The sequence below is a fragment of the Streptosporangium sp. NPDC020072 genome (genome assembly GCF_040631445.1).
Taxonomy (GTDB): domain Bacteria; phylum Actinomycetota; class Actinomycetes; order Streptosporangiales; family Streptosporangiaceae; genus Streptosporangium.
In genome coordinates this window covers 171,695-284,992 of the sequence record NZ_JBEYAB010000009.1, presented here as the reverse complement: position 1 = coordinate 284,992, position 113,298 = coordinate 171,695, and the positions used below count along the sequence as shown (strand labels likewise).

General features: G+C 69.5%; 105 protein-coding genes, 4 tRNA genes and 3 pseudogenes (2 of these 112 only partly in view). 68 read left to right on the top strand and 44 right to left on the bottom strand.

Annotation, left to right across the window (positions count from 1 at the left end):
* From ABZ470_RS23400 to ABZ470_RS23375, 6 genes are all read left to right on the top strand, one after another.
* Window positions 1-28, top strand: the final stretch of a protein-coding gene (locus tag ABZ470_RS23400; protein ID WP_362913796.1) for a helix-turn-helix domain-containing protein. 311 nt of this gene lie to the left of the window's left edge; only the last 28 of its 339 coding nucleotides appear in the window; its start codon lies off the left edge, out of view; the stop codon is at window positions 26-28.
* A gap of 198 nt (window positions 29-226) precedes the next feature.
* Complete coding sequence (locus ABZ470_RS23395; protein WP_362913794.1) at window positions 227-1,039, top strand: SDR family oxidoreductase; 813 nt, start codon at window positions 227-229, stop codon at window positions 1,037-1,039.
* 409 nt (window positions 1,040-1,448) lie between these two features.
* Entirely contained in the window at window positions 1,449-2,777 is a 1,329-nt protein-coding gene (locus ABZ470_RS23390) for a histidine kinase (RefSeq protein WP_362913792.1), read from the top strand.
* Window positions 2,778-2,808: 31 nt separating this feature from the next.
* Window positions 2,809-3,087 (top strand): LuxR C-terminal-related transcriptional regulator, encoded by a 279-nt coding sequence (locus tag ABZ470_RS23385; RefSeq protein WP_362913790.1) that lies wholly within the window; start codon window positions 2,809-2,811, stop codon window positions 3,085-3,087.
* Between the two features lie 158 nt (window positions 3,088-3,245).
* Complete coding sequence (locus tag ABZ470_RS23380; protein WP_362913788.1) at window positions 3,246-3,986, top strand: alpha/beta hydrolase; 741 nt, start codon at window positions 3,246-3,248, stop codon at window positions 3,984-3,986.
* Window positions 3,979-5,178 (top strand): acyltransferase family protein, encoded by a 1,200-nt coding sequence (locus tag ABZ470_RS23375; RefSeq protein ID WP_362913786.1) that lies wholly within the window; start codon window positions 3,979-3,981, stop codon window positions 5,176-5,178. The genes ABZ470_RS23380 and ABZ470_RS23375 overlap by 8 nt, the downstream gene beginning before the upstream one ends.
* Before the next feature lie 838 nt (window positions 5,179-6,016).
* On the opposite strand, the gene ABZ470_RS23370 is transcribed toward ABZ470_RS23375, so the two are convergent.
* The 4 genes from ABZ470_RS23370 to ABZ470_RS23355 form a co-directional block, all read right to left on the bottom strand.
* Window positions 6,017-6,090, bottom strand: a tRNA-Phe gene (locus ABZ470_RS23370).
* A gap of 28 nt (window positions 6,091-6,118) precedes the next feature.
* Window positions 6,119-6,193, bottom strand: a tRNA-Asp gene (locus tag ABZ470_RS23365).
* A gap of 108 nt (window positions 6,194-6,301) precedes the next feature.
* Window positions 6,302-6,374, bottom strand: a tRNA-Glu gene (locus tag ABZ470_RS23360).
* Window positions 6,375-6,466: 92 nt separating this feature from the next.
* Window positions 6,467-7,924 (bottom strand): metallophosphoesterase, encoded by a 1,458-nt coding sequence (locus tag ABZ470_RS23355; RefSeq protein ID WP_362913784.1) that lies wholly within the window; start codon window positions 7,922-7,924, stop codon window positions 6,467-6,469.
* Window positions 7,925-8,030: 106 nt separating this feature from the next.
* Between ABZ470_RS23355 and ABZ470_RS23350 the strand changes: the two genes are divergently transcribed.
* Together ABZ470_RS23350 and ABZ470_RS23345 are read left to right on the top strand one after the other, a co-directional pair.
* Complete coding sequence (locus tag ABZ470_RS23350; RefSeq protein ID WP_352015300.1) at window positions 8,031-8,372, top strand: metallopeptidase family protein; 342 nt, start codon at window positions 8,031-8,033, stop codon at window positions 8,370-8,372.
* A 219-nt stretch (window positions 8,373-8,591) separates the two neighbouring features.
* Window positions 8,592-9,827 (top strand): MFS transporter, encoded by a 1,236-nt coding sequence (locus ABZ470_RS23345; RefSeq protein WP_352015301.1) that lies wholly within the window; start codon window positions 8,592-8,594, stop codon window positions 9,825-9,827.
* A gap of 1 nt (window position 9,828) precedes the next feature.
* On the opposite strand, the gene ABZ470_RS23340 is transcribed toward ABZ470_RS23345, so the two are convergent.
* The gene (locus ABZ470_RS23340; protein WP_352015302.1) at window positions 9,829-10,299 is read right to left on the bottom strand and encodes a PspC domain-containing protein; all 471 of its coding nucleotides are present in this window, start codon (window positions 10,297-10,299) and stop codon (window positions 9,829-9,831) included.
* Between the two features lie 120 nt (window positions 10,300-10,419).
* Between ABZ470_RS23340 and ABZ470_RS23335 the strand changes: the two genes are divergently transcribed.
* A complete protein-coding gene (locus tag ABZ470_RS23335) occupies window positions 10,420-11,577 on the top strand; it encodes an acyl-CoA dehydrogenase family protein (RefSeq protein WP_352015303.1) in 1,158 nt (385 codons plus the stop codon).
* Here the strand turns inward: ABZ470_RS23335 and ABZ470_RS23330 are convergent.
* On the bottom strand, window positions 11,568-12,209 hold the full coding sequence (locus ABZ470_RS23330) for a 3'-5' exonuclease (protein WP_352015304.1): 642 nt from the start codon (window positions 12,207-12,209) through the stop codon (window positions 11,568-11,570). The two genes, ABZ470_RS23335 and ABZ470_RS23330, sit on opposite strands and share 10 nt — an antisense overlap.
* Window positions 12,210-12,325: 116 nt before the next feature.
* On the opposite strand from ABZ470_RS23330, the gene ABZ470_RS23325 reads away from it, so the two are divergent.
* Window positions 12,326-12,398, top strand: a tRNA-Lys gene (locus tag ABZ470_RS23325).
* 870 nt (window positions 12,399-13,268) lie between these two features.
* Here the strand turns inward: ABZ470_RS23325 and ABZ470_RS23320 are convergent.
* On the bottom strand, window positions 13,269-13,430 hold the full coding sequence (locus ABZ470_RS23320) for a hypothetical protein (protein ID WP_362913781.1): 162 nt from the start codon (window positions 13,428-13,430) through the stop codon (window positions 13,269-13,271).
* A 273-nt stretch (window positions 13,431-13,703) separates the two neighbouring features.
* Between ABZ470_RS23320 and ABZ470_RS23315 the strand changes: the two genes are divergently transcribed.
* Together ABZ470_RS23315 and ABZ470_RS23310 are read left to right on the top strand one after the other, a co-directional pair.
* The gene (locus ABZ470_RS23315) at window positions 13,704-14,327 is read left to right on the top strand and encodes a DUF6000 family protein (protein WP_362913779.1); all 624 of its coding nucleotides are present in this window, start codon (window positions 13,704-13,706) and stop codon (window positions 14,325-14,327) included.
* 121 nt (window positions 14,328-14,448) lie between these two features.
* Window positions 14,449-14,898 (top strand): hypothetical protein, encoded by a 450-nt coding sequence (locus ABZ470_RS23310; protein WP_362913777.1) that lies wholly within the window; start codon window positions 14,449-14,451, stop codon window positions 14,896-14,898.
* A 110-nt stretch (window positions 14,899-15,008) separates the two neighbouring features.
* Here ABZ470_RS23310 and ABZ470_RS23305 read toward each other — a convergent pair whose 3' ends face one another.
* The 4 genes and pseudogenes from ABZ470_RS23305 to ABZ470_RS23290 all read right to left on the bottom strand — a co-directional run bounded on the left by ABZ470_RS23305 (window position 15,009) and on the right by ABZ470_RS23290 (window position 17,779).
* Window positions 15,009-15,719 (bottom strand): DUF6461 domain-containing protein, encoded by a 711-nt coding sequence (locus ABZ470_RS23305; protein ID WP_362913775.1) that lies wholly within the window; start codon window positions 15,717-15,719, stop codon window positions 15,009-15,011.
* A gap of 270 nt (window positions 15,720-15,989) precedes the next feature.
* Window positions 15,990-16,151, bottom strand: a pseudogene (locus ABZ470_RS23300) (IS5/IS1182 family transposase); the annotation flags it as partial.
* Between the two features lie 156 nt (window positions 16,152-16,307).
* Window positions 16,308-16,625, bottom strand: coding sequence for a hypothetical protein (locus ABZ470_RS23295; protein WP_352015999.1), 318 nt, complete (start codon window positions 16,623-16,625; stop codon window positions 16,308-16,310).
* Window positions 16,626-17,128: 503 nt separating this feature from the next.
* Window positions 17,129-17,779: an SRPBCC family protein gene (locus tag ABZ470_RS23290; RefSeq protein ID WP_362913773.1), complete on the bottom strand. Its 651-nt coding sequence runs from the start codon at window positions 17,777-17,779 to the stop codon at window positions 17,129-17,131.
* 339 nt (window positions 17,780-18,118) lie between these two features.
* Here ABZ470_RS23290 and ABZ470_RS23285 point away from each other — a divergent pair, with 339 nt between their 5' ends.
* On the top strand, window positions 18,119-18,871 hold the full coding sequence (locus tag ABZ470_RS23285) for a hypothetical protein (protein ID WP_362913771.1): 753 nt from the start codon (window positions 18,119-18,121) through the stop codon (window positions 18,869-18,871).
* A gap of 266 nt (window positions 18,872-19,137) precedes the next feature.
* The gene (locus ABZ470_RS23280) at window positions 19,138-19,587 is read left to right on the top strand and encodes a hypothetical protein (RefSeq protein ID WP_362913769.1); all 450 of its coding nucleotides are present in this window, start codon (window positions 19,138-19,140) and stop codon (window positions 19,585-19,587) included.
* Window positions 19,588-19,692: 105 nt separating this feature from the next.
* On the opposite strand, the gene ABZ470_RS23275 is transcribed toward ABZ470_RS23280, so the two are convergent.
* Both ABZ470_RS23275 and ABZ470_RS23270 read right to left on the bottom strand, forming a co-directional pair.
* Window positions 19,693-20,493: a glycoside hydrolase family 16 protein gene (locus ABZ470_RS23275; RefSeq protein ID WP_362913768.1), complete on the bottom strand. Its 801-nt coding sequence runs from the start codon at window positions 20,491-20,493 to the stop codon at window positions 19,693-19,695.
* Window positions 20,494-20,525: 32 nt separating this feature from the next.
* Window positions 20,526-21,296, bottom strand: a complete 771-nt coding sequence (locus ABZ470_RS23270; protein WP_362913766.1) for an SDR family oxidoreductase — start codon at window positions 21,294-21,296, stop codon at window positions 20,526-20,528.
* 100 nt (window positions 21,297-21,396) lie between these two features.
* Here ABZ470_RS23270 and ABZ470_RS23265 point away from each other — a divergent pair, with 100 nt between their 5' ends.
* Window positions 21,397-21,993 carry a CGNR zinc finger domain-containing protein gene (locus ABZ470_RS23265; protein WP_362913764.1) on the top strand — a complete coding sequence of 199 codons (597 nt, stop codon included), beginning with the start codon at window positions 21,397-21,399 and terminating at the stop codon, window positions 21,991-21,993.
* Window positions 21,994-22,087: 94 nt separating this feature from the next.
* On the opposite strand, the gene ABZ470_RS23260 is transcribed toward ABZ470_RS23265, so the two are convergent.
* Complete coding sequence (locus ABZ470_RS23260) at window positions 22,088-22,405, bottom strand: hypothetical protein (RefSeq protein ID WP_362913762.1); 318 nt, start codon at window positions 22,403-22,405, stop codon at window positions 22,088-22,090.
* A 244-nt stretch (window positions 22,406-22,649) separates the two neighbouring features.
* Window positions 22,650-23,474 carry a HEAT repeat domain-containing protein gene (locus tag ABZ470_RS23255; RefSeq protein ID WP_362913760.1) on the bottom strand — a complete coding sequence of 275 codons (825 nt, stop codon included), beginning with the start codon at window positions 23,472-23,474 and terminating at the stop codon, window positions 22,650-22,652.
* Between the two features lie 345 nt (window positions 23,475-23,819).
* Between ABZ470_RS23255 and ABZ470_RS23250 the strand changes: the two genes are divergently transcribed.
* The gene (locus ABZ470_RS23250) at window positions 23,820-24,518 is read left to right on the top strand and encodes a hypothetical protein (RefSeq protein ID WP_352015991.1); all 699 of its coding nucleotides are present in this window, start codon (window positions 23,820-23,822) and stop codon (window positions 24,516-24,518) included.
* Here ABZ470_RS23250 and ABZ470_RS23245 read toward each other — a convergent pair.
* Window positions 24,467-25,669, bottom strand: a complete 1,203-nt coding sequence (locus ABZ470_RS23245; RefSeq protein WP_362913757.1) for a histidine kinase — start codon at window positions 25,667-25,669, stop codon at window positions 24,467-24,469. The two genes, ABZ470_RS23250 and ABZ470_RS23245, sit on opposite strands and share 52 nt — an antisense overlap.
* Entirely contained in the window at window positions 25,663-26,346 is a 684-nt protein-coding gene (locus ABZ470_RS23240; protein ID WP_362913755.1) for a response regulator transcription factor, read from the bottom strand. The genes ABZ470_RS23245 and ABZ470_RS23240 overlap by 7 nt, the downstream gene beginning before the upstream one ends.
* A gap of 214 nt (window positions 26,347-26,560) precedes the next feature.
* Between ABZ470_RS23240 and ABZ470_RS23235 the strand changes: the two genes are divergently transcribed.
* Entirely contained in the window at window positions 26,561-27,694 is a 1,134-nt protein-coding gene (locus ABZ470_RS23235; RefSeq protein ID WP_362913753.1) for a histidine kinase, read from the top strand.
* Window positions 27,691-28,347 carry a response regulator transcription factor gene (locus ABZ470_RS23230; protein ID WP_362913751.1) on the top strand — a complete coding sequence of 219 codons (657 nt, stop codon included), beginning with the start codon at window positions 27,691-27,693 and terminating at the stop codon, window positions 28,345-28,347. Before ABZ470_RS23235 ends, ABZ470_RS23230 begins: the two co-directional genes overlap by 4 nt.
* Before the next feature lie 10 nt (window positions 28,348-28,357).
* On the opposite strand, the gene ABZ470_RS23225 is transcribed toward ABZ470_RS23230, so the two are convergent.
* Window positions 28,358-29,011, bottom strand: a complete 654-nt coding sequence (locus ABZ470_RS23225; protein WP_352015986.1) for a response regulator transcription factor — start codon at window positions 29,009-29,011, stop codon at window positions 28,358-28,360.
* The gene (locus ABZ470_RS23220; protein WP_362913748.1) at window positions 29,001-31,067 is read right to left on the bottom strand and encodes a histidine kinase; all 2,067 of its coding nucleotides are present in this window, start codon (window positions 31,065-31,067) and stop codon (window positions 29,001-29,003) included. Before ABZ470_RS23220 ends, ABZ470_RS23225 begins: the two co-directional genes overlap by 11 nt.
* A gap of 193 nt (window positions 31,068-31,260) precedes the next feature.
* Between ABZ470_RS23220 and ABZ470_RS23215 the strand changes: the two genes are divergently transcribed.
* Entirely contained in the window at window positions 31,261-31,875 is a 615-nt protein-coding gene (locus ABZ470_RS23215; RefSeq protein WP_362913746.1) for a hypothetical protein, read from the top strand.
* Here the strand turns inward: ABZ470_RS23215 and ABZ470_RS23210 are convergent.
* Window positions 31,872-32,543 (bottom strand): DUF2306 domain-containing protein, encoded by a 672-nt coding sequence (locus ABZ470_RS23210; protein ID WP_362913744.1) that lies wholly within the window; start codon window positions 32,541-32,543, stop codon window positions 31,872-31,874. The genes ABZ470_RS23215 and ABZ470_RS23210 overlap by 4 nt on opposite strands.
* 128 nt (window positions 32,544-32,671) lie before the next feature.
* On the bottom strand, window positions 32,672-33,274 hold the full coding sequence (locus tag ABZ470_RS23205) for an ABATE domain-containing protein (protein ID WP_362913742.1): 603 nt from the start codon (window positions 33,272-33,274) through the stop codon (window positions 32,672-32,674).
* A 98-nt stretch (window positions 33,275-33,372) separates the two neighbouring features.
* Between ABZ470_RS23205 and ABZ470_RS23200 the strand changes: the two genes are divergently transcribed.
* The 4 genes from ABZ470_RS23200 to ABZ470_RS23185 are packed head-to-tail and all read left to right on the top strand — an operon-like array spanning window position 33,373 to window position 35,400.
* Window positions 33,373-33,825: a VOC family protein gene (locus ABZ470_RS23200; protein WP_362913740.1), complete on the top strand. Its 453-nt coding sequence runs from the start codon at window positions 33,373-33,375 to the stop codon at window positions 33,823-33,825.
* Window positions 33,826-33,835: 10 nt separating this feature from the next.
* Entirely contained in the window at window positions 33,836-34,732 is an 897-nt protein-coding gene (locus ABZ470_RS23195; RefSeq protein WP_362913738.1) for a pyridoxamine 5'-phosphate oxidase family protein, read from the top strand.
* Window positions 34,733-34,757: 25 nt separating this feature from the next.
* Window positions 34,758-34,940 (top strand): ferredoxin, encoded by a 183-nt coding sequence (locus tag ABZ470_RS23190; protein WP_352015979.1) that lies wholly within the window; start codon window positions 34,758-34,760, stop codon window positions 34,938-34,940.
* 13 nt (window positions 34,941-34,953) lie between these two features.
* Window positions 34,954-35,400 (top strand): nuclear transport factor 2 family protein, encoded by a 447-nt coding sequence (locus ABZ470_RS23185; protein ID WP_362913736.1) that lies wholly within the window; start codon window positions 34,954-34,956, stop codon window positions 35,398-35,400.
* Here ABZ470_RS23185 and ABZ470_RS23180 read toward each other — a convergent pair.
* The gene (locus tag ABZ470_RS23180; RefSeq protein ID WP_362913734.1) at window positions 35,389-36,579 is read right to left on the bottom strand and encodes an MFS transporter; all 1,191 of its coding nucleotides are present in this window, start codon (window positions 36,577-36,579) and stop codon (window positions 35,389-35,391) included. The genes ABZ470_RS23185 and ABZ470_RS23180 overlap by 12 nt on opposite strands.
* 83 nt (window positions 36,580-36,662) lie before the next feature.
* On the opposite strand from ABZ470_RS23180, the gene ABZ470_RS23175 reads away from it, so the two are divergent.
* Window positions 36,663-37,115, top strand: a complete 453-nt coding sequence (locus ABZ470_RS23175) for a helix-turn-helix domain-containing protein (RefSeq protein ID WP_362913732.1) — start codon at window positions 36,663-36,665, stop codon at window positions 37,113-37,115.
* A 17-nt stretch (window positions 37,116-37,132) separates the two neighbouring features.
* On the opposite strand, the gene ABZ470_RS23170 is transcribed toward ABZ470_RS23175, so the two are convergent.
* Entirely contained in the window at window positions 37,133-40,006 is a 2,874-nt protein-coding gene (locus tag ABZ470_RS23170; protein ID WP_362913730.1) for a BTAD domain-containing putative transcriptional regulator, read from the bottom strand.
* Between the two features lie 347 nt (window positions 40,007-40,353).
* Between ABZ470_RS23170 and ABZ470_RS23165 the strand changes: the two genes are divergently transcribed.
* Window positions 40,354-40,938 (top strand): GNAT family protein, encoded by a 585-nt coding sequence (locus ABZ470_RS23165; protein WP_362913728.1) that lies wholly within the window; start codon window positions 40,354-40,356, stop codon window positions 40,936-40,938.
* Window positions 40,939-40,989: 51 nt separating this feature from the next.
* Here the strand turns inward: ABZ470_RS23165 and ABZ470_RS23160 are convergent.
* The 3 genes and pseudogenes from ABZ470_RS23160 to ABZ470_RS23150 form a co-directional block, all read right to left on the bottom strand.
* A pseudogene (locus ABZ470_RS23160) lies at window positions 40,990-41,199 on the bottom strand (hypothetical protein); the annotation flags it as partial.
* 95 nt (window positions 41,200-41,294) lie between these two features.
* A complete protein-coding gene (locus tag ABZ470_RS23155) occupies window positions 41,295-41,567 on the bottom strand; it encodes a hypothetical protein (protein WP_352015973.1) in 273 nt (90 codons plus the stop codon).
* A 492-nt stretch (window positions 41,568-42,059) separates the two neighbouring features.
* Window positions 42,060-42,695, bottom strand: coding sequence for a hypothetical protein (locus ABZ470_RS23150; RefSeq protein WP_362913726.1), 636 nt, complete (start codon window positions 42,693-42,695; stop codon window positions 42,060-42,062).
* A 126-nt stretch (window positions 42,696-42,821) separates the two neighbouring features.
* Here ABZ470_RS23150 and ABZ470_RS23145 point away from each other — a divergent pair, with 126 nt between their 5' ends.
* Entirely contained in the window at window positions 42,822-43,925 is a 1,104-nt protein-coding gene (locus tag ABZ470_RS23145) for a hypothetical protein (RefSeq protein ID WP_362913724.1), read from the top strand.
* On the opposite strand, the gene ABZ470_RS23140 is transcribed toward ABZ470_RS23145, so the two are convergent.
* Entirely contained in the window at window positions 43,853-44,527 is a 675-nt protein-coding gene (locus ABZ470_RS23140) for a response regulator transcription factor (RefSeq protein WP_362913722.1), read from the bottom strand. The genes ABZ470_RS23145 and ABZ470_RS23140 overlap by 73 nt on opposite strands.
* Window positions 44,524-45,576 (bottom strand): histidine kinase, encoded by a 1,053-nt coding sequence (locus ABZ470_RS23135; RefSeq protein ID WP_362913720.1) that lies wholly within the window; start codon window positions 45,574-45,576, stop codon window positions 44,524-44,526. The genes ABZ470_RS23140 and ABZ470_RS23135 overlap by 4 nt, the downstream gene beginning before the upstream one ends.
* Before the next feature lie 87 nt (window positions 45,577-45,663).
* Between ABZ470_RS23135 and ABZ470_RS23130 the strand changes: the two genes are divergently transcribed.
* Window positions 45,664-46,221 carry a hypothetical protein gene (locus ABZ470_RS23130; protein WP_362913718.1) on the top strand — a complete coding sequence of 186 codons (558 nt, stop codon included), beginning with the start codon at window positions 45,664-45,666 and terminating at the stop codon, window positions 46,219-46,221.
* A 21-nt stretch (window positions 46,222-46,242) separates the two neighbouring features.
* Here ABZ470_RS23130 and ABZ470_RS23125 read toward each other — a convergent pair whose 3' ends face one another.
* Complete coding sequence (locus ABZ470_RS23125) at window positions 46,243-46,638, bottom strand: DUF6069 family protein (protein ID WP_362913716.1); 396 nt, start codon at window positions 46,636-46,638, stop codon at window positions 46,243-46,245.
* A 131-nt stretch (window positions 46,639-46,769) separates the two neighbouring features.
* On the opposite strand from ABZ470_RS23125, the gene ABZ470_RS23120 reads away from it, so the two are divergent.
* Window positions 46,770-47,918, top strand: coding sequence for a histidine kinase (locus ABZ470_RS23120; RefSeq protein ID WP_362913714.1), 1,149 nt, complete (start codon window positions 46,770-46,772; stop codon window positions 47,916-47,918).
* The gene (locus ABZ470_RS23115; protein WP_362913712.1) at window positions 47,906-48,559 is read left to right on the top strand and encodes a response regulator transcription factor; all 654 of its coding nucleotides are present in this window, start codon (window positions 47,906-47,908) and stop codon (window positions 48,557-48,559) included. The genes ABZ470_RS23120 and ABZ470_RS23115 overlap by 13 nt, the downstream gene beginning before the upstream one ends.
* Here ABZ470_RS23115 and ABZ470_RS23110 read toward each other — a convergent pair.
* Window positions 48,552-49,709 (bottom strand): FAD-dependent oxidoreductase, encoded by a 1,158-nt coding sequence (locus ABZ470_RS23110; RefSeq protein ID WP_362913710.1) that lies wholly within the window; start codon window positions 49,707-49,709, stop codon window positions 48,552-48,554. The two genes, ABZ470_RS23115 and ABZ470_RS23110, sit on opposite strands and share 8 nt — an antisense overlap.
* Window positions 49,710-49,847: 138 nt before the next feature.
* On the opposite strand from ABZ470_RS23110, the gene sigJ reads away from it, so the two are divergent.
* The gene (gene sigJ / locus ABZ470_RS23105) at window positions 49,848-50,768 is read left to right on the top strand and encodes an RNA polymerase sigma factor SigJ (RefSeq protein WP_362913708.1); all 921 of its coding nucleotides are present in this window, start codon (window positions 49,848-49,850) and stop codon (window positions 50,766-50,768) included.
* A 290-nt stretch (window positions 50,769-51,058) separates the two neighbouring features.
* Here the strand turns inward: sigJ and ABZ470_RS23100 are convergent, their stop codons facing one another.
* Entirely contained in the window at window positions 51,059-51,943 is an 885-nt protein-coding gene (locus ABZ470_RS23100; protein ID WP_362913706.1) for an NAD(P)H-binding protein, read from the bottom strand.
* Window positions 51,944-52,045: 102 nt separating this feature from the next.
* On the opposite strand from ABZ470_RS23100, the gene ABZ470_RS23095 reads away from it, so the two are divergent.
* Window positions 52,046-52,951: a LysR family transcriptional regulator gene (locus ABZ470_RS23095; RefSeq protein ID WP_362913704.1), complete on the top strand. Its 906-nt coding sequence runs from the start codon at window positions 52,046-52,048 to the stop codon at window positions 52,949-52,951.
* Window positions 52,952-53,011: 60 nt separating this feature from the next.
* Here the strand turns inward: ABZ470_RS23095 and ABZ470_RS23090 are convergent, their stop codons facing one another.
* Window positions 53,012-59,578, bottom strand: a complete 6,567-nt coding sequence (locus ABZ470_RS23090) for an RHS repeat-associated core domain-containing protein (RefSeq protein ID WP_362913702.1) — start codon at window positions 59,576-59,578, stop codon at window positions 53,012-53,014.
* Between the two features lie 295 nt (window positions 59,579-59,873).
* Between ABZ470_RS23090 and ABZ470_RS23085 the strand changes: the two genes are divergently transcribed.
* From ABZ470_RS23085 to ABZ470_RS23070, 4 genes are all read left to right on the top strand, one after another.
* Window positions 59,874-64,241, top strand: a complete 4,368-nt coding sequence (locus ABZ470_RS23085; protein ID WP_362913700.1) for a LamG domain-containing protein — start codon at window positions 59,874-59,876, stop codon at window positions 64,239-64,241.
* A gap of 2 nt (window positions 64,242-64,243) precedes the next feature.
* A complete protein-coding gene (locus ABZ470_RS23080; RefSeq protein ID WP_362913698.1) occupies window positions 64,244-65,764 on the top strand; it encodes a right-handed parallel beta-helix repeat-containing protein in 1,521 nt (506 codons plus the stop codon).
* A gap of 196 nt (window positions 65,765-65,960) precedes the next feature.
* A complete protein-coding gene (locus tag ABZ470_RS23075; protein ID WP_362913696.1) occupies window positions 65,961-70,208 on the top strand; it encodes a hypothetical protein in 4,248 nt (1,415 codons plus the stop codon).
* Between the two features lie 88 nt (window positions 70,209-70,296).
* Window positions 70,297-70,641: an Imm8 family immunity protein gene (locus ABZ470_RS23070; RefSeq protein WP_362913694.1), complete on the top strand. Its 345-nt coding sequence runs from the start codon at window positions 70,297-70,299 to the stop codon at window positions 70,639-70,641.
* A 10-nt stretch (window positions 70,642-70,651) separates the two neighbouring features.
* On the opposite strand, the gene ABZ470_RS23065 is transcribed toward ABZ470_RS23070, so the two are convergent.
* The 4 genes from ABZ470_RS23065 to ABZ470_RS23050 are packed head-to-tail and all read right to left on the bottom strand — an operon-like array spanning window position 70,652 to window position 73,777.
* On the bottom strand, window positions 70,652-71,560 hold the full coding sequence (locus ABZ470_RS23065) for a class I SAM-dependent methyltransferase (RefSeq protein WP_362913692.1): 909 nt from the start codon (window positions 71,558-71,560) through the stop codon (window positions 70,652-70,654).
* Window positions 71,533-72,156: a cysteine hydrolase gene (locus ABZ470_RS23060; protein WP_362913690.1), complete on the bottom strand. Its 624-nt coding sequence runs from the start codon at window positions 72,154-72,156 to the stop codon at window positions 71,533-71,535. The genes ABZ470_RS23065 and ABZ470_RS23060 overlap by 28 nt, the downstream gene beginning before the upstream one ends.
* On the bottom strand, window positions 72,153-73,208 hold the full coding sequence (locus ABZ470_RS23055) for an isocitrate/isopropylmalate family dehydrogenase (protein WP_352015952.1): 1,056 nt from the start codon (window positions 73,206-73,208) through the stop codon (window positions 72,153-72,155). The genes ABZ470_RS23060 and ABZ470_RS23055 overlap by 4 nt, the downstream gene beginning before the upstream one ends.
* Window positions 73,209-73,255: 47 nt before the next feature.
* Window positions 73,256-73,777 (bottom strand): EF-hand domain-containing protein, encoded by a 522-nt coding sequence (locus ABZ470_RS23050; RefSeq protein ID WP_362913688.1) that lies wholly within the window; start codon window positions 73,775-73,777, stop codon window positions 73,256-73,258.
* 465 nt (window positions 73,778-74,242) lie between these two features.
* Between ABZ470_RS23050 and ABZ470_RS23045 the strand changes: the two genes are divergently transcribed.
* The 3 genes from ABZ470_RS23045 to ABZ470_RS23035 all read left to right on the top strand — a co-directional run bounded on the left by ABZ470_RS23045 (window position 74,243) and on the right by ABZ470_RS23035 (window position 76,307).
* Window positions 74,243-74,797 carry an isochorismatase family protein gene (locus ABZ470_RS23045; RefSeq protein WP_362913686.1) on the top strand — a complete coding sequence of 185 codons (555 nt, stop codon included), beginning with the start codon at window positions 74,243-74,245 and terminating at the stop codon, window positions 74,795-74,797.
* Between the two features lie 108 nt (window positions 74,798-74,905).
* Complete coding sequence (locus tag ABZ470_RS23040) at window positions 74,906-75,349, top strand: hypothetical protein (protein WP_362913684.1); 444 nt, start codon at window positions 74,906-74,908, stop codon at window positions 75,347-75,349.
* Window positions 75,350-75,557: 208 nt separating this feature from the next.
* The gene (locus ABZ470_RS23035; RefSeq protein ID WP_362913682.1) at window positions 75,558-76,307 is read left to right on the top strand and encodes a class I SAM-dependent methyltransferase; all 750 of its coding nucleotides are present in this window, start codon (window positions 75,558-75,560) and stop codon (window positions 76,305-76,307) included.
* Here ABZ470_RS23035 and ABZ470_RS23030 read toward each other — a convergent pair.
* From ABZ470_RS23030 to ABZ470_RS23020, 3 genes are all read right to left on the bottom strand, one after another.
* A complete protein-coding gene (locus ABZ470_RS23030; RefSeq protein WP_362913680.1) occupies window positions 76,297-76,515 on the bottom strand; it encodes a BldC family transcriptional regulator in 219 nt (72 codons plus the stop codon). The two genes, ABZ470_RS23035 and ABZ470_RS23030, sit on opposite strands and share 11 nt — an antisense overlap.
* Before the next feature lie 12 nt (window positions 76,516-76,527).
* Window positions 76,528-76,761: a hypothetical protein gene (locus tag ABZ470_RS23025; RefSeq protein ID WP_362913678.1), complete on the bottom strand. Its 234-nt coding sequence runs from the start codon at window positions 76,759-76,761 to the stop codon at window positions 76,528-76,530.
* A 1,312-nt stretch (window positions 76,762-78,073) separates the two neighbouring features.
* Window positions 78,074-78,310, bottom strand: coding sequence for a hypothetical protein (locus tag ABZ470_RS23020; protein WP_362913676.1), 237 nt, complete (start codon window positions 78,308-78,310; stop codon window positions 78,074-78,076).
* 1,026 nt (window positions 78,311-79,336) lie between these two features.
* Here ABZ470_RS23020 and ABZ470_RS23015 point away from each other — a divergent pair.
* Window positions 79,337-80,080, top strand: coding sequence for a GntR family transcriptional regulator (locus ABZ470_RS23015; RefSeq protein WP_362913674.1), 744 nt, complete (start codon window positions 79,337-79,339; stop codon window positions 80,078-80,080).
* 33 nt (window positions 80,081-80,113) lie between these two features.
* On the opposite strand, the gene ABZ470_RS23010 is transcribed toward ABZ470_RS23015, so the two are convergent.
* Genes ABZ470_RS23010 through ABZ470_RS23000 form a run of 3 tightly spaced genes read right to left on the bottom strand, consistent with a single transcriptional unit; the run spans window position 80,114 to window position 81,217 of the window.
* On the bottom strand, window positions 80,114-80,530 hold the full coding sequence (locus tag ABZ470_RS23010) for a TIGR03668 family PPOX class F420-dependent oxidoreductase (protein WP_362913672.1): 417 nt from the start codon (window positions 80,528-80,530) through the stop codon (window positions 80,114-80,116).
* A gap of 50 nt (window positions 80,531-80,580) precedes the next feature.
* Window positions 80,581-80,916: an HAD family hydrolase gene (locus ABZ470_RS23005; RefSeq protein ID WP_362913670.1), complete on the bottom strand. Its 336-nt coding sequence runs from the start codon at window positions 80,914-80,916 to the stop codon at window positions 80,581-80,583.
* A complete protein-coding gene (locus ABZ470_RS23000; RefSeq protein ID WP_362913668.1) occupies window positions 80,906-81,217 on the bottom strand; it encodes an HAD family hydrolase in 312 nt (103 codons plus the stop codon). Before ABZ470_RS23000 ends, ABZ470_RS23005 begins: the two co-directional genes overlap by 11 nt.
* Window positions 81,218-81,517: 300 nt before the next feature.
* Between ABZ470_RS23000 and ABZ470_RS22995 the strand changes: the two genes are divergently transcribed.
* Genes ABZ470_RS22995 through ABZ470_RS22985 form a run of 3 tightly spaced genes read left to right on the top strand, consistent with a single transcriptional unit; the run spans window position 81,518 to window position 83,678 of the window.
* A complete protein-coding gene (locus tag ABZ470_RS22995) occupies window positions 81,518-82,102 on the top strand; it encodes a hypothetical protein (RefSeq protein ID WP_362913666.1) in 585 nt (194 codons plus the stop codon).
* 20 nt (window positions 82,103-82,122) lie between these two features.
* Window positions 82,123-82,959 carry a GntR family transcriptional regulator gene (locus ABZ470_RS22990; protein ID WP_362913664.1) on the top strand — a complete coding sequence of 279 codons (837 nt, stop codon included), beginning with the start codon at window positions 82,123-82,125 and terminating at the stop codon, window positions 82,957-82,959.
* Window positions 82,956-83,678, top strand: coding sequence for a protein phosphatase 2C domain-containing protein (locus tag ABZ470_RS22985; RefSeq protein WP_362913662.1), 723 nt, complete (start codon window positions 82,956-82,958; stop codon window positions 83,676-83,678). The genes ABZ470_RS22990 and ABZ470_RS22985 overlap by 4 nt, the downstream gene beginning before the upstream one ends.
* Before the next feature lie 540 nt (window positions 83,679-84,218).
* Here the strand turns inward: ABZ470_RS22985 and ABZ470_RS22980 are convergent.
* Window positions 84,219-84,533 (bottom strand): annotated as a pseudogene (locus ABZ470_RS22980) (transposase); the annotation flags it as partial.
* A 732-nt stretch (window positions 84,534-85,265) separates the two neighbouring features.
* On the opposite strand from ABZ470_RS22980, the gene ABZ470_RS22975 reads away from it, so the two are divergent.
* The 3 genes from ABZ470_RS22975 to ABZ470_RS22965 all read left to right on the top strand — a co-directional run bounded on the left by ABZ470_RS22975 (window position 85,266) and on the right by ABZ470_RS22965 (window position 87,060).
* Window positions 85,266-85,784, top strand: a complete 519-nt coding sequence (locus tag ABZ470_RS22975; protein WP_362913660.1) for a matrixin family metalloprotease — start codon at window positions 85,266-85,268, stop codon at window positions 85,782-85,784.
* Entirely contained in the window at window positions 85,775-86,356 is a 582-nt protein-coding gene (locus tag ABZ470_RS22970; protein ID WP_362913658.1) for a hypothetical protein, read from the top strand. Before ABZ470_RS22975 ends, ABZ470_RS22970 begins: the two co-directional genes overlap by 10 nt.
* Before the next feature lie 296 nt (window positions 86,357-86,652).
* A complete protein-coding gene (locus ABZ470_RS22965; RefSeq protein ID WP_362913656.1) occupies window positions 86,653-87,060 on the top strand; it encodes a helix-turn-helix domain-containing protein in 408 nt (135 codons plus the stop codon).
* 318 nt (window positions 87,061-87,378) lie between these two features.
* On the opposite strand, the gene ABZ470_RS22960 is transcribed toward ABZ470_RS22965, so the two are convergent.
* Window positions 87,379-88,173, bottom strand: a complete 795-nt coding sequence (locus tag ABZ470_RS22960) for a methyltransferase domain-containing protein (protein WP_362913654.1) — start codon at window positions 88,171-88,173, stop codon at window positions 87,379-87,381.
* Window positions 88,174-88,940: 767 nt separating this feature from the next.
* On the opposite strand from ABZ470_RS22960, the gene ABZ470_RS22955 reads away from it, so the two are divergent.
* The 23 genes from ABZ470_RS22955 to cas5e form a co-directional block, all read left to right on the top strand.
* The gene (locus ABZ470_RS22955) at window positions 88,941-89,918 is read left to right on the top strand and encodes a UDP-glucuronic acid decarboxylase family protein (RefSeq protein WP_352014354.1); all 978 of its coding nucleotides are present in this window, start codon (window positions 88,941-88,943) and stop codon (window positions 89,916-89,918) included.
* 9 nt (window positions 89,919-89,927) lie between these two features.
* The gene (locus ABZ470_RS22950) at window positions 89,928-91,457 is read left to right on the top strand and encodes a hypothetical protein (protein WP_362913652.1); all 1,530 of its coding nucleotides are present in this window, start codon (window positions 89,928-89,930) and stop codon (window positions 91,455-91,457) included.
* Window positions 91,447-92,433 (top strand): hypothetical protein, encoded by a 987-nt coding sequence (locus tag ABZ470_RS22945; protein ID WP_362913650.1) that lies wholly within the window; start codon window positions 91,447-91,449, stop codon window positions 92,431-92,433. Before ABZ470_RS22950 ends, ABZ470_RS22945 begins: the two co-directional genes overlap by 11 nt.
* 27 nt (window positions 92,434-92,460) lie before the next feature.
* Window positions 92,461-92,823, top strand: coding sequence for an SgcJ/EcaC family oxidoreductase (locus ABZ470_RS22940; protein ID WP_352014357.1), 363 nt, complete (start codon window positions 92,461-92,463; stop codon window positions 92,821-92,823).
* 1 nt (window position 92,824) lies between these two features.
* Window positions 92,825-93,619, top strand: coding sequence for a hypothetical protein (locus ABZ470_RS22935; RefSeq protein ID WP_362913648.1), 795 nt, complete (start codon window positions 92,825-92,827; stop codon window positions 93,617-93,619).
* Entirely contained in the window at window positions 93,616-94,995 is a 1,380-nt protein-coding gene (locus ABZ470_RS22930) for a hypothetical protein (protein WP_362913646.1), read from the top strand. The genes ABZ470_RS22935 and ABZ470_RS22930 overlap by 4 nt, the downstream gene beginning before the upstream one ends.
* A complete protein-coding gene (locus ABZ470_RS22925; protein ID WP_352014360.1) occupies window positions 94,973-95,716 on the top strand; it encodes a hypothetical protein in 744 nt (247 codons plus the stop codon). Before ABZ470_RS22930 ends, ABZ470_RS22925 begins: the two co-directional genes overlap by 23 nt.
* A gap of 24 nt (window positions 95,717-95,740) precedes the next feature.
* Window positions 95,741-96,769 (top strand): glycosyltransferase family 2 protein, encoded by a 1,029-nt coding sequence (locus ABZ470_RS22920; RefSeq protein WP_362778411.1) that lies wholly within the window; start codon window positions 95,741-95,743, stop codon window positions 96,767-96,769.
* The gene (locus ABZ470_RS22915; protein WP_352014362.1) at window positions 96,766-98,001 is read left to right on the top strand and encodes an ATP-grasp domain-containing protein; all 1,236 of its coding nucleotides are present in this window, start codon (window positions 96,766-96,768) and stop codon (window positions 97,999-98,001) included. The genes ABZ470_RS22920 and ABZ470_RS22915 overlap by 4 nt, the downstream gene beginning before the upstream one ends.
* Window positions 97,971-98,657: a hypothetical protein gene (locus ABZ470_RS22910; protein ID WP_362913644.1), complete on the top strand. Its 687-nt coding sequence runs from the start codon at window positions 97,971-97,973 to the stop codon at window positions 98,655-98,657. Before ABZ470_RS22915 ends, ABZ470_RS22910 begins: the two co-directional genes overlap by 31 nt.
* Window positions 98,658-98,659: 2 nt before the next feature.
* Window positions 98,660-99,937, top strand: coding sequence for a hypothetical protein (locus ABZ470_RS22905; protein ID WP_362913642.1), 1,278 nt, complete (start codon window positions 98,660-98,662; stop codon window positions 99,935-99,937).
* Complete coding sequence (locus ABZ470_RS22900; RefSeq protein WP_362778417.1) at window positions 99,934-101,178, top strand: hypothetical protein; 1,245 nt, start codon at window positions 99,934-99,936, stop codon at window positions 101,176-101,178. Before ABZ470_RS22905 ends, ABZ470_RS22900 begins: the two co-directional genes overlap by 4 nt.
* A 4-nt stretch (window positions 101,179-101,182) precedes the next feature.
* Window positions 101,183-102,199 (top strand): NAD-dependent epimerase/dehydratase family protein, encoded by a 1,017-nt coding sequence (locus ABZ470_RS22895; RefSeq protein WP_352014366.1) that lies wholly within the window; start codon window positions 101,183-101,185, stop codon window positions 102,197-102,199.
* 186 nt (window positions 102,200-102,385) lie between these two features.
* Window positions 102,386-103,732, top strand: coding sequence for a glucose/sorbosone family PQQ-dependent dehydrogenase (locus ABZ470_RS22890; protein WP_362913639.1), 1,347 nt, complete (start codon window positions 102,386-102,388; stop codon window positions 103,730-103,732).
* Window positions 103,733-103,788: 56 nt separating this feature from the next.
* Window positions 103,789-103,929, top strand: coding sequence for a pyrroloquinoline quinone precursor peptide PqqA (pqqA, locus tag ABZ470_RS22885; protein WP_352014368.1), 141 nt, complete (start codon window positions 103,789-103,791; stop codon window positions 103,927-103,929).
* 60 nt (window positions 103,930-103,989) lie between these two features.
* Window positions 103,990-104,661, top strand: a complete 672-nt coding sequence (gene pqqC / locus ABZ470_RS22880) for a pyrroloquinoline-quinone synthase PqqC (protein WP_362913637.1) — start codon at window positions 103,990-103,992, stop codon at window positions 104,659-104,661.
* Window positions 104,658-104,897, top strand: a complete 240-nt coding sequence (gene pqqD, locus ABZ470_RS22875; RefSeq protein ID WP_362913635.1) for a pyrroloquinoline quinone biosynthesis peptide chaperone PqqD — start codon at window positions 104,658-104,660, stop codon at window positions 104,895-104,897. Before pqqC ends, pqqD begins: the two co-directional genes overlap by 4 nt.
* Window positions 104,894-105,958 carry a pyrroloquinoline quinone biosynthesis protein PqqE gene (gene pqqE, locus ABZ470_RS22870; RefSeq protein ID WP_362913633.1) on the top strand — a complete coding sequence of 355 codons (1,065 nt, stop codon included), beginning with the start codon at window positions 104,894-104,896 and terminating at the stop codon, window positions 105,956-105,958. The genes pqqD and pqqE overlap by 4 nt, the downstream gene beginning before the upstream one ends.
* An 862-nt stretch (window positions 105,959-106,820) precedes the next feature.
* Entirely contained in the window at window positions 106,821-109,181 is a 2,361-nt protein-coding gene (cas3, locus tag ABZ470_RS22865) for a CRISPR-associated helicase Cas3' (protein WP_362913631.1), read from the top strand.
* Window positions 109,182-109,188: 7 nt separating this feature from the next.
* A complete protein-coding gene (casA, locus tag ABZ470_RS22860) occupies window positions 109,189-111,192 on the top strand; it encodes a type I-E CRISPR-associated protein Cse1/CasA (RefSeq protein ID WP_362913629.1) in 2,004 nt (667 codons plus the stop codon).
* Complete coding sequence (casB, locus tag ABZ470_RS22855; protein ID WP_362778435.1) at window positions 111,185-111,778, top strand: type I-E CRISPR-associated protein Cse2/CasB; 594 nt, start codon at window positions 111,185-111,187, stop codon at window positions 111,776-111,778. Before casA ends, casB begins: the two co-directional genes overlap by 8 nt.
* Entirely contained in the window at window positions 111,775-112,902 is a 1,128-nt protein-coding gene (gene cas7e, locus ABZ470_RS22850) for a type I-E CRISPR-associated protein Cas7/Cse4/CasC (protein WP_362913627.1), read from the top strand. The genes casB and cas7e overlap by 4 nt, the downstream gene beginning before the upstream one ends.
* On the top strand, window positions 112,899-113,298 hold the 5' portion of the coding sequence (gene cas5e / locus ABZ470_RS22845) for a type I-E CRISPR-associated protein Cas5/CasD (protein ID WP_362778440.1). The gene runs 332 nt beyond the window's last position; only the first 400 of its 732 coding nucleotides appear in the window; its start codon is at window positions 112,899-112,901; its stop codon lies off the right edge, out of view. The genes cas7e and cas5e overlap by 4 nt, the downstream gene beginning before the upstream one ends.

The following is a 113,298-nucleotide window of genomic DNA, read 5'->3' as shown; positions in this document are numbered from 1 at the left end:
ACAGATTCAGCGCCAGAAAAACGACTGACCAACAGATCGACGTACCCGTGTGCCGGTGGCGGTGATCTCCGTCCCGGACGCCTGGGCCCACGGCGACGGCACCGATCGACGTGCTCGCATGCCGGTGGCGCGGTGATCTCCGTCCCGGACGCCTGAACCGACGGTGCCGGTGTGCCATCGAGCCCGTGTAACCGTCCGAAGAATCAACCACCTTTGGGGGACAAACATGAGTGGATCGCTGCTCGGCGACAGGAATGCTGTCATCTATGGGGGCGGGGGCGCCATCGGTGGCGCGATCGCCCGGGTGTTCGCCCGGGAAGGCGCGAGGGTGTTCATCGCCGGACGGACACAGGAGAGGCTCGACGCCGTTGCACGTGACATCGCCGCCACGGGCGGAGCGGTCGAGACCGCGCAGGTCGACGTTCTCGACCAACAGGCGGTCGAGAAGCACGCCGACACGGTCGCGGCGACGGCCGGCGGCATCGACATCGCCGTCAACGCCGTGAGTGTCCCGCACGACCAGGGGACCTCGCTGGCGGACCTCTCGCTGGAGGAGTTCATGCGGCCGATCGACGGCTATCTGCGGGCGCTGTTCATCACGAGCAAGGCTGTGGCACGACACATGGGTCGCGAACGGCCCGGCGTCATCCTGACGCTGTCCGAGCCGGGCTCCAAGCTGGCTGTGGGCGGCATCCTGGGGCACGCCGTGAGCGCGGCGGGCAAGGAGGCCTTCTCCCGGGTTCTGGCCGCGGAACTGGCACCCGGCAACATCCGGGTGATCGGCATTCGTCCACACGCCGCCGTCGACGCGCCCGCGGCGGGTTCCCACACCAAGGACCTCTTCGAGCAAGCCGCGACGGCGGCCGGGCAGTCGGTCCAGGAGCTGCTCGAAAGCGGAGCGATGGCGCAGGGAACGCTTCTGAAGAGACTGCCCACGCTCTCCGAGATCGCGGAGACGGCCGCGTTCCTGGCTTCGGACCGAGCCGGAGCCATGACCGGAACGATCGCCAACCTGACCGCCGGCGCACTTGTCGACTGAGACCGCCGCATCCGATCAACCCGACGACTTCGTTCCCCGCACCTCCTGGGCGTTCCGCCCAACGCCCAGGCCGTCGCCGACGCGGGCTTCCCGGTGGTCGTGACCTGCCCCTACGGGCGGTCAGGCGTCCGGATCACCGCCGCCCAACCGTCTTGAACGCCGGCAGCACTCGGTAGGCGCACGCACTTACCCATCTCAGAGCGCAAGCGGCGGTCGAACAGCTCAACGCCCCAGACGTCCGGCATGGGAACTCCTCGACTGGTGCCGACAAGCTTGGTCCGGGGAACCTTGCCCGCCAGGTCGCAACGCTCCGCCGGTTCCAAATGGCGTGATCCGACTCACCGGGGTGAGGCGAAAGATCCCTCCATGGTGTGATCTGGGTGATTGGCGGTCTCCATAGACTGGCCGGATGGCTTCTCCCCCCGCCCAGCGGGCGCGGCTGCGGCCCGTCGCCCGGCTGGGCCGCGCGCTCACCGCAGCCGTGTGGACCGGCAGGGCCGGTCCGTCGCACCCCCGCCCCCGGTGGCTGACCCCCCGCATGCCGGGGTTTCTGAGTCTGCTGCCGTTCCGCACGATCAACCTGGTCCTCGTCGCCGATCTCGTACTGGCCTTCATCCTGTTCCGCTCCGTGCAGGCGCTCATGAGGCACGAGTCGCTGTATATGGCGACGCCTCTGGACGAGGGAGAGATCGCGTTCATCGCCCTGACCTCCTCGCTGCCGCTGGCGCTGCGCGACCACTGGCCGCTGATGGCCTGGCGGCTCGCGGTGGTGCTGATTCCCTGGGGGATCGTCACCCGCGGCCAGGACCTGGAGGCGGCCTTCTCCGCCGACGCCGTGATCATGTACCTGCTGGTGGTCTACGCGGTCGCGGTCCGCTGCGAGCGGCACGTCATCATCGGTGTGTGGATGATCTCGGCTGCCGCCCTGTGGATCCTCGGCATCCAATCCGACCCCAGCCTGCCCGGCGTGACGTTCATCGGCATCGCCATGGTGACCGTCACCGTCCTGTTCGGCTACAACGTCCAGGCCAGGAGGACGGCCGCCGGGCGGCTGGCCGAGGAGGAACGGCGCAGCGAGCAGGCGCTGGCCGGGCAGGCCGTCCTGGAGGAACGGGCCAGGATCGCCCGGGAGCTGCACGACGTGGTGGCGCACCACATGTCGGTGATCGCCATCCAGGCGGAGGCCATACCGCTGCAGGCGCGGGAGGACGCGCGGCTGCTGGAGGAGGGGCTCGGCGAGATCCGCGCGCTCTCGCTGGCCGCCATGACCGAGATGCGCCGCGTGCTGGGCGTGCTACGCGACGGGGACGGGCGTACGGACACCGCGCCGCAGCCGGGCCTGGGCCGCCTGGAGGAGCTCGCCGCCACCGCGCGCTCCGCGGGGCTCTCCGTGGAGCTCAAGCTGGGCGGCGACCTGCTCGACCTGCCCACCGCGGTGAATCTGTCGGCCTACCGGATCGTGCAGGAGTCGCTCAGCAACGCCATGCGGCACGCGCCCGGCTCGGCCGCCACGGTGAGGATCTACCGCTCGGGCGACGAGCTGAACATCCACGTGGCGGACGACGGCGGGGACCGCGCCGCCGCGGAGGCGGCGAAGGCGGGGCGCGAGAAGCACACGGGACACGGCCTGATCGGGATGCGGGAACGGGCCGCCATGCTCGGCGGGAGCGTGTGGGCGGGACCGACGGGAAAAGGCTTCGCGGTCACCGCGATACTTCCGATCGCTGAGGAAACATGACGATCAGGGTGCTCATCACCGAGACCAGGGCATGGTCAGAACCGGCTTCACCGTGTTCCTGGACGCCCGGTCCGACATCGAGGCGGTGAACGGGCGGGAGGCTGTCGAGCGCGTCACCGAACACGAGACCGAGGTGCTCGTCCCCATCGCCAGGGGCCGCTCCAACCAGGAGATCGCCGAGGAGCTCGTACTCTCGGAGCAGACGGTCAAGACCCACATCAGCCGGATCCTGACCAAGCTGAACCTGCGCGACCGGGCCCAGGCGATCGTGTACGCCTGCGAGTCCGGACCGGTCCGCCCCGGCGAGTGAGATCCCCAGGGGACCGTCCCACTCCCCGCTCCCCGGGACGGCGCCGCCTTCCTCCCTCCGGGGGGTGATGTGAAGGTGAGCACCGCGGTGTGACGCGAGTTACCGATCTTGATTCGTAGCGTCCTGTCTCGTTCCCCCGAACCGGACAGGAGGCCTCCGTGCTCCGCTCCTCTCTCGCCGTCGCCACCGCCGCAGCGCTCACCTACCTGGCCGTCCCCTCGCCGCAGGGTGACCGGATCATCCAGGTCTACGGCGATCTCAGTACGGCGGAGCACGTGGCCGTCATCGTCCCCGGCGCCGACACCACGCCCGCCACCTTCGACGGCGGGCGGGCCAAGCCGTACAGCACCCCCGGAGGCGGGGCGCGGGCGGTGCTCGCCCAGGCACGGGAACTGGATCCGGCAGCCCGGCTGGCCGTGGTCGCCTGGCTCGGGTACGACAGCCCGGCGACCGTCAGCCTGGGGTCCGCCACCGGCTGGGCCGCGGAGAAGGGCGCCCCGGCGCTGCGGCGCTACGTGAACGAGACGCTCCGCGGCAAGCGGGTCAGCCTGCTGTGCCACAGCTACGGGTCGGTGGTGTGCGCCAAGGCCGCGCCGGGGATCCGGGCGGACAACCTGGCCGTGTTCGGCAGCCCCGGGCTCGGCGTCTCCTCGGCGGCCGAGCTGGGCGGGGTTCCCCTCTGGGCGGGCAGCGGCACGGAGGACTGGACGCGCGACATCCCCAAGATCAAGATCGGCCCGCTGGGCTTCGGCCGCGATCCCGCCGAGCCAGGCTACGGTTCCCGGGTGTTCGCGGCCGGCGCCGCCGGGCACAGCGACTACCTCGCCCCCGGCGGCGAGTCCCTGCGCAACCTCACCCTGATCGCCCTCGGGCGGACCGCCGAGGTGTCCCATGCGTGACCCGGCCGGGCGCCGTACGGCGGCGCGGGTCGAGGCGATGACGCCGCCGGGGCGGGACCGGGGGGTGGACGCGCTGCGGGCGCTGGCGATCGCCGGGGTGGTGCTGGGGCACTGGCTCGTCACGGCGTGGGTGCCCGGGCCCCGGGGGACGGTCGCCGTCTCCAGCCCGCTCGCGTTCATGCCGGAGCTCGCGCCGCTGTCGTGGGTGCTGCAGACGCTGGCGGTGTTCTTCTTCGTGGGCGGGTACGCCGCGGCACGGAGCCTGCGGACTGCGGGTGATCGGGCGCGGGCGGAGACGGCGGGTCCGGCGCGGACGGCGGGTCCGGTGGGTCCGGTGGGTCCGGCGTGGGCGGTGGGTCCGGCGTGGGTGCGGGCCAGGATGGGGCGGCTGCTGCGGCCGGTGGTCCCGCTCCTGCTGGTCTGGACGGGGATCGCGGCGGGGCTGGCGCTGCACGGCGCGCCGTACGCGACGGTCAGGGCGCTGGCGCTCCCGGCGCTCGGGCCGATCTGGTTCCTGGCGGTCTTCGCGGCGCTCACCGCCGCCACTCCCCTGCTGCTGAGGCTGCGGCCGGGCGTCACCGCCGTCTCGGCGGCCGCGGTGGTGCTCGTGGTGGACGCGGTCAGGTTCGGCCTGGGCGGGCCGGCCTGGCTGGGGTGGGTGAACCTCGCGGCCGGGTGGCTGGTGCCGTACATGCTGGGGGTGGGCTGGGCGGGCGGCGGGCTCGCCTCCCGGCGGACGGCGGTGGCGCTGCTGACCGGAGGGGCGGCCGGGGCGGCGGTCCTGGTGGCCGGGTTCGGCTATCCCGCGAGCATGGTGGGCGTGCCGGGGGCGAGGGTCTCGAACCTCAGCCCGCCCACGCTCGCCGCCGTCGCCTTCGGGCTCGCCCAGGTGGGGCTGGCGCTGCTGGCGCACGGGCCGCTGGGGCGGCTGATGCGCAGGCCCCGGCTCTGGGCCGCGGTGGCGCTGCTCAACCTGTCCGCTATGACGATCTTCCTCTGGCACCTGACGGTGGCTGCCGTGACCGCCCTGGCCGCACTCCGCTTCGGCGCCGTCCCGGGACTGCTCACCCCGCCCGCCCACCTCTCCTGGCTGCTGGAGCGCCTGGGCTGGCTACCGGTGTTCGGAGGGCTGCTCGCCCTGGCGGGGGCAGCGGCGAAGCGGTTAAATGCCAGAGTGTCGCGATCAGCTTGACGCGGTCTTCGCATGTTTGTGACGCTGTGCCACGAAAGGCCCCTGCGGCTGGAGTCGCCCCAGTTCGGTAGACGCATCAGGGCTTGCACAGCCGTCTTGATGGACGTTCTTGAGGACCTGTCGACGCTCGTATACCGAGCATGCCTCCATTTGATCCGATCGCGGAGAACGCGAACGTGGTCGAACCTCTGGCTTTCCAGGTGCCCCGCGACCCACTGGGCAGCACGATCGTCGGGATCGAGTTCCCGTAAGTGGAATCGGAGGCTCTTGACGGCCTTCCGCTCGCGGGCCTCGCGCCTCTTGGGCAGAAAATCGCCCGGCAGGTTGTGACACACGTCAGCGATCACGCGCATGTGTTCCGGGGGCCTCAGCGCCGTATCGGTCCTCCCATCGGCCAACGCGCGCTCCGCCAGGTGGCTGACGGCACGAATCTCCACGAACCCCTTGGCCATCAAGCCCCTGACGGCCTCCTGCGCCGAACCACGTTCCAATCCGGCGGGCCGGTCACGCGCTGTCCGTGTGTCTTCCGAAAACGTGTGGCAGACACAGTGGCCTTCACGCTCCTCAACGCAGCGCGGGTGACCGCAACCGTGGTCATGCCGGTGATCACGGGACCACACATGGAAGTCCCGCGCGGTGTCAACGGCGCGAACCGTCCGAAGCGCCCTGGGCAACGTCGTGCCCTGGCCCGAGCCTTTCGCCTCTGACCAGGGAAATAACCACACGCACGTCAGCGTGCCACGGACGATCCTGAAACGGAGGGCGGCGACTTACTGCCGCCGAGATCAAAAAAGCCCCGAACGAAATCGTTCGGGGCTTCCCTACTGCTCAGCTGCTGTGGTCAGGGGCAGGGTCGAACTGCCGACCTTCCGCTTTTCAGGCGGACGCTCGTACCAACTGAGCTACCTGACCTCGGTGGTGGATCGAACACCTACCAGAGCGGTCCTGACGGGACTTGAACCCGCGACCTCCACCTTGACAGGGTGGCGAGCACTCCAAACTGCTCTACAGGACCTTGCTTTTGTCGGAAGTTTTCGCTTCCGTCTTTCTTGCCTTGCTTAGCTTACCAGTTCTTCGGAGGTCTTCGACCTGCCGTTTCCCCGGTGAGCTTTCGCTCAGCAGGTGCCCCCAACGGGATTCGAACCCGTGTCGCCGCCTTGAAAGGGCGGTGTCCTAGGCCACTAGACGATGGGGGCTCGGAACTGGCGTCCCGCTCCGTTGCCGTCTTCCGCTGGAGACCTCTGAAGCATAGGGGACTTTTGACCCCGATGCCAAAGCGGCGTTCCGGCTAAGGCGGCGTGGCGCCGACGGTCGCCCCCGTTGGAGACGGGGAAACAGTCGGCCCAGGAGAAATTGTACGGCCAGGGGCGCTCTCGACGTGACGCTCGATCTGGACGGATTGCTCTCCCAGCCCTCCCAGGGTGATGTCGTCCCAGGCCCGCAGGCGGTGTGACTTGCGATCGAAGTACAGCACCGAGGCCGCGACGGGGGTCGGTTCGTCGTGTTCCAGGGCCCGTAGACCCGCCCCGCCCGTGGAACCCTGGACGAGCAGCCGGGTACCGGAGGGCAGCAGTTCGGTCGATCTCTCGTGGGAGTGTCCCGCGAGAATCATGGGCGTCCGGCCGGAGAACTGCCTGGCGATCGTCGGGTCGTGCACGGCGACGAGGTCGACGGGCTTGCTCTCCAGGGCGAGCCTGGCGGCGTGCTCACGCCCGGTGGCCGCAAGCGCCTCCAGGTCCGAGTCGACGGAAACGGACTTGTCCGGGGTGAACCGGGGGTCGCCGAGCCCGTAGATGCGCAGCCCGGCCACGGTCTTGACCTTGTCGTCGAGGACGACGGCACCCTTCTGCTTCGCGACCGCCTTCTGGGTCGAACCGGAGTCGTGGTTACCCCTGACGAACACGTACGGCAGGCCGAGCCGGCCGATCTCCTCGGCGAACTTGTCCTCGGGGCCCGTCCCGTGGTCGGTCAGGTCACCGGTGTCCACGACCGCGTCGATCTTGAACTGCTCGGCGAGCGAGCGGATGACGTTCCAGGCGATCGGGTTGAGGTGGATGTCCGAGACGTGGAGGATCCTGATCGAGGCGGGGTCGGAGTCGTACAGCGGCAGGGCCGAGACCGTGTCGTAGAGCTGGGAGACGTTGTTGACCAGCTTGGCGAGCTGGGTCCGGTACGACTCGAACCGCGTCACGATCGACTCGGCGTCACCGACCAGCGAGGGCGCCCCGGCAAGCAGGCCGGTGTACTTCGGCTCGACCACCGCCCTCGGGTGGAAGGTCAGCGCGACGGCCGCGCCCGTACCCGCGATGGCGACCGTGGCGCTCAGCAGGCCCGCCAGCGCGGGGCCCGGCCTGCGGAAGACGATCAGCGAGCCGAGCAGGCCGCCCGCGAGGCCGCACACCAGAGCCCTGACAACCAGGGTTCTGACCCCCTCACGTAGCTCCTTCTCCATCATGCTGGGCAGGTGGGAGGACATCCGCGGGTTGTCCAGGATCATGGCGACCCTGCTGGTGTTGATGTTCTCCAGGGTGACGCGCAGGCCGACCGGCGCGTCATGGGTGTCGAACAGCAGCGTGCCGAACGGATGCGCGTCGAGGACGGTCTCCCCCGTCCAGGACGGCTCCGCCGTCATACCGAGTTCCACGGGGCCGACATTGGCGCGTACGGGGCCACCGAGCATGATGCCGAGCCAGGCCGAGGCGATGGACACCGCGACGACCGCCACGCCGCGCGTGACGCGCCCCACGGCGAGGCTGCGAAGCCCTCCCTGGGCCCGCTTTGTGAGGCTTCTGAGCTTGCTGAGATCCATCCGCTCCGCCCTCTACCCGGAAACCGGGGGCACAATGGCGGGTGTGATCGAAGTCTCGCGAGAAAGGTTCGAGGAACTCGTGGCCGAGGCTCTGGACACGATTCCTCCCGAACTGACGAGAGTGATGAACAACGTGGTCGTGGTGGTTGTGGACGATCCGCCCGAACCCGATCTTCTTGGGCTGTACACCGGGATTCCACTCACCGAACGCGGGGACTGGTACGCAGGAGTACTACCCGACCGCATTGAGATCTACCGTAACTCCATACTTTCTATATGTAAGTCCGAAAGTGACGTGGTGAACGAGGTCCGCATCACCGTGCTCCATGAGGTGGGCCATCACTTCGGTATCGACGACGACAGGCTGCACGACCTCGGCTGGTGATCGAAACGACACAACCTCCCATGCAGGGAAATATCATGATATTTCGCCACGCTGTGCATGGGCTTCGTCGCTTTCGGTTGCGCAACGGCGCTTCAACGGGCACCGTAGGTTACATACTGACCACCCACAGTCAATGTGCTTGCAGCCCAGCGGAGTCATATGGCGGCCACCCGGCCCGGTCGGCTACCCGGGCGGCACCGCCGCCCCACCGAAGCCCAAGTGACATATGGCGAGATAATCGCCATCGGAGAGTTTCGCGCGCTCTGGATGGCCCAGGGGCTTTCCCTCCTGGGTGACCAGCTCTCCCGAGTCGCGTTGTCCGTGCTGGTCTTCCAGCGCACGGAGTCGCCTCTGGCGACGGCTTCGGTCTATGCCCTGACCTACCTTCCCCCGATCATCGGCGGGCCGCTGCTCTCGGCACTCGCCGACCGGCACGCCCGGCGACACATCATGATCGTATGCGACCTGCTCAGAGCACTCCTGGTCGCGCTCATGGCGATCCCCGGCACACCGTTCGCGGCGCTGTGCGCCCTGGTCTTCTGCGTGGTGCTGCTCAGCGCCCCGTTCTCCGCCGCCAGGGCCGCGCTGTTACCCGAGATCCTTGAGGGCGACCGCTACGTCGTGGGTTCCGCCCTGCAGAACATGACCAACCAGGGGGCCCAGATGCTGGGCTTCGCCCTCGGCGGCGCCCTGATCATGGGTATGGGACCGTACCGGGCGCTGGCTCTGGACGCGGCGACCTATCTGGCCTCGGCGTTGATCCTGGTCTCCGGCATACGGCGCCGCCCCGCGCCCGTCCGCGACGACACGGCCTCGCCCTCGATGTGGACCATGACCCGTGCGGGCACCAGACTCGTCTTCGGCGACGGACGACTGCGTACGCTCGTCATGTTCGCCTGGTTGTGTGGCTTCTACGTGCTTCCTGAGGGGATCGCCACCCCCTACGCCGCGACGCTGACCGACGATCCGGAACGGATCTCCTTCGTCGCGGGCCTGCTGATGGCCGCGATGCCCACCGGGACGGTCGTCGGCGCCTTCCTCTTCGGCCGATACGTCACCCCGTCGAGCCGGCTGCGTCTGATGGGCTGGCTGGCGATGCTGACCTGTGCGCCACTGATCGCCTGTGCCGTACGGCCGCCGCTGGTCGTGGTGCTGGTCCTGTGGTTCCTGTCGGGGGTCGGCGGGGCCTACCAGCTCGCGGCGAACGCCGCGTTCGTGCAGTGTGTCCCCGCCGAACGGCGGGCTCTGGCCTTCGGGCTCGTGCACTCGGGCCTGCTCGCGTCACAGGGCGTCGGCATCCTGGTGGGCGGCGCCGCCGCCGACAGACTCGGCCCTGAGGTCGTGGTGGCACTGGCCGGCGCGGCCGGTCTCCTTCTGGCGGCCGCGCTGGCCGTGCTCTGGGTCCGATCCCGCCAGGAGATCATCGAGATGGCTCGCACGGAGACGTCCGCCTGACTCACGCCTGAGGGGCGGGGCCGCCGTTGTCTCGCTGGGCCGTACCGGGGGTGGGGTAGGGGGCGACCGGGTCCTGGTGGGTGGGGTACTGCGGGGCCTGCTGGTAGGGGGCCTGCTGGTGCGGAGCCTGGTAGGAGCCGTTGTGACCGGCGTTCCTGCTCCAGTTCTCGGCCTTCGCCCACCCCTGCTCGGCCTTGGCCTTGGCGTCCAGCCACACCGGGTTGTCCTTGTTCTTGGCGACCAGGTCCTGCAGGATCGAGGAGTCCTTGCCCTCCTCGGGCAGCAGCAGCCAGCCGACCGCGTAGATCCCGACGCCGAGACCACCGAAGAAGGAGGCGACGGCCAGGGCCGCGCGGATGATGTTGGGGTCGACTCCGACGTAGTGTCCGAGCCCGGAGGCCACACCCGCGATGACGCGCCCGTTCCTGGTCCTGCGGAGCTTCTTGACGCTTGAGAACTCGTTTTCGTTCATGTCTTCAGAATGCCCCTGAAGGGACATCGCTCACATCGGGATTCCCCCTGGGAGGACCCTGACATCCTTCCTGAGACGCCATCAATACCCTGACAGGGGCCGACGAGAGAGGAACACCTCATGGACGATCTCCTGCGCGTCGACGACGCATTCTCCGAGGAACAGCGGCTCATCCGTGACACCACCGGTGAGTTCGTCGCGGACAAGGTGCTCCCCCACGTGGGCGAGTGGTTCGAGGAGGCGGTCTTCCCCGCCCGCGAACTGGCACCCCTCCTCGGCTCGCTCGGCCTGCTCGGCATGCACCTGGACGGGTACGGCTGCGCGGGCCTGGACGCCGTCTCCTACGGCGTCGCCTGCCGGGAGCTTGAGGCGGGAGACTCGGGGCTGCGCTCGTTCGTCTCCGTGCAGGGCTCGCTGGCCATGTTCCCCATCTGGAAGTACGGCTCCGCGGAGCAGAAGGAGGAGTGGCTGCCCAGGATGGCCTCCGGCGAGGCGATCGGCTGCTTCGGCCTCACCGAGCCCGACCACGGCTCCGACCCCGCCGGGATGCGCACCCATGCCAAGCAGGACCCTTCGGGCGACTGGGTCCTCAACGGCTCCAAGATGTGGATCACCAACGGCTCCGTCGCCGACGTCGCGGTGGTCTGGGCCCAGACGGAGGACGGCGTCCGCGGCTTCGTCGTCCCCACCGGCACTCCCGGGTTCTCCGCCCCTGAGATCCACAGGAAGATGTCCCTGAGGGCCTCGGTGACCTCCTCCCTGTATCTCGACGACGTCCGTCTTCCCGCGTCAGCCGTACTGCCCGGGGTGCGGGGGTTGAAGGGGCCGCTTTCGTGCCTGTCGGAGGCGCGTTTCGGCATCCTGTGGGGCGTCGTGGGGGCGGCTCGCGCCTGTCTGGAGGCCGCCGTCGACTACTCGAAGACCCGTGTCCAGTTCGGCAAGCCCATCGGGGCCTTCCAGATGACCCAGGAGAAGCTCGCCTGGATGTACGTCGGTCTCGGCCAGGCTCAGCTCACCGCGCTCCACCTGGGCCGACTGAAGGACGCGGGCACCCTCACCCCCCGGCAGGTCAGCTTCGGCAAGCTCGCCAACGTCCGCGCCGCGCTGGACATCGCCCGTCAGGCGCGCTCGATCCTGGGCGGCAACGGCATCACGCTGGAGTATCCCGTGATCAGGCACATGAACAACCTGGAGAGCGTGCTGACCTACGAGGGCACCCAGGAGATCCACACCCTCGTCCTGGGCGAGGCCCTGACCGGGATTCCCGCCTACCGCTGACCTTGGAGTCGTCGGCCGAGTGCGGGGCGTTGCGGCCTGCCGCTGGGGCGCCAGAGGGGAGTCCGTGCGGCCCTGGCCAGTTTCTCCTGCCAGGAGACGCCCTGGCGCATGTAGAAGCGGAGCAGTTCGGCGGTGGCCCTGGCGTCGGCCAGCGCGGCGTGTGCGCCGGAGAGCGGTATGCCCGCCCGTTCACAGCAGGCGGCCAGGGTCCACTTCCCCTCGGAGAGGAAGTCCGGGGCGAGCTTCTGCGTGCACAGGGTCTCGGTCAGCCAGTGACTTTCCGGCAGAACCCGGAGGAACCGGAGGTCGAAGGAGGTGTTGTGAGCCACCAGGACACGCCCGGCGACCCGCTGCCAGACGTCGTCGAGCACCTCCTCGATCACCGGCGCCCGCGCGACCATCGCCTCGGTGATCCCGTGCACGTGCACGGCCCCGGTCGTCCTGCGTGGGTTGACCAGCGAGTGCCACTCGTCGAGGACCTCGCCCTCGGTGCTCAGGGAGACGAGGGCGATCTCACAGATCTGGTCGCCCTTCGCCGGGGAAAACCCCGTGGTCTCCACGTCGACCACGACATACCCTTGCCGGGAGGACACGCGGACCCCTCCGGCGGACTCAAGCCCCGAGCTCGTCATGAGTGCCACTGTATGATCCATCTACCCCCGTCCACACACGGTTCGTCCAACCACCGCCCCTTCCGGGCCTGGCAACGGACGTTGGTGGACACTATCCTCGGTACGCTGTCTCAAGCGGGGCGTTAGCTCAATGGTTAGAGCTGCGGACTTTTAATCCGTAGGTTCTGGGTTCGAGTCCCAGGCGCCCTACTCTTCAACCCCTTGCCCAGCAGGGGGTTCTTCTTTTTCCCGGCCCCGTGGAATCCGTAGGGGCGATCGCACGCCTGGGGGAGACCACGGGTGTCGGACGCCTCCCCACGATGACCTTCCGCGGCACCAGGGCGGCGGACGGTGCCGTGCGCCACGCCGTGTTCCTGCCGACTTTCGGTCGTGGCCGTGTACCAGAAGTACAGTTCAGAGCCGATCTGGCTGATTCTCGCGGTGTCCGCTCCTTTGGTCGCTCCTGCTGCGGTCGCGGCCACAGTGGGGTTCGTGCGGGAGAGACGGGAAAGGCGACGGCGCCCCGAACGGGCAGCGGAGGATCCCGGTGAGGTTTTGCGGCGTCGCGTCGAGGCCGTCAACGCGACGTTCACCGTTGTCCGCTTCTGGCCAGGGAGCGGGACCGCTCTCCCGGGTTACCTTCGAGGCGCTCCCCGAACGGTCTCGCCAGCCTCCTCCGTGGAAGGGCACCCCCATGTCCTTGATCAAGCGCCTCGCTGTCACTGCTGCCGCCGTGGTTCTCGCTTCCCCGTTGGCGGCGATCCCGGCCGCCGCCTCCGCCAGCTCCAATTTCGTTTGCGCTCAGGGGAGGTGGGAGAGCGGGGAGCCGCTTTTCCACTTCTTGTGGCTGATCGGAGAGGACTGTACGGGGACCGCGGACCCGGCGCCCGGCCCCAACGTGATCACTGTCACCTCCTGGAACGCGACCTATAGCTGCGCGAAATTGAGCACACTTGACGGGAAGCGCGTGTTCGCCGACGCAAAGAAATGCGTCCAGGTGTAGCGGCTGCGTGACTTCATGACGGCGCCCCCGCCCAGGAGGACAGGGGCGCCGTGGCGTGCCGGGTGCCGGGCTCATCGTCAGCGGGAGCGGGAGCGCAGACCCTGGCGGTGGCCGGTCACGGTTCCGGCGTGGTGGCCCAGCCGGTAGGCGATGAGCGGCACCGGTTCGGCCACGACCGCACACAGCCGGGCGTCGTCGTCTTCGATGCTGTCCCACACCTGTCGGACGGCGATCAGCATGCCTCCGCTCTGGAGGACTCGATGCGGGCCGGGAGGACGACCGTGTAGCCCTCTCCAACAGCGTGGCGAGGGGTGCGCATGCCAACCTGGTTTCCGTACTCGATGCAGAGCCGACCCGCGCCGAAGGGGAGTCGATCGCGAGGACGCCAGCCATCGAAAAAGAGGCACCCCGTTGGCGCTCCCGGAGCGAGTTCCGCCGGCCGGCTCCCGTCACCGGCCACGAGGACTCCCGAGTGATCATCGGGCTCTTGCCTCGCACGCCAGGATGTGTCCATGACTGATCCGACAGACGACCTGACGGTCGAGGTCATTGAGCGCTACGCGGTCGCCGCGCCGGAGCATGAGACCGCCCGTTACCTTGATCTTCTGCATGGCAACTTCGTCGACCTGGCCGACCAGGAGCGAACCAGGTTCCTCCGCTCGTTGGGCCACGACGCTCGGCAGATCACCGACGCCGACCTTGAACGCATGCTTCGACGGGGAGAGTTCTCCGGTTGGCGGGAGCGGCTCGCCGCGGCGTGGCTCATCGGCCTCGACCGGCGTACCCGGTTCCGTGAAATCCTGGCCGACCTCCTCCTGGAGAGCGACCTCGTCTACGCCGGTCAGGGGTACAGCTTCGCCATCACCCGATTCGGGCAACCGGAGGACGCCGGCGTTCTCACCGCCTACCTGGAGAGGTACCTGCCGCAGCGCGACTGCCATTACGACCAGGACTGGGTCCTCGGCGGCCTCCTCCACCTCGACGAGACGCTGGGCACGGACCACGCCCCGGGATTCCTCACTCCCGACGGCCTCTGGAGCGGCTCCTCGTTCTCACGCCAGGACCCGGCCGACTGCCACCGCCGGATCGCCGGACTTCTCCGTTTCGCCGACCAGGCGATGGAAGCCGGCGCCTGAGACCGCCACGGCCCGACTCGGTCAGACCCTGGCGCACTGTTGTGTCCATGCGCTTCGCGCCGAGCGTCAAGACCGACGGGGAATCCATGTCCCTCATCCGTGATGACAGACCCAGGCCATCATGTGGACCGACAAAGCCCTGGACTACGGCATGGAACCGGGCGACCGGCGCGTCATCTCCTGTGTCCTCATGTGCAAAAGCGCCATCGCCGGCAAGTTCGGCGACCACGGTCCCGGCCTGACCAATGCCAAGGCCGCCCGATGGCTCTGTTCCCCACCAGGGAGGGCTCGCAACAACCGCATGCTCTCTATGCTGCGGTACAGCGCAGCGATCAGAGGAGGGCCGGGGATGTCCGAGCGAAGCACCTGGACCATGCACCACTTCTCCCAGGCCAACCCGGAGGGGCCAGAGCAAGGAGATGTGCCCGCGCTCCTTCGTAGGGTCGCAGATTCCATCGAGGAACTGGGCGATGTCGAAGTCCACGACGTGATCATGCACAACGAGATCACCGAGGACGGCGACTGGCCAAGCCTCACCGTGTACTTCAACTACCGGACCGATAGTGCCTGACCTGGAGTTCGGCTCTGATGGAATCCACCGGCCACCTCCATCCCTACCGCTGACGCCCTTGGCTCACGAAGATCGGAACATGGGCGGAACGGTCTCGACACCGCCAGGGGTCAGAGAGTGGCGCCGAGGATGGGGCGGTGAAGGTGGTGGGGGTTGATCGTGACGCCGGTGATGCGGCCGGCGAGGGCCAGGGCCGCCGGGATGGGGTTGTCGACGCTGTCCTCGGCGGTCGGATCGATGCCCAGTTCGCGGAGGTGGTGGTTGAGCCGGTCGGGGTCCGTACCCCACCTGTCGATGGGAAATCCCGGGTTGATGTCGGTGATGAGCCGGCCGTCGACGGCATAGGCGACATGGTGCCGGGCGTAGTCATGCCGATGCACCGTCACGGCCTCTCCGCCGTCGCGTGACAGGGCGCCCAGAGTCTCTCGTCGTGCGCCGCGCCAGCCGCAGTCCTCGACCGCGACGGTCCAGTCCCCGATTCGCCTCACGGTGACGATCTGTGGTCCCTCTGGACAGGAGTGGTCCCCGTCTTCGATCAGCCGGATGTCCTCGTCCGCGGCGCCGAGTCGGCGCAGCACCTCGTGTTCGTCGAGCCCACGGACGAAGACGATCGTGTAGACGTCCCCGAACCGGCTGTTCCCCTCCCACGCGTAGTCCTCCGGCGACGGGCCGGGGGTTCTCGCGGTGGCGTGGACCATCTCGAACGTTCTCTCCTGCTCGACGACCTCGGGATGGGCGGTGAGGAAGGCGTCGATGATCTCCTGTGCGACCCGGCCACGCCAGCTGACGGTGTAACCCTTCGCCTTCGCCCATGTGCGCATGCGGAGGGAGGTTTCGCGAGAGAGCCCCACGCGGTGGGTGACGCGGAGGGGCGTGAAGTCGGCATCGGACATGATCAGAAACTACCGACGGGGTTGATGTCCTGCCTCGCCGTCCAGGCATCGTGCTTCTCGCTGTGGGCCATGGTGACGAAGCGCGCTCTGGCGGAAAACGTGAGTTGACGAGGTCTTCGGCCGCGACACCCCATCCCAAGATCCGGAACATACACGGAGCTTTTCGTCTCGCTTCACAAAGTTGAGGCGAGATGATCCTTTGACGAGTTGACCTGCGCGAAGAGGGCGGCAGCGCGGGACGCGCCAGGCCTTCGACTGCGTGTTCACCCGCTCGCCGGGGTCACGAAGCCTGGCGTGGGTGGAGTTGGAGCCCTTCTGCGAGACAGGCCTGTTCCCGCCCTTGTACGGCACGCGGACGTGCTCACCGGCACCGAGGCGGCCCTTGTCGGCGAGCGTGATCAGACCGGTGGTCTTCAGGCGGTGCGGGGTGTGGACTCATGCCGCACGGAAGGCACTGTGGACGGCCCCGCCCAGGACTGAGGTCCTCCGCGTGGGAGGGCGGGCGGGGCGCTCTTACTAGTCCTTCTTCAGGATGTTCACGCCGGTGATCTGCCTGCTGAAGGGGATGTACGCGATGGACGTGCCGCCGACGGGCGCCCACTCGCCGTGCCACTCTCCGTACTCGGGCATCTGCGGGTTGGGGTGCTTCCAGCCCACACCGATCATGTGGTAGCCGGTGCCGCTCGCGCAGTAGCTGGTGTACGCGGGCGGATCGTAGAGGCGGCCGATAACGCAGTCGGAGGGTTCGGCCTGTGCCGGTGTCGCCCCGGTGATGACCGTGGCGGCACCCAGTGCCGTCGCGAGCAGGGCTGTGGATAATCGGCGGATTCTCATGGGTGGCTCCTTACGACTGGGAAGGAGGACACCTCAAGGTGACCATCGATCGGCGTCGGCGGGGAGCTTGCATTTCTTCATATTTCGGCTGCATGGTCCCGCTTCGGCGCCCGCTGGATCGGACCCGAATCAGCTGCTCGCCTGGCCGGTTGTCTCGCCGCTGCGGCTTTCAGTACCGCCTGGTGCGTCTGCTCGACGGTCCGGGCTTTGAGGGGGATCGGAGCCGGTCTCCGATGAGTGCGAGAACCTGCGGCCGTAGCTCCTGGAAACCGCCCCTGGCGACGCCCGCCGAGGTTGGCCGTGCGGGAAGCGAGCGAGCGTCCATAGTGGGACACACATCCGATCCTCCCCCGGGCGAGGCGTTCAGGCTTCCCGCGCCGGGCTGCGGGGACGACCTCGGGCGGGGGCCGAAGCGTGGACGACGCCGGTCCTCACCCGTCCGTGCGTCACGAAGGAGGCATCGGTGGCCACGAGGTGAACCAGCGGGGCCGACTGTTGTCCGGTCAGTTGTGGGAGCCGGATTCCGCGGCGGTCTTGAGATCGTTGAGCCAGGCTTCCAGGCCCATGTCCGAGGTGGGGTCGGCTTGGGGGCCGGTGTGGCTTTCCTCGGTGCGGACGAGGACGCCGCCGGGGACCTTGACGAAGTTCCAGACGTGGATGCCGTCGATGTGGAAACCGGCGCCGTCGGCGGGTCCGGTCCAGCGGATGCATCTGCCGTACTGGAGTTGCCGGACGGTGGAGGTGATGACCACCGTGGAGGGCGGGGACGGGGGGTTGGGGGGCAGGTGAACGGTCGCCTGGAACCGTGAGCGCTCGCGCAGTGGACCCGGGTCGAGACGCTTTATGGTCATGGGCGCGACGGGCTTCTGCCAGGAGGGCCAGTCTTCCACGTCGGTCTGCAGATCCCAGATCGTGCGGAGCGGCGCCTGGATGAGGATTTCGGTCCGGTAGCGGGCCTTGGCGGCCGGGTCGACACCCCTGCCTTGGCAGGTCAGCGAGGCTAGGCCGGTGCCGTGATCGTGGGTGACGGCCTGGACGGGCACGGCGGTGGCGCCGAGGACACCGGCGACGGTCAGCGGAACCGCGAGCAGGGCGGCGCGCGTGCCGCTCCGGCGGCGAGGGGTTCGCGAGGTGGCCGAGCGAGTACGGAACATCCTTCTCCTCTGTTCGTCGACCGGGTCGACCAGTCGAGCTATCAGCACTAGCGACCGTTAGACCATATAACGAGCGGCAGTAAGCAGCAATAGGAAAAGTTAGAACCAATAACTGTCGTGAACCTGCTTGCCGGACGGCGTCCATGGTGGCCGTGCCGCGAAAAGCGGGGCCGGACCGGCGGGAGCCCTGTCCCAGGGGCCGGGCCGCGTACGGGGTGCCGGCCGAGGCGGCTTCGAGGGGGTTGTGAGGGGTAGGCACGGATCAGAGAGGCCGCGGAAGGCCGCTGTCACACCGATCGTGACCGGCGCGCGGTCAGGTGACGGAAGGTGGCGGGACGCGTGAAGGACCGGGTTGTCCGCGCCGTCGGCGCTGGGTTGGCGGCCGTCTCCGAGAAGGCGGCGCGACTGCGACACGGGAGGCCGCTGCACCCTGACGGGCTCGTTCTCCACGCCACCCTGCGTTTGCGGGGCGTGTCTCCACAGATGGGCGCCGCCTTCCTGGACGAGCCCATGACCCTGACCGGGGTGGCTCGCCTGTCTCGCGCGGCCGGCCTGCCGCCGCCGCTGCCGGACATCCTCGGCCTCGCCGTCCGCTGGTCCGCGGCCGGGCTGCCGGGTGACACGGGCGAGGATGTCTGCGACCTGCTGCTGGCCACCACGGGACACACCGTCCTCGGCCGGCGCGCGTTGCGGCCCACGAGGCGGTGGGGGCCGGGCATGTACGGCTCGCTGCTGTCGTTCGCCCTCGACGGCCGGAACCGGAAGGTGTTGCTCGGCGCCGTCGCGCGGTCGTCATGGGCCTCGTGGGCCGACCTTGACGAGCTCGCACTGGCGGTTGAGCGTGAACCGCTGGTGCTGGACCTGGTGGTGGCCTGTCCGTTGACGCCCTGGCGGCGCTTCGGCCTGCTGGAACTGACCGGCCCGCCGCTACCGGACTCCGCGGCGCCGATGCGGTTCGACCCGGCCCGGCATCCGATTCCCGGCCTGCCTCCTGCGGGTGTGATGCAGCGGGTACGCGGACCGGTGTACGCCGCCGCCCAGCGCGTGCCGCAGGCGGGGGTGCGGGACCGTGACCGGGTCGCTCCCGGCTGACCGGCCGGGCCGGGTTCGAGACCCCCGCCGCAGTCGCGACCATGCGCCTTTGCCGTGCGCCTCCGCTGTGCCGAACGTGCGCACCAGCGAACTCCAACCCGGGCGCAAGCACGGGGCGACATGGTGCTCTCATGCGGAAACCTCGTTCGCGTGGCCAGTACCGGCGTTCCGGCCGACCGACACCCGGTAGGCGGCTGTCGTCACGGCGTTCGAAGTACGGCAAGCGCGACTCTCTGGGTTCTCATCTCTGGACGGCGTGCATCGCCGTGTCCGCGACCCTCATGGTCGGGTATCTGGGGTACCAGGCGGTGACGAGTCTGATGAACGCCGCGTTGTCGGCCGGTCTGGTCGGGGAGCCCGGAACGCTGCTGGTCACCGAGTGTCGCTCGGGCAGCGGCCGCAGGAGCCTGCGGGCCTGCACGGGGGTCTTCACCTACGCCTCCACCGGTGACCGTGTGATGGTCAAGGCCTTCTCGTGGGCCGAGAGCAGCGCGGTCTATCCCGCCCAGATCAACGCCGGTGGGGACCGGGCCAGCCTTCGGGGCGTGCTGGGGGTGGCGGCGTCGTTGCCGTTCTTCTGGTTCCTGCTGGCCCTGTGTAGTGGCGGGCTCTGGATCTGGTACCTGGACGAGCTGGTGGGGCGGGTGGCGGGCCGGGTCTGCCTGGTGGCGGCGGCCGGGTTCCTGGTCGGCCTCTTCGCGATGGTCGCCAGCTGAGCGGCCGTGCCGGTCATCGGCCGGCCGTGCCGACCGATGACCGGTGCTCCGTCCGGTCGCCCTCACGACCGGCGGGCGAGCGGCCGAGTCGATGTGCCGGCCGCCTCACCCGGCCGCGGGACGGTAGCCGCGGACGTAGTCGACCGTGAACTCCCGTGGATACGGCCGTGCCGGCTCCGGGCCCGTACGGGGGAACTCGTAGATGCCGAGCATGAGCTGCATCGGGTAGCGCGGCGACTGGGGCACGGTCCTGACGCGTTCCCCGTCGATGAGGAAGGTCACCCGGCCGGGTGTCCACTCGGCCGCGTACACGTGGAAGTCACGGGCGTCGATGGGTACGGACTCCACGGTGAAATCGTCGGTGATGTCCGGGTCACCGAAGGGGTGCAGCCCCATGCCGATCCGCGCGCCGTCCGGCCGGACGTCCCTGCCGAAGATCTCACAGACGCAGATCTCGGCCGAACGTTCCGGCTCGTCCTCGTAGCCGATCATCCACAGCGCGACCATGGCACGGGGGTCGTCGGTCGCCTTGGCCCGCATCTCGACGAGGCCGTACCGGGGGGTGTAGAGCCTGACGTCGGCCTGCGCCTCGCGGACGACCATGCCGGACCCGCGGCCGTGCTGCCCGACGCCGCTGCCCACGGGTCCGGCGAAGAGACCGGTCTGCAGGGAGGAGACACGGAGTTCCCCCTCGGCCTCGGGGCACCACGGCGGCTGGTCCTCCTCGATCAGGAGCCGCAGCAGGCCGCCGCCGACCCGGTACCGGGCGAGGGACGCCGTACCGGTGGTCCACTGGGGCAGGTAACGGGGCACCCATCGGTTCTCGTCGAGGCGATCGCCGTCGAAGACGTCCTCGAACTCCAACTCGTAACCGTTCTTGGTGACCGGATCGGGCGTGCCCTCCACGTGTCTCTCCTTTCGAGGGAACAGGACGGGGTTCAGCGGACGGTCCAGCCGCCGTCCACGACGAGCGTGTGCCCGGTGACCAGCGAAGCGGCCGGCGAGGCGAGGAACAGCACCGCCCCGGCGACCTCCATGGGCTCTCCGATGCGGTGCAGGGCCGCGATGCGCTCGATCACGTCGGCTTCGAACTCCGGGTCGGCCAGTGCCGCGGCCGTCCCGGGAGTACGGACGAAGGTCGGGGCGACGTTGTTGACCGTGATCCCGTACGGGCCCCACTCCACCGCGAGACAACGGGTGAGGTGGGCGACGGCGGCCTTGGTCATGCAGTACACGGACTCGCCGGGCAGGGCCACCTCGCCGGCCTGCGACCCCAGGTTGACGATCCGCCCGTATCCCTGGCGGATCATGACCCGGCCCGCGGCCTGGCTGGTGAGGAAGACGCCCTTGAGGTTGATCGCGACCGTCCGGTCGAAGTCGGTCTCGGTGACGTCCTCGGCCGGGTTGCCCGGCGCCACGCCCGCGTTGTTGACCAGGATGTCGATCCGGCCGAACCGGTCCGTCACGGCCTCCACGGCTCCGGCGATCTGGCCGGGGTCGGCCAGGTCCATCTGCAGGGGCAGCGCCGTACGGCCCAGCGCCCGGATCTCGGCGGCCAGGCCGGAGTCCGCGCCGACGTCGCGCAGTCCCAGGGCGACGTCGGCCCCGGCGTTGGCCAGCGCCAGCGCGATCGCCCGGCCGAGGCCACGCGCCGCACCGGTGATGAGGGCGACCCGCCCGGCCACGCCGAAGTCGGGAAACGATGTCACTGAGCCTCCTGTCGACGGCGGAAGCCCGCACGTTCGTCATTACCGTAGTGGTTTAGCTCATGACATTACACCGCTGCCGACGAGCCCGTAGGCTGCCCCTGTGTCCACCGTTGTGCCCGCCGCACCCGCCGCGACGACGGGCGGCAGCCCGCTGACGCCCTCCCCTGCCGCCGAACTGGTGCTGGCCTTCGTCAACACCCGGGCGCTGCGCGGTGAGCGGGAGCGCCTGGCGGACACCGAGTCCTTCCGCGACTGGCTGGCCGCCGCCGGGCTGGCGGGCTCCGGGGGCCGCGTCACCGCGACCGACCTGGCCGCGGCACGCGAACTGCGTGAGGCCCTGATCGGCGTCCTGCTCTCACACGCCGGCGCCCCGGTCCGTGACGAGGACGTCGACCGCCTGCGGCGCTTCGGGGAGCTGTATCCGGTCCGTCCCGTCGTCGGCGTCCTCGACGCCGCGCTGTGCCCGGTCGCCGGAGGTACGGCGGGCGCCTTCGCCCGGGTGCTCGCGTCCGCCGCCGAACTGGCCCTGCGCGGGACGTGGAGCCGGGTGAAGGCGTGCCGCAACCCGCCCTGCGAACTCGGCTACTACGACCGCTCCCGCAACCAGGCCGCGGTTTACTGCGACGCCCGCACCTGCGGCGCCCAGATGGCGACACGGGCGTACCGGGCCAGAGCCAGGGCGAACTCCGGTCCGTAGGTTGAGGCCGAAGGCCCCGAAGGCCGGCTGTCCAGGCGCCGGCTGAGCCGTACCACGATGCCGCGGCGGCTTTCCTCCGCGCGAAGGCCGACCGTCAGGAGTGCCTCCGGCAGCTTCCGCCGATCACCTGCCCGTTACCGTCGGCTTCGCCGGTCGCACAGTGCCAGGTCTCGCCGGTGCGGCCGTCGCTGATGTTGAAGTCGATGATGTACCCCTGCCGCTTGGTGTCACAGCGGGTTCCGAGGACGCTGGTTCCGTCGACGGACACCTCATTGCAGGTGATGGAGAAGTTGCGGGCCACCGAACTGTCAACCGAGGTGGTCGCGGCGGCCGGGAACGCGGCGAAGGCCGCCATGGCCGAGCCCACCGCCAAAGCGATGCTCAGCCGCGATGCTCTCCGGGACACGTTCATGATGTTCTCCTTGGTTTCGGGACGTCTCCGACCACCAAGAGTGAAGATATGATCACTTAAGGTTTCATCACAGGGAAAGAGGTCGTCACCGTCGGGAATTGAATTGAGACTTCCGGTGACAACGCGAGGGTGAGACCAGAATTCTCGACCTCGATATGCCCCACGGGGTGTTCGAGCGGAAAGCGGCGTTCACCGCGTGCTCAGGCCGTACGACCGCCGCGTCGGCCGTGAGATGACCGGGTGATCAGGTGGGCGAGGCCGGAGGTGACGTGCATGCCTGTAGGGCCTGGTCAAGGACCTGGGGGCGTGGTTCGCCGTCGTTCTGCCAGCCGTCGGCCCTGAGCCTTTCCAGGAGCGGCAGAAGTCCCGGGTCACCCAGCTCCGCCGCGGCCTCGACGTAGAGGTTGCCCACGTCCGGGGTGGCGAGCGCACGTTTCAGGACGGGCAGGATCCGGGGGTCACGCCGTATCGCCAGCGCCGCCGCGGCCTCACCGGCCGTGTCCTCGCCCGGGTCGTTCAGACGTTCGGCGAAGGCGTCCCGGATCTCCTCGGTGTCGTTCTCGGTGCGACCGCCCAGTGTCATGGTGGCCCAGTCACGCACCACGGCGTCCGGGTCCCGCATCAACGCCAGCAGGACCCGCACCGCGTCCTCGGGCAACGGATCGACACCGACGGGAATCCCACGAGCCACCTGCCGGCGGACGGACGCGTCCGGGTCGGCGGCGAAGCGCAGGAGCGGATACAGGACACGCTCGTCGTCGCAGACGGTGGCGAGCGCGTGCGCCGCGGCTCCGCGTACGCGTTCGGGTGTCGTGTCCAGCGGAAGGGCGTTCGCCGCCTCGATCAGGGGCGGAACGTGCCAGCGGAAATCAAGTGCCTGAACCGCGAGCAGGTCGAATCCGAGCGCCCGTACCTTCTCGTCGGGATCGGCCCACCAGGCCAGGGCCAGGGCCACGACCTCCTCAGGCTCGGAGATCGATTCGAACAACCTGTCCATGACGTCGAAATGCTCTGGGGAGGGTGTCTCACCGCGGTCGAACAGCGCGGCGAGCCGACTGCTTGAGGTCATGTTCTCCCCTTCTCCACCGGCCACGAGGAGTGAGTATGCCGAGGCGGCACCCGCGAGGTCGAGCGCGTTTCCTGACCCATGTGGACGGCTGTGAACCGGGCCGAACGATCAGGAGCGGGTCTTCGGCGGTTCGAACGGCCCGCGACACCGTCGTGTGGGATCCGGCGTCCGATCAGTCCGAGCAGCCCGGCGGAAGGTCTCCGTGTGGAGGTGGGCGTGGGTACGGCTCCGCTCGGGCGAGGAGTGCCGGTCGGTCCTCAGGAGGACGACGCCCGGTGGTTTCCGCGCCTACCTTCCCAACCTGACCGCCCTGTTCGTCGCGGTCTTCATGGAAGGGGAAGGTCAATGTCGGTGCTCGCGGATCCCCGCGCCTTTCGCAGAACGGTGGCCGGGCTCAGCCTGGTCGTCGCGCCGCTGCTCTATGTGGTGGCCGTCGTCGCCGACCCGGCGCTCAGACAGGGCGGCGACACCGTCGGCGTCTACGGCCGATATCCGGAGCAGGTCTCGGTCAGCGCCTCGCTGCTCCACTGGAGCTGGGTTCTGCTGCTCCCGGGCATCGTCGGGATGGTCCACCTGATCCGGGGGCGTGGTGTCGTCTTCGGGCACATCGCCGGAGGGCTCGCGTTCTTCGGCGTCGTGAACTTCTCGGGGCTGATGCTCGGCGACTTCTTCTACTCGTATCTCGAAAGGGCTCTGCCCGCCGCACAGGGCGCCGCGCTCGCGGACCAGGCGATCACCGACCCCGGAGCCCGGTACGCGTTCCAGATCCCGGGGTTCGTCGGGCTCGTCGGCCTGCTCCTGCTCGGGCTGGCCCTGGCCTACGCCCGGCGCGGGCCGTGGTGGGCTCCCTTCGCGATGCTGGCCGGCATCCTGACGGGGCCGATCTTCCCGTTCGGCACGATCGCGGGCGGGGCGCTCTACATCGCCGGTGCCGGAGTCATCGGGCTCAGGATTCTGCGCATGAGCGACGAGGAGTGGTCGGGAGAGCCGGTTCAGCCGACCCCCACCGGGTCGCCGAGCGGGAACCTCGCGAACACCCGGTAGTGCCCGCCCGGGATGGGGCCGACGGACAGTTCGCCACCGTGCATCTCGATCCGTTCCCGCATCCCGATCAGGCCGTGTCCGCCCTCTGGCGGACGGCGGGCCGTGTCGCCGGCGGCGGGGTCCGCTCCGTCGTTGATCACGAGGATGCTCAGCTCGGCGGGGCCGTACGCGATGGTGATGTCGACGTTGGAGGCGCGCGCGTGTTTCAGCACGTTCGTCAGCGCCTCCTGGATCAGGCGGTACGCGGACAGGTCCAACCCCGACGACAGGGGCGTCGGGGTTCCGATGATCCGCGGCTCGATCCGCGGCCCCGCCTCCCGGACCTGGGCGATCAGCTCGTCCAGACGGTCCAGGCCGGGCTGGGGGGCGGGGACGTCGCCGTCACCCAGGGACCGCAGCATCCCCAGCATGAGCGTGAGCTCGGCGACGGCCTCCCGGCCCGCCTGTTCGACACCGAGCAGCAGGGTGCGTTCGCGTTCCCTTTCCCGGTCGTCGCCGAGCATCCTGCGTACCCCGCCCACGTGCAGGGTCATCAGGCTCACGTTGTGGGAGACGATGTCGTGCAGTTCGCGGGCGATCCGCGCGCGTTCCTCTGCCACCGCCCAGCGGGCCCGCTCCTCACGTTCCATCTCCAGGCGGGTGGTGTGCTGGGCCAGCCGTGCCGTCCGGTCCATCTGCCTGCGCAGCAGGATGCCGCTGGTGTACGCCACCCCCACGAAGATCGCGCTGATCAGGACCTCCGGGATGTCCACCAGTCTCAGGGTCTGCAGGTGGCCGTAGGCGATCAGCAGGCAGAACAGCCCGGCGATCCCCCGGCGGCTGCGCAGCTCGGCGGCGCTCGCCACGCTGTGCAGCAGGATCAGGGTCGAGTAGAAGTGCCACGCGGCGTAGTACTCCGGGTTCGTCGTCCTCTGCATGGTGAAGCCGAGCACGGTCAGCATCAGGAGAGCCGTCATCGGAAACGCGCGCCGGAAGAGCAGCAGCACCCCGGAGACGATCGCCCCCGCCGCCATCGTCACCGGGTTCTCGATCTGGCCGTATCCTGCCCCCTGACGGCCGTAGGACTCCACCAGTCCGGCCACGGTCACGGCGAGGGAGAGCAGCAGGTCGGGCCAGGTGGGACGTCGGCCGTTGAGCAGTCGCGTCAGCACGACCCGTCCCTCACGTCGTCCCGCCCCCGGCCTGGCCGTACGACTCCGGCCTCGTAGGCGAACACGACCGCGTGGATGCGGTCGCGCAGGCTGAGCTTGCGCAGGATGTGCCCGACGTGGGTTCGTACGGTCACCTCGCCGATGCGCAGGTCCCGTGCTATCTCGGGGTTGGACATCCCGTCCGCGAGCAGCCGCAGCACCTCCAGCTCACGTGGGGTGAGCGTGGCCAGTTCGGGCGCCGGGACCGGCTGGGGCTGGGTCGCGAACGAGTCGATCACCCGCGGGGTGACCGCGGGGTCGATGACCGCGCCTCCGGCCGCCGCCACGCGCACGGCCTCGATGAGCTGCTCGGCCGGTGAGCTCTTGAGGAGGAAGCCGTGGACCCGCGCGCGCAGTGAGGCGTGCAGGTTGTCGTCGGTGTTGAAGGTGGTCAACATGATGATCTTGGGTGGTTCCGGATCCTCAAGGAGTTGCCTGGCGGCGCTCAGCCCGTCCAGTCCCGGCATGGCGATGTCCATCAGCAGGACGTCCGGCCGCAGCTGACGGGCCACGGTGAGAACCTGACGGCCGTCGGCCGCCTCCCCCACGACCTCGATGCCCGGCGCCGTCTCGATGACGAGCCGCAGCCCGGTGCGGATCATCGCCTGGTCGTCCGCGATGACCAACCTGATCGCCACTGGATTCTCCGGTCTTTCAGCAGGACAACAGGGTAGAAGGTACGGGAGGCCGGGGCGGTGCGCCTCCTCCACGTGGTGGACCCCGCCTCCACCACGTGCACGACCCGGTCCCCGCCGGAGCTCCGCACGCTTTCGGCGCCTACCAATCCGGTGAGCGAAATGTCTCGTACTTTGGGCTGATTGTGGGGGGTACGGGCTCTCGTACCATGACTTCGTGCGCGGCCTTATTCGCTCCGTGTGGCATGAGCCCCGTTCCCCCGACGCGCCACGACGGGTGTGGCGAGACTGGGTGCTCGTGGGGGTGTTGCTACCGGTCGCGCTGCTCGAAGGAGTGGTACGGCCGGACATGCCCTCGCGGGTCGTCTCGGTCGGCCTCGCGGCCGGGCTGGTGCCCACCCTGTTGTGGCGCCGCACGCGGCCGTTGCCGATGGTCGTGATCGCGTTCGGCCTGTCGGGTGTGGCCCAGGTGCTGACGGGCGGGGTCTCCCCCGAGTCGAACACCATGGTCTATCTGCTCCTCCTGCCCTACGCGCTGTTCCGGTGGGGGTCCGGGCGGGAGGCGATCGTCGGGTTGGCGGTCATCCTCGTCAAGACCGCGTTCTCGGTGGTCGTGGACTACCGAGGTCCCGCCAACACGGCCGCCGCGTTCGCCGTCGTGTTCTCGGTGGTCGCCGTGGGAGCCGCGTTCCGGTACCGGACGAGGGCGCGGACGCGGGAACTCGACCAGGTCAAACTGCTCGAACGCGAACAACTGGCCCGGGATCTGCACGACACCGTCGCCCATCACGTCTCGGCGATGGCGATCCGGGCGCAGGCGGGACTGGCGATGGCGGCCTCCCAGCCGGACGCCGCAACCGAGGCGTTGCGGGTGATCGAGGCCGAGGCGGCCCAGGCGCTCACCGAGATGCGCGCCATGGTTCACGTCCTGCGCCGGAACACACCCGCCGACCTGGAGCCGGGGCGCGGTATCGCCGACCTCTCCCAGCTGGAGGGTCCGGGGCGGTCCGGGCCGTCCGTCCGGGTGGAGGTCGAGGGGGACACCGCCGGTCTTCCCCCTTCCGTCGAGGCCGCGATCTACCGTCTCTCCCAGGAGTCGGTCACCAACGCCCGGCGCCACGCGCGGCACGCCACCCGGGTCCTGGTCAGGGTCAGCGCGGGCGACACGTCGGTCCGTCTGCACGTGAGCGACGACGGCGATCCCGTCCGCCCCGCGGGGACACCCGGTTACGGGATCACCGGCATGATCGAACGGGCCGACCTCCTCGGGGGGACCTGTGTGGCGGGCCCCAATCCCGACCGGGGGTGGAGCGTCACCGCCGTACTGCCACGCACCGGGGTGACCGGGTGAGCGTCCGGGTGCTGGTCGCCGACGACCAGGAGATCGTCCGTACCGGACTGGCGATGATCCTCAACGCGCAGCCGGGGATCGAGGTGGTCGGCGAGGCCCCGGACGGGCGGCGGGCGGTCGACCTCGCCCGGCGGATCCGGCCTGACGTGTGCCTTCTCGACATCCGGATGCCCGTGCTCAACGGCATCGAGGCCACCCGGATGCTCGCCGGGCCCGCCGTGGAGGACCCGATCCCCGTCGTGGTCATCACCACCTTCGACCTCGACGAGTACGTCTACGCGGCGCTGCGCGCGGGGGCCAGGGGGTTCCTGCTGAAGAACGCGGGCGCCGAACTGCTCTCCCAGGCCGTGCACACCGCGGCGGCCGGTGACGCCCTCATCGCTCCGAGCGTCACCGCCCGTCTGCTCACCGCCTTCGCGCACGCCGGGCCCGCCGCGCCGCCCGCCCGTCCCGTCGAGACGCTCACCGAGCGTGAGGAGCAGATCCTCGTCACGGTGGCCCGGGGACGTACCAACAACGAGATCGCCGACGAGCTTCACATCTCGCTCAGCACCGTCAAGACCCACATCGCCAGCCTGATGGCCAAGCTCGGCGCCAGGAACCGGGTGGAGATCGCCATCTGGGCGTACGAGACCCACCGGGTCAGGCTCTGAACCGGGAAGGTCAGTGGCCGAGGCCGGCGTCGCGGGCTCGGATGATCGCCTCGGCCCGGTCGGCGACGTGCAGCTTGGCGAAGATGTTCGAGACGTTGTTACGCACGGTCTTCTGCGACAGGAACAGCGTGGAGGCGATCTGCGCGTTCGACCTTCCCGCGGCGAGCAGCGACAGGACCTCCCGTTCGCGTGGCGTGAGCTGCGGGAACACGTGATCACCCGACGCCGTCGGCCCGTTGGTGAGGAACTCCGCCACGCGGCGCGCGACCGCGGGACCGAAGATCGCCTCACCGTTGGCGACCGCGGTGATCGCGCGCCCGATCTCGGCCTGGTTGGCGCCCTTCAGCAGGTAGCCGCGCGCCCCGGCCCGCATCGCGGCGAACAGGGTGGCGTCCTCCTCCGACATCGTCAGCACGACCACCGCGATGTGCGGGCTGTGCGCGGAGATCCGCCGGGTCGCCTCGATCCCGTCCAGTCCCGGCATCCTGACGTCCATGACCACCACGTCCGGCTGTGTCTCCGTGGCCAGTTCGACCGCCTCCAGCCCGGTACCGGCCATGCCGACCACCTCGATGCCGGACATCGAGCTCAGCAGCGCCGCCAGGCCTTCGCGGTACACCGGGTGGTCGTCGGCGAGGAACACCCGGATCGGTTCATGGGACACCCTCCACCTCCACCACCTGTTCCAGCGGAAGTCTCGCACGGACCAGCGTTCCGCCGTCGGCCAGGCAGGTGATCTCGCAGTCGCCGCCGAGTTCGGCCGCCCGTTCCCGTAGTGAGGACATCCCCACACCGGCTGTGACGTCCGCCCCGATTCCCGCGCCGTCGTCGCGCACCAGGACGTCGAGGACCCCCTCGTGCACGCTCAGGGCGATGTCGCAGCGCGAGGCGCCCGCGTGCCGGACGACGTTCGTCAGCGCCTCCGACACGATCCGGTACGCCGCCACCTCCACCGCGGCGGGCAGCGCGCCGAGCGCCCCGCCGCCGGTGACGACGACCTCAAGGCCGCTCGGACGGAAACGGTCCACCTGCTGCCGGACCGCCTGGATCAGGCCCAGCTCGTCGAGTGCCGGTGGACGCAGGTCGTGCACTATGCGCCGGATGTCCGCCACGACCGTGGCGACCTCGGCGGCCGTCCGGTCGAGGATGCGCTCGGCCTCGCCGGGTGACGTGCGGGTCAGGTTCCTGGCGGTCTCGATCCGCAACGCCACCGCGCCGAGGTTCGGTCCCAGCCCGTCGTGCAGGTCGCGCCGCAGCCTGCGACGTTCCTCCTCACGGGCGACCACGAGCTGGGCGCGGATGCGCTGCAGGTCGGTGCTGAGTTCAGAGGCGCGTGCCGCCGCGGCCGCCTGCCGTACCAGGTCGCCCAGGAGCCGCTGGTCCCGTTCGGTCAGGTCGGTCCGGCACAGCACCAGCCGCCCGACCAGCTCGGAGCGGTACGCGACCGGCAGTGAGAGCGACGGCCCTCGCGGTGACCCGTACTCCACCACGGAGCGTTCGCCCCCCGGGCGTTCGATCTCCACCCGCACGTAGGACAGCCGGAACGCCTCGGCCAGCGTCCGTGCCACCGCGACCAGCTGCTCCCGCGGGTCGGTGGCCAGTTCGAGCCGCTTCGCCAGCGTCGAGACCGTCGCGTACGGGTCCTCCCGTGACCCGCGCACCAGCACGCGGACCACCCGCATCAGCCAGGTCCGCAGCGGCATGTAGACCGCCGCGACGATCACGAGGGCGGCGAGCGCGGCGTTGCGTTCGTCGATCACGGTGCCGACGACGGTGAACACGGCGATGTCGACCAGGATCACCAACGCGGCGAGCATGCCGTACAGGGCCGTCGCCGAGAGCAACCGGTCGATGCCGTACAGCCGGTACTTGGTCACCGCGACCACCACGGCGGAGGAGGTGAGCGCGATCGCGAGACCGAGCGTGGCCCCGGAGAGCTCCGGCGGCAGCATGTACCCCAGCAGCAGCACGAACATGTCCACCAGCGCGGCCCACATCAGCCAGCGGATCTGGGCCCGCCGGTCGGGGTCGGCGGCGCGGTAGCGGCGCACCATGACCGCGAACGGCACCACCAGGCTCACCACGATCCCGGTGTAAGCGATCTTCAGGGCCGGATGCCAGAAGCCGTACGGCAGGTCGACGCCGAACGGGTCGGACGCGAGTCGTGCGATCTCGGGAGGCAGCGGCGTGGCGAGGTAGCGCGTCAGGACGGCCTGCGGCACCACCATCATCACCGTCGGCAGCAGCGCGGTCAGCGCGAGACTGACGACGGACAGCCGGCGCCACAACCTGTCCTTCGGCAGGCGCCCGTCGGGGAACACCAGGATCAGCAGCGGCAGCCCGAGCAGCAACGTCGCGCCGAACCGGGCGTAGAACCAGTGGGCGGCCGACGCGCCCGGCGTGCCCGGCGACACGTAGACCGCGTACGTGGTCCAGGCCGCGGCGAAGCCGTCCAGGACCCAGACGAGGCCGGAGACGGTCAGCACCCAGGCGACCGAGTGCCGGGGCAGCCGCCGGAGCAGGAGAACACCGGGAAGCACCTGCGCAAGGCCGGTCAGTGCCAACGTCCAGCCGGGGTCGATGCCGCTCGGTGCCTTCACCTCCCGGTTCAGGACGTCCAGAACCACCGCGCCGACGGCCAGCGCGACGGCGACGGCCGGTACGGCCACCAGGAGGGATCTGCGTGTCGCCGTCGGACCACGTGGGGTCACGTTCTTCACGGAATGCATTCTCACCAAGAGTGTCCCGATTGTCGCGAGACTGCCGTCCCGCCGGGATCGGGAACTTCGAGGGTCGGGATCGGGACGGCCGGCTCTGCTCAGCCGGGGCCGAGGACGCCGATCGTGGAGGCCGGGCGGCGCACCGGCGGCCCTCGTGGAAAGGAGCCGACCGACGATGGATGCGCAAGGGCGTATGGATACGAGGGCCGCCGGCTCCCCGCCCGCCGGACACCGTGACACGATTCGCAACCTCGGGCTCGGGCTGACGGTCTGCACGCTGCCCTGGGTGGTGAGCAACGTCCTGTTCGGCCCCCACGGTGACGGGCCGGGTTCGCGGATCAACGACCTGACCGCGCTGCTCTTCCAGATCGGCCTGTTCGCGCTGGTCACGGCGCAGCTGCGGACCCGGGCGACCGGGACCTCGCGCGCCTCCGTGATCCTGCTCAGGGTCGAGACGGTGCTGCTCGTCCCGGCCTGCCTGTGGTCGCTGCTGCACGGGATCCTGCCCGTCGAGGCGCGCGGCGCCACATGGCTGGCCGTACTCGACGTCTTCTGGCCGCTGTCGATGCTGGGCATGTTCACGATCGGGGTGAGGCTCGCGTTCGCCGGACGGTGGCGGGGAGTGCTGCGGTGGTGGCCTCTGGTCGCGGAGAGCTGGGCGTTCGTGGCCATCCCGTCGCTGTGGCTGCTGGGCGAGCCCGTCGGACGATGGATCGGCGCCGGTCACCTGGTCGCCGGGTACGCCACGCTGGGACTGCTGCTCGCCCGGAGTCCGGAGCTGACCGTCACCCCGCGTGAGCGTGGCTAGGGCCTGCGGATGATCCACTCGGCCACGGCGAGGTTGATGACCCATCCGGCGCCCACGAGCAGGGCCCTGGGGATCTCGTCGAGGGGGCCGACGAGGAGCATCCAGGGGAGTTGGGTGAACGCCTGGGTGCCCGCGGCCACGCCGATCGCGTAGCCGCGGATCATCCAGGCGCGGTGGCGGCGAAGGTCCCTCCGCAGGACGGCGGCGAGGCCGAGCACCAGGGAGACCGTCATCGCCGTGCCGAACACGAGCCGGAACAGCGCCAGGAGGTCGCCGTCTCCCGGTGGGCGAGGGTAGAACAGGGTCATCCACAGGCCGGAGAGCGCGGCGACGAGTCCGCACCCGACGAGGACCCGGCCTGCCGTACGGTGCCAGCCCGGCCTCCGGCGCCGGAACTCCCCCGCGAACTGGAAGGCGCCCACGATGCCGTAGACGGACGCCCCGATGATGTGCAGCACCACGGGGAGCGGCGTCGCGAGAAACCGCGCGTTGGCGGGGGTGACCGCCGCGCCTCCCACCACCTCTCCCAGCCGGAGCGCACCGGCGACCACCGGGATCACGCTGAGCGCGATCAGGCCGGTCGGCCCCACCCATCCGGGGACCCTGGAGCCCCGCCGGGCCTTCTGGATCTTCTGGGGCCTGGCGCCCCTCACGCTGCTCTCGGTCATGAGGGGATCGTGACTTTTTCGCCTGTATCAACTCATCGCAAGAAAGGCCCGATTCGAGTCGGCCGATCGTCCGGGAATCGGGCGTACTTTCGGCTGAACCGGCGGCGTGGAGGGCACTCGCGCGCCGATCAGTCGTCGTCCCCCTTCCGGACCCTGGCGTAGTGCCGGGCCGCTCGCGCCCGGTTGCCGCAGCCGGGTGAGCACCACTCGCGCCGCGGGGTGTCGCGGACGAAGTGCAGCACACAGCCCGGACCGTGGCAGGCGCGAAGCTGACGGCGCGACGGCCCGGCGAACAGGTCGGCGGCCTCCTCGGCCAGCGCGGCGAACACGGCGGCGACGGGACGGCCCTCGAAGCGCACCACCGTGTGCGGCTCGGGATCGGTGCGCAGCTCACGCCAGCGGGGGGTCCGGCCCGCGTGCCGGTTGAGGGTCGCGACCGCGTCCGGATCAAGGTCGCGGCCGTCCACGGTCGCGGCGGAGAGTGCCCCGATGACGTCCCTCAGCTCCCTGGCCAGGCACAGGTCACGGTCGGTCACGCCGTGGATGTCGGCGTCGACGAGGTCGACCGCGAGGCGCGGGCGCATGTCGCGCAGCCACGCGCCCAGGTGCTCGACGCTTCGCAGCCCGTCCTTGGGACGGCCCCTCACGGCGTACGCGGTGTTGCCCAGCTCGACGGGCGGCGGTTCGCCGAGGAGCGGAGCGCCACCGCTCACGAGGTCTGCCACTTTCACCCTTCTAACGGTACATCCCGGTTGACAGCGTTAGAGACGCCGGGCATATTCTAATGACACCAGAGGGGTTAAACCGTTAGAAAAGCTGGAGGTATCCCATGAGCACACCGGCCCTGCGAACCGGGCACGTCGGCCTGAACGTGACCGACCTGACGCGCTCCGTCGCCTTCTACCGCCAGGTCTTCGGCTTCGAGGTCCTGGACGAGCGGAGTGACGGCGAGCGCAGATTCGCCTTTCTCGGCCGCGAGGGAACCCTGATGGTCACGTTGTGGCAGCAGAGCGGCGGCGTCTTCCCCGTCGACCGGCCCGGCCTGCATCACCTGTCGTTCCAGGTGCCCGACATCGAGGCCGTCCGTCGTGCCGAGGCCACCCTGCGCGAGCTCGGCGTGCGGCCGGTCCACGACGGGGTCGTCCCGCACGGCGAGGGGGCGTCCTCCGGCGGTGTGTTCTTCACCGATCCGGACGGCATCCGCCTGGAGATCTACGCGCCGAGCGGCGCCGACACCGCGCCGGCACCTACCCAGGGCGCACCGACCTGCGGTTTCTTCTAGGAGGATCGCCATGTTCCACCAAGGCGAACACGTGGTGCAGCGCCACGCCGGGGTGACCGCCGACGGCTGGGGGTCCGCCGGTGTGGGGACGAGCATCCCGCCGGTGGCCGCGGAGTTCCTCGGTCTGCAGCGTCTGGTGGTGCTCGCGACCCCCGACGAGACAGGCGCGGCATGGGTCACGATGCTCACCGGCCCGCCCGGATTCACCACCGCCGCCGACGACCGCACCGTCGCGGTCGACCGGTTGCCCGGGACCGGCGATCCCCTCGAAGGCCTCTTCGACGGCCTTCCCGGCACCGGGCGGCAGGTGGGGATGCTCGCGATCGAGCCCGCCACCCGGAGACGGATGCGCGTCAACGGCCGGGGCCGCCGGCACGGGGACCGGCTCCTGATACACACCGAGCAGGTGTACTCCAACTGCCCGAAATACCTACAAACCCGCACCTATGTCGAAGACTCGTTCCCGGCGCGCGGGACAGCGCTCGTCACCGAGGAACTCACCGCCGGGCAGCAGCGGTGGATCGCCGCGTCCGACACGTTCTTCGTCGGCACGTACGCGGCGGGGCTGGGGGCCGACGCGTCGCATCGCGGCGGCAACCCCGGCTTCGTCACGGTGACCGGCGGCCGCCGGCTGACCTGGCCCGACTATGTCGGCAACTCGATGTACATGACGTTGGGCAACCTCGAACTCGAACCGCGCTGCGGGCTGCTGTTCCCCGACTGGGAGAACGGCAGGACCCTGCATCTGACGGGCCGGGCCCGGGTCGACTGGGACCCTGACCGTGCGACCGCCGTACCGGGTGCGCAACGGCTGGTCGATTTCGACGTCGAGCGAGCCGTCGAGATCACCGGTGGTCTCCCCCAGCGGTGGTCCTTCGGCGGGCACTCCCGTTTCAACCCCGCCTGAGACCTCTCACCGCTGGAGGAGAACCATGCGCGTCCGTGTCGACATGACCCTGTGCCAGACCCACGCCCAGTGCGTGTTCGCCGCCCCGGAGGTGTTCACCCTCGACGACAACGACGAACTGGTGTACGACGCCGCGCCCGCCGACGCGTCGTGGCCCGCCGTTGAGCAGGCGGCCCGCGCCTGCCCCGTGCAGGCCATAATCCTCTGATCAGGGAGTACTCATGACCCGTCCACCCGTCCCGCCCTTCACCTCGGAGACCGCCCGCGCCAAGGTCCAAGCCGCGGAGGACGCCTGGAACACCCGCGACCCGCGGCGCGTGGCACTCGCCTACACACCCGGCTCGGTCTGGCGTAACCGCGACGAGTTCGTCACCGGCCGGGATGAGATCATCGCCTTCCTGACCCGCAAGTGGGCGAAGGAACTCGGCTACGCGCTCCGCAAGGAGCTCTGGGCGTTCACCGGCGACCGGATCGCCGTACGGTTCCAGTACGAATGGCACGACACCGACGGGCGGTGGTGGCGCAGCCACGGCAACGAGCTCTGGGAGTTCGACGCCGAAGGACTGATGCGACGACGCGAGGCGAGCGTCAACGACCTTCGGATCACCGCGGACCAGCGACGTATCCTCGGTCCGCGCCGACCCGGCGAACAGGACCTATGGCGTTGACCGCGCTCGCGCCGGGGTGGTGAGACGCCGGGTCGAGAGGGCGGTGAGGAGTCCGAGCGCGGCGTAGCAGGCACCGAACAGGCTCGCGGCCGGCCATCCCGCGACGCTGTGGGCCCAGGTCGTGGTGACCGCGCCGAGCGCGGAGCCGAGGGAGTAGAAGACCATGTAGGCGCCGATGACACCGCTGCCGCGGTCGGGGTGGGCGGTGGTGAGCAGGTGCTGGCTGCTGACGTGCACGGCCTGTACGGCGAAGTCCAGGACGACGACGCCGACGACCAGCAGCCACAGCGACGTCCCCGCCTGGGCGATCAGCAGCCAGGAGGCGGTGAGCAGGGCCAGCGACCAGCCGGTGACCGAGGACGCCAGGCCCCGGTCGGCCCATCGGCCGGTCCTGGCCGCGCCCAGCGCCCCGGCGAGGCCCGCGAGCCCGAACAGGCCGATCTCGGTGGTGCCGAGACGCCACGGCGCGGCACCGAGCGGGAGCGCCAGCCCGCTCCACAGCGTGCCGAAGGAGGCGAACAGGAAGAACGCGACCAGTCCACGGCTGAGCAGGAGCCGGTCGCCGACGACCAGCCGCCCCAGCGACGCGAGCAGCGGGCCGTACCGGACCCGGGGGCGGCGGGTCTCGGCCCCGAGGGTGAGCCGGACGGCGAACGCGAGCGTCACACAGAGCCCCGCGATCACGAGGTAGGCCGTACGCCAGTCGGCCAGCTCGCCCAGCGTGCCCGAGAGCACGCGCACGCCGAGGATCCCGACGACCACGCCCGAGGTGACCGTCCCGATGTCGCGGCCACGTTCGCCGGCCGGTGAGACGGCGGCGACGTAGGCCACCGTGGTCTGGACGACCACGGCGAACAGCCCGGCCAGGGCCAGTCCCGCGATCGCGACGCCGCCGTTGGGCGCGGTCGCGGCCACCCCGGCGCCCACCGCCGTGAGCAGCAGGTGCGCGGTGATGAGGCCGCGGCGGTCGAACAGGTCACCGAGCGGGACCAGCAGCACCAGTCCCGCGAGGTAGCCGATCTGCCCGGCGGCGGCCAGCCGGCCCAACGCCCCTTCCCCGAGCCCGAGGTCATCGCCCGCGGCCTCAAGGACGGGCTGGATGCCGTAGACGGCCGACACCGCCACCGCGCACACCAGCGCGAGCACGGTCCGCTGCCTTCCGGTCAGTCCTGACGACATGCCACCCCCAAAAGGTTTCAAAATGCAACCTATCCAGGTTGGGGCATAATGGTTTCAGATTGCAACTCATCGTGGAGGGGCCGGTGGACGTCACACCCGCTGCGGGAAACGCCTGGACAGACCCGGCCTGCCCGGTCGCACGGACCGTCGACCTGGTGGGCGACCGGTGGAGCCTGCTGATCGTCCGCGACGCGATGGACGGGGCGACGACCTTCACCGAGTTCCGCCGGCGGCTCGGGATCGCCCGCAACATCCTCACCGACCGGCTCCGCAGGCTCGTCGAGTACGGCATCCTCGACCGGAGCGCCGCAACCGACGGCAGACGGCACACCTACCGGCTCACCGAGGCCGGGCAGGACCTCTTCACGACCGTCGTCGCCCTCCGCCAGTGGGGTGAGCGCCACGCCTTCGCCCCGGACGAGCCGCGCTCCGTCCTCGTCGACGAACGTGGGCGGGAGCTCGCCCGTCTCCGTCCGCTCAGCCAGGACGGCACACCGCTCTCGGCGGGAACGTCACACGTCAGGAAGACCGGCTGAGCCCGGCGGTCACCGGCTCACCGGTGGCCGGGGAGCGTCGCCCGCGTTCCGCGGTCTCCCTGGGCGTCTCCGACCAGCTCGCGGGCCATCGCGGTCACGTCGTCCCTGCTCAGAGCCTGACCGGCGGTGAGGGTCCGGCGGAAGTCGTCCTCAGGAAGCGCCGAGCGTACGGCGGCGACGTTACGCCGGCCGTCCACCGGATCCATGATCTCGGGGGAGTAACCGACCCGGCCGCCGATGGCCTGCACCGCGCCGAGCAGCATGGCGCCCTCCTTCGCCCTCCCCGCCATGCCGAGCGCGCCGCCCAGCACATGCACGACGGCCAGCCAGCTGGTGACGTCGAGGCTCCGATCGAGCTGGACGACGGCGTGCGCGGCCTGCCGGATCGCCCGCTCCGCTTCGCCCAGGTCCATGGACACCTTCGCGGCGATCCACCACGCCGAGATGGACGCCCAGTCGTGCCCGCACAGGTCGCTGATGTCCGCGGCCTGGATGAGCTGTGTGGCGGCGAGCGGGAAGTTCCCCGTCGCCCTGGTGATCTGACCGCGGATCATCATCATCTCCGCCTCGACCCATGGCAGACCGACGGCCGGGACAAGCCGGGCCGCCTCCTGGATCAGCTCCTGCGCCAGCGCCGAGTCGCCGGTGAGCTGCTGGAAGTAGGCTCGGTACGGCAGGCTGCGGGCGAGGATCTCGATCTCACCCGACCGCTCCGCCGCCTCCGAGGCGTGGACGGCGTCGTTGTTGCCGCCCACGGCGTCGCCCACGAGGTAGCGCAGCATCGCCCGGCCAAGCAGTGCCTGCCCGCGCCCCTGGTGATCGGGACCGGCGGCGTCGAGCGTCCTGGTCAGCCAGCTGATTCCCTCGTGCGCGTACCCGGTGCGATACCAGTACCACGACAGGGCGCAGGCGAGCCGCAGGGCGCGGTCGACGTCACCCGTGACCATGGCGTGTCCCAGCGCCGCCCGCATGTTGGCCTGTTCGTGCTGGAGTCGGCGCATCCAGGTGTCGGCGTCGAGCGACCTCAGCCGCCGGCTCGCCGTCTCGGCCAGCTCCGTCGCCCAGGCGAGGTGCCGGTCCGCCCAACGACCCGCCTCGTCGCCGGTCAGCAGGCGCCCCGCGTACTGCCTGATCGTCTCCAGGATTCGGTAGCGCCGGGGGGTGCCCTCGGTCTCGGACCTGACCAGCGACTTGGAGATCAGGGCACTCAGGTTCGGCAGTATCCGGGACCGGTCGGTCAGCCACTGGGCCGCCTCCAGGTCGAATCCCCCCTCGAAGAGGGCGAGGCGGCCCAGGAGCTCCCGCTCGTCCTCGGTGAGAAGGCGGACGCTCCACTCGATCACCGCTTCCAGGTCGCGGTGCCGTGCCGGGGCCGTACGGGATGTCGTGGCGAGCAGGCCGAACCGGTCGGCGAGGCCGTCGGTGATCTGTTCCAGTGACAGGACGCGCGTCTGCGCGGCGGCCAGTTCGATCGCCAGTGGCAGTCCGTCGAGGTCGCGGCAGATCTCCGCCATGAGCTCCCGCTCCGAATGGCGGGGCTGCCAGCCCGGCCGCAGGGCCGTGGCCCGTTCGACGAACAGTTCGACGCCGGGGCCTTCGGGGTCCAGCGGCGGGATCTCCCAGGTGACCTCTCCCGTGATCGCCAGCGCCTCCCGGCTCGTGGCCAGCAGCCGCAGGTGCGGGCAGCGCGACAGCACCATCTCGGCCAGGGCGGCCACGCCCTCCACCAGGTGCTCGCAGTTGTCGAGGACGAGCAGGACCTCCCGGTCACCGATGATCGTGATCAGTTCCTCGGCGCCCCTGACGAACGGCGCCCCCATCGCGGCGCCGACGAGGCTGGGCAGGAGTGCCAGGTCGGTCAGGTCGGCCAGGAGCACCGCCCACGGCCCCTCGCCCGAGCCGTACCGCCTGGCCGCCTCGAACGCGGTGCGTGTCTTGCCCGCCCCGCCGGGCCCGGTGATCGTCACCAGTCGATGGGTCCCGAGCAGGTCCCCGACGGCCGCCACGTCGTCGTCTCGGCCGATCAGCCTGGTCAGCGGTGTGGGGACCCGGATGCCCGGCGTCGAGTCCGGCAGCGGCCGTGTCACGACGGAACGCGAGTCCGACGGTGAAACGTTCTCGTCCAGCGCCGAATCCTGGTTCAGGATCGCGGACTCCATGGCACGCAGCGCGGGGCCGGGATCGACTCCCAGTTCCTCCAGCAGATGGTCACGGGCGGTGCGCAGCGCGCCCAGCGCGTCACTCTGCCGTCCGGTCCGGTAGAGGGCGAGCGCGAGCAGTTCCCAGGCGCGTTCGGCCAGGGAGTCCTCGCGGACCAGCGCCTCAAGCTCGACGACGGCCGAGGTCGCCGCTCCGGCGGCGATCAGAGCGAAGGCGTGGTTCTGGCGGGCCTCAAGCCGGGCGCTCTCCAGCCGGGCGATCTCGGCCGCCACCACCTCGCTGTCCCGCAGGTCGAGGTAGGCGGGGCCCCGCCAGAGGGAGAGCGCGGCCGACAGGTCCTCCACCGCGGCCGCGGGATCGCTGTCCAGCGCCCGGGCGCCGCGTTCGGCGAGTGAGACGAACCACTCGGCGTCCACCGACTCCGGACGTGCGCGGAGCACGTACCCGGGGCCCTGCCGGTCCACGATCCCGTGTACCGCCCTGGGAGGCCGGTCCGGCTCGATCGCCCGGCGGAGGTTGGTCACGTAGGAGTGCATGGTGGCGACGGCGGTTTTGGGGACGTCCTTGTTCCACAGGGCGTCGATGACGCGGTCGACGGAGACGACCTTGCCCTGGGCGACGAGCAGTGTGGCGAGCAGGGTCTTCAGCCGGGGGGCGAGATCCAGTTCGACGCCTTTCCGCGTCACGGTCAGCGGACCAAGGACGGAGAACCGGATATCGGAGCTCGTCACGTCTACACCGACCGTTCCCATGCGCCGTTCCTAAATTACGCAGAATATTGGCATTTATACCTTGCTTCCCTGCCGTACGCACGGGTGGCCCACGTCCCCGGCGAAGGTCGGCGCATGAGTCTTCCCAGTTGGACGGCGTGGTGGGGGGAAACGAGGGCGACCGCCGCGTGCCCTTCCACGTCCACGGCCCAGGACCGAAAAGAAGGCGCCCGCCGGGGCGTCCCACATCCGCGGAACCGACCTGCCCGGGGGCGACCTCCTGGACCGGCTCTCCCCCTGGGCACGCGGGACGGCGAGCCGGGTCCGGGGCGTCCGTCGACACAGCGCCGGAAAAATCACTACAAAGTATGCTGTCCGCACGTGGAAGACCACGACCAAGGCAGGTGCCTCGCATGGGCAACACACGGCTTGTCTCAGTGGAGGACGCACCCTCGCTGGTGGAACGACTGAGAGAGAACCGCGACTTCCTGGCCCCGTGGGAACCCACCCGCGACGACGACTTCTTCACCGTCGCCACACAGCGCGACCTCCTCGAAACGGCGCTCAGGGCGTACTCCGACGGCACGATGCTCCCGCTCGCGATCCTCGACGACGCCGGAACACTCGTCGGCAGGCTCACCGTCAGCGGCATCACCCGGGGCGCCTTCCAGTCGGGCAGCGTCGGTTACTGGGTCAGCAGGACCCACAACGGCCGGGGAATCGCCACCAGGGCCGTGGCCGAGACCAAGGAGATCGCCTTCACAGAACTGGGGCTGCACCGCCTCCAGGCTGAGACGCTCATCCACAACACGGCATCCCAGCGCGTCCTGAAGCGCAACGGATTCGTCCCCTACGGAATCGCTCCGCAGTACCTCAAAATCGCCGGAGAATGGCAGGAACACGTTCTCTACCAGGTCCTGAACCAGGCGCCTGAGAAAGCCGGAGGCCGGTGAGGTCGCGTACGACCGATGGATCCGGCCGAGTCTGGCGCGGACGACCGCACCGACCCCGAACCCGGCTGTGCCCTCGGCAAGGGTCTCTCCTTCACGGAGACGCACGAGAACGAGCAGGGCTTGGCGGCCGGGGTCGATGCGGCGCCAGAGAGAACCGGTCGCCGGGCGGTGGCGACCGGTCAGGCCGGACGACGTCTGATGTGACGACGAAAGCCCGGCACGATATGAAAACGGCCGAAAGCAGCCGGCGCAAAGATTGATCTTGATCGACGACTGACGATCAGACGCGACTCACCACGCCGCGTCCACACCCTGCGGCTTCAGGCCGAAAAAGGCCCAGCCGAAAAGGCTCGGAGTCAATAGGGGAGATGAACGTCAAGGTAGTAGGTGCCGATCCCGCCGTAACACCCGTCCACCCAGTAGTTCACCAACTGGTATCCCCGCTTGTCCTCGTTGCACTGGTCCCAGCTGTTGTACCAGTAACGCTCCCAGTGGCCCTCTTCACTGACATTCGCCGTCGGTGCCGAACCGCTGTTCGCCTGGGCGGCCTGGGCGGCCGTTCCCCACAGGGTGACCGCAGTGGCCGCGACCACACCGATCGTGGAGATCTTTCGTGCGACGCGAATCATGTCGCCACCTTCCTCTGACAGCCGTACGGGGGGAGGAGCCGCACCGCACCGTGAAATGCGAGGTGGATCCTCCCTGGCGGATGCGATGGACCAAAGACTTTCACGGAACCCACACCGGGCCGTGAGCGGGCGAACTGCCAACATCAGCAGGTTTCCTGCCACGAAAATCGTGATCACCACGGTGGACAGGAAACGCTTTCACGCTTACTGGAGTGCGGCCGAGAACCAGGGCGCGGACATTGTCCAGGAGCTCACGAAGGCCCATCTTCCTGGCGGCTACTCGGTTGAGGTTCCCGCACCCCGGCGGTGACTCCACCCGGCTGAGACCACGGCGGCCCTCACTTTCCCTCCTCGGGGACCAGGTCGAAGCGGCCGTCGACGAGTGCCGTGATCGCGGCTTCCATGTGGGCGCGGGTGACCTGGTCGATCACGATGAGGTTGGGCTCCCTGAAGGCGGCGTGGAGCGGCGCGGAACCTGCGAAGGCCGGGGGCTCATCTGACGCGGCCTCGGCGCCGGGGCAGAGGAGGGAGTTCGCCTATCGGGGCCACCGTGTGTCCTTCATCGGCCGTGCAGCGCCATACGGCGGTCTCGTTCTCCGCTTCGGTGTACAGACCCCGGTCGTGCACCGGGCAGACGGGCCACGCCCTCCAGATCACCTCCATGATCGCCTCCTGGGCGGCGTCGGCCACGTTCAGGACTCCCCCGGCTCCGGGCGGGATGCCGTTGCCCTGGAAGGCGCCGTCGAACTCCACCCACGCCATGCCCATGGAGTCCCAGTCGGGGATGACCATGCGGAGCGTCCCGGTGACCCCCGTGGCGCGGAGGTCGCGTTCCACGACCTTCAGGTCCTCCTCCAACTCCGCGAACAGGGCCGGTTCCAGCGCGTAGGTCGGCACGAAGTTGACCTCGTCGAGAAGGGCCCCGCCCAGCCGGAGCACGTCGGCGGCCGTCAGTTCGGCGGTGCGACGTTCGAGGAGTTCCCGGGTCGCGGGGGTGGACACGGTCCAGTCCTCGACCAGGCAGGCCAGCTCGACGAGAAGACCGGCTTCGAGGCCGCCGTCACGCAACGCCGTGTAGACGCTGGCGCCCAGCTCTCTGAAGGTCTGACGTAACTCGTCGGGATCCATGCCGCAGTGTCCCCCGCCCCGGTGATCGCGGCAACGGATATACGCCCTCCCCCACGTGGGGGAGGTTCCGCCGTCCGCCGACGACCAGGCTCGGGGCCGGTGGGTTCCGGATCGGGAGGATGAGCAATGCGCCGGTTGTCGGCATCGGTGGTTTCCCTGGTCACGCTGGCGGTAGCGGCCCTGTGGTGGTTCGTCCCCGGCGGTTATCCGTACGGCGCGGCCAGCAGGGTCACGGTTGGCTTCAACCACTGGATCGAACGCGACGTGGGCGTTGGCCTGCTGGTGGCCTCCGGTGTGCTGGGGGTGCTGCTGACGCTGGGCATCCGGTCCCGGCCGAAACTTGTCGGTGTGGGCGCCGCGGCGCAGAGTGTCTTCTTCCTCCTGGTCATGTCAGACGCGTCCGTACTGTCGTCCATCGGCTACCTCCTGGTCCCGGTCGTCTTCCTGGCCGTGGGAGCGCTGGTGGTCGTGGGGTGCGTACGGCGGCGACCCGTCGCGTACGTGACGGCGGTCTTGCTCCTGACCGGGCTGGTGCTGGGACTGACCACGACCGACGTGATCTCGCGCTACCTGACCAACCTCGCCGTCGGGTTCGGCGTGTACGGCGGGCGGATCGCCTGGTCGTGGGTGATGGCGGCCATCACGGTCGGGTGGGCGTGGCTGGCGTACGGATCGTTCACCCATGAGCGTGGGACGGCGAACCCGAGGTGGGGGAAGACCGTCACGATCCTGACCGCCTGCTGCGGCGTGCCGTACGCGCTGGCACGGTTGTCCTGGGTGACGCCGTGGCCGTTGGGCGGTTACGACCCGAGGACCGGCCACATCGAGTTCCTCGTCTCGGCGAACATCGACGCGGCCACCCGGCTTCAGGGGTTCACGATCGGCATGGGTTCGGTCCTGTCCGTCGTTCTGACGCTGGGCCTGATCAGCCGCTGGGGCGAGGTCTTCCCCCGGTGGGTGCCCCGGGTCGGTGGGCGGCCCGTCCCGGTGGTGCTGGCCGTCGGTCCCGGCCTTTTCGCGACCGTCGTCCTGTGCGTCTCGGCCCCGGGGGTGCTGGCCGGGGCCGTGCAGAGCGGCTCGGCACTGGACGGTGTCCTGTTCGTCCTGTTGTTCCCGTGCCCCGTCTGGGGACCGCTGATGGGCGCCGCGCTGCTGGCCTACTCACGGCGGCGTAGCGCGCCGCCACGGGAGTCGGCGAGGGTACCCGCGAAGATCAGGCCGAGTTCGTAGGCGAGAACGGCCGCCTGGGTGCGGTCCCGGGCGCCGAGCTTGTCCAGGACGTTGCCGACGTGCGTCTTGACCGTCTCCCTCGTCACGCGCAACGCCGCCGCGATCTCCATGTTGTTCTCCCCGAGCGAGATGTGCCGCAGAACGTCCAGCTCACGGGGGGTCAACTCGACCGGAACGCGGCGCCTGGCCGTACTGACGTGGGGGGAGGCGATGCGGCGCAGCGCGTCGGGGAAGAGGACGGCGTCGCGCGAGTGCACCAGCCGTACGGCCTCGACCAGTTCGTGGGCGGGGGCGCGTTTGAGCACGTAGCCCGCGGCACCGGCACGCAGCGCACCCCAGACGAGCTGGTCGTTCTCGAACGTGGTGACCACGACGACGCGGGTCGCCGGGGAGCGGTGAACGAGTTCCTGGGTCGCGGCCAGGCCGTCCATGCGGGGCATCCGGACGTCCATCAGCACGACGTCCGCGCCGACGCCCGCCTCGACGGCCTCCCTGCCGTCGGCGGCCTCGGCCACCACCTCGATGTCGTCGTGGAGGGAGAGGATGGTCGCCCATCCCGAACGGATCAGCTTCTCGTCGTCGGCCAGGACGACCCGGATCACAGCGGCAGCCTCGCCTGGACGCGCCACGTCTCGCCTTCCTCCTCCCAGGTGCACGTCCCACCGGCGAGGCGGGCCCGCATGCGCATACCGGTCAGGCCGCGTCCCTGTTCACCGGCGGTGCCCGTGGTCGTGTTCCTCACGGTCAGGACCAGGTCGGCACCGACGGTGACGTCAACGGTGACCGGGCCGTCGCCGTGGCGCAGGGCGTTGGTGAGCGCCTCCCTGAGGATGGCGTAGGCCGTACGCGAGACCGGGGCGGGCACCCTGCCGAGGTCGGCGACGTTCGTCCGCACGTCAAGACCCCGGGTGAGCGTGCCGAGTTCCTCCAGCGTGGGACCCTCGGCGGTTGTGCCGTCGTCGAGCACGGTCAGCAACACGTCGAGGTCCTGCTGGGCGTGTCGGGCGATGTCCGTCAGATGGCCGAGCGACCGCGCGACGAGTGCGGGCTCGGTCCGCCCCAGCGCCACCTCGGCGGCCATGGCCTGCACCAGGACGACGCTGAGAGCGTGGCCGACGGAGTCGTGCAACTCCAGGGCGAGGGTCTGGCGGCGGCCGAGTTCGTCGATCACCTGTGACGGCTCGGCGCGCAGCAGACGACGCGCCGCCCACCGCTGGCCGAACCCCGCGGCGACCATCACGGCCAGTACGGCGACGGCCAGCACGAGCGCCTCGGGCAGGTCACCGGACGCCCGCCGTGACCCGAACGACGGCAGCAGGGCGGGAGACAGCGCCAGCGCGCCGGCGCTGAGCGTGGCGCCGCCGTACAGGTGCAGGCTGGTCAGGACGACCAGGTAGACGCGGTCGGCCCGCCTGGGCACGGTGACGTCGAGCAGTTCCGACAGGGCGGTCACCTCAAGGCGCCGCATCAGCGGTGTCATGGCGAGCAGCACCGCGGCGGGCAGGCACGCGGCCCACAGCACCACCAGACGTCCCGGTGTCGGTTCGGCCAGGATCAGCAGGCCGAGCACCACGGCGACCGGGGTGAGCAGCGCGGCGCCGAGCAGTTGGTAGATCCCGGCCCGCAGGGCCGTGACGATGGGGCGCCTCACGGGGACCGACGTTAGCCGACCGGTCTCCGGGCCACCTCCCCCACCTGGGGGAGGTGGCCCGGCCTGGCCGTTCGTAGCGTGAGCGGCATGACGAGAACCGACGCGCCGCCGGCCGGTGGCCCGACGCGTGCCATGTGGAGAGCGGCCCACACCCCGGTGGCCGGGGTTCCCCGCTGGGCGCGGATCACCGCCTACGCCGTGCCGTTCACGGTGCTGCCGTCCGGCCTCTGGCGGCTGCCCATCGTGTTCGACGGCGGGGTCGGCGTCGGCGAACGAGCGTACGTCGTCCTGCTGTCGATCGTGTCGGAACTGGTGGCGTTCACGGCGGTCGGACTGGTCGCCGCCTGGGGTGAACGGTTCCCGCGCTGGGTCCCGGGGCTGCGTGGCCGGGGAATACCGAGACTGTTCGTCATCGTCCCGGCGGCCCTCGGCGCCGTGGTCCTGACGACCGTGTGGACGACCACCTTCGCCACCCACTTCGCCGGAGTCACCCTGCGCGGCGAGCCGATCCCCTCGACCTTCCCCACTGAGGCGGGCGGCTGGGAGGCCGCGACCTTCTACGTCTGCTACCTGCCGTTGCTGCTGTGGGGACCCCTGCTCGGCGTCACCGCGTACGCCTACCACCGGCGCCGCAGGAACCGGTGAGAGCACGACCGGGCCACCGGTTCATCCCCGTTCCTCCCCGGGAGCCCGGCCCAGGCCCACGACGATGACGGCGCCGACGACCAGGTGCATCAGGAGCAGCACGAGCATGGTCCCGCCGCCGGCGGAGCTGCCCAGCGGGCCGAGGAACGACAGCAGCCACACGGTCACCGCGATGATCGTCCAGGTACGGCGCGGCCGGGAGACCCGGCGCCGGAGGAGGGCCAGGAGCGCCCAGCCGGCGAGCCCGGCCACCAGACCGGCCACGACCACCGGCACCGGGCCCAGAGTCTGTGTTTCCTCGCCCATCCGTACGGTCACCCTCGTCCCGCTCACGGGAACCGCCAGGATCCAGACGGCCAGGGCGGCGACGGGGGCGACGAGCACGGTGCTGAGGTGTCTTCCACCGGAGATGTTCATGCCGAGGAGGATGGCCCGGCCGGGTGGTCCGCCACATCCGGCGCGTGGCCGCCTCCGGCCCTCCCCCGGCAGGGCCGGGGTCCTCCTTTGGTAGGTGACGGCGTCGCCGTACCCGTGGTTAGCCTGAGCCGATGAGCGAGATGTTGTCCCCGTGGTCGGCGGCGGTCGCCGGTGTGGTCCTCGGGATCGGAGCGCTCACCGGCGCGACGCTGTGGGGGTTGAGCGGCGGGGCCCTGATGTGGCTGGACGTCGCGGTCGCGGTGGCGAGCCTGGTCGCGGCGCTCGCCCAGCTGTGGTGGCCGGTTCCCGGGGCGCTCGCCGCCACGCTCCTGGCCGCGGTCTCCCCCACGGGGACGCCCGCAGCGACGATGGGCGCGCTGCAGGTGGCCCAGCGCGGGCGTTTTCCCCTCGCCGCCGGGGTGGCGGTCGCGGGTGCCGCGGCCCATCTGGTCCAGGGCCTGTGGCGGCCCAGTTCCGGCATCTCCCTGGGCTGGTGGCTGCTGCTGATCTGTTCCTCGTACGGCGCGCTCCTCGGCTGGGGGACGCTGGCCCGCTCCCACCGCGCCCTGCTCGCCTCGTTGCGCGAACGCGCCCACCGCGCCGAGGCCGAACAGGGCAGGAAGGTCGCCGAGGCGCGGACGGCCGAGCGCCGCAAGCTCGCCAGGGAGATGCACGACGTGCTGGCCCACCGCCTCTCGCTGGTGGCCACCCACGCCGGGGCGTTGGAGTATCGTCCCGACTCCTCCCCCGAGCGGCTCTCCCGGGCCGCCGGGGTGGTCCGCTCCGGGGTGCACCAGGCGCTTGAGGAGTTACGCCAGGTCATCGGCCTGCTGCGTGAGGAGGACGACTCCTCGGACGACCTCCCGGGCGGGCTCTCGGACAGGCGGGAGCCCTGGCCCACGCTGGCCGACCTGCCGAGGCTGGTCGACGAGGCGCGGCAGGCGGGCCAGAGCGTGTACCTCAGCGACGAGACCGCCGGTGACGTGCCGCCCGCCGTCGGGAGGACCGGCTACCGCGTCGTCCAGGAGGGGCTGACCAACGCCCGCAAGCACGCCCCCGGCCGGCCGGTCGAGGTGTCGCTGGACGGTTCCCCGGGAACCCGCCTGACGATCACCGTCACCAACCCGCTGCCCTCCCCGGACGCGCCCCCGGCCCCGCCCGGTGGCGGCGTCGGCCTGGTCGGGCTCACCGAGCGGGTGCGGCTGGCGGGAGGGCGGCTCGACCACCACGAGAGCGACGGGCGGTTCCTGCTCCGGGCGTGGTTACCATGGCCGGCGTGATTCGTGTGCTTCTGGTCGACGACGACGCCTTGGTCCGCGCCGGATTGTCCATGATGCTGGACGGCGCCGCGGGCATAACCGTCGTCGGTGAGGCGGCCGACGGCATGCAGGCGATCACCGAGACCGACGCCCACGCCCCCGACGTCGTCCTGATGGACCTGCGGATGCCCCGGGTGGACGGCATCACCGCCACCCGCCGGTTACGCGCCAGGACGCGCCCGCCGGAGGTGATCGTGCTGACGACCTTCGACACCGACGAGAACATCCTGCACGCGCTGCGCGCGGGCGCCGGCGGGTTCCTACTCAAGGACACCCCGCCCGCGCTGATCGTCGAGGCGGTCACCCGGGTCGCGGCGGGTGATCCGATCCTGTCGCCGGGCGTCACCCGGCGGCTGGTGGAGCGCACGCTCACCCATGCCGACTCCTACGAACGGGCCCGTGCCACGTTGGCCACCTTGACCCCGCGCGAGCACGAGGTGGCCCTCGCGATCGCGCGGGGCCGGTCGAACGCCGACATCGCCGCCGAACTCGCCATGGGCGTCACGACGGTGAAGAGCCACGTCTCCAGCATCCTCACCAAGCTCGGTCTGGACAACCGCACCCAGATCGCGCTTCTCGCCCACGACGCGGGTCTCATCTGAGGGCGGCGTCGCTTCGTGGGCCGCCCTTGAACCAGGTCGCGGAACCCGGCCTGCGGGCCTCGCGGCGGATCCTCGACATCGCGAACCTGCAGGTGAACTCCTTGTACATCGCCGCCACCCGGCCGTCGAAGTAGAGGTTCGTCGCGGTGTCGTCCTTGCGGGCGAACTGCCGGACACCCGCGTGGCGGCCGAGGCTGACGCACGACCCGACGAAGGCCAGGTCGATCAACGCCGGGGCGGCCCCCGCGACGCGGCTCAGCACCGTGTCGGCGGCCCGCGCCCCGAGCGGCCCGGCGGCCTGGCAGCTCATCCGCAGCGGCTGTCCCGATGGGGCCGCGGCGTCCCCGGCGGCGACGACACGCTCGTCGTCGAGGCTGGTCAGCGTCTCGTCGGTGAGCAACCGGCCGAGCGCGTCGGTGCGCAGCCCGCTCGCGGCGGCCAGACCCGGCACGCCGAAACCGGCCGCCCAGATGGTCAGCGCGCTCGCGCGCACCCCGCCGTCGTCGAGGACGACCGCGTCCCGCCGTACCTCGCGCACCGTGGCCCCCTCGATCACCGCCACGCCGTGCCGCGTCAGCCATCTTGCCGTTGACCTGCGGCCCGGCTCGCTCAGTGAGGGCGCCAGCGTCCTGCCGCACACCAGCGTGACCTTCCGTCCCTGTTCGGCGAGTTCGGCGGCCGTCTCGACGCCGGTCAGGCCGCCACCGACCACGGTGACCGGGCCGTCCGGGGCCAGCTCCTCCAGACCGGCGCGCAGCCGTCGTGCGGACTCCAGTTCGGCGACGTCGAAGGCGTACTCGGCCGCGCCGGGCACCGAGGCGGGGATCGCCCCGGTGCTGCCGACCGCGTAGACGACGTGGTCGTAGTGCAGCGCCTCGCCCGAGGCCAGCCGTACCGTGCGGGTGGCCGTTTCGATGCGGGTGGCGCTGTCGACGACCAGCCGGACGCCCTCCCCGAGCAGTGTGTCGTAGCCCGCCGTGGCCTCGCCGGTACCGGCCACGAGCTGGTGCAGCCGGATCCGCTCGACGAACTCCGGGCGGGGGTTGACCAGCGTGATGTCGATGCCGGGGTGCGCACGCAGACGGTTGGCCGCGAGCGTGCCCGCGTAGCCGCCTCCGATGACGACGACCCGGTGGGAAGGTGTGGACATGGGGAGGTTTCCCTTCTCGATTCCTGACCTGCCCCGTCCGACAGCGTGGAGGCCCGATGTGTGAGGACCTCACAGTTCGCCACGCTGTCCTGTCGGACGGATGAGGGCGGAGACGAACGAAGGGGGTGCGGAGGCACCATGGCCATTCCGTCGGAACCGGTTGATCCCGGCCTGAGCGTGATCATGGGTGAACGGCGTCAGCTGATCAATCTGGCGTACCGGATGCTGGGTTCCCTGGCCGACGCGGAGGACGTCGTCCAGGAGACCTACGCCCGCTGGTACGCCATGTCCCGGCCGGAACAGGACGCCATCGTGTCGCCGGGGGCCTGGCTGACCAGGGTCGCCAGCCGGATCTGTCTCAACGTGCTCTCCTCGGCGCGGGTCCGGCGGGAGACCTACGTGGGCGAATGGGTTCCCGAGCCGCTGCCCGAACCCACGGAGTGGACCAGCGTCGATCCGGCGGACCGGGTCACCCTGGACGAGTCGGTCAACATGGCCTTCCTCGTCGTGCTTGAGTCGATGACCCCGGCCGAACGGGTGGCGTTCATCCTGCATGACGTCTTCCGCTACGCCTTCGCCGAAGTGGCCGAGATCGTCGGCCGTACCCCGGCGGCCTGCCGCCAGCTCGCCTCGTCGGCCCGCCGTCGCATCCGCGACGCGCACACCCCCGCGGCCCCGGCCTCCCGGCAGGCCCGGATCGTCAAGGACTTCAAGCACGCCCTGGAGGCCGGGGACGTCACCGCCCTCATCGGTCTTCTCGACCCCGGCGCCACGGTGACCAGCGACGGCGGCGGCCTGGTCAGGGCCGCGCTTCACCCGGTCGAGGGTGCCGAGCGGATCGTGCGCTCCCTGCTCCGCCTCCGGGACAGGTTCCACGGCCAGACGCTCCTCGAACGCACGGTCAACGGCCAGCCGGGCCTGGTCGCCCAGGAGGACGGCGTCACCATGACGGTCTTCGCGTTCGAGATCACGGACCACCGGATCACCCACATCTGGGCGGTCCGCAACCCCGACAAGCTCCGGCCGTGGGGCGTGGACATCACTCAGGAGGGAAGGTGATCCCGGCGTTCGTGTTCTCGGGGAGCAGGAAGTATCCGATGGGGGTCGAAGCGGGCGACGCGCGCCCCCTCGGGTGCGTTGTCACCGCACCAGGCCAGGACGATGAGGGGATGCCCCTGGGGGTCGACACTGATTCCGGCCATCCCGACCACGCGGGGCGTGCAGCCCGTAACGCTCATGACCCCGATGACCAGCAGGACGATTCCACATAAGCGCCGCATGATCGCACCGTAGGTCTCCCTGGTTGGAGATCGGCGCCCTCCTCATGAACCGCCTCCCGGCCGTAGTGCTCAGGCGAGGACGGCGGGGCTGAGCACCTCCTGGCACCACTGACGGAAGCCGGTGGGGGAACCGCCCCCCGAGGCGCGGGACACTCCGTTGTCGAGACCGGCCTCCTTGGCCCGCATCATGTCGAGCATGCTCTGGGCCACGGCCTCGGTCATCCCGAAGCCGACCAGCCTGGCCCTGAAGTCCTCGTCCGGGACCCGCTGGAAGCGGACCGGACGGCCCAGCACCTCGGACATGATCCGCGCCATGTCGTCGTGGGAGAGGTCCTCCGGGCCGAGCACCGGGACCTCCTCGACACCGGTCCAGGTGTCGTCGCGCAGCAGTTCCGCGGCGACCGCGGCGATGTCGCCGGTCGAGCAGGTCGGAGCCCTGAGGTCCCCGGAGACCGGCGCGGTGAACACTCCCCGGTCCCTGATCGTTTCGGCCTGGCGCAACAGGTTGTCCATGAACGAGGGCAGCGCCAGGGCCCGGTAGGCGACGCCCGTGCTCGCGATCAGGTCGTCCAGGGCGAGCGTCGCGGTCACGTGACCGGCCTTGCCGGCCATCGCCGTACCCCGGCCCAGGGCGGAGACGCCGACCACCCGCGCGACCCCCTGGGCCGTGAACGCCTCGCAGGCCGGGCGGCTGAAGTCGAGGTAGGCGGCCTCGACGCTCTCGGCCCGGGGGTTGGGCGGTACCAGCCAGAAGACGGCGTCGGCTCCGGCGAAGGCCTTGGTGACCACGTCGAGGTCGCGGTGCGAGCCCTCGACGACCTCCACGCGCTCGCGCGCCCCGGCGGGCAGGCGGGCGGCGTCACGGACGATCACGCGGACGTGCTCACCTTCGGCCAGCAGGCGGCCGAGGACCTGTCGGCCGATCTGGCCGGTGGGCGCGGTGACGACGATCATGAGAGCTCCATGGAAGGGTTGGTTGAGGGAACGCCGCCCAGTCAACCGGGGACCGCACCGAAGCTGAAGGACCGATCTTGTGGCGATTGATACCGTACAGGTATGAATGACCTTGAAGTCCGTCAGCTCCGGTATTTCGTGGCCGTCGCGGAGGAGCTGCACTTCGGGCGCGCGGCGGAGCGGCTCGGTATGGCGCAACCGCCGCTGTCCAGGATGATCCGGAACCTGGAGCGGCAGCTGGGTGTGTCGCTGCTGACGCGCTCCACCCGCCGGGTCGCGCTGACCTCGGCGGGCGAGGTCCTGCTCCGCGACGCCAGGACCTCCCTCGACGCGGTCACCGCCGCCGGACGACGAGCCAGGAACGCCGGTCGGCCCGAACCCGAACTGCGGCTGGCGTTGAAGGCCGACTACGACGGCGGGCTGCTGCCGCTGATCCTCACCCGCTACCGGGAGGAGGCCGCGGCCCTGCCGGTACGGCTCGTGCTGGGCGGGCGGGGAGGGCAGGCGCCCGCGCTGCGCGACGGCCGCGCGGACGTCGCGCTGCTGCCCATCCCCTTCGACGACCACGGTCTCGACGTGGAACCGCTGCTGACCGAACCCCGGCTGGTCGCCCTGGCCGCGGCCGATCCGCTGGCCGCCCGCCCTCGCCTGCGGCTGGCCGACCTGTCCGACCGGGTCCTGCCCGACGGGACCCCTGCCGACCGGGAGGGCCTCCCGCCCGTTCCCGGCGACGACGACCGGCGTCCGCGCGGGGCGGTGACCGGGCCCAGGTCGAGGACCCTGGACCTGGCCCAGATCTTCAATCTGATCGAGGTGGGAAGCATCGTCTGGTTCCCACCCGCCTCGGTCGTCCGGCGCCATCCGCGCCCCGGCGTCGTCTACCGGCCCGTCGAGGACCTCCCGCCGCTCACCCTCGTCCTGGCCTGGCCGAGGGAGTCGCGGTCACCGGCCGTCGCCGCCTTCGTCCGTACGGCCACAGCCGTCGCGGCCGGTCCCGCAGGACCGTGACGCCCCGGCCAGGGTCCCTCCCGGCCCTGTGGGACTGGGAGGGACGTCGGAGGTGACCGGTCACCGGCCGCCGGGCAGCGTGAACCAGTACCTTCCGAAGGTCGCCGACGTCACGACGCCCACCCCCGTCGGCGGGGGCAGACTCACGACGCCGAGCTCGAAGGCATGCTGACTCGGGTCGGCCACGGAGGCGACCCCGGCGGCGGCGACCCCGAACAGGCGGTGGGCGGGCACCGCGATCCCGGCGCTCGCGGCCTCGCCCTGGACGAAGCCGTTGACCGACGCGGGGTCGTTGGCGCCGTTCGTCCAGCCCAGCCGTGCGCTCCCGCCGAAGCCGGGAGTGCCCAGGCTGCCACGTGGTTCGTTGACGGTCACCTGGCCGTACCTGGTGAGCGTGAGCCCCGCCGTTCCCCCGGCTCCGCCCATACGGCCGGTGGGCACGATCGCCGTGTAGTCGACCGAGATGTAGTCGGGAGTGAGGTCGTGCCCCATCTGCTTCAGGATGTGGTTCGAGGGGGGAAGTATGTTGGCCCAGGCGCCCTCCCATGCGCAGTTGAAGAGGCCGTCGACGCAGAAGGGCGCCGGCTCCGAATTGTCGATCTTCCGGTCCCAGCCCATCGGGGCGACCTCGTACTCCTGGCAGGGCCGGGCACCGCACGGACCACCGTTCAGAGGCGACATGTTGTCGCCGCGCGGGCGGGTGCCCTGCGACCCCGAATCCGCGGTGGAACACGGCCTGGCACCGCACGGACCGCCCTTGAAGCCGGGGTTGTAGGGCGGGTTGTAGTCGTGCGCCGGGTTGTGGGCGCGGTTCTGGTGGGCGCCTCCCTTGCCGTCGCTGCACTCGCCGTCGGGGCACGAGCGGTGGATCAGCCCGTCGGGGTCGGTGAAGGAGAGCGGGTTGTTGTTGGCGTAGGTGTAACCGTTGACCTGCTGGGAGTCCTTGACGTCGATGAGCGGGTCCACCGAGATGAACCGCCCCATGGCCGGGTCGTACTCCCGGGCGCCGAGGTGGGTCAGCCCGGTCTCGTCCATGGTCCCGCCGACGAACCCCTTGTTCATGGAGGTCGGCCACGTCCCGGTGAGGCCGCGCGCCTCGCCGAACGGGGTCATGCGGCGTACGGCGACCGCCTGGGTGTCGGTGTTGGCGATGACGTTGCCCGTGGTGCCGTGCTGGTCGCCGCTGAGCCAGCTGACGGTCGTCGAGGTGTTCCCCGAACGGGTGGCGACGACCTGTCCGCCGTGGGAGTAGTAGCGGGTCCCGGTCTTGGCCCCGCCCGAGGTGGTGTAACGCAGCTCCTGTCCCGGCAGGTACAGCGTGGCCCCGGCCGGATCACGCTGGACCAGCCGGCCGCCGTCGGCGTCGTAGACGTAGCCGGTCGTGCCGGTGCCGTCCTGCACGGAGGTCAGGCGGCCCTCCCTGTCCCAGGTCATGGTCTGGGTCCCGGCGGCCGACGAACGGGTCTTCATGTTGCCCGAGGCGTCGTAGGTGTGGGCGGTCGAGCTCGTGCCCACGCCGTCGGTGGTCGAGGAGGCGCTCAGCCGGTGCGCGCCGTCCGGCACGGTGTAGGTGGTGACGGCGTCGCCGGAGGTGGTGCCGTGCTTGACCATCTGTGTCCGGTTGCCGATGTCGTCGTAGGTGTAGGACTGCCAGTACGGGTTCGTCCCGCCGACCACCCCGGCGCTGACCGTCTGCGCGCACGTCGTGGACGTCTGCGTCCACGCCTGTTCGAGCCTGCGCAGGAAGTCGACGCCGAAGCACTGGGTGTCACCGCCGGCCAGGTCCGACATCCGGGTGACGTTGCCCCCGGCGTCGTAGGCGAGGTTCAGCTCGGAGACGACGGCGGGAGAGCTCTCCTTCACGGTCTTGATCGTCTCCAGGCGCCGGGTGTCGCTCTCGTAGACGCGGGAGATGTCGGCGGTCCTGCCCGCGTTGTTCCTCAGCTTGATCTTGGAGACCTCGCCGAAGCTGGTGTGGTCGGTCCCCGTCACGTAGCTGCCGCCCATGGTGGTGCCGAGCGTGGTCGGCAGGTCCAGCGCGTCGTAGCCGTGGCTCAGCTCCTCCTGGCCGAGGGTGCCGACGGCGGGCAGGCGGGTGGTCCTGGGCAGGCCGTTGGGCCAGTAGGTGTTGACGTAGGTGTAGGTGTTGTTCAGGCCCGTCTGCGCGGCCGGGATGCCGTAGACCACCTGGGTCGGCTGGTAGCCGACGGTGTACCCGGTGATCGTCTTGGTGTACTGGTCGGTGCCGTCGTACCTGGTCGACTTCGAGAGCTGTCCCTTGGCGACCGTGTCGTAGACCCATTCGGCACGCTTGTCGCCGGTGACCGAGTTGTCCCTGACGGTCGTCCTACGTCCGAGGGCGTCGTAGGTGAAGGCGGTGACCTGGCCGCTCGCGTCGGTCGCGGTGACCAGGTCACCGGCGTCGTCGTAGGTCTTGGTGACCGTCCCGATGTCGGGGTCGGTGCTGCCGACCAGGCGACCGCGCAGGTCGTAGGTGTAGAGCCACTCGTTGCCCTCGGCGTCGGTCGTCTTGGCGAGCCTGCCCTTGTTGTCGAAGGCGTACGACGTCCTGATGAATCCGGCCGCGCTGCCCGCGACGTTCCCGGTGCGGTACTGACGCGTCTCGACGACCCGTCCGGCCGCGTCCTTCACCGACGAGGTGACGACGCCGCCCGCCGGCGGGGTGACGTCCTCACGGTCGCCGCCGTAGCCGAACACCGTGCGCCAGCGTTCGTCGACCCCTCCCGGGCTGGCGGGAGCCTCGTCCACCAGGTGCACCTGGGCGCTCGTACGGCCCGCGGAGTCGAAGAGGGTGTACTCGGCCGAGGGGACGTCCTGCGCGGGCACGACGAGCGTCGGGCCTGGCGCGGCGTCGGCGAGGTAGGGGTTGTGCGTCTTGAGGACGCGTCCGGCCGAGTCGTAGAAGGTGTCGGTCACGACCACGTGGTCGGCCGTACCCGCCGCATCGGCGCTCTGCGTCTGCCGCTGACGCATCAGGCTGTCGTAGAAGGCGTAGGAGGTGATGTAGTCGCCCGCGTGGTTGAGCTTCCTGCTGGTCACCACGATCGGCCCGGTGTCGCTCACCTGGTAGGCGTGGCCGATCGACGGCTTGTCGGCGTTGGACGCCCTGTCGTTGCCCGGCAGCCACACCGCGGTCAACCGGCCGAGGCCGTCGTGGGCCAGGGCGGTCACCCGGCCGTTGGCGTCGGTCGTGGTCCGGGGAAGGCCGAGGGCGGGGTCGAGGACGGTGACGGTCGTCCAGCCGAGCGGGCCGGTGACCGTCTTCCCGGTGAGCGGCGCGCCCGAGGCGGGCGTGTACGCGGTCGTGACGGTGGCGCCGCGCGCGTCGGTCTCGGTCAGCACCCGCCCGTAGGCGTCGTAGGTGACCTTCCTGTCGGTCACGTACGACCAGGTGGACCCGGTGCGGGCCTTGACCGACTCGACCAGGGTGACGTCGCCCTTGGTCGGGGCGGGCGCGCCCTCCCAGGCCGTGGCGCCGTCGTAGGCGGTGCGCACGTCGGTGATCAGGTCCGTCTCGGTCACCGTGCCCGCGGTCACCTTGGCCTTGGCCGTGGCGCAGTCCAGCGCGAAGCCGCGCACGCGCGAGACCCGGTCGACCAGCCAGATGCCGGTGTTGCGGGTGTACTCGGTGGTGGAGCACTTCTCATCGCCGGTGACCGCGTCGTCCCCCTTGTCCTCGGCCCACACCGGCATGCCGTAGGCGTCGAACTCGGTGGAGGAGGTGGTCGTACGGGGTGCCCTGCCGCCGTCCCTGGTGGTGCGGGTGTAGGTGGCGCCGTTGCCGACGAGGCGGGCGTGGACCGTCGAGCCGTCGATCGTACGGCTGGCGGTCGGGTCCGACTGCCAGGGCCGGTAGACCGTGGCCCCGATCTCCACGCCGTTGACGTCGCGGGAGACGACCTCGCGGACCATGCCGGCGAAGGCGTCCTCGTCGGCCGTCGCGGGGGCGCCGCCCGCGGCGGGCATCGTCACCGACCGGGTCCCCGAGGGCAGCCGGTCGCCGTTCATCCCCCGGAAGTAGCGGGTCTCCTCCAGGACGCGGGTGGGTCCCTCACCGGTGGTCCTGGTGACCAGGCCGTAGCCGCGCCACACCGACCAGGTCTTGTCGTCGTCCTGAAGCAGGCCGTCCTCGTCGGTGTAGTGCCAGGCGGGGGCTCCGCCGTACGTGAAGCCGGTGATCGTCCTGGGGGAGGAGCCGGTCGCCTCAGCCTGGGTGACCTGGGACACCACGTACTTGTGGAAGAAGTCGGTGATGGGTTCGGTGTGGCCGGACGGCGTCCACTTGACCGGATAGCACCGCAGGCCGTGGTCGTGCAGGTTGTCCAGGGCGGGCGTCCTGGTGCCCGCGACGCAGTCGGCGCCGGCGTAGGTGACGTCGATCGTGCTCCCGGTCTCCGTCTTGATCGCACCGATCCGGTACCTGTTCATCGCCGGGTACTGGTCGCCCGCGGTGTCGACGCGGTTGGGCAGCAGCTTGGGGGTGAACCGCACCTTGGGCAGCGTCACCGCCGAGCCGGTCTCGGTGCTCGCCCGGCCGGTGTGGGTGATGGTGTTCAGCCACAGCACGGGGGTGACCGAGGTGCCCGAGCCCCGGTCGTCGGGGTCGGGGAAGGTGTGGTCGAAGGTCCACGACTCCACGTCACGCCAGGCGGACCCGGCGGTGTTCCACACCTGGGTGGTGACGGTCGAGAGCCGCTTGGTCGTCCAGAAGGTCGGGGAGATCTGCTGCGGCTTGCACGGGGAGGCGGTGCACTCCTGGTCGAAGGGCACATCCGGCCAGTGGGCGGCGTCCTTGGTCCCGCAGTCGGCCAGGCAGCGGTCGGCCGTGCCGAGCACCACCCGCATCTGCGGAGCGTCGTCCAGGCCGCGCGTGCCGTACTCGATCTTCTCCGGGTGGCCCGCCCTGTCGTAGTCGGCGGCGTCCGTCGTGGTGGAGTTGCGGCTGTAGCGGTTGGTCTCCTTGGCGTAGGAGACGCGCATCGTGTTGCCGTGGGTGTCGACCACGTAGTCGAGCTGCCAGCGGAAGGCCTGACGGCAGCTCGACGCGGCGAAGGTGCTCTGGTGGCACGCCTCCCCCGCGTGGTTGCCGAAGACCGGCACGCTCAGCGTGGACTGCGAGCCCGCGCGTCCGCCGAACCAGTACTGGGTGCCGTCGGTGTCGGTGGCGACCCACCACTCCCCGTTGTCGTCGCCGTTGGTCGCGCCGGTGCGCCGCTCGACCTTCAGGCCGTCGTCGTCGCGCAGGTGCCAGCGGTCGCCGTTCCTGATCAGCTCACCGGAGTGGCCGGGCAGTGACAGCGTCGCGTTGTCGGTGACCCAGCACAGGTCACCGGTCTCGGCCTGGTTGTTCGCGCCGTTCTCCATGTCCTTGGAGCAGGCGCCGTAGCGGCGTTCGATGAAGCCGGGGTGCCAGTCGAAGCCCTCCCCGACCCAGGAGGGCTGGGTGTTGGCCGCGGCCATGAGGCCGTCCACGCGTGCCGAGGAGTACGACAGCGTGAGCTGCGGCTCGGGTCCGCCGAGGCCGGGCGGCACCCGCATCGGGTAGGACCAGGTGAAGTCGCCGCTGTTGCCGCCGGTGTTCCACGTCGACGACGGGGTGAGCGAGGTGGCGGCGTAGTCCCCGGTGGGACCGGAGGAGTCGGCGGCGAGCATGACCAGCCCGGTGGCGTTCACCTGGGCGCTGACCGTGCCCTTGTCCCTGTCCACGGTTGAGGGCACCTCGACGGGGCCGCACCCGGAAGCCGCCCCGGTCGGGGCCGCGTCGGGGGTCGGGGAGACGGCCGGGGAGTCGGGGGGCTGCAGGGGCAGGGAGCCGGGGGTGGGACCGGAGGACATGCGGGTGGGGGTGGCCACGGGGGTGGCCGTGGAGGTGACGCGTGGTAGGGGCACGGTGCTGGGGGTGGGGGTGAGGGCGGGGACGGGCCCGGTCGGGGCGGGGACGGGGGTCCTGGACCCTGTGCCCGCGGGGACGGGGGTCCCGGGCGGTGTGGGAGTGGAGGCGGCGGTGTGCTCGGGAGCGGGGGAGGCCGTGTGCGCGGGGGTGAGAACGCACGTGGAGACGCTCCACAGCCGCAGCCGGGAGGCCCAGTCGCCGCCGACGGCCGAGGCCATGCCCCGGTAGTCCACGGTGAGCCGCACCTTGTCTTCGGCACTCTGGGCCTTGTCGGTACGGGTCAGGCGCAGCGTCAGGGCGTCACCGCCCTGCCTGTCCGAGAGGTTCTCCACCCTCACGGTCGCCGGGCCGTGGCCGGCCGTGGCCGCGAGCCACACCGGCAGCCCGCCCGCGCGCACCGCCGTACCGCCGTCGGCGCTCCTGCCCGCCGCACCGTCCGGTACGGCGGGCAGGACGACGTCGGCGCTCTCCCGCCCGGGCCACACGGGCCGCTCGGGTCGCCACGCCTTGACCTTGGGCACCTTGCCCGGCGTCGGTGGTTCGAACCGTTTCACCTTCACCGCGCGTTCCCGTGGGGGTCCGGTGGTGGCGGCCGAGGCGACCCCTCCGACCTCACCGGCGACAAGGGACGCGGCCAGCATGGTCGTCATCACCGTCGTCATCACCGTCGTCATCACCGCCGTGCCGACCAGTTTTCGGTTTCGTTTCCGCATAGGGACGTTCCTCGCCATGGGAGAAAGTGGCACTTTTCCGCCGATCGCACCTGATGGGCTTTATGCGCGAAAATCCGCCTAACCAGATGAAAAATAATTGCACTTCTCTTATCTCCACATCGCCGGAAATCTGCCATTTTTGGCTGGTTTACTGCCATTTTTGACAGCGCGGCGACCTTGACGAGATGCCGACGGCTACAGTCCAGCCCGGCAAGATCTACTCGGATAGGGGAAAACGGTGGCGGCACTTCGGCGGTCGGCCGTACTCGCAGCGTCGTTATTACTGATCATCGGCATGGTGTCCGCGACCGGCACCCCGGCGGCGGCGCAGTCGCCCCCGACCGCCGCCCCCGACTGCGCCGAATCGGTGCCTCGGACCGACGCGGCGATCAAGATGTCCAGGGCGTGCAAGACCAGGGTCGAGGTGGAGAGCGAACGCACCCCCACCACCCAGGTCTTCGTCAACCCCGACGGCAGCAGCACCGTCGAGCAGTACGCCCACCCCCGCCGGGTACGGCAGGCCGACGGCACCTGGACGAAGCCGGACCCCATCCTGGTGCCCGGAACCGACGGCCTCCTGCGGCCCAAGGCCTCGACGGTCGACGTCCGCCTGTCGGGCGGCGGCACCGGCCCCCTCGTGCGGGCCGTACAGGGCAAGGCCGAGCTGGCGCTCTCCTGGCCCTCCAGCCTGCCGCAGCCCCGGGTGAGCGACGCCCGCGCGACCTACCCCGACGTGCTCGACGGCGTCGACCTCGTGGTGACCGCGCTCGACACCGGTTTCTCCTTCGTGCTGGTGGTCAAGACCCGCGAGGCCGCGAAGAACCCGGTCCTGCGGGAGATCACCCTGCCCACGGCCCTGACCGGCCTGAAGTGGGACGGGCCGCGCGCCGTGGACAAGCAGGGCAGGACGGTGTTCGCCGCCGACGCTCCCGCGATGTGGGACTCCTCGGGAAAACAGCCCTCGACCGCAGCCGCCCCGGCCGAGGACGCCAGGAGCGCACCCGTCGAACTGGGCGTCACGGCGGGCCGCGGAATCACCCTCAAGCCTGACACCGCCCTGCTGACCGACCCCAAAACGACGTTCCCGCTGTTCATCGACCCCACGGTCGGTTACACGTACTGGACGATGATCAACGAGGCGGCCCCGAACCAGTCGTACTGGGACTACGACCGGCGCAACTGCTCGGGCGGCTGGGACACCGACTGCGCGAAGGTCGGCTACTACCCCAGCGGCAACGACGGCGCCACCTACTCGCGCTACCGGTCGATGTTCCAGTTCTCCGCCGCCCCCTTCTCCGGCAAGCAGATCCTCGCCGGCTCCCGGTTCACCATCGACCTGCTCAGCTCGACCTCCTGCTCCGACAGCACCACCTGGCTGCACACGGTCGGCACGACCCTGGGCCCGGGCACGACCTGGAACGCCGACGCCTCGAAGTGGAGCGGCACCGAGGTCTCCAGCGTCGTCAACAACAGCTGCCAGTACGCCAGGAAGTTCACCGAGTTCCCACTGGACTCGTGGGTGGTGTCCGGCAGGCAGTACGACGGCTGGCTCACCCTCGGCCTGCGGGCCGACGACGAGAACAGCTCGTCGGGCTGGAAGAAGTTCGACGCCACCACCGCCAGGCTCATCGTCAACACCAACACCGTTCCCAGCCCGCCCGGCTCGCTGACCGTGGACGGCAAGGCGTGCGCCACCGGCGGCGAACGGCCGTACGTGAGCACGCTGACGCCGAGCTGGCGCGCCTACCTGGCCGACGGCGACGGCGAGGCGATGACCGCCTCCTTCTACTGGCAGGCCATCGACCCGGCCGGAGCCCAGCAGGGACCGTTGACGCAGTCGAGCGTGGGCTCGGGGACGACGGCCGTGGTCACCCCGACCTCCGGCATCGCCGACAACACCGCCTACCGCTTCTGGGCCAGGGCGTCCGACGCCAACGCCACCAGCGACGAGTCGGTCAAGTGCGAGTTCGTCACCGACACCGTCAGGCCGCAGACGGCGACCGTGACCTCCGACATCTACCCCGAGAGCGACAACGTCGCGGGCGGCGTCGGCCAGACCGGCAAGTTCACCTTCCAGAGCTCCCCCGACGTGGCCTCCTACAAGTGGGGCTTCTCCGACCCGCCCTCCACGGTCGCCATCCCCACCTCGGTCGGCGCCCCCGTGACCGTCGGCTGGACCCCCACCGAGGGCGGCGCCCACACCCTGTACGTGGTCGCGGTGGACCGCGCGGGCAACCAGTCGCCGCGTAGGACCCACTCCTTCGTCGTCGGCTCACCGGAGCCCGAGCTGGCCAGGTGGCTGCTCAACGACGCCCCCGGGTCGGCCACGGCCTTCGACGACACCGACAAGGGACGCGCCCTGACGATCAACGGCGGCGCCACCCTGGGCGAGCCCGGACGGCTGGCGCCCGGCCCCGACGGCAGGTCGCGCAGCGCGCTGCGCGTCGACAGCGCCGACGACTACGCCAGCCGGGCCGACTTCCTCAACACCGCGACCAGCTTCACGGTCTCCGCCTGGGTCAAACTGGCGGGCAAGGGCGCCGACAGCACCGTGGTCTCGCAACGGGGCACCGGCAACCGCGCCTTCTTCCTCTCCTACCTCGCGGCCCAGGACCGGTGGGCGATGACCGTCCCGTCGCAGGACACCGCGGGGGCCACCGCCTCGTCCGCCCTGTCGACCACCGTGCCGAGGGCCGGCGTCTGGACCCACCTCACCGGCGTGTACGACGCGGGGATCAGGTCCGTGCAGCTGTACGTCAACGGCACCCTGGAGGCCACCGTCGGCGACGTCACCGCCTGGGACGCCTCCGGCGCCTTCCAGGTCGGCGGCGGCTGGGGCGGCTCCCCCCTCGACGGCGCGGTCGCCGAGGTCAGGGCGTGGAACCGGGCCATCGCCACCACCGAGGCGGCGGCCATCGCCGACCCCACGCTGAACAGCAAGGTGGCCGAGTGGCACTTCGAGGAGGTCGGGCCGGGACCGGCCCACGACTCCTCCGGCATGTTCCGCGACCTCACCTTCTACGGCGGCGTGCAGGTCCCGCCCTCCGGCGCGGGGCACGGCGGCGCGACCGGTCTCCGTCTCGACGGCGTCGACGACTACGTGGCACCGGACGACCCGGTCGTCCTCACCGACCAGTCGTTCACCGTCTCCACCTGGGTACGGCCCTCGGACCTGACCCGCGCCCAGACGTTCGTCTCCGGCGGGTTCACCCTGTACTACGAGCCGGGCGGCGACGGTAAGTGGGTCTTCTCGATGCCCGCCTCGGCGACCGACACCGCCAACTCCACCTTCGCGATCACCTCCGTGGTCAACCCCACCGAGTACCACCACCTGGTCGGCATCTTCGACGCCCAGCAGCGCCACCTGCGGCTCTACGTCGACGGGGCGCTCAAGGTCACCGTGGGGATGCGCCCGCAGTGGCAGCCGTGGCGCTCCCAGCAGCCCCTGCTGATCGGCAAGGGCGCCTCGGGCGGCTTCGTCAAGGGCGACCTCGACGAGATCCAGATCTTCCAGGGCGTCGTCCCCGACGTCGCCGGTCCCACCGGGGTCGTGCGAGGCCTCGTCGACTTCAACGGCGACGGCAAGGCCGACTTCTGCCGCCGGGTCGGCGCGGTGCCCAACAGCAAGGTGGCGTGCACGCTGTCCACCGGCAGCGGGTACGGCATCACCATCACCTCCGGCGTGCTCGACTGGGGTCAGGACGCGGGCCGGGCCTGGGTGGACGTCAACGGCGACGGCAAGACGGACTTCTGCCGGCTGCGCGGCACCCAGAACCACGTCGACGCCTACGCCAGCTGCACCCTCTCCACCGGCAGCGCCTTCGGCATGGAGGTCAACTCCCGCAACTTCGACCGGGGCTTCCCCGAGGACCGGGCCTGGGTGGACGCGACCGGTGACGGAAAGATCGACTACTGCCGCCGGGTCGGCGGTGTCCCCGAGTCCCGCCTGGCCTGCACGCCGTTCACCTCCGGCGGGTTCGGTGAGACCTTCATCTCCGGCGTGCTCGACTGGGGCCAGACCACCGGCCGGGCCTGGGTCGACGTGAACTCCGACGGCAAGGCCGACTACTGCCGGATCCGCGGCACCCAGAACCACACCGACGGCTACCTCAGCTGCGCCCCCTCGACCGGCACCGGCTTCGGCAGGGACGTCAACTCCGGCAACACCGACTGGGGTTACACCGAGGACCGGTCCTGGACCGACGTCAACGGGGACGGCAACGCCGACTACTGCCGCAGCGTGGGAGCCACCTCCGCCAGGACCATCGCCTGCAACACCTCGACCGGCACCGGCTTCGGCCCGCTGTTCCTCTCCGGCGCGCTCGACTGGGGCCAGGCGACCGGCCGGGCGTGGGTGGACGCGACCGGTGACGGAAAGGCCGACTTCTGCCGGGTGTTCGGCACCCAGAACCACGTCGACACGCACGTCGGCTGCCTGACCTCGACCGGCACCGGCTTCGGCGCCGAAATCACCTCGGACACGATCGACCAGGGCTACCCGGAGGGACGCAACTGGTCCGACGCCAACGGCGACGGAAAGATCGACTACTGCCGCCGCACCGGCTTCGCCACCGACCAGAAGGTCGGCTGCACGCTGGCGACCGGAACCGGCTTCGGCACCTCCTTCTACTCGGGCGCCCTCGACTGGGGACTGGTGAACTGACCATGAGCACACGACCGACGACAAGACTCGGGACGGCCCTGCTCACGCTGCTCGTCGCGACCGCCGTACCGGGGGCCGCGCGGGCCGGGACCGGCCCGTCGTCCGCCGGCTGCATCCCGTCGGGCACCGAGACCGCGATCAACGCCGCCCTGACGGGGCCCGGCGCCCAGGCGGTGCTCTGCCAGGGCGCGGTGTTCACCCTGTCCGAGCCGGTCCGCTTCACCGCCGCCGACCAGGAGCTGTTCACCGAGGGCCTGCCCGAGGGCACGACACGCGCCACCCTGCGCCTCGCCTCCGCGACCGTCACCACCGCCGTCGACGGAGTCGGCCGGAGCCGGGTGGCCGTACGAAACGTCCAGATCGACGGCGACCGCCCCACCCTCGGGCAGAGGACCGGGTCGGCCCTGGTCCAGATGGGCGGCGCCGCCACCGGGCAGATCGTGGAGAACAGCGCCATCAGGAACCCGCGAAGCTGGTCGGCGCTGCACTACTACGAGGGCGCCGTCAGCTCGGGGACGCCGCAGTGCCAGGGCGCCCGGATCACCGGAAACCGCATCGGCCCCGCGGGCGTCGACCGGCCGAGCGGCCAGTGGGCCGACGGGATCTCGCTGGCCTGCGGCGACTCCGTCGTGAGCGGCAACACGGTCGTGGACGCCACCGACGGCGGCATCGTCATCTTCGGCGCCCCCGGCTCGACCATCGAGAACAACACCGTGCGGGCCGAACACAGCGAACTGCTCGGCGGCATCAACCTGGTCGACATCGCCCCGGTCGACGGCAACTACACCGGCACGACGGTCCGCGGCAACGTGGTCGACGCCAGGAGCGCCTTCATCAAGGTCGGCATGGCCATGGGCTGGCAGGTGTGGACGTGCGGAACCGGCACCGTCCACGGCGCGACCGTGACCGGCAACACCCTGCGCGGCCTGCACATGGGGTACGGCTACGCGGTCAACGGCGTCCGCGACTGGACCGTCACCGGCAACGTGGACGAGTCCCGGCACGTCGGCGTCCCGACCACGGGCTGCGGCGGCACCCCGCTGTCACGGCCGGGCGGCTACCAGGTGCAGGCGGCCTCGACCTCGACCCTGCAGCCGGAGTTCGCCTCCGGGCAGGTCCACCACGTGCTGGGCGTCACCGAGCCCGCGATCCTCAAGGTCGGCACCGCCCCCACGGCCTGTATCTGGTTCCAACCCGACGAGGCCCTGTTCCCCGGGGCGTCCCAGACCTCCTGCGACGGGCGTTTCAAACTGACCTACCGCCGGGACGGCGACCTGGTCCTCACCCAGGTGAACGTCACCGCCCCCCTGTGGTCCTCGGGTACGGCGGGCAGTCCCGGCGCGGTCGCGTTGATGCAGCAGGACGGCAACTTCGTCATCTACGACGCGGCCGGAGTCGCCCTGTGGTCGACCAGGACCGGCGGCTCCTCCGGCGCCCGCCTGGCCGTACAGGACGACGGCAACGTCGTCGTCTACACCCCCACCGGCACCCCTCTCTGGAGCACCCACACCGGAGGCCGGTAACCCCTCGCGAGACGTCCTCCGGCCACGTCCGGCGAAAGATCGCATGGGCGGTGACCGGGGCGGCGTGGGGTGGGCGACGGTGCCGCTCTTGAAACATCCGTTGTGATCGGTAGCGCTGTCCCCTCCGTATCGATGATGCTGTGGAGAGGATCTGCTTTCCCGCAGGGGAGCCACGCCTTCAGATCAGGAGCGATAGGTGGAGCGCCAGGAGGCATCGGACGGAGTACCCCTGTCTCCGGAACAGATCTCGGCCGCCCAGCAGGGAGCCCGGGGCTGGGTGCTCCGGGCGGCCGGGCGCCAGTTGGCAAAGGCGACGCCACGACTGCTCCTGGCGACTCTGTGCGCCAGCGCGCTGACTCCGCTGGCCCTGGCCGAACCGGGGCTGGCGGTGCAACTGGCCGGGATGAACGTCATCGGATCGGTCGGCGGCAACATGCTGGCCACCGTCATCAGCTCCGCTCTGGACACCGCCATCGCCCGTACCGGCGGCACCGAGGAGGAGCGTGCCGCGCGCCTGGAAGAAGAACTGGCCGTACGGCTGGAAGAGGCCCTGCGGTTGGGGGACGCCCGTGCCGACGCGCTGGCCGAGGCCCTGGTGGCGACGCTGGAGGCGGTGGACGCCACCCGCGCGGCTCTCGGCGAGGCGCTCGCCGGTGGGCATGCGGAGCTGCTGGAACGGATGGCGTCGGGCTTCGCCGAACTGGGCCGGCAGAACACGGCGCTGGCACCGATGCTGGAGCGGCTCGACGCGGCGGCCGGGGAGATCCAGGAGATCCTCTACCAGCAGGACGCCGAGCGCCGCCACCAGACCGCGTTGCTGGTCACGGTACGCGATCGGCTGAATGTTCTGGAGCGCCGTCTCACGACGGGGGTGTCCTCGGCGCCGGAACCGCAGTGGATCGGCGGCTGCCCTTATCAAGGGCTGGCGCCGTTCGGGCCGGCGCAGGCGACGGTCTTTCACGGGCGCGGACAGGCCGTCTCCCGGCTGGTCGCCATGGTCAACGGCGGAGGCCTCGTCGTCGTGACCGGGGCATCCGGTGTGGGAAAGTCCTCACTCCTGCATGCCGGGCTGCTGCCCGCGCTCACGGCTCCGTCTCCCCACCATGATCTCGATGACGCGCATCAGATCACCTTCACCCCGGGGACGACCCCCTTACGGCGCCTGGCACGGGAGCTCGCGGTCCCGTGCGGCGCCGACAGCGGCGCGGTCCTCGGCGAACTGCGTGAAGATCCCGCGCAGGCCGCCGACTGGACACGGCAGATGCTGTCCGCCGTGATGATCCGCCGGCGGCAGCAGGGCGGGAACGGCGAGGGGCCGCGAAAAGTGGTGATGGTGGTCGATCAGTTCGAGGAGCTGTTCACCCTGTCCGCTGAGGGACCCGCGGAGAGGGCCGCCTTCGTGGACGCGCTGCACTCGATCGCGACGGGAGGGTCCGGGGTGGTCGTGGTGGCCGTACGCGGCGATTTCGTCGTGGAGCATTGCGCCGCCCACAGCGCGCTGGCACGGGCCCTGGAAGAGCGCATGTTCGTGCTTGAGCCGATGCGTGAGGCGGAGTTGCTGCGGGCCATCACCGGACCCGCGGCCGCGGCCGGGCTTGAGGTGGAGAAGGACCTGGCCGAGCAGGTGGTACGGGAGCTGGCGGGGCACCTGCGAGCCCCGGAAGACGTGGGGACGGCGCTGCCTCTGCTGTCGATGGCGATGGTGCGGATCTGGGAGAACCGCGACGGCGATCGGCTGACCCGGCAGGGATACGACCGTTCCGGCGGTGTGGCCTCCGCCGTCCAGGACGCCGCCGAGAGAGTGTATGGCCGCTTGGACCCCGAACAGCAGGAGATATCCAGGCGCGTCATCATGGCGCTCGTGCTCCTGAACGACGACGGGCATGTCGTCCGCCGCCGTTTGAGTGTCGACGAGTTGACCGTCCTCTGCGCGGAGCGGCCTGAAGCCGTCAGAGAGGTGGTCACGGCCTTCACCGAAGACCGGCTCATGGTCACCACCGAGACCGTCGAACTCGCCCATGATGTGCTGACGACGGCGTGGAGTCGTCTGCGTGGCTGGCTGGACGACGACCGCGTCGACCGGATTCTGCACGGAAAGATCGAGAAGGCCGCCGCCGAGTGGGACGCGAAAGAGCGCGAATCCTCTTTTCTCTACCACGGCGCGCAACTGGAGCACGCCGGGACGGCCGGAGCGCGCTGGCGTGCCGACCCCCGGCGTGGCCTCCGGCTGACCTCCGTGGCCGAGGAGTTCCTTCGTGCCGGTACCGCCGCCGCCGCACGGAACCGGCGCCTGTGGCGAACGGTACTCGTGGGACTTGGCGTCCTGGGCGTGGGATTGGTCGGCGTCTCGGTGTTTCTGGTCTTCTCCAACCAGGAAGTCGGCCGACAGCGCGATGCGGTACAACAGCGGAGCAACGAGATCATGTCCCGCCAGGTGGCCGCTCACAGCGAGACGCTGTCCGCCGATCCCGTGACGTCGGCCCGGCTGGCCGTGGCGGCATGGGCCATCGCGCCGACCGACGAGGCGCGGGCCGGCCTGGTGGCGGTTCTCAGCAGACCCGAACGTGCGGTCCTGGCAGGTCGCGCGGGCGCGGTCGAATCCGTGGCCTTCAGTCCGGACGGCTCCCGGCTCGCCACCGCGGAGACCGGCGGCGCCGTACGTCTTTGGGACACCGCCACCTACAGGCGACTGGGTTCCCCCATGACCGGTCATGAGGGAGCCGTACGATCCGTGGCCTTCAGCCCGGACGGGACCCGCCTGGCCACCGCCGGCAGCGACGGGACGACGCGGGTGTGGGATCTCACCACACACGAACAGCTCGGCGCCCCCATGAAGGGCCACGACGACGAGATCCGGTCCGTGGCCTTCAGCCCGGACGGCTCCCGCCTGGTCACCACCGGCGGTAAGACCCACATGTGGGACCTCACGACCCGCGAACGGGTCGGCGCCCCGATGGCCGGGACATGGTCGGCCGCCTTCAGCCCGGACGGGTCACGCCTGGTCACCGCGGATGACGACGGCGCCGTACACCTGTGGGACACCCGCACCCACGCGCGGATCGGAGCCCCGATGAAGGGCCACGACGGCGTGGTGTGGTCGGTCGCCTTCAGCCCGGACGGGTCACGCGTCGCCAGCGCCGGAATCGACGGCACCGTCCGCATCTGGGACACCGCCTCTCGTGAACAGGTGGGCAGCCCGATGACCGGCCACAAAGGGGCCGTACGGTCCGTGGCCTTCAGCCCGGACGGAGCCCAGCTCGCCACGGTCGGCGACGACGGGACAGCGCGGGTGTGGGATCCCGCCACGCACAGGCAGATCGGCGCCCCGATGAGCAGCCACCAGCACCCGTCCTCAGTGGCTTTCAGCCCTGACGGGGCGCGGCTGGCCACCTCCGGGAACGACGGCGTACGGCTGTGGGACGTCACCGTCCACAGACAGGTCGGCGTCCCGATGGGAAGACTCGGCGGCTCGGTACGCAAGGCGGTCTTCAGCCCGGACAGGACCCGGCTGTTCACCACAGGAGGCGACGGCGCGGCACAGCTTTGGGACCTGGCCACCCGTCGTCCCCTGGGAGACCCGTTGGCCGGCCATGTGGGCGAGCTCTTCTCGGTCGCCCTAAGCCCGGATGGGACTCGCCTGGCCACCGCCGGAGGCGACGGGACCGTCCGTCTGTGGGACGTGATCAATCATCGGCGGCTCGGAGAGCCGCTGGTCGGCCACACGGGTCCGGTGGAGTCCGTGGCGTTCAGCCCGGACGGCTCCCGGCTCGCCACCACCGGTGACGACGGGACCGCCCGGATCTGGGATCTGGCCACCCACCGGCAGCTCGGCAAGCCGGTCAGTGAAGGCCAGGGCCCGCTCTTCTCAGCCGTCTTCAGCCCGGACGGATCGCGCCTGGCCGTCGCGGGGAGCGACGGGGCCGTTCGTGTGTGGGATCCGGAAACCCGCCGCCAGCTGGGCGACCCGTTCGTCGGACACAAGGGCCCGGTCTTCTCCATCGCCTTCGATCCGAGCGGATCCCGACTCGCCAGCGCCGGAGGCGACGGTACGGCACGGCTCTGGGAGGTGGCCACCCACCGGCAGATCAGAGCTCCGCTGACCGGGCACGAAGGTCCGGTACAGACCGTGGCCTTCAGCCCGGACGGGACCCGCCTGGCCACCGCCGGAGGCGACGGCACCGCCCGGCTCTGGGAGGTGGCCACCCATCGGCAGATCGGTGATTCCCTGACCGCTCATGAAGGGCCGGTCTACTCGGCCGCGTTCAGCTCGGACGGTTCCCGGCTCGTCACCACGGGGATGACGGTGCGGATCTGGGACGTGGAGTTGCCCGACGAGCTGGCCGGGGCGGTCTGCGCCGTCGCGGGCCGACCATTCGACCAGCGGGAATGGCGGCAGTTCATTCCGTATGAGCCATACCGTCAGAGCTGCTCCGCTCCCCGGTGAGCTCGGTGAACTCCCGAGACGGCATGCGTGCAATCGCTGCCGCGTATATGGGAGAACGTCTCGTCATGGTCCGCGGAATGATGTGACGATGCGAGCACGGGTGAACTCCTTCCGCTGGGTCGATCTCGAAGACGGGCGGCGCGTCGACCGGACCCACGCCTGCGAACTCCTGGAGATGTACGTCGGCCCGCAGGACGGGCCGGGTGACGAACAGTTCTCCCTCACGGTCTGCACGCCGTCCGCCCTCGCCGAGCAGCTCCAGCACCACCCCTACCTCATCGGCAGGCACTGGCTCCTCGTGGCCGAGCTTCACCCCGACCGGGTGACCGCCTGGCTTGCCGACCGCGTCGCCGTGCTGGAGGCCCCGACCTGGGGCGAACTCGCCGCGAAGATCGGCCGCATCGGACACTGGGAGTTCGAGGACTACCCCTGATCCGGAGAGATCAGGACTTTCCGGCGAATATCCAGCGGTTGCTCGCCAGGGAGTCGTTCGGCACGGGGAGCGGGCCCCGGCCGTAGTGGTAGGTGAAGTCGAAGGGGGTGCGGACCGTGGTCGCCCAGCCGAGGTCCTTCAGGTGGCCGACGGAGTCGGGACGGGGCTCCCCGTCGAACAGGGCGAGGAGATCGACGCCGATCCGCTGTCTGGCCACGGTGTAGACGGGACTGGCCCGGACCTGCGGCGACTCAAAGCCGAGCTTGACCTCGCAGGCCAGGACGCTTCCCGGGGCGCTCAGCCGGTTCACGCTCTCGACGAGCCCCCGCTCGGCCCACGGCGGAAGGTAGAGCAGCAACCCCTCGGCCAGCCAGGCGGTCGGCACGGCCGGGTCGAACCCCGCCTCGGCCAGCGGCCGGACCCAGTCGTCCCGCAGGTCGGCCGCGATCGTGCGGCGCGTGGCCTTCGGGGCGGCGGCGAGGCCGTCCAGCACCCGGTGCTTGAACGCCAGGACGCCGTCCCGGTCGATCTCGTGGACGACCAGGCCCGGCGGCCAGTCGAGCCGGAAGGCCCGCGTGTCGAGACCCGCCCCGAACAGGACGACCTGCCGCACGCCCGCGCGGGCCGTGTTGACGAGGAAGTCGTCGATGACCCGGGTGCGCAGGCCGAAGTAACGTCCCAGTCTGCCCCACAGGGGGTCGGCGTCCCCGTCGGGAACCTGCTCGGGGCGCACCGGCCAACCGGCCGAGACGGTGGCGGCCCGTACGAAGTGCTCGGCGTAGGGGTCGCCCGCCAGGGCGTCAGGGCGGTGGGTCTCGATCGCCCGCGCGGCGGCAACCATGAGGGCGGTCAGGCCGACCCCCTCCTCGACGCCGACGCCTACGGCCGAGGTCAGGCCTTCGTCCCGGGCGTACGGCACGCTCTCTCCTCTTCCTCCGAAGGCGTCCACGGATGGTCGTGGGTGGCGAGGTAGGCGCCGTACAGAACGCGCATGAAGCGCAGGATGTCCACATCCTGCAGGTGCAGGCCGGTGGTGCAGTCGGTCAGCACCGTGATGTGGAACCCCTTCTGGAAGGCGGTCCTGGCGGTGGAGTCGACGCAGACGTCGGCGTACAGCCCGGCGAGGACGAGCCGTTCGACCCCGCGGCTGACGAGGTGCCGCTCGAACCCCTCGCTGAGGAAGGCGTCGAAGCACGCCCGCTTGGTGAAGACCCGCTCCCCCGGCTCCGGTGAGACCGTACGGAACTCCGCACCCCACGAGCCCTCCAGGCATTTGGGCCGTTTGCCCAGCGCGCGGTCACGGCGCCGCCAGCTGGGCCCCTGGTGCTCGACGTCACCGACGAAGCGGACGAAGACCACCTCGGTGCCGTGGGCCCGCGCCCGGCTGACGGCCAGCGCGGTGTTCGCCGCGACGACCTCCAGCCTGGTGGGGTCGCCCGGGTAACGGGCCAGCGCCCTGGGACCGGCGCAGAAGTCGTTCTGCAGGTCCACGACGACCAGGGCCGTGGCCGTCACGACTCCACCGGCGGGGCCTCGAACGTCTCCAGCAGCGCCTCGACCACGGCCGTCGTGGAGTGACGTCCGCCGAGGTCGGGGGTGCCGACGCCCTGTCGGGCGAGGGATTCGAGGCCGCGCTCGACCATCCGCACCGCTCCGGCGCAGCCCGCGTGCCGTTCGGCGATCGCCGCCGCGGCCCGTACGGTCGCCACCGGGTTGACCGTGTCCTTCCCGGCCAGGTCGTCGGCGGAGCCGTGCACGGTCTGGTACTCGACCAGCCCGGCCGCCTCGGGGTGCAGGTAGACGTTCTCCGTGCAGCGGTTCTCCTGGCGCTCCGAGCCGAAGCGGTCGAGCAGGACCACGTGCATGATGTCGGCCCACTCGTTGCCCGCGATGATCATCGTGCGGGGGCGCGGGCCGTACTCGATCAGGTTGCGGTTCACCGTGTCCGGCTGGAACAGGTCGATCTCGACGCCGTGCCGCGCGGCGCTCTCGGCCACCCACTCGTCGAGGGCGCCGTCGAGCAGGTGGAACTTGTAGGCCATGATGATCCGCTCGGCTCCGCCGTCCGGCCACTCCTGCCGCGCGCGCCGTACGGCGAAGGCGATGACCTGCTCGGTGATGTCCCGGCTGAACGCCATGGTGCGCACGAGGAAGCCGGGGGCGTGGGTGTTCTCCCCGGTGTAGAAGCCCTGGGCCTCGTCCCTGACCAGCAGCAACGACGTCTCGGGGGTGGTGATGGCGTCGACCTTGACCGCCCGCAGGCGCTGGCGGACGAGGTAGAGCGACTGGGCGTTGATCGCCGTACGGAAGACGGCCGGGACGCCGAGGGCGGCCCGCGTGCGGCAGAACTCCGCGTAGTGGTCGGCGTCCTGCCGCGTGAGTTCGCGGATCTGCTCGACCCCGGCGCCGGCCCTCAGCGACGAGTACGAGTGGTAGAGCCTTTCCGACCGGGTGAGGTCGATGCCGACGGAGTGCGTGTCGGCGATGCCGGTCAGCACCCGTTCGAAGACGGCCGCGAGTTCGGGGCCCGTCCCCTGGCCCACGGCGAGTCCGATGACTGGTTCCACCTGTTGCTCCTGGTGTCGACGAAGGCCGGACGTGGGGGTTCGGCTGGTCAGCCGACCAGGTGGTCGCCTGGGATGTCGGTCTTCTCCGGGCTGTAGTAGTCCTTGATGCCGGTGGCCCAGACCGGGACGGGGATCTGGTCGGCGTCGGAGGGGCCGAAGGCGTCGAAGAGCGCGTGGATGTTCGTGGGCGCGAACCCGATGGCCGTCATGAGCGCCACGAAGTCGTCCCGCCCGATGAACCCGTCACCGTCCGGGTCGCCCAGCCTGGCCAGCGCCTCGGCGAAGTCACTGATGGCCTCGTCGAAGCGCTCCGGGGAGAGCACGCACGCGACGTACTCGTCGAAGCTGATGCGACCGTCGCGGTTGGCGTCCAGCTCGGCGGCCAGGGTCGTCCAGTAGCGCCGGAAGGCGGCCAGGATGGCGGCCTTGGCGACGTCGCCCGAGTCGGGGGAGGCCGCGATGACCCGGCTCGCCATGAGCTCGAAGTCACCGGCCTCCAGGTAGCCGGTGCCGTCGGCGTCGAGCAGGGTGAAGACGAGCCTCACCCGGTCAAGGGCCGCTTTCTGCATGCTCTGCCACCTTTCTTTCAGCGCCATTCATGAAAAGGCCAAGCCGGAGGCCGGACCGCACGCGATTATGCCACACCGTGACCACGCGTTTACCATCCGACCGATAATCAAGCGGGCCGAAGGAACAAATCCCCAAAATAGCAAATATCATGATCTACTATGCGGCTCCTCCTGGCGCACACTCCGATCAACGGGCATGATTTGCCCAGTTCAGAGCCCTGTTGACGACGGCCGCCCACTCAATGACGAGAACCCCGAGACCTTCTCCCGGAGAGCCTCGCAATCACCATAAGCGAAATCACCTTTTCCATGATTTATCAGGACTTGCGGCTGTGATTCAACGCTGAAATTTTTTCATGTTTCACAGAGGTTCGAGAGGCGGCGATGAAATCGTCGGCCGGACGGGGGCGCCGAAACCGTCGGTGGGATGGTCTAGCGTGAGGGGAGCACGAAAAGGAGGCTCACGTGACAACCCTGCCCAATCGCCCGAACACCGCCCTGCTGGTGATCGATGTCCAGAACGGCGTGGTCGCGGACGCGCACAACCGTGACGGCGTCATCGCGAACATCAACGACCTGGTCGACAGGGCCCGCGCGCAGGACGTGCCCGTGGTCTGGGTGCAGCACTCCGACGAGCATCTCCAGCGCGACAGCGACGAGTGGCGGTACGTCCCCGAGCTCACCCGCCGCGACGCGGAGTCGCTGGTCCACAAGAACTACGGCGACTCCTTCGAGGCCACCGACCTTGAGGAGCTCCTGGCCGAACACGGTGTCGGTCATCTCGTCGTCACCGGCGCGCAGACCGACGCGTGCATCCGTTCGACCATGCACGGCGCCTTCACCCGTGGCTACGACGTGACACTCGTCAGCGACGCGCACACGACGGACGACGCCGGAGAGGGCATGCCCTCCGCCGCGCAGGTCATCGCCCACACCAACCTCTACTGGCACTGGCAGAGCGCCCCCGGCCGCCACGCGTCGACCGTGGAGACCGCGAAGGTCACCTTCGACGCCACCTGACCTGCCCCCGGCTACCCGGGGCCGGGCTCGCGCGTTCCACTCCCGGGCCCGGCGGGATGGAACGCGGGCCAGCCGAAGATCAGGGCATGAAGTGCTACTTTGTCCGCCATGTTCGACTGGCTCGGGGCGGCCCTGTTCATCGCCCTGCTGGTGGCGGCGATCGCCTGGCCCCTGCTGGCCGTGGTCGCCGCCGCGTTGGTGGTCAGCCTGCGGGTGTCCGCCGTACGCCGCCGCCGAGCCGGGCAGCCCGCCGCCTGGCGGACGCCGGCGTGGTGGGGCCGGGCCTGCGTCGCGGCGTTCCTGCTGGCCGCGACCGGTGCGGGCGTCTTCGTCCAGGCGGACGACAGCTTCGGCAAGCTCGACGCCGACGATCCGCCACGCTGTCCCGTCGGCGCGGACTGCGTGCCCTCGACCTTCGCCGAGATGGCCGCGCACCAGGAGATCGTGCAGAAGTACGCCCTGGCCGGTGCGGTGATCACGACCGTGGCGGGGCTGGCGTGCCTGGGCGTCTGCGTGACCCTGCTGCTCAGAAGGCGACGGCACCGCGCCTGACGGTGCCCAGGGCGTTCCTCGAAACCAAGCCGGGACCCTTCGCCTCAACGGTTGGGCACGACGAACCAGGACGCAAGCCGCGTCGACGACGATTCCCCGCTCGGCGACACCGCCCCGGGACGCGGCGTCCACCGTTGGCCGAACGGTCCGAACGGTGGGGCACCCTCCTCTGCGACGGCCGTACCCGACGGCAGTGGATACTGCCGGAATGTTCTCCGATGCCGACGCCGCTGCCCTTTATGACGTGCTGAACCCGTGGGACCCTGCCCGTCGCCCCGAGGCCGGCTTCTGCACCGGGCTCGTGATGGCGGCCGGGGCCGTACTGGATGTCGGCTGTGGCACCGGGAGCATGCTGCACCACGCCCGCGACCTCGGTCACACCGGACGGCTGGTCGGGCTCGACCCCACTCCGGGCATGCTGGGCCGGGCCAGGCGCCGTACCGATGTCGAGTGGGTCTCCGGCACCGCCGCCGACGCCGCCTGGGACCGGGAGTTCGATCTGGCCACGATGACCAGCAACGCCTTCCAGTGCCTGGTGACCGATGACGAACTGCGCGCCTCCCTGACCGCGATCCGCACCTCGCTCCGCGACGGTGGCCGGTTCGTCTTCGGCACCCGTCACCCGCAGGCCCGCGCCTGGGAGGGCTGGAACCCGTCGAACGCCTTCGACGTCAGGACCACCGCAGGCCGTGAGCTGCGCATGTGGCACGAGGTCGAATCCGTCGTCGGCGACGTCGTCACGTTCACCGAGACCACCGCCGAACGCGACGGCACGATCCTCCGCGTCGAGCGGGAGAGTCTGCGCTTCCTCGACGCCCCGGCTCTGGCCGGTTTCCTGACCGAGGCGGGGTTCACCGTCGAGAACCAGTACGGCGACTGGCGCCGTGGCCCCGTCACCGAAACCAGCCGCGAACTCATCACGATCGCCCGCCGACCTGAGTCGGGGATCAACCCTTGAGAAGGGTGTTGATGTCACTCTCCCGATAACGCCGCTGCCTGCTGGGGGTGCGGACGGAGGGGATCTTCCCGGTGAGCGCCCACCGGTTGACGGTCTTCGGGTCCACGCCGAAGATCCGGGCGACCTCGCCGGGGGTGAGAAGTCGTTCGGTGGTGTCCGGCCCGGTGGAGAAGGTGCCGTCGGGGGCTACGGCCTTGAGCGGAGACATGGGGGCTCTCTTTCAGTAGCGGAGGGTGTGCAGGATCTGGTCGTGCCGGGCCAACGCCCTGGCCAGCCGGTGCAGGGTCGTACGGCCGAGCACGTCCCGGGCTCCGGCTCCGCGCTGGTCAAGGCGCAGGGGTTCGTAGCGGACGGCCCACCATCGGGACAGGCCGGGCAGGTCGTGCTGTTCGTACCGCCAGGCGGGGTGGGTGCTGATGAGCAGGTCGATCAGGCGTCGCTCGTCGTCGGTCATGGTCGTCCTGGTTCGGAGGGCGGACAGGGAACACACGTCGTTCAGGCCGGACTTTCGAGGGCCTTTGTTCGGACCATGAGGCCAGGACCTCACCCGACCAGGGCTCCCGACCGTTTGGACCGTGAGGCCGGGAGTCCTGGCTGGGCTCCTGATCGTTCGGGCCGTGAGGTTCACAAAGGGAGGAGAGGCGGGTGCCCGGCCCCGAGCCGGGGAGCACGGGCCGGGCACCCTGGAGGAGGACCGGCCCCACGCACAGGGCCGGTGCGCCAGACGACTCCCCCTTCCCCAGCACGCCAGCGTGCGTGGGAGCCGTCTTGCGGAGGTGTGCGGCCCAGGTCCCTCCTACCTGAGCCACACGTTCATGAGGTACGGCGAGCGACGGGTGGGATGACGTCCACGTCCGCCGTACCAGCTTCAAGAGCGCAGCAACCTGCGCAACGCCGTAGCCTGACCCGATTGAGCGGCCTGACCAGGACATACGGCCTGAACAACCCGGGAGACCCGGGCCATCTGCCTGGCCCGAGCGGTCTGCAGAGCGCGGGCGACGGCGACGGCCTTGATGCTGGGCGGCACCACCGGGGACACCTGAGTGGCCAACTTGCGGTCCAACTCCTCAGCCGACCCGGCCCGAACCAACAACACGTCCCCGGGGTACGGCCTCCCGGACAGGGCGTTCCGGTAGGCGCTCCACAACCCGAACTGCGAGCTGTGGAAAACCAACCAACCAGGGTGAGCCGCCTGCACGGAGTTACAGGTTCGATCTGAAAACTCAGAAACTTGACGCGGAGCCCAGGCCGACAGCATCATGCCGCCCTCCCACCCGGCGAACGCCGATCCCCAGCGGACACCGTTCCTTCACTCGGTGAACGCCGTGCCCCGGCGGACACCATTGCCTCACCTGACGAAGGCCGTCCCCCGGCAGGCACCGTTCCCTCACCCGGCGAAGGCCGTCCCCTGGCGGATGCCGTCTCCCCGCCGACCACCTCGTTCCGCGTCCCAGAGGGCGGACGGCCGGCCCCGCCCCTCCTACGCCGGACCGGCGTCGGGGAGGACTGCGGCGAGGGCCGAATGGCCCGGATCATCTCGGCCTCCCGCATCCGCTCCTCCAACCCGTCTCCGGTGGGGTCCTCGACGATCACTGGCCGGGGGCCGTCCCAGACGGCCACGGCGTAGAAACAGCGTCGTCCCAGGCTGTAGAGCACGGTCCAGTCCGCCCAGGCCTGGTCGATCCGCTCGGCTTCGGCACGAGCTGGACCGTCCCAGACCCGCCGATAGACCGGGGCGTACGGTAGGCCGTCGCGATGCCGTCCCGTCATGAGGTGACCTCTTCGACCAGGGCGGTGCGGGCGGTCTCCTCCTGCTCGGCGACGATGGCCTGGATCTCGTCGAAGGTGTCGGCGTCCACGGCCGACTCGGCTCCAGCCCGTACGGCGGCGCGGGGGAAGAGGTGGGTGCGGAAGGCCCAGAACCGGCCCGCGTCACTGATGATCAACCGCCACCCCGGGATCACCGGGCGGCCGGGGGTGTGCTGCATGATCTGGACCTCCAAGATCCGACCAGAGGCATGCCTGGCACGGGTGTTCGCCAGACGGGCCTGCCCTTCGGGACGACGAAGAAGGTGTGTGCCGGCCGGACGAACGCCGGGCCGACAGACCGCCTGAGCCTGGGGAACACGACATCGGCCGCCGCGTCGAGGCGGCCTGCCGCTCGCGGGCCGTACACCACCGGGCTGACGCACCCTCGTCCAGGTGATCCCCAACCGAGGAGCGCCAGGGAAGGGACGCCGGATTCGCCGAGGCGGCCACGGCCGTACCGGCACAACGGGCGCGACCTCCGGAGCGGCGACCGGCCTGTCCACAGGCACCTGCCCAGAAGCGCCGCCCTCCTCCACAGAGCCGTCCGGAACCACCGCAGACACCCCCGGCCCGGAATCCGCAGGACCTTCCCGTACGGCGGTCGCGGCCACTCCCGGCTCAGGAGCAGGACGACGCCGACCAGGCACCGGCCCACAATCCGGCCCGGCCTCATCCACACGACCGTCCGGTACGGCCTTCGCCGCCGGGACCAGCGCGGGCGCCTCAGGATCGGGATCAGACTCGGGACGCCGCTGGGCGGGCGCCAACGGAACCACCTCGGCGGGCGCGACCTCCACCGGAGGCCGAGGCGCGGGAAGGAACTGCGGGCCGTACGCACGACGCGCCTGAAGACGGGCGTTCATCAGCAGACCGGACGGCTGCACGTACTCGTGCCCGTCCTGCTGCGAACAGCCATGGGCGTAGGGGGAATGGCCACAGCGGGCACATCCCATGGGCAAGGGGACGGCGTCACCGAAGCAGTCGCATCCGTTGCGGAAAGTGATCGACTCAAAGGTCGAAACACTAGGCTTGGTCACGGCTTGGACTCCACTTCCTGATCAAGGAGCCGTCTGGATGAGGCGGGGCGAGAACTGCCCTAAAGTGTCGTACGACACTGGACGCTAGAGCAGGTCAGGATGTCCGTCAAGCGGAATGGCCTACGACACTTGGATATGGTGGTTCGCGTGCAAACAGACCCGAATTCGCCCGCGCGTCGCATAGTGGCCGATCTACGGGCCGACATCACCGCAGGACGCCTGCCCGCAGGCGCGAAACTGCCCTCCGTCCGTGACCTCGCCGACCGATACGACGTCTCCCGTAACACCGCGAACAAGGCCCTCACCATGCTCAAAACAGAGGGCCTGGTGGTCACCCGGCACGGATCAGGCGCCTATGTCCGCGACGCTTACCCCATCCGACGCCTGGGACCAGACCGCTACGCACGCCACCGCTGGCAGAAGACCACCGTCGAAGTGTTCGCCACCGAACAGCCCAAAAGCGCCTCCGCCCAGCAGCAGGGACACCAGACACAGGACGTCTCCCTGGTCGAGGCCGACGAAGCCACAGCAACCGCCCTCGGCCTCGAACCCGGCTCACCGGTCTACGAACGAGCCCGCGTCATGACCCGCGACGGCAACCCCACGCACACCATGACCTCCTACTACCGCCCCGCCGACGTCGAAGGCACACCCCTGACCGACCCCACACCCGGCATCGCCGGACAGTCCGGCGGATTCCAAGTCCTGACCGACCAGGGCCTACCCCCACACCAGATCACCGAGGACATCTCCGCCCGAATGCCCACCGCCCAGGAATCCGAACTGCTCGGCCTCCCCGCAGGCGAACCCGTCGTCGAAGTGCGCCGCACCACCCGCACCGCCGAAGGCCACGTCATCGAATACGCCCGAGGCATCCACTCGGCAAGCAGATTCACCTGGTCATACACCTTCGACATCCCCGACTGACCATCACGCGCAAGGGGCGACAACCGCGAAACCCTAGCCGAACGACCAGCCCGTCCAGCCGGTGATGTGGACCAGGATCACCGCGCCGGTCGGCGGCACCTCCCGATACTGTCCGTAACGGTCGATGAGCCGCTCCAACGCTCGGGCCCGCTCCGGCCCCTCTTCCCGAACCTGGGCACGGCCATCCGCCCGCACCCACCACAACCGGTCCCAGTCATCGTCATACTCATCCACCAACAGCGAAACCTGCGGATTCGCCGCGATGTTCGCCAGCCGCCGCAGCCGTACCGTGGACTTCGGCTTGTGATCAACGGCAATCGCGACCACATCGTCAACGACCGCGAACGTGACCGGCACCAGGTGAGGTCGACCATCATCACTCACCGTGGCCAAACGGGCCACCCGCGCCGCCTCAAACCGGGAACGAGCCTCTACGGGATCCAGTTTCACGCCTTCACCATGCCCTCATCACACGAATGGCAGCCCACTGTGAACCGCATTCATTCGGAACTTCCACAAAGGAAAGGCACCAGTTCCGAGATGCCGTCGATATGCCAATCAGCCGGCCGATCCTTCGCCCACAGGTGCCCCCATGGGCCTCGCCTGATCAGGCACGTCCGCAAATCCGCCGCCCTGGCCGGAACGATGTCGTTGGCCGGATGGTCCCCCACGTAAACCGTCTCCTCCGGTGCCGCCCTCCCCAGCTCGACGACACGTCGGAAGAACTCCGGGTCCGGCTTCGCCACCCCCCACTCCTCCGAGACGGCGATCTCATCGGCGGGCAGGCCAAGGCCACGCACGAGATCCCCGGCCCTGGCCGTCTGGTTACCGGCCACACACCCGCACCCCTGCCTCCCGCAACGCCCGAAACCCCGGCCGCACATCGGGATACAGATCGCTCTCGTCAAGGAACTCCCCGCGTCCGGCCTCCTCCCGGGCCCGCCGCTCGGCATACAGATCCACCCCGGGACGCAACAGCCGGATCGCCTCCGCGTTGTCCAGCCCCATCGCCGTCACCGCACCGACCAGAGCCGACAGAGTGTGCCGGGAAACCCCCAGCCAATCAGCCCAGGACGCCCAATAACGATCATCCCGAACAAGCGTCTCACCGATGTCGAACACCACAACCCTGATCACACCTGGCAGGGTAAGCCGCCCCTCCATGAACGGCCCGGAAGGCGCCGAACCCCTCTGGCCCTGGCCTTCGCCCCCGCCCAGTGGCGCTCGTTCATCGGCCACGTGAACACCGGCGCCTTCGACGCCTGATCGCCTGCCCTCCCCGCAAGGCCCTGGCACCCTACGGCGCCAGGGCCTTGTCCATGTCAGGGGGGTTGCTCGCACCGTGGGAATCGGAAACGCTGGCTGACGGACGAAGGGCGCGTGCCCCACCCACGCCACCGGTGGGCCGCCTCCGAAGCGTTGAAAGTGGATGAGTCCGTGCTGTGGCCCGATGCGATACGTAACACGGTCAAAACCGGCCCGGACCGCGAGGTCCTGTCGGTCTACCCCTACCGATCCTCCTGCCCCAAAAGCGTGTGGCGTTCCCTGATCACCAACGCCACCTCAACCATCGTCCTGGCCGGATACACCAACTACTTCCTCTGGCTGGAACACCCCAACTTCGCCAAAGTCCTCAAACGTAAAGCCGAACAGGGCTGCCGCGTCCGCTTCCTCCTCGGCGACCCCGACAGCGACGTCACCCGCCGCCGCGAACAGGCCGAAGCCGTACCGCTGACCGTCTCCACCCGCATCCGCATCACCCTGGCCGAACTCGACCCCCTCAAGAACCTCTCCGGCATCGAGGCCCGCTTCGGCGACGAACACATCGCTCTGTCGGTCTTCCAGTTCGACGACGAAATGCTCGTCACCCCGCACCTGGCCAACCTCGTCGGCCACGACTCCCCGATGTTGCACCTCAAACGCCACCAGGACGACGGCCTCTACGACCGCTTCGCCTACCACGTCAACGAACTGTGGCAACACGGCCGCGACATCTGGACCAACGAACCCGCCGTCCCCTGAACCAGCAGGAGAGCCGCACGATGGCCGCACATTCGCGCTATCGGGACCTTGCCACGCAAATCCGGACACGGATCGAAGCAGGTGAGTGGGAACCCGGAGCCAGGCTGCCGCGCCTGGATGACTTCGCCGCGCAGTACGGTGCCAACCGCGACACCATCGGCCGCGCCATCGGCGTCCTGGAATCCGAGGGGTATGTCTGGGCGGTCCAGGGGCGAGGGATCATCGTCCGGCACGGCATGATGCGGTTGCGCAGGCCACGCGGCAACCTCGTCAAACGCAACGTCGCCACCGACGGCCCCGGCTGCTCCTTCCCCTCAGCATCCGGGCAGGAGGTCTGGAAACACCACGTCCCGCCCACGGTGTCCGCCGAGCCCCTGACCGATCCGCGTATCGCCAAACTGCTCGGTGTCCCGCCCGGCACGACGGTGACCCGCCGCTTCCGTGTCACCGGCCCGCAGTCGGAGCCGCCGTTCCAGATCGCCGTCTCCTGGATCCACCCCCGCGGCCTGACCGACGCCCCTGAGGTGACCGGCCAGGCCACCGGACCGGGCGACTGGCTGTACCGGCTGGAACAGGCCGGACACTGGCCCATCAGCTGGATCGAATTTCATCGCGCCCGCATGCCCACCAAGGACGAGGCCGCCCTGCTGGAGATCCCCACCAGCCTGCCCGTCCTGGAGATCGTCCGCCAAGGCGTCTCCGGAGGTGACGACCAGCCCATCGAGGTCACCGAATACGTCGTGGCCAGCGACCGGGTGGAGACCGTACACGTCCTGCACCGCGACGAATCCGCCCAACCCCCCTGGCCCGACCCCACCAACGGCGGCGACAGCGCTGGTGACGGTGAGCGGCCATGACCCTCACCGCCCACGCCGCCACCCGAACCCACATCGGCCACGTCCGCCGCCGCAACGAGGACGCCGCCTACGCCGGAACCCACCTGTTCGCCGTCGCCGACGGTCTGGGCGGCCACCCCGCAGGCGACATCGCCGCCCAGACCGTGATCGACGTCCTACGCCCCTGCGATCACCCGGCCGACGCCGCCGACCTGCCCCACCTGCTCGGCGGCGCCATCCACACCGCCGGCGGGACCTTGCACGAGGCCATCACCGCCGACCCCGCCCTGACCGGGATGGGCACCACCCTCGTGGCCCTGATGTGGTCGGGCACCACCGCCGTCGTGGCCAATGTCGGCGACTCGCGCGCCTACCTGCTGCCCGCCCACGCCACCCCCGGCACGCCGCTACGGCGCCTCACCGAGGACCACACCTACCGGAACCTCATCGCCGACGCCGAGGCCGTACCGAACCTCCCCGCCCGCATCTCCCGCTTCCTCGACGGCCGCCCCGAAGGACGCTCCCCCGACCTGACCACCCACACCCTCCACCCCGGCGACCGGTTCCTGCTGTGCTCGGACGGCCTCACCGAAGCCGTACCCGGCAAACTCCTCACCGAGGCCCTGCGCGCACCCGCCGACCCACCCCAGATCGCCGACCACCTCATCGCCCTGGCCCTCGACCACGGCGGCCCTGACAACGTCACCGTGATCGTCATCGACATGAAACCCACTCCCTGATCCCCGACCTGATCGCCATCCGCGACAGCAAAGCCCCCCGGCCCCACACTGACCTTCAGCGCCTCCAGGTGGAACGCCTTCATAGACGATGTGAAGCTCGGAACGTTCGACTCCTAACCCACGAACCCGCCATCATGGACAGAGCCCCACAGCCCGAGGCCGTACCCAATAATGATCAACGCTCTGACCTGCGCCGCTGCACTGCCGCCGGACTGCCGCAGAAACAGTCCCCCCATGCGGACATACCTGACCTGGGACTTTACCCTCGGGTCCCTCATCACCCTGAAGGGTTCGCAACAAGGTCTTCGCGGGCGTCTTGTGGTTCTGGAGCATGGGTCCCTCATCGCCCTGAAGGGTTCGCAACACGACGCCGAGGTCTTGTGTGTTCGGGCTGCTCACACAGTGCTCGCGTGTGCTGGATTTTTGCGGTCGCCCGTTCAGCCGATTCTCCCGACCCAGTCGCCTCGCTCCAGCCGTATGCGACCCGTGGCGGAGATGTAGGCGGTCGCTCCTCTCAGGGGGAGGCTCAGGGGGAGGTCTCCCTCCCGAGCAGGTGCCCTTCTTCTCAAAGCCGGTGTCATCGCCGACCAGCACTCCGTCGGCGTCGCCCAGGTGGTCGATCACGTAGGTGCGGATGTCGTCGCGGACTGCGTCGACGTCCCACTTGGCGGTCGAAAACAGCCGTTGCATGCCGTCCGGGGTGGCTTCCCCGGCGTGCTCGGCCAACGACCAGCCGGTCGTGCGTTGCAGGCCGGACAGTAGTCCTTGCAGGCAGGAACGGACGCGCAGCCGTACCTCCCGTCTCCCGAAACGCCCTGCCACGTGAGCGAAGGCGTCGTCCAGTCCGGCCTGCAGACGGGTAGCGCTGAGGTGTTCTAGTCTGGCCGACACGGCCACCGCATGATCTTCAGTTCCATCACACCTGAATGATCACAGCGGTGGCCGTCTGTCGTAGTTGTGGCCCTAGCCCCACAGGTTCACACACGCACGCTCTCACTCAGCCTCACGATGTACGGCTGGAGTACTAGGGCGAAAACAATAAGCTGTTACGGTGACCTTTATTTGCGGTTACCGGATCTGACCCATGCCTGCCCGGTACGGCTCCATACAAGTCAAGCAAGGATACGGTCGGCCGAATAAACAGGGTCACTTTTATCCATTCCTGCAGTGGGCCAAGCAGGTCACCGGGATCACCTTGCAGGTGGCCACCCGATGTGATGGCGGTACACGACACACCTAGGTATCGGCGGAGACTCCCCCGGATCGTGCCTCGTTGGGCATGGCCCCGCGATTGAATGGTGGAGCAGACACTTACCCACCTGAATCGCTGCACCTGCCCGTCTCGAGGAGTGCATGTATCTGCCGGCTACTTTCGTAAACATCGCCTATCTGGCTGCGACCTTCGCCCTGTTTCATCTCACCCGGATTCCCACCCGACAATTTAAGCACCCTCTAATAGTTTCAGACATCCCGTAACGGAACACCAAGGGTAACCATTGCCTGGTCGGCACCAAGACATCAAGAACGATTATGACTACTTCAAAACAACTCTTGCTTCCACGCGACCTCGTACCTAACATCTTAACCATGGTAAAAAAATCATTCAGGGCCGGAGCGTTGCGAGTTGGCGCATCGTTCATTCTCGCCCTAGGCCTCGGCCTCGGTTATCAGTCTGCGGCACACGCATATGTCCTTACAGGCGAGTACGCAGTAGACGAGGGCGAGATTCGATGGGTCGACAGCACCCGGTGGGATGACGCGCGCAAAAATGCCCATAGCGCCTGGAATGCACTCGGGTGCATTACGATAGCCGCCGACACCAGTGGAACGTATAGCGATATAGAATGGCTCGATTATTCAGAAAATGACGACACGTACGGCATCTACGATAATGACTCGATCGGAACGGACGAAATTTATTTAAACTCGTACTACATGTCCGGATTCAGCACTGCAAGAAGGCGTAACGTCGCCGCCCACGAGCTAGGGCATGCCCTTGGGCTCGGCCACGTGTCGAATGGATCAGCCCTGATGTACTACGACAATACAACAATTACGTCACCACAAACCGACGACAGAAACGGATACAGAGCCCAATGGTGCTGAAGGTGAAAATAGCACGCCCTGCCTTATATCAGGTGCTCGCTGGCTGCGTTGCGGGGGCGCTGACCGTCGGGGCGATCGGGGTGATCGCTCGCCCCGACTTCTCGGTAAGCCACGTTCACAGCCAGCGCGCCTTCGATTACTCCGATGAAAGAAAGCTCGCGGGATGGGCTGACAACGTTTTTATCGGACGCGTAACCGCCAAGACCGGACAGACTACGTATGGCACTACAGACATTCCAGTCACGCTTTGGAGTGTAGATGTCTCCGAAAGCCTGAAGGGCACCTTCACCGGTACGGTCACTGTAGCTCAGCGTGGCGGATATAACTCGTTGACCAACACTCTGAAAGTGTTCGAAGAGGACACCCTCCTCAGCGCTGGTCAAGAGTATCTGTTTGCAACTCGAGTCAACAGCGCCGGCCTGAACGTCTTAACCCCCAAATATGGGGACGTTCCGCTTTCAGGAGAGGCGAACAGTGTCGGAGAGGCAAACAGTCGGGCGGCAGTTCATGAGCGGTGGAAGAAGGCCATCGCAAATCAGGTGCCTCGCGATCAGCTTATCCCGAAGAATTAACGACAGCAGTCCGGCCTAAGTATCGACACCGCATAAATAATGCGAGAGCTTTACAGAGTGACCACTGACGAAAAAAGCCACCCGCCGTACCCAAAAAGCCATGAACCGAGTCATGTAGACAATAAGTATTGTACTCATTGAGCGGCACGGCAACCTTGTCTCCGCCCGAGCGGTGAACCGCAGCCGCATTGACTGATCGCCGATCCGAAAAAATTACCTTCCTGATCTTTAATTCGTGGTGATCGACAGTCGTGTGAGCGCGTAGGGTTCTGCGGTGTGTCCAGGTCACGCGGTATGTGCAGGGCGGTGGACTGACCGCTGTCCAACGAGCCAAGCGTGAGCAGGTACGGCTGCGCGCGGCCGAGTTGTTCGCCCGCGGATACACCGATAAGCAGGTGGCCAAAGAACTACGGGTCAGTCGGATGTCGGCCAACCGGTGGCGCCGGGCCTGGACCTGTGGTGGCTACGCGGCCCTGGCCTTCAAAGGCCCGGCGTCGCTGCCGCGGCTGAGCCAGGCGCGGTTCGCCCGGCTGGAGGCCGCGCCGCTACGAGGTCCGGCCGCACACGACTGGGGCGATCTGAACCGGCACATCTGCCCGGAGACGCGGCGCTTCATCGCCGACAACGATGACTGGCTGCGGGTCTTCCAGCTGCCGTCCTATGCTCCCGACCTCAATCCGGTGGAGGGCATCTGGTCCTGCTGAACCGCGGCGGGCCGGCCGACCTCGCCGCGGCAAGCCTGGATCACCTGGTGCGCGTGATCAAGCGGGGCTGAAGAAGATCCAGTACCGGCCGCATCTGATCGACGGCTGCCTGGCCGGGACCGGCCTGACTCTCAAGTCGTCGTAACCCCACGAACTAAAGATCAGTGATCGGCGGTCATACCTCTGCCCCTTTTTCCGACTTCCCTTTGCGCACCCTCCTGAACTGGGTCTTTACTCTCGGGTTGCTCATCGCCCTGAAGGGTTCGCGACGACCGCGTGCGCGGTCCGAGGCCGTAGACGGTGGGTCGCTCATCACCGTCACAGGCGGCGGCCGACGGTGAGAATGGCCAGCCAGTGGCGGGTCAGTCGGCCGTCCGGGCGTACGGCCAGCAGGCGGCGCACCTCCCCGTAGAGGTGTTCGCGCTTGGACGCCTGCATGGCGATGTGGCCGGAGAAGGTGTCCAGCAGCGCGATGTACTCCTCGGCGGTGTACCTCCGCGCCCACACATGGCGTCGCGTCCCGACGACCGCGAACTGTCCGGAGTCCTCGAACTCGGCCGCGGTCGGGTCGGGCTGTTCCTCGGGCGTCGGTGGTGGCCAGGCCGCGCCGTCGCCCTCCCCCATCTCGTCGTAGACCCGCTGGATCTCGGTGAAGAAGGGGTCGAAGTCCTCGGGGAAGGCGTGCTGGGCGTCCCACACGGCCAGGTGTCCCCCGGAGGGCAGCAGGGCGGCGGCTCTGTCGTACTTCAGCCGGGGGTCGATCCACTTCCACGCGGTGGCCGCGTAGAGAAGGTCGAAGGGGGCGACATCCCGTGGCCGCCAGGTCTCGAACGGGGCGGTGACCACCGAGACGGCGGGGAAGTCGCGTAGTTCGCGCCGCGCCTCCCCGGCGAGGGCCGCGCCGAGCTCGACCGCCGTGATCCGGAAGCCCAGCCTCGCCAGGGGGATGGTGGCCTTTCCCGGGCCGCAGCCGACTTCGAGCAGGTTCGCGGGCGGTTCGATCCCCGTCATCGTGAGCAGGTCGGTGTACAGATCGGCCGGATAGTCGGGACGCGCCCTCTGGTAGTCGGCGGCCACGGTGTCGAAGGTGGTTCGCAGGTGTTCTCGGGACATCTCCTCATTCTGGCGGACACACCGGGGACGGGAGAGCGCTCTTCCCCGAAGAAAACGTGAAGGCTAAAGGAAATGGCCGGCCGGGTGTTTTTCCGGGGGCGCGGGGAAGGGGGAATCGGCGCCGGGGAAAGGGGCTCCTCGGCCTGGCTTCTGCACGCTCCGCTCCGCGTGCCCGGGAGAAGTGGGGCCACCTCCTCATGGAACGTTCCTGTCCGGAAACCGGACAGGTCATCACCCGAGGGCGTTGCAGCAGATTACCGACGTTTGGGGAGGTCAGGGGAGGGGCGGAGCGTCCTCCACATGCCAATCGGCGTCCGAGGATAAAAGTTGTCGCCACATGCACAGTCAGGGTCGGATGACAACGGACCCAAATGATTGACAGAGGCGCCGTTAAACACACGTACAGTGATCGTTAATGCTCAAGGCGTGCTCAACGGACCACATAATCGCAGGTCAGAGGCCATTTTTCAACGCCCCGTTCAGCGGGCGAAAGCCCGTCCACAGCACCCGAGATGTCCGACATATATGCATATATCACCTTGTTTACAGCTTTCGGCGACGAAGGTGTTGACGGTGACACCGCCGTCGGAATACTCTCCGGAACGTCAAGAGCGCTCTTAACCGTCCCTCAACGAAGCGTTCATCACCCAGCGGCGTCTTCGGTTGCGCAGAATTAGTTTTCCGCACCCAGAAAACATGCGAATAAGGAATGTCAAGGTGTTTCCCATAACCGTCTTCGGGGCCACAGAGGAAAGTCAGAAGATCTCATGATAAGGCCCGTCGTGGCCATTACCGGAGGTGCCGGATTTCTCGGCTCGCATCTTTGCGAGCGATTTCTGGCCGAGGGGTACCAGGTCATCTGCATTGACAACTTCCTCACCGGGGCCGTCGCCAACGTCGAACACCTCATGACCGACGGACACTTCCGCCTGGTACGCGCGGACGTCTCCGAGCATCTGGCCGTCGTGGGAAGGGTGGACGCCGTCCTCCACTTCGCCTCCCCCGCCTCGCCCATCGACTATCTCCGGCTCCCCATCGACACGCTGCGGGTCGGCTCGAACGGCACGTACAACGCCCTCGAACTGGCCAGGGAGAAGGGCGCGCGGTTCGTCCTCGCCTCGACCTCCGAGGCGTACGGCGACCCGCAGGTCCACCCGCAGCCGGAGACCTACTGGGGCAACGTGAACCCGGTCGGCCCACGTGGTGTCTACGACGAGGCCAAGCGCTTCGCCGAGGCCATGACCATGGCCTTCCACAGGGCGCACGGTGTGGACACCGCGATCCTGCGGATCTTCAACACGTTCGGTCCGAGGATGCGGCCCTTCGACGGCCGCGCGATCCCGACGTTCGTCAGGCAGGCGCTGCTCGGCGAGCCGATCACGGTCGCCGGGGACGGCAGCCAGACCAGGTCGATCTGCTACGTGGACGATCTGGTCGAGGGAGTCTTCCGGGTGCTCAACTCGGACATGCCCGGCCCGGTCAACATCGGCAACCCGCACGAGATCTCCATGCTCGACCTCGCCGAGTGGATCAGGGAGCTCACCGGCACCGCCTCGCAGGTCACGTTCGTGCCCCGGCCGCAGGACGACCCCGAGATCCGCCGTCCCGACATCACGCTCGCCACGACCCGTCTCGGCTGGGCGCCGAGGACGCCGGTCGAGCAGGGGCTGCGGCAGACCATCGCCTGGTTCCAGGAGCATCCGCGGCTGTGGAGCGTCGAGAACCTGGCCGGAGCGGTCTCCTAGGACGAAGGCATGAGCACCACGAGGACCGGCTACGCCGACCTGTTCCAGCAGGATCACACCCAGCCGCACTGGGCCTACCACTACGCGCGACGCCTGATCGACCGGCACGGCCCCGAGCGGCGGGTGGTGATCCAGACCAGCATGTCGCCGACGGGCTGGTTCCACGTCGGCAACTTCCGCGACACCGCCTGCGCCTACCTGGTGCACCGCGCGCTGGAACGGCTCGGGCGCAGGTCGTCGATCCTGCTCAGCTTCGACGACTACGACCCGGTGCGGCCGGCCCAGGCCGCGGCCCAGTCCGAACTGGCCGGGTACGGGACGCGTCCGCTGGGCGCGGTGACCGAGCGCAGCAGGCGGATCTGCCGTCGCTACATCGACGAGCTGAAGCGGATGGGCATCTGTCCCGCCGAGGCCGACGCCGACGGCCGTACCCCGGCCGGTTCTCCCTGGCAGACCCACTACCAGTACGAACGTTACCTGTCCGGCACCTACGTGCCCCTGCAGCGCCGCTACCTGCGCGGTGCCAGGAAGCTCGCCAAGCTGCTGGACCAGGCCCCCGAGCACCTGTTCACGGTCTACTGCGAGCAGTGCGGCCGGGGCAGCACCCGTAACCTGCGGCTCGGCCACGACCGGGTGCGGTACGCCTGCGAGTCCTGCGGCGCGCTCGCCACCACCAGGCGCGTCGAACTGGTCAAGCCCTCCTGGGCGCTGGACTGGACGCTGCGGGTGACCCACGAGCGCATCGACTGCGAACCCGCAGGTCAGGACCACTGCAGCGCGGGCAGCACGATGGACCGCACCCAGCCGATCTACCGCGGTTACCTGCGCGCGCACCAGCCGGTGATCGTGCCGTACGGCCTCGTCCGCCAGCTCGGCGACCGGGGCAAGGTCTCCGGCTCCCGGGGCGGCGGCATGACGGTCGGCGACCTGCTGCGGGTGATGCCGCCCCGGCTCGTCCTGTTCCTGTACGGCAGGCCGAACTGCCTGTCCGACATGCGGCTCGGTCTCGACCGGGCCTCCTTCCTGGGCGCCTACGACGCCTACGACCGGTTCCTGGCCGAGGTGCGCGAGGGCGACCCGAAGGCCGTCGCGCTCCACGAGCTCATCGACGGGGACGGCGACACCGCCCCGCTGCCCCGGATGCGGGCCGTACTCGGGCTGCTGCACTCGCACAGCTACGACGCCGAGCGGGTCGTCGCCCTGACCGGGGGGACCCCGGAGGTCGCCGAGCGGGTCGGGCACGCCCTGGCCTGGCTGGCCGGGTACGGGCGGTGCTGGATCGACGAGGTCTCCGACGCCGAACCCGGCCCGCTCCTGGCCGGGGACGCGCTGCCGGAACGCTGGGACCGCGCCTCCTACCGGGACCTCTACCTGACGTTGTTCGGCACCGAGTCCGGTCCGCCGCTGCGGCGGCTCGACAGGACGTTCGGCCGGGACGCGGTCGTCGCCGCCGTCCACGCCTACCGTGACCGTGCCGAACGCCCGCTGCGTGAGCGGGTGCTGGGCCGGCTCAGGCCAGGTGATCCCGGTGCGCGCTGAGATCATCGACCCCACGACCGAGCCGGTGCCCGCCGACTGGGAGATCTTCCGCAAGCAGGAGGGTCTGATCGCGGCCTGGCAGGCACGGGCGCTCACCGCGATCGCCTGGTGCTCGACCAGCCCGGTCTACCTGGGCGTCGTACGGCAGGGCGGCCAGGTGGTCTGCCTGTTCACCGGCTCGGCCGACGGGCCGTCACGGCGGCGCGGGTACGCCGAGCCCGGCTCCATGCCGCCGGTCGGGTGGTTCGACTGCCACCTGCCGGTCGGGTTCACCGGCGGGTTCGCCTTCGCCGCCGACCTGTCCGTCGCGGAGCGGGCCGAGGCGGCCGCCGCGTTCGAGAAGGCGGTGCGCCGCAGGCTGGGCAGGCGCTGCCTGGGCGTGCTGTACCGGCAGGTCACCGCCGAGACGATGCCCGTGTTCGGCCGCCGGTTCCGGCCCAGGATCACCACGGCGCCCAACACGTTGCTGCGCAACCGCTGGGCGAGCCTGGACGACTACTTCGCCGACCTGCCGCGTGACCGGCGGCGCAGGCTGCTGCGGATCCACACCGAGGCGTCCGAACGGACCCGGGTGCTGCGGGGAACCTGCGGCATCGACGCCGCACGGGCCAGCGCGCTGGCCTGCGCCACCGTGCGCAAGCACAGCCCGTACGCCCCGCCCCTGCCCGTGCGCTACTTCGAGGCGCTCGGCGGGGAGGAGGGGGTGCGTTACTTCGGGCACCTCGACGGGGACCGGCTGCTGTCCTTCGACCTGACCTTCGACGACGGCAGGCGGCTGGTCACCACGGTGAACGGCTCGCTCGACGTGCGGGACGGCGGACGGCGCGATCTCTACTTCGACCTGTACCTGCGGGAGATCGACTACATGATCTCGCACGGCCGTGAGGGCTGCGAGTTCGGCAAGGGCATGGCCGAGCTGAAACAGCGGTTCGGCAGCGAGCTCGTCCCCCAGTCCCTGGTGATCGCCGCCTGGTGACCCAGAGCGTTTCAGAGAGGAAGAACCATGGAGTTCCCCCAGGCGCTTGACGCGCACCTGACGGCGATCCGCTCCCGTGACCTGGACGGATACCTGGAGACCGTGCACCCGGACGCGACGGTGATCCTGCCGAACGGGACGTTCCTGCGGGGTAAGGACGCCGTCGCCGAGTTCCACACCTCGTGGTTCGGCGACCCCGACTGGTCGCTGCGAACCGAGACCGTCCGCATCTCGACGGCGGGTGAGTCGGCGTTCGCGCTGCTCTCCGTGGTCTACGACGACCTGGACCCCGAGGGCAAGCCGTACCAGAAGGAGTACTACCTGACGCTGTACTTCACGCTGGTCGAGGGCCGGTGGCTGCTCCTGCACGACCAGAACACCTTCTGCTGACATGTGGACTCGGGGGTTCTCGGAAAGGGCCTGGGAGCGGGGGTACCGGGAGACGGTGGCGCGGGCGTTCGCGGCCGTGCCGTACTACCGGGAGATGTGGGCCGTGGCGGGCGCGCGGCTCGACGAGCCCGAGGCGACGCCGGTGACGCGGCTCGACACGGTGCTCGACCGGCTGTATCCGCTGGACGCGCCGTACGTGCGGCGGCGGGAGGAGCCGCTGTGGGTCGGGGAGCCCGCGGAGCTGTTCGAGGCGCTCGAACTGACCGGCGCCCATCGGCGCGACCTGCCGCTGTTCGAGGTACGGACGTCCCTGCTGGACTGGGAGCGGATCGGTCCCGGCGGGGGGCGCTACCACGTCGTGCTCAGCGCGTCCGCCGAGGTCGCCGACCCGGAGCTCCGGCAGGGGCAGTTGCGGGCGCTGCGGGAGGCCCGTGATCCCGGGCTGCTCGCCGACGCCGCGCAGCTCACCGAACTGGACGGCGGGACGGCCGGGGCCCGGGTCTTCCTGCGCCGCTCCCCCGGCGAGGTCGTCGAGGACGGTGCGGCCGCAGAGGTCACCGAGGTCGTGCACGACGAACGGCTCGGCTACCTGGGCGCACGGCACCGGGGCTGTGGCCGTACGCACCTGAACTGGCGGCGGGTCCACGCGCGGACCGGTGGGTCGGGGCCGCTGTTCACGATGACGCGGCGGCGCAGGCCGACGCTGGCGAACATCACCCTGCCCGGCACCACCCACCTCACCGTCGGCCGCTGCGCCGAGCACGGCACGCCGACCCTGGACGGGGGGTCGCGATGAGCAGGCTGCGCTCGACGATCAGTCTCGCGCCCGTCGCCTACAACCTGGCCATGATCCGCAGGCAGGAGCGCCTGCCCCACGCCGAGCAGCTGCGGATCCAGTCCCGGCTGCTGCGCGAGCTGGTACGGCACGCCCACGCCGACGTCCCGCACTACCGCAGGACGCTCACCGCCGCCCAGGTCGAGGGGGTGCGCACCGCCCACGACCTGGCCGGCCTGCCGACGCTCGACCGGCTCACCCTGCACGACGCCCCCGCGCGGGACATGCTCGCGGCCGGTTTCACCACGGAGAACACCCGGGCCGCCACGACCAGCGGTTCCTCCGGCATCCCGATCACGGTCCGCAACTCGGAACGCGACCTGGGGTACCTGCGGGCGACCTACCTGCAGGACATGCTGGCCAACGGGCTGCGCCCGACCGACCGCATCGCCTACTTCCGGGTCATGTCGTTCCTGCGGCACCCGCTGGAGCGGTTCGGCATCCTGCGCAACCACCACATTCGCACCGACCGGCCGCTGGACGAGCAGGTCGAGGCGTTCCTCGCGGCCAGGCCGACGTTCCTGATCGGCTTCCCCAACGTCATCGCCAGCATCGTGGACGAGCTGAAGCGGCGCGGTGTCACCCACGAGGGCGTCAGGACCGTGCTGTTCGGCGGGGAGCGGCTCACCCCGACCGCCCGCGCCCACGTTCTCGACTACTTCGGCGCCTCCCACCGGGAGGTGTACGCCTCGGTCGAGGTCTTCACGATCGCCCGTACCTGCCCGGCGGGCAGCATGCACCTGCGCACCTCCGACCTGGTCGTCGAGGTCGAGCACGACGACGGGACCGTCTCCGTCGAGGACGGCGTCGGGGAGATCCTGGTGACCAGGCTGCGCAGCGAGGCGATGCCGCTGATCCGCTACCGGCTCGGTGACCGGGTGCGGATCTCCCCCAACGACTGCCCCTGCGGGGTCGCGACCACCCCGATCGTGCGGGAGGTCGTCGGCCGCAGTCAGGACCGCATCGTCGCCGCCGACGGCAGGCGTTACTACGGCGACTTCATCTCCACCGTCATCCAGGATTTCTCCCAGGTCGTCCGGCTGCAGATACTCCAGCCGCGACCGGGGGCGGTCGAGGTGCTGGTGATCCTGTCCGGGGACGCGCCCGACGACGTGACAGCCGACATCGAGCGGGAGGTCCGGCGCAGAGCGCCCGGCCTGGACGTCACCGTACGGCGCACACATCGGATCACTCCAGAAGCCAACGGAAAGATCAAGCTTGTGAAGGTGCTCACTCCCACCGGAGAACGTGCGCCTTCCGGGGGTCCTGCCTCAGCGGAGGGCGGACCGTTACCACAGAAAGGTCGGATGTCAGATGTCGCTGAAGGAAACGATTGACCAGCGTCTCGCCGAGCACCTGGAGACCACCTACACCGACGAGCACGCCGTGCGTAAACTCTCGCAGCACTTCCGCCGTGAGGGCTACGTGAAGCTGCCCGAGCTGGTCTCCAAGGACCTGTTCCAGGAGGTCAGCACGGAGGTCCACCGGCTGCTCGACCTGCACGAGAAGCGGATCGACATCCAGCTCGCCGAGACGGGTAACTCCCCCCGTTACATGAGCACGATCAGCCAGCAGGCCATCGCCAAGGACAGCGAGCTCATCCCCGCCGTCTACGAGTCGCAGGCGCTGATGGGCTTCCTGTCCAGGATCGCGGCCCAGCCGGTTCTGCAGTGCCCGTGGGAGGAGGAGAAGTACATCGCCATCCGCCAGCACAAGCAGGGTGACACACACGGCTGGCACTGGGGTGACTTCAGCTTCACCGTGATCTGGATCATCGAGGCCCCGGAGGCCAAGTACGGCGGCCAGCTCCAGTGTGTCCCGCACACCGACTGGAACAAGCAGGACCCGCGCGTCGAGGAGTACCTCCAGGCCCACCCGATCAGGACCTGGGGACACGTCACCGGCGACCTGTACTTCCTGCGGTCCGACACCACGTTGCACCGCACCATCCCGCTGAACGCGGACAAGACCCGCATCATCCTCAACACCTGCTGGGGCAGTGAGTCCGACAGCAAGAAGGAAGCCACCCACGAGACCATGCACGCGATGTTCGACTGACCGATGGCCGACTCCGTGCGTTCGATGGACACACGGGTGAAGCGGGGGGCGGGCCGTGTCCCGCCCCCCGGCATCACCGCGATGGTCCCCTGCTACAACGAGATCGCCTGCGTCGATCGTGCCTACCGGGAGATCCGGGCCGAACTGTCGAGGTACGACGACGTCGAGCTGCTGTTCGTCGACGACGGCAGCACCGACGGCACGCTTGAGGCGATCAAGGGGTTCGCCGCCGAGGACCCCCAGGTGAAGTACATCTCCTTCGCCAGGAACTTCGGTCTTGAGGCGGCCTTCTCCGCGGGGTTCAAGTACGCCTCGAAACCGTGGACGGTCCAGTTCGACGCCGACCTGCAGTCGCCGCCGCACGAGATGCACCGTCTGGTGGACAAGGCGCTCGAAGGGTACGACGTGGTCTTCGCCGTACGCGAGAACCGGCAGGACCCGTGGCACCGGCGGCTCGGCACCTGGGCTCACCAGACGATCGCCAGGAAGTGGCTGGGCATCGAGCTGCCCCAGGGGGCGTCGGTGTTCCGGATCGTCCGCACGAGCGTGGCGCACAAGGTGGTGGACAGCAGGCTGTCCACGCCGTACTTCATCGCCACCGCGCCGTTGCTCGGCGCCCGCTACACCACGTTGCCCACCGCGCACCAGCCCCGCCTCGACGGCCAGGGCAAGTGGAATCTGCGCAAGCTGTTCTCGCACGCCGTCGAACTGTTCTTCGGGTTCTCGTTCCGGCCGCTGACCTGGCTGATCGGCCTGTCCGCGGCGGTGATGGCCATCGGTACGGCGGTGCTCGCGCTGGCACTCGCCGGAGGGCTCGGGGCCGTCGCGGTCGAACTGGCCGGGCTGACGGCCGTACTGGTCACCCTCGCCCTGCTGATGGTGATCGCGCGTTACCTCGTGCGGGTGATGCGGGTGCAGGCCATCGGCGTGCCCCGCTACCAGATCCGGGAGGCCAACATCCCGATCCGCGCGCAGGAAGCCCTCTACGGCTACGAGACACCCGACGTCAGCGGTCACTTCAGGGAACCAGAGGTCTGGGAGGACGCCAGTTGAGAAACCTCATCGTGCTCGGCGGGGGCGAGGACCAGATCCCCGCGTACCGGGAGGGCCGCAGGCTCGGCTACCGGGTGATCGGCGTCGACCAGCGCCCCGACGCGCTCGGCGCCGCCGAGGCCGACCACTTCCTCTGCATGACCAGCAGGGACCCCGAGGGCATCGCCCGCGCCCTGGGGCCGATCGAGGTCGCGGCCGTCATCTCCCCCGCCAGCGACGCCGCCCAGGAGTCGGTCGCCGAGCTGAGCCGCATCTACCGGACCGCGCACCAGGTCGCGCCGGACGCGCTGCGCTGCTCGGTCGACAAGGGCTTCTTCCGTGAGGTGGTCGCCCGGGTCGGGCTGCCCACCTACCGGCACGTCCAGCACGACGACGTGGACAGCCTCATGGCGGCGGCGGCCGAACTGGGCTACCCGCTGATCGTCAAGCCCGCCGACTCCTCCGGCAGCAAGGGGATCACCGTCCTCGACGACCCCGCCGACCTGCCGGGGGCGATCGAGCACGCCCGCAAGTACTCCTTCTCCCGGCAGGTGATCCTGGAGGAGCTGATCGAGGGCAGGCACGGCGCCGTCGAGTGCTTCCTCGCCGGGGGCGAGCTGGCGTTCATGGCGGTGACCGACCGGGTCATCACCGGGCCGCCCGCGATGATCAGCGTGGCGCACACCGTCCCGGCCGACCTCGACGAGGACGTCCACACGCGGCTGCGCGAGGCGGTCGTCGCGATCTGCGCCGAGGTCGGGCACCGGCAGGGGCCGGTCAACCTCGACTTCGTGCTCACCCCGACCGGCGACATCCACCTCATCGAGATGGGCGCCAGGCTCGGCGGCAACGGCATGCCGCTGATGGTCAGGCACGCCTTCGGGCTGAACACCGTCGAGGCCGCCATCCGGCTGGCCCTCGGCGAGCCGCTGACGATCGACGTCACCGAGCACCGTACGGCGACGCTGCGGATCCTGGCGGCCGAGACCGACGGGACGCTCACCGCCGTCGAGGGGCTCGACGCCCTGCGGCGGATGCCCGAGGTCGTCGAGGTGCAGGTGTTCAAGGCACCCGGCGACCACGTGAACGCCTACACGCAGGCAGGACACAAACTTGGCTACCTGGTGATGGTGGCCGACACGCGCGAGGCGCTCGACGAGGCCGTCGACCGGGCTCTGCGCACCCTCCGATTCGAGATCGAGCCTGACACGAGAGGTCAACGATGCTCCCCCGCAAGCCCCTCGGCTTCCTGATATTCGTCGCGCTGGCCGTCGCCGCCGCCGCCTTCGTCTGGTTCGGCCTGCCGCACGACCGGGAGGTGAAGTCACTCGGGCTGTTCCTGGTGAAGCTGCTGCCGTTCGTCTTCGCCACCGAGGCCCTGGCCAGGCTCGACGTGGACTGGGCCAAGCGGCTCAAGCTTCCGCTGATCACGCTGCCGGTGGCGTTCCTGGTGTTCTTCCTCTACTTCGTGCCGAAGATCTTCTTCTACGGCGGTGTGGAGACCGGGACCAGGGAGTCCTTCTACGCGCTGTACTACCACGTGCTCACGCTGACCCCGCTGATCATCCTGACGATCACGCTGGCCAACCGGCTCGGCGGCGGCACCGCGGCCCTCACCCGCAGGCTCGCCTACGGCATGCTGCTGCTGATGCTGTCCGGCCTTGAGGACTTCGCCTTCCTCACGGTCAACGACCACACCGACCCGGCCTACGCCACCATCCCCGCCGTGTGGGACTGGGCCTCGCACATGACCGTGTTCATCGGCCACCCGCCGACCAGGAACGAGGCCTACGCCTTCATCATCGTGCACGTCATCCTGGCGCTGCTGGTGTTCTTCAGCCCCCAGCGCTGGTGGGACGCGCTGGCCAACCGGGTCAGGCCGCGCGGGACGCGGTCGGAGAGCGCGTAACGATGCTGGTCCGGGAGGCGGCATACATACCGCTCACCATCGCCCGGCAGTACGGCGGCGCGGCCGGGCTGCGCCGCCGTCAGCTCAACGGGCTCAACCGGATGCTCGACGTGGCCCGTACCCGGGTGCCCTACTACCGCGACGACCCCCGCTACGCCGGAGGGCCGCTGCGGAGCCTGGCCGACCTGGCACGCCTTCCGGTGCTGGACAAGCAGGTGCTCCGCGACGAGCCGCTCGAACGCATGCTCGCCGACGGCGTCGACCTGGACGACTGCCTGTCCTTCCAGACCAGCGGGAGCACCGGGCGCCGGGTCAGGATCGTGCACGACCAGGACAGCCACGACTACCACATGGCCGCCTGCGTGCGCCGGTTCCTGGCGACCGGCCGCTACCTGCCGACCGACCGGCTCAGCCACATCCGCCCGTTCGCGCCGCCGGCCCGCATGTTCGAGAGGTTCAACCTGTTCCGCAGGCACGTGATCCTCTCCAACCGGCCGATGCGGGAGATCAAGGCGGAACTGCTGGCCAACCGGCCCAAGGTGCTGATCGGCTACCCGGTCCACCTGCGGGCGCTGCTGCGGGCACTCACCCCGGAGGAGATGGCACAGCTGCGCCGTACGCTGCGGATCGTCATGACCGAGTCCGAACTGCTGCTGCCCGAACACCGGAAACTGTTCCAGGAGCAGTTCGGCGCCCCGGTCTTCGACGAGTACTCGGCGTTCGAGGTGCTCAACGTCACCTACGACTGCCGTCACGGCCGCGCCCACCTGGGTGAGGACCGGGTGTACTGCGAGATCGTGGGCGACGACGGCGCCGTGCTGCCCGACGGGGAGCCGGGCAACGTCGTCGTGACGGCCTTCCTCGAACGGGCCATGCCGCTGGTCCGCTACAGGCTGGGCGACATCGGGTTCATCTCCCCGGAGCGCTGCCCCTGCGGGCGTCGTTTCCGCACCCTGCGGCTGACCACGGGGCGGAGCAACGACTACGTCACGCTCCCCTCGGGGGAGAAGCTCTACCCGGACGCGTTCCTGCACCTGGCCGCCACCCATCCCGGGGTCAGCGAGTGCTTCGTGCACCAGGACGCGACGGGCCTGGTGCGGGTGCACGTGGTCCCGGCGGACGAGGCGGGCGAGGAGGTGTACACGACCGTACGGCAGAAGCTGTTCACCCTGGCCGGAGGGGAGTTCCCGCTTGAGGTCGTGCCCGCGGAGACCGTACGGATCACCGTCGGGGGAAAGGGAAGGTTCGTCACCTCCGACTACGCCGCCCCCCTCACATGAGGCTGCCGGGGACTCCGAAGACACGGGCCCTGGTGATGCTGCTCGGCGGACGGGCGGCGTTCCGGGGCACCGTGCTGCTGTCCAACCTGGCGTTGCTGGCCGCCTGGGGGGCGAACGGGTACGCGGACTACGCCCAGGCCATGGGCAGCATGATGTTCCTGGCTCCCCTGGCCTCGATCGGCATCGAGAAGTGCGCGCTGAAGCTGATCCCGAGGCTGCGGCCGACCGTCGCCTCACTGCTGGTCGGCGTCTTCGTCACACTCTGCGCGCTGCTGCTGACCGTGGCGCTCACCGTGCTGGCGACCACGGTCGCCCTCGGTCACTCCGGCCACTGGGCGACCGCCGGGCTGGCCGGGCTGTACGCGATCTGCGTCGGCCTCACCCAGGTGATGGTCGGCCTGTCCAGGGCCCTCGGCAAGCCGAAACGGGACGTGGCCGCCCATCTGACGCTCTGCGTGGCGCTGGCCTGCTGGACGGTCGTGGTGGTCGTCCTCAAGGTCTCCCCGGTGACGTTCCTGACGTTGACCGTGGCCACGATGGCCACGGTCAACGTGGTGCTGCTGGTCATGCTGCGACCCCGGTTCGACGGGCTGCGGCGCCGTACGCTCGTGCGGGCCGCGATGCGGACGTCGCTGCTGATGGCGATCCCCGACCTGGTCGGCGGCCTGTCGATGAGCCTGCTGTTCGTGGCGCTCTCGGTGACCGGCGCGCGGGCCGAGAGCACCGGCCTCTACATGGCCTCCGTCGCCTCGGCCCTGTTGCTGAACGCCTTCTCCTACCTGCTGCGCGTCCTGCAGCCCGACGTCTCACGCTCCCTGAACCAGCGCGACCTGACCGCGACCTACGACCGGCTGTCGCGCTGGCTGCGGCTGCTGGTGCTGGCCGGGGTGGTGTACGTGCCGGCCGTACTGGCGCTGGCGCTGGCGGTGCTGCGGCCGTACGGCGGGGCCGGGGTCGTCATCGTCTACGCGGCGTGCGTGCCGGTCATCTTCGCGGTCGGCAGCGCCAACTACGTGATGGAGAACGCCAGCGCCGGGGCCCTGGCCGCGACCTCGGCGGGGGCGGCCGTCTCGCTGGTCGCGGTCGGGGCGCTGGCCTTCTCGATCGTGCCGTGGGCGGGCGCGCTCGGCGCGGTGACCGTGCTGGCCTTCGGCGAACTCGTCCACGCCCTGGTGATCCTGCGCTGGCTGCGCACCCTGGACAAGCCCGCGTCTCACATCCTCATCGGTGAAAGGAAGTAGTCCCATGACCTACACCTCGCTCGTCACCGGGGGTGCCGGGTTCATCGGCTCCCACGTAGCGGCCGACCTGCTCCGCGCCGGTCACCGGGTCGTGGTGCTCGACGACCTGTCCGGCGGGACCGCCGGGAACGTCCCGGCCGGTGCCCACTTCCACCAGGGCGACATCTGCGACCCGGGCGTGGTCGACGCCCTGTTCGCCGAGTGGAGGTTCGACCACGTGTTCCACCTGGCGGCCTACGCCGCCGAGGGACTCAGCCACTTCATCAAGCGCTACAACTACACCAACAACGTGGTCGGCAGCGTCAACCTCATCAACGCGGCCGTCAACTCCGGCAACGTCCGCTGCTTCGTCTTCACCTCCTCCATCGCCGTGTACGGCCACGCCGAACCGCCGATGACCGAGGACCTGATCCCCTCCCCGGTCGACCCGTACGGCATCGCCAAGTACGCCGTCGAGCAGGAACTGAAGGTCAGCCACGAGATGTTCGGCCTGCCGTACATCATCTTCCGCCCGCACAACGTGTACGGCGAGCGGCAGAACATCGGCGACCGCTACCGCAACGTCATCGGCATCTTCATGAACCAGATCCTGCGCGGCGAGGAGTGCGTCATCTTCGGCGACGGCGAGCAGACCAGGGCCTTCAGCCACATCGACGACGTGGCGCCGCCCATCGCCCGCTCGATCGAGAACCCCCGGGCCTACGGGCAGACCTTCAACATCGGGGGCGACACGCCGTACACCGTCAACGAGCTGGCCGAGGCGGTCGCCGCGGCGATGGGTGTCGAGGCGCGCGTGCGGCACGTCGAGGCCAGGCACGAGGTCGTGCACGCCTTCTCCTCGCACGACAGGGCCCGCGAGATCCTCGGCGTCGGCGCCGGCTCCGTCCCCCTGTCGGAAGGCCTCACCCAGATGGCCGCCTGGGCCAAGAAACACGGCCCCCAGGAGCCCTCGATCTTCTCCGGCATCGAGGTGTCCAAGAACATGCCCCCGTCCTGGCGGTCCGTCGTCACCTCCGACTGACCCTCCTTCCCCCCGAAGCGCCACCTCCGCGTGGCGCTTCGGCGTTTCTCCGGCGACGCGCCCGGGTGATGCTTCGGGGAAATCCCCTCACCGGCGCCCCCATGCGTGCGGTAAACACGGCTCAAAAATTGTCCGCAATATCCACTTATGCGTTGGTTTATGCCTACCGTGGGCACCATGGCCCGCATGGAAAGAAAGCTGCAGGTTCTCGCCGTGGCGGCGACCGCGGCGTCCGTGCTGACCGGCCCGGCGGCACCCGGCTCCGGGACCGCCCCCACGCCCGAGGCGAAGATCGTCGCCACGGGCCTGAAGGATCCGTACGAGCTGGTCATGGGCCCCGACGGGCACCTGTGGCTCACGGAGAAGAGCGGGCTGAAGGTCAAGCGGGTCAAACCGAACACCGGCGCGGTGAGCACCGTACTGGACCTGTCCGGCCAGGCGGTCCATACCCCGACGAGCAAGGACGGACTGCTCGGACTGGCCTTGCACCCCGACTTCGGTAAGGGGAAGGGCACCGACTACGTGTACCTGTCCTACACCTACAGGGGCAAGAACGGGAACAACACCAAGCTCACCCGCTACACCTGGGCCGACGGCAGACTGACCGGCGCCCGTGACATCCTCACCGGGCTTCCATCCAGCATCGATCACCAGTCCGCCCGCCTGCGGTACGGGCCGGACGGCATGCTCTACTACACGATCGGCGACCAGGGCAACAACTACGACACGCGTCACTGCCTGCCCAACCACGCGCAGACCCTGCCCACCAGTGATCAGGTCGCCGGCCGGAACTGGACGGCCTACCAGGGCAAAGTGCTGCGGATGACGCCCGACGGCTCGATCCCCGGCGACAACCCCGTGATCGACGGGGTGCGCAGTCACGTCTACGCCTACGGCTTCCGTAATCCCGACGGGATGGTCTTCAAGGGCGGACGGCTGTTCGTGGCCGACCAGGGGCCGAGCACCGACGACGAACTCAACGAGATCAAGGCGGGAAAGAACTACGGCTGGCCCTACATCGCCGGATACAAGGACGACCAGGCTTACGTCTACGGTGACTGGGCCAAGGCGCCCGACTGCGCCAAGCTGCCCTACGACCCCAACAAGATCCCTCCGCAGGTGCCGCAGACCAAGGAGAGCGCCTTCACCCAGGCCGCCCAAGGCCCGCTGACGACGTACGGCACGACCGTCAGGAACGGCCACGACTTCGGCCTCACCCCGCCGTGCACCGAGGAGAAACTCGCCTACATGTGCTGGCCCACCCTGGCGCCCTCAAGCGTGGAGGTCGCGGGCGACGACCTGGTGGTCGCCATGCTCAAGGAAGGCATCGTCCACCGGGTCTCGGACAAGGGCACGACCAAGGACAAAAGGTATCGGACCATCAATCGCTACCGCGACACGGCCATCAGCCCCGATGGCGGAACCCTCTACATCGCCGTCGACTCCGCCGGGGTGACCAGGGACCCGCGCGGAGCGCCCACCACTCACCTGGCCGACCCCGGCGCGATCCTGGCGGTGCCGTACCAGCCCTGACCGGCGCCGGGCCGTGACCTCACGGACGTCGGCCGGAACACGACAAGGAGGAGATCATGAACGAGCGGAACGAGCCCGCGGAGGTTCGCCGGGAACCGGCACACGACCACGACGGGCAAGCCACCTGGCACAGACCCTCCTACCGCGTCATCGAGGCGTCCATGGAGGTGTCGGCCTACTTCCTGGCCGACCGATAAGCCGTCGCCCGCGGACCGGCCGGGCGTCGAGGTGACCGCCGAGGGAACGGTGATCGAACTGTGCGGGACTTCGAGGCCGAGTTGCGGGCCGTGGTCAGGAGCCGCTACCACGACCTGCACCCCTTCAACCAGCGCATGCACACGGGGCTGCTGTCCCGGCGGGAGTTGCGCGGGTGGATACTCAACCGTTTCCACTACCAACGGCACCTGCCGATCAAGGATGCGCTCATCCTGGCCAAGCTGGACCACCCCGACCTGCGCCGCCTGTGGATCCGCCGCATCGTCGACCAGGACGGCGCCTCCGACGGGGAGGGCGGCCTTGAGCGCTGGCTCCACCTGGGCGAGGCGGCCGGGTGCGGCCGGGAGGAGATGTGGTCCGGCCGGGCGGTCCTGCCGGGGGTCCGGCTGGCCGTGGACGGATACGTGAACCTCTGCCGGCACGGCAGCGCGCTGGAGGCCGTGGCGGCCTCCCTCACAGAGCTCCTCGCCCCGGACTTGATGAGGACCCGGATCGCCGCGTTCGAGAGGCACTACCCGTGGATCGACTCCGACGGGTTGCGGTACTTCCAGGTCCGCGTCGACCAGGGGCGCGAGGACGGCGAACAGGCGCTGCCTCTGGTGTTGTCCTGGGCCCGCGGCCCCACCGAACGGCAGGCGGCGATCAGAGCGCTGGAATACAAGTGCGAGGTGCTGTGGACGCTTCTGAACGCGGTCGAGCGGGCCTACCGATGACCTGGCGTCCGTCGCTGAGCCCGGGTGCGCTGCTACGACACTGCCCGGTACGGCAGGCGGACCTGCTGATCGTGCCCGAACGGATCGTGGTGCTCAACGCCGAGGCGGCCGCCATCGTAGGGCTGTGCGACGGGCACAACACCGTCGAGGAGATCGTCGCGCGATTCCCCCGCGAGGTCTTCGCCGACGTCACGGAGTTCCTCCGGGACGTACGCGCCCAGGGATGGATCCGGTGAACGGGCCATGGGCCATGCTGGCCGAGGTGACCCACGGCTGCCCGCTGCGCTGCCCGTACTGCTCCAACCCCACCTCCCTGGTGACGAGGTCGGCGGAGCTGGACACCGCCACCTGGGTCCGGGTCTTCGACGAGGCCGCCGCGCTGGGCGTGGTCCACGCCCACCTGTCCGGAGGGGAACCACTGCTCCGTGGCGACCTGGCCGAGATCGCCGCGGCGGCGGCCTCGGCGGGTGTCTACACCCAGCTCGTCACCAGCGGTGTCGGCCTCACCCGGGAGCGGCTGGCCGAACTCGTGCGGGCCGGGGTGCGCGGTGTCCAGCTGTCCACGCAGGCCGCCGACGCGGCGGCCTCCGACCGCGTCGCCGGCCGCCCGTCCTTCGCGGAAAAGCGTCGGGCGGCGGCGCTGATCGTGGAGGCCGGTCTGCCGCTGGGCCTCAACGTCGTGCTGCACCGGCACAATCTGGACGCCATCGACCAAATCGTGGAGCTGGGCATCGCCTGGGGGGCGCAGCGCGTCGAGCTGGCCAACGTCCAGTTCTACGGCTGGGGCCTGGTCAACCGGCGCGCCCTGATGCCCACGCGAGCCCAGCTCGCCACGGCGAGGGAGAAGGTGGAGCGATGGCGCCGCCGCAGTGACCTTGAGCTGATCTGGGTGGTTCCCGACTACTTCGACGGCACCGCCAAACCCTGCATGGGCGGCTGGGGGACGCTCTCCCTGACCGTCGCACCGGATGGGCGCGCGCTGCCGTGTCCAGCCGCCTACTCCCTCCCCCTACGGCCGCCCAACGTGCGCGAGCACAGCCTGGAGTGGATATGGCGGGAGTCGGAGGCGTTCAACGCCTACCGCGGCACCTCCTGGATGTCCGAACCGTGCTCCGGCTGCCCCCTCAGGCACCGGGATTTCGGAGGCTGCCGCTGCCAGGCGTTCGCCCTGACCGGCGACGCGGGCCGTACCGACCCGGCCTGCTCCCTCTCGCCCGATCACCACATCGTCAGCGACCTCACCACGGACCAGGACGACACGTTCGTCTACCGCTCCCACTCCCGCCGCGCCCGCTGAAACAACGGCCTCGCCGACCGCCGAACCCGCGAGGCGGCCGATCGACACGGCGGCACGGGTTCGTCGTTCCTGTCAGCCCGTCGCCACCCCCGCATGGCGCTTCGGCGTTTCTCCAGTTCGGAGAAACGCGACACCGGCAAGGGCCCGGTCGCCGCCGTCCGTGTCCGACCGGAGCGGATGACCCCTGCGCAGGCGCCTGGCGCAAAGTTTGACAAACCTTCCCAAAACCTAATTTAACTATTCAAACTCTGCGATTTCCGTAGGAGCTCTCCTTGGCGGGTTTCCGAGGCTCTTCGGAAAGCAAGTTCTGAGCGGATCCCACCTCTATCCGGAAACAATGCAGATAGCTCACGCTCTCGATGAGCGTCCGATAAAGTGACGCCCAAGGGCAGCTCTTGATCCTCTGAAGACAGCCCTGTTCCCCGGTGCCAGGGATGAGCTCTTCTGCGCGGAACCACTGGCTCGACTCCCCACACACGCGGGGAAGGAACGGCCGTTCGGACTCGGCCCGGACGACCGCCCACAACCAACAAAAGCCGAAAAAGCAAGTGGCCCTCGCTGCAACGAGGGCCACTCCGCTCCCGCTTGTGTTGGCCAAAGGACGCGACATCCCGCAGACACAGAAAAGAAGCATCTTGAGTCTAGACAACTCGACGGGCCCGAATGACCCGTTGCACGCGCGGACGGCGCTCACCTTGGCCGCTGCGACCGTCATGGCCGCCTGCACCGCCATTTCCTCGTGGTCCATAGTCGACCACGCCCTCGGCGAAACCGACGGACCACTCGCCCCGCTCTCCACCGCGCTCGTAGCAGGAGGAACAGCCTTCATGAAGTCGATCGACTGGCTCCGCCGCAATTTCCGGTGAGAGTCATCCCGACCTCCCTGGCCCCTTGGGCGAAGGCGGCCAAGGGAGGTCACCACCCTCTTATCTGTCACGCCCTCGACACCGCCGCCGTCGCCGAACGGCTGATCGAGCCCCTCATCGGGCCTCGGTGCCGCAGTGAACTGCGCGCGGCCTTCGAACCGCTCGGAGAGCCGGACGCGTGGATCGCCCTGTTGTGCGGTCTTCACGATCTTGGAAAGTTCAGTCCCACCTTCCAGGGGCTCAACGTCGAGCTCGCCCTGGAGAGGTTCGACGAGTCCACCGCGGCGGACCTGAAAGCGGTGCGGAAGCGGTCCGGACTGGGCGGGCGCGTCGACACCCCGCACGGTCTCGTGACGGCCATGCACATGAAGGACCTCCTGCTCCGCTGGGACGCCTCCATGGACACGGCCGAGACGATCGCCGTCACCCTCGGTGGACACCACGGCCACTTCCCCAACGGCGCCGCCCTGCGACAGGCACGGCAGGAGGTCAACAACCACGGAGGCCAGACCTGGGAGGGATGGCGTGACGCCTTCGTCCGTGAGGTCGCCGCGGCCCGTGGCCTGCCGGACCCCGCCGGACTGCCATGGTGGGACGTACACCTGAGCACGGCGGCGGCGGTCGGGTTGGCCGCCCTGACCACGGTCAGCGACTGGATCGCCTCCGACACCCGCGGCTTCGCCTACGCCGACCCTTCCGACCCGATGACCTACGCCGAGGAGGCCGACCGGCAGGCGGCCGCCGCCGTCGAGGCGCTCGAACTCCGCCCCTGGTCTCCTCCCGCCTCGTTCACCGCGTTGTTCCCGAAGAAGTCGCCACGACCGGTGCAGGCCGTCGTCGAACGACTCACCGCCGACCGCCGCGAGCCCAGTCTGGTCATCGTGGAAGCCCCCACCGGGGAGGGAAAGTCCAAGGCCGCCCTCCAGGCCGCCGCGGCTCTCATCGGCAACCTGGACCTGACGGGTGCCTACGTCGCGATGCCGACCCAGGCGACGAGCAACCAGATGCACAGGGAGCTGGAAGAGCTCCTGGAGAACCTGGAGGATGACCGGACCAGGGCACGGCTGATCCATTCCAACGCGGGTGAGTATCTGGCCGAGCTGAACCTCACCCCCACCGACGTCGGCCGGGACGACCCGGAGGATTCCGATGTCCAGGCCAAGGAGTGGTTCACCCGTAAGAAGAGCCTGCTGATCCCGCTCGGAGTCGGCACGGTCGACCAGGCGTTGAAGGCCGCCATCCGATCAGGGCACTTCTTCGTACGGCTGACCGCCCTGGCCGGGAAGGTCGTGGTGATCGACGAGGTTCACGCCTACGACGTCTACATGTCGACCCTGCTGGACCGGCTGCTCGCGTGGCTCGGACGGCTGGGGACGTCAGTGGTGATGCTGTCGGCCACCCTACCTTCAGAACGAAGGGATGAGCTGGTCGCGGCCTGGCAGTCGGGCCTGATGCGCTGCCTGCCCGGGGAGACGCCCAAGATGGAACCGTTCACCGGGTATCCCCGGGTGACGCTGGCGGGGGCGGGAAAACCCGCGGTCGAGGCGGCGGGCCTGTCCGAATTGAACACGGGGCGCAAGCTCCGGCTGACGCGCGTCGGAGACGACGACGTGGTCGACTGGGCGCTCGACCAGGTGGCGAACGGCGGCTGTGTGGCCGTCATGCACAACCTGGTCCGCAGAGCCGTCGCCACCCACGCCGCTCTTGAAGAGAGGATCGCCAAGCTTCCCCTGGAGGAACGTCCTCGTCTTATCGCGATCAACGGCCAGTTACCGGCGGGCGTGCGCCACGCGATTGAGACCGAACTCAAGACCGCGGTAGGTCGAGATGGGAAACGACCGCCGAAGATGATCGTGGTCAGCACCAGCGTTCTGGAGCAGGGGTTGGACCTCGACTTCGACGCCATGCTGACCGACCTGGCGCCGATCGACAACCTCATCCAGCGGGCCGGACGAGTGCACCGTTTCAGCACGGATCCCTCACGCGGCGAGGCCGTACTGGCGATCACCGGGGTGGACGACACCGACGAGGGACCGCGTTTCCCGCGCTACCTCCACACGGTCTACGCGCCGATGACGCTGATGCGCACCTGGGCACTGCTGCGGGAGCGGACCACGCTGGACATGTCCGCCGAGGTGTCCTCGCTGGTCGACGCCGTGTACGGCCCTGCGGAAGCGATCGTCTGTCCCACCGGATGGGAGGACTCCTGGCAGGTCGAGGCCGAGAAGCTGGCCGTCCAGCGGAGAAAGAGCGAGCACGACGCCCGGCTGATGTATCTCCCGCACCCCACCACGGTCACCCATCTCGGTGAACTGACCACTCACGGCAAGAGCACACGTCAGACGCGGAAAAGGTGAGACTACGGTGGACCCCCTTCTCACGGTCGACGTCGTGCTGTTCAGAGCGACGCGGGACGGCCGGTTCGTCCCCGTCGGAGCCGACCTTCCACTCGACCTGACCGACCCCGCCGAACCGACGGAGGACCTCCTGCGCGCGCTGGACGGCGCATCCGTCTCGCTGGCCGCTGGACCTGACCTTCCCGCCGAGGTCGTACGAGCTGTCGCCGCGACACCCGTGCCGAGGCTCTTCCAGAGTTCTTCCTGGTTGTACCGACACAGAGCCGTGGTCCTCACCGACGACAGGTGTGTCATCGGCGGTCATGTCCTCCACTACAACGACCTGTTCGGTCTGTACGTGACGGAGGTCGAGCCGGAATCCGCCACCGCCGTGACGGTGAGGGACACCGGTACGGAGTGCCCCGCCATCGCGACGGCGTCCTTCGATCTCCTCACCCGGCCCTGGATTCCGGTCGTTAGAGACGACGGGGAGACAGGACGGCTGGGCCTCAGGGACGTCGTCCTGAACGCGCACACGATCCGGCAGGTCACCGCCGAGACTCCGACGATGACCGCGGCGCTTCACCGACTCCTCTTCGCGTTCTTCCACCGCGTGTACGGCCCGGAGAGCGAGGCGGCCTGGCAGGAGCTGTGGATGACGGAGCAGCTTCCCGCCGAGGCGTTGGACACCTACCTGCACCGGCATCGTCATAGATTTGACCTGTTTCACCCGGAAGTGCCGTTCATGCAGTGCGCGAAGCTGGCGTCCCTGACTCCCGCCACCGCCGCCAAGCTCGTTCCCTACCGAGCGGTCGGCAACAACGTGACGCTCTTCGACCACACCACTGCCGCCGACCGGGTGACGCTCTCCCCGCAGGAGGCGGCGCGCTGGTTGGTGACCGTCCAGGCCTTCGATCCGGGCGGTATGAAGACGCCGTACGAGAAGGACAAGTCGTCGGAACGCGCGCCCTGCAACGACTTCGGCGTCGTGGTGGTCGAGGGCGAGAACCTCAAGGAGACGTTGCTGCTCAACGCCCTCGTCTACTGGCCGGACCACCAGAAGCCCATGATGACCACTCCCGACGACCGGCCGGTGTGGGAGGAGGAGACCGGGCCGTCACCGCGACCGGACAAACGTACGGCGCGCGGCTGGACCGACCTGCTGACCTGGCCGTCACGCCGTGTTCTGCTGTCAGCCACCGGCTCCGGGGAGAACACCCTGGTCGAGGGGGTGGTCATCACCCCCGGGACACGCCTCGACGCGAGTCTGGTCGACGAGGAGTGGATGGCGGCCTTCCGCCGCCCCCGAGACGCCAAGGGGAGGTTCAAGAAGGACGCCCCCGTGCTTCCGGTCAGACTCCATCCGCTGCGCGGCGTGTGGCGGCACAGTGTGGAGCTCCTGATCACCGACGTATGGGAAGAGGGTAAGAACCGGCGGCGTCCGGCCGCCCTCGACCAGATCTCCGAGCTGGCCGAACGTCGGCTCATCCCCCTGAACGCCGTCTACACCCTGCGTGTCTTCGGCCAGCGACTCGACTCCAAGGCGTCGGTGATCGAGGCGTGGATGGAGGAGAGAGTTCCCGCGCCCGTTCCGCTGTTGCGCGCGAAGGACGAGAACCTCGGCGCGATCATCGGCCACGCGATCGCGCTGGCCGACGACACGGGCTCCGCGCTGCGCTCGTTCCAGGCGGAGTACCGCAAGGAATTCCGTGACACCACGACGCCCGATATCGACCACCAGTACTGGCCACGCCTCTCCCGCCCCTTCGGCGCCTTCCTGGTCGCTCTCGGCGACGCCCGAGACAAAGACCGCTCTGAGCTGCCCGCCATCCAGGCGTGGGCCCGGCAGGTGAAGCGTCTCGCCGCCACGGTCGCGGACCGCTGGGTCGCCGGTTCACCGGCGCGGGGACGCGCGATGGTCGCCCTCGGCAAACACCACGGCGTGTTCCACTCACGGCTGGCGGTGTCGGAGCGCACGTTCCACGCCAAGATCTTCGCCTACACCACGGGAAAGGAGGGCACGGATGTCTGACTCACCCCACGATCGACGTCACGTCTACATCAGACATCTCCGCGGCCTGGAGAAGGCACTGCGCTCCGAGAACCGAAGCGCAGCCGCCGAGGCGCGCCGGTCACTCGCCCATCTGCGGTACGGCCTCGTCGAGGATAAACAGCACCAGGCATCCGTGGTCGCGTTCCGGCGCGGCCAGCCCCAGGACTCGGAGGAGGAGAAGATCTGGCTGCTGCTCGGAGGGCTGTTCGCGCTGCACCCGCTGGATTGGGCGAACCCTCCTCGCCCCCGCTCGCTGGGCGCCTGCCTGGGACGGCTGCAGAAGAAGCTGGACAGCCCCAGGGTCGAGCGGCGACTCTCCGCGCTTCTCGCCATGGACCGTGACTCCCTGCCCCACCATCTGCGCCAGACGATCCAGCTGCTGTCCAGCCACGACATCCCCGTGCACTACGAGCAGCTTCTCGACGACCTCGTCGTGCTCCTCGGCAGGAACCATCGTGGCGACCTGGCCAGTGACGTGCGCCTGCGCTGGGCCCGCGAGTACCACATGCCGGTCTCGGCCGAGACGCCCCAGGACTCCCCCGATCTCCCGGAGACAACCGAATGATCATCGAACTGCACCTGCTCCAGTCGTTCCCCGTCAGTAACCTCAACCGGGACGACATCGGCCAGCCCAAGACAGCCACCTTCGGTGGGTACACCCGCGCGCGCGTCTCCAGCCAGAGCATCAAGCGCGCGGCTCGGCTGCTGTTCGAGGAGTACGGCCTGGACAGCTCCGAGGTCGGTGTCCGTACCAAGCGGCTGCTCGACAGTGTGGTCGAGCGTCTGGTCCAGGCTGACCGCGACCAGGAAGAGGCACGGGTGGTCGCCATGGCCGCCATCCAGCAGCTCGGCTTCGGGCTGGACCCGGTCAGGGGGCTCACCCAGTACCTGCTCTATGTCGGCCGGGAGTCGATCAACCAGCTGACGAGCTACTGCCTCAGCGAGTGGGACGCCCTGGAGAAGTTCGCCGCCGCCAGGACCAAGGCCCAGCAGGCGAAGGTCAAGCCGGACAAGGCGGCGCAGGCCGAGGTGCGCCGGATCCTTGACGCGAGCCGGGCCGCCGACGTCGCGCTGTTCGGGCGGATGATCGCCGACAACAAGGATCTCAACGTCAACGCCGCCGCCCAGGTCGCCCACGCGATCTCGACACATGTCGTCGCCACCGAGTTCGACTTCTACACGGCGGTCGACGACCTGAAGCCCGACGACGAGTCCGGGGCCGACATGCTTGGCACGATCGACTTCAACACCGCCTGCTACTACCGGTACGCCAACGTCGACCTGGCGCAGCTGGCGGAGAACCTCCAGGGCGACGTCGACCTCGCCGAGCGCACCGCGCGTGCCTGGCTGCTGGCGTTCGTCAACGCCGTGCCCGGCGGCAAGCAGAACTCGATGTCGGCCAGGACCATGCCCGACACCCTGCTCGGTGTGGTGCGGGAGCGGGGAGCCTGGAACCTCGCCAACGCCTTCCTCAAGCCGGTCACCGACAACGACCTCATGGACGGCTCGACCAGGCGGCTCGTCGGGCACTTCGCCAGGCTCCGTGGTTTCTTCGGCTCCGACGGAATCCGTACGGCGGTCGCGGCATCGGTGTCCGGGGAGATCCCCGAGGTCGAAGGAGTGCTGACCGTGGACAGCCTCGACGCCTTCGCCTCCGCCGTGCTCACCGCCGGGGAGTACGGTCGGTGACGCGCGACGACGTGATGTCCCTGGCGCTGTGCTTCGACGCGCCGATGCAGTCGTGGGGAATCAGGTCGCACGGCATCATCCGCGACACCATGCCCGAACCGACGAAGTCGGGGGTCGTGGGCCTGCTGGCCGCCGCGCTGGGCATCGACCGGAACGACGACATGGCCCTGGCCGTGGTCGCCGGGCTCCGCCTGGCCGTACGGGTGGACCGGGAGGGGGTCATGGAGCGGGACTATCACGTCACCCAGAACGTGCCGACCACGCAGGGCACCGGGCACCGTACCGTCGTGAGTGAGCGTTACTACCTGGCGGACGCGCTCTTCCTGGTGGTGCTCGAAGGTGGAGAACGGATACTGACCAGGGTGGCCGAGGCGGTGGAACGGCCGCACTGGCGGC

Excerpts from the sequence above, each read along its gene's own strand:
- ABZ470_RS22925 (WP_352014360.1), top strand. The coding sequence starts at position 94,973 with ATGTCGCTGAAGGAAACGATTGACCAGCGTCTCGCCGAGCACCTGGAG.
- ABZ470_RS23250 (WP_352015991.1), top strand. The coding sequence starts at position 23,820 with ATGTCGGTGCTCGCGGATCCCCGCGCCTTTCGCAGAACGGTGGCCGGG.
- ABZ470_RS23035 (WP_362913682.1), top strand. The coding sequence starts at position 75,558 with ATGTTCTCCGATGCCGACGCCGCTGCCCTTTATGACGTGCTGAACCCG.
- ABZ470_RS23215 (WP_362913746.1), top strand. The coding sequence starts at position 31,261 with ATGGATACGAGGGCCGCCGGCTCCCCGCCCGCCGGACACCGTGACACG.
- ABZ470_RS23165 (WP_362913728.1), top strand. The coding sequence starts at position 40,354 with ATGCTGTCCGCACGTGGAAGACCACGACCAAGGCAGGTGCCTCGCATG.
- ABZ470_RS23050 (WP_362913688.1), bottom strand. The coding sequence starts at position 73,777 with ATGCAGAAAGCGGCCCTTGACCGGGTGAGGCTCGTCTTCACCCTGCTC.
- ABZ470_RS23130 (WP_362913718.1), top strand. The coding sequence starts at position 45,664 with ATGACGAGAACCGACGCGCCGCCGGCCGGTGGCCCGACGCGTGCCATG.
- ABZ470_RS23120 (WP_362913714.1), top strand. The coding sequence starts at position 46,770 with ATGAGCGAGATGTTGTCCCCGTGGTCGGCGGCGGTCGCCGGTGTGGTC.
- ABZ470_RS23395 (WP_362913794.1), top strand. The coding sequence starts at position 227 with ATGAGTGGATCGCTGCTCGGCGACAGGAATGCTGTCATCTATGGGGGC.
- ABZ470_RS23180 (WP_362913734.1), bottom strand. The coding sequence starts at position 36,579 with ATGTCGTCAGGACTGACCGGAAGGCAGCGGACCGTGCTCGCGCTGGTG.
- ABZ470_RS23320 (WP_362913781.1), bottom strand. The coding sequence starts at position 13,430 with ATGCTGATCGCCGTCCGACAGGTGTGGGACAGCATCGAAGACGACGAC.
- ABZ470_RS22955 (WP_352014354.1), top strand. The coding sequence starts at position 88,941 with ATGATAAGGCCCGTCGTGGCCATTACCGGAGGTGCCGGATTTCTCGGC.
- ABZ470_RS23100 (WP_362913706.1), bottom strand. The coding sequence starts at position 51,943 with ATGATCGTCGTCACCGCGCCCACCGGCCAGATCGGCCGACAGGTCCTC.
- ABZ470_RS23110 (WP_362913710.1), bottom strand. The coding sequence starts at position 49,709 with ATGTCCACACCTTCCCACCGGGTCGTCGTCATCGGAGGCGGCTACGCG.
- ABZ470_RS22990 (WP_362913664.1), top strand. The coding sequence starts at position 82,123 with ATGGCCGCACATTCGCGCTATCGGGACCTTGCCACGCAAATCCGGACA.
- ABZ470_RS23115 (WP_362913712.1), top strand. The coding sequence starts at position 47,906 with ATGGCCGGCGTGATTCGTGTGCTTCTGGTCGACGACGACGCCTTGGTC.
- pqqA (WP_352014368.1), top strand. The coding sequence starts at position 103,789 with ATGAACGAGCGGAACGAGCCCGCGGAGGTTCGCCGGGAACCGGCACAC.
- ABZ470_RS22950 (WP_362913652.1), top strand. The coding sequence starts at position 89,928 with ATGAGCACCACGAGGACCGGCTACGCCGACCTGTTCCAGCAGGATCAC.
- ABZ470_RS23290 (WP_362913773.1), bottom strand. The coding sequence starts at position 17,779 with ATGTTCCGTACTCGCTCGGCCACCTCGCGAACCCCTCGCCGCCGGAGC.
- ABZ470_RS23295 (WP_352015999.1), bottom strand. The coding sequence starts at position 16,625 with ATGAGAATCCGCCGATTATCCACAGCCCTGCTCGCGACGGCACTGGGT.
- ABZ470_RS22890 (WP_362913639.1), top strand. The coding sequence starts at position 102,386 with ATGGAAAGAAAGCTGCAGGTTCTCGCCGTGGCGGCGACCGCGGCGTCC.
- ABZ470_RS23090 (WP_362913702.1), bottom strand. The coding sequence starts at position 59,578 with ATGCGGAAACGAAACCGAAAACTGGTCGGCACGGCGGTGATGACGACG.
- ABZ470_RS23190 (WP_352015979.1), top strand. The coding sequence starts at position 34,758 with ATGCGCGTCCGTGTCGACATGACCCTGTGCCAGACCCACGCCCAGTGC.
- ABZ470_RS23200 (WP_362913740.1), top strand. The coding sequence starts at position 33,373 with ATGAGCACACCGGCCCTGCGAACCGGGCACGTCGGCCTGAACGTGACC.
- ABZ470_RS23340 (WP_352015302.1), bottom strand. The coding sequence starts at position 10,299 with ATGAACGAAAACGAGTTCTCAAGCGTCAAGAAGCTCCGCAGGACCAGG.
- ABZ470_RS23085 (WP_362913700.1), top strand. The coding sequence starts at position 59,874 with ATGGTGTCCGCGACCGGCACCCCGGCGGCGGCGCAGTCGCCCCCGACC.
- ABZ470_RS22935 (WP_362913648.1), top strand. The coding sequence starts at position 92,825 with ATGTGGACTCGGGGGTTCTCGGAAAGGGCCTGGGAGCGGGGGTACCGG.
- casB (WP_362778435.1), top strand. The coding sequence starts at position 111,185 with ATGTCTGACTCACCCCACGATCGACGTCACGTCTACATCAGACATCTC.
- ABZ470_RS23030 (WP_362913680.1), bottom strand. The coding sequence starts at position 76,515 with ATGTCTCCGCTCAAGGCCGTAGCCCCCGACGGCACCTTCTCCACCGGG.
- ABZ470_RS23335 (WP_352015303.1), top strand. The coding sequence starts at position 10,420 with ATGGACGATCTCCTGCGCGTCGACGACGCATTCTCCGAGGAACAGCGG.
- ABZ470_RS23310 (WP_362913777.1), top strand. The coding sequence starts at position 14,449 with ATGTGGACCGACAAAGCCCTGGACTACGGCATGGAACCGGGCGACCGG.
- ABZ470_RS23025 (WP_362913678.1), bottom strand. The coding sequence starts at position 76,761 with ATGACCGACGACGAGCGACGCCTGATCGACCTGCTCATCAGCACCCAC.
- ABZ470_RS23070 (WP_362913694.1), top strand. The coding sequence starts at position 70,297 with ATGCGAGCACGGGTGAACTCCTTCCGCTGGGTCGATCTCGAAGACGGG.
- ABZ470_RS23150 (WP_362913726.1), bottom strand. The coding sequence starts at position 42,695 with ATGGATCCCGACGAGTTACGTCAGACCTTCAGAGAGCTGGGCGCCAGC.
- ABZ470_RS23210 (WP_362913744.1), bottom strand. The coding sequence starts at position 32,543 with ATGACCGAGAGCAGCGTGAGGGGCGCCAGGCCCCAGAAGATCCAGAAG.
- ABZ470_RS22910 (WP_362913644.1), top strand. The coding sequence starts at position 97,971 with ATGCTCCCCCGCAAGCCCCTCGGCTTCCTGATATTCGTCGCGCTGGCC.
- ABZ470_RS23260 (WP_362913762.1), bottom strand. The coding sequence starts at position 22,405 with ATGAACGTGTCCCGGAGAGCATCGCGGCTGAGCATCGCTTTGGCGGTG.
- ABZ470_RS22960 (WP_362913654.1), bottom strand. The coding sequence starts at position 88,173 with ATGTCCCGAGAACACCTGCGAACCACCTTCGACACCGTGGCCGCCGAC.
- ABZ470_RS23095 (WP_362913704.1), top strand. The coding sequence starts at position 52,046 with ATGAATGACCTTGAAGTCCGTCAGCTCCGGTATTTCGTGGCCGTCGCG.
- ABZ470_RS23155 (WP_352015973.1), bottom strand. The coding sequence starts at position 41,567 with ATGATTCGCGTCGCACGAAAGATCTCCACGATCGGTGTGGTCGCGGCC.
- ABZ470_RS23195 (WP_362913738.1), top strand. The coding sequence starts at position 33,836 with ATGTTCCACCAAGGCGAACACGTGGTGCAGCGCCACGCCGGGGTGACC.
- ABZ470_RS23330 (WP_352015304.1), bottom strand. The coding sequence starts at position 12,209 with ATGACGAGCTCGGGGCTTGAGTCCGCCGGAGGGGTCCGCGTGTCCTCC.
- ABZ470_RS23255 (WP_362913760.1), bottom strand. The coding sequence starts at position 23,474 with ATGACCTCAAGCAGTCGGCTCGCCGCGCTGTTCGACCGCGGTGAGACA.
- ABZ470_RS23125 (WP_362913716.1), bottom strand. The coding sequence starts at position 46,638 with ATGAACATCTCCGGTGGAAGACACCTCAGCACCGTGCTCGTCGCCCCC.
- ABZ470_RS22940 (WP_352014357.1), top strand. The coding sequence starts at position 92,461 with ATGGAGTTCCCCCAGGCGCTTGACGCGCACCTGACGGCGATCCGCTCC.
- ABZ470_RS22900 (WP_362778417.1), top strand. The coding sequence starts at position 99,934 with ATGAGGCTGCCGGGGACTCCGAAGACACGGGCCCTGGTGATGCTGCTC.
- ABZ470_RS23185 (WP_362913736.1), top strand. The coding sequence starts at position 34,954 with ATGACCCGTCCACCCGTCCCGCCCTTCACCTCGGAGACCGCCCGCGCC.
- ABZ470_RS23385 (WP_362913790.1), top strand. The coding sequence starts at position 2,809 with ATGGTCAGAACCGGCTTCACCGTGTTCCTGGACGCCCGGTCCGACATC.
- ABZ470_RS23305 (WP_362913775.1), bottom strand. The coding sequence starts at position 15,719 with ATGCGCACATGGGCGAAGGCGAAGGGTTACACCGTCAGCTGGCGTGGC.
- cas7e (WP_362913627.1), top strand. The coding sequence starts at position 111,775 with ATGATCATCGAACTGCACCTGCTCCAGTCGTTCCCCGTCAGTAACCTC.
- sigJ (WP_362913708.1), top strand. The coding sequence starts at position 49,848 with ATGGCCATTCCGTCGGAACCGGTTGATCCCGGCCTGAGCGTGATCATG.
- ABZ470_RS23145 (WP_362913724.1), top strand. The coding sequence starts at position 42,822 with ATGCGCCGGTTGTCGGCATCGGTGGTTTCCCTGGTCACGCTGGCGGTA.
- ABZ470_RS22985 (WP_362913662.1), top strand. The coding sequence starts at position 82,956 with ATGACCCTCACCGCCCACGCCGCCACCCGAACCCACATCGGCCACGTC.
- ABZ470_RS23080 (WP_362913698.1), top strand. The coding sequence starts at position 64,244 with ATGAGCACACGACCGACGACAAGACTCGGGACGGCCCTGCTCACGCTG.
- ABZ470_RS22930 (WP_362913646.1), top strand. The coding sequence starts at position 93,616 with ATGAGCAGGCTGCGCTCGACGATCAGTCTCGCGCCCGTCGCCTACAAC.
- ABZ470_RS23390 (WP_362913792.1), top strand. The coding sequence starts at position 1,449 with ATGGCTTCTCCCCCCGCCCAGCGGGCGCGGCTGCGGCCCGTCGCCCGG.
- ABZ470_RS23375 (WP_362913786.1), top strand. The coding sequence starts at position 3,979 with ATGCGTGACCCGGCCGGGCGCCGTACGGCGGCGCGGGTCGAGGCGATG.
- ABZ470_RS22920 (WP_362778411.1), top strand. The coding sequence starts at position 95,741 with ATGGACACACGGGTGAAGCGGGGGGCGGGCCGTGTCCCGCCCCCCGGC.
- ABZ470_RS22970 (WP_362913658.1), top strand. The coding sequence starts at position 85,775 with ATGGTGCTGAAGGTGAAAATAGCACGCCCTGCCTTATATCAGGTGCTC.
- ABZ470_RS23315 (WP_362913779.1), top strand. The coding sequence starts at position 13,704 with ATGACTGATCCGACAGACGACCTGACGGTCGAGGTCATTGAGCGCTAC.
- ABZ470_RS22905 (WP_362913642.1), top strand. The coding sequence starts at position 98,660 with ATGCTGGTCCGGGAGGCGGCATACATACCGCTCACCATCGCCCGGCAG.
- ABZ470_RS23040 (WP_362913684.1), top strand. The coding sequence starts at position 74,906 with ATGTTCGACTGGCTCGGGGCGGCCCTGTTCATCGCCCTGCTGGTGGCG.
- pqqD (WP_362913635.1), top strand. The coding sequence starts at position 104,658 with ATGACCTGGCGTCCGTCGCTGAGCCCGGGTGCGCTGCTACGACACTGC.
- ABZ470_RS22975 (WP_362913660.1), top strand. The coding sequence starts at position 85,266 with ATGGTAAAAAAATCATTCAGGGCCGGAGCGTTGCGAGTTGGCGCATCG.
- ABZ470_RS22895 (WP_352014366.1), top strand. The coding sequence starts at position 101,183 with ATGACCTACACCTCGCTCGTCACCGGGGGTGCCGGGTTCATCGGCTCC.